Annotated in this window: 107 protein-coding genes and 4 pseudogenes (2 of these 111 cut by a window edge); 66 read left to right on the forward strand and 45 right to left on the reverse strand. The window is 71.5% G+C overall.

Translation table 11 applies throughout. The features are described from left to right. Together MDN94_RS24350 and MDN94_RS24355 are read left to right on the forward strand one after the other, a co-directional pair. Positions 1-1,070 carry the 3' portion of a hypothetical protein gene (locus tag MDN94_RS24350; protein ID WP_482727978.1) on the forward strand. It extends 592 nt beyond the left edge of the window, so the window shows 1,070 of its 1,662 coding nt (coding positions 593-1,662); the start codon falls outside the window, past its left edge; it ends in the stop codon at positions 1,068-1,070. A 34-nt stretch (positions 1,071-1,104) separates the two neighbouring features. Continuing rightward, a complete protein-coding gene (locus tag MDN94_RS24355) occupies positions 1,105-2,679 on the forward strand; it encodes a hypothetical protein (protein WP_482727979.1) in 1,575 nt (524 codons plus the stop codon). A gap of 99 nt (positions 2,680-2,778) precedes the next feature. On the opposite strand, the gene hemC is transcribed toward MDN94_RS24355, so the two are convergent. Both hemC and MDN94_RS24365 read right to left on the reverse strand, forming a co-directional pair. Then, entirely contained in the window at positions 2,779-3,714 is a 936-nt protein-coding gene (hemC, locus tag MDN94_RS24360; RefSeq protein ID WP_482727980.1) for a hydroxymethylbilane synthase, read from the reverse strand. 210 nt (positions 3,715-3,924) lie between these two features. Beyond that, positions 3,925-4,770, reverse strand: coding sequence for an NAD(P)H-binding protein (locus MDN94_RS24365; protein ID WP_482727981.1), 846 nt, complete (start codon positions 4,768-4,770; stop codon positions 3,925-3,927). Positions 4,771-4,911: 141 nt separating this feature from the next. Here MDN94_RS24365 and MDN94_RS24370 point away from each other — a divergent pair, with 141 nt between their 5' ends. The 3 genes and pseudogenes from MDN94_RS24370 to MDN94_RS24380 all read left to right on the forward strand — a co-directional run. After that, positions 4,912-5,310: a winged helix-turn-helix transcriptional regulator gene (locus MDN94_RS24370; RefSeq protein WP_482727982.1), complete on the forward strand. Its 399-nt coding sequence runs from the start codon at positions 4,912-4,914 to the stop codon at positions 5,308-5,310. Positions 5,311-5,431: 121 nt separating this feature from the next. Further along, positions 5,432-5,842: a VOC family protein gene (locus MDN94_RS24375; protein WP_482727983.1), complete on the forward strand. Its 411-nt coding sequence runs from the start codon at positions 5,432-5,434 to the stop codon at positions 5,840-5,842. A 243-nt stretch (positions 5,843-6,085) separates the two neighbouring features. Then, positions 6,086-6,415 (forward strand): annotated as a pseudogene (locus MDN94_RS24380) (ATP-binding cassette domain-containing protein); the annotation flags it as partial. An 81-nt stretch (positions 6,416-6,496) separates the two neighbouring features. On the opposite strand, the gene MDN94_RS24385 reads toward MDN94_RS24380, so the two are convergent. Together MDN94_RS24385 and MDN94_RS24390 are read right to left on the reverse strand one after the other, a co-directional pair. Next, on the reverse strand, positions 6,497-7,423 hold the full coding sequence (locus MDN94_RS24385) for an AraC family transcriptional regulator (protein ID WP_482727984.1): 927 nt from the start codon (positions 7,421-7,423) through the stop codon (positions 6,497-6,499). Between the two features lie 67 nt (positions 7,424-7,490). Beyond that, the gene (locus MDN94_RS24390) at positions 7,491-8,414 is read right to left on the reverse strand and encodes an NADP-dependent oxidoreductase (protein ID WP_482727985.1); all 924 of its coding nucleotides are present in this window, start codon (positions 8,412-8,414) and stop codon (positions 7,491-7,493) included. Between the two features lie 579 nt (positions 8,415-8,993). On the opposite strand from MDN94_RS24390, the gene MDN94_RS24395 reads away from it, so the two are divergent. Further along, positions 8,994-9,467, forward strand: coding sequence for a lamin tail domain-containing protein (locus tag MDN94_RS24395; RefSeq protein WP_482727986.1), 474 nt, complete (start codon positions 8,994-8,996; stop codon positions 9,465-9,467). 141 nt (positions 9,468-9,608) lie between these two features. Here MDN94_RS24395 and MDN94_RS24400 read toward each other — a convergent pair. Then, a pseudogene (locus tag MDN94_RS24400) lies at positions 9,609-9,962 on the reverse strand (glycosyltransferase family 2 protein); the annotation flags it as partial. Positions 9,963-10,301: 339 nt separating this feature from the next. Here MDN94_RS24400 and MDN94_RS24405 point away from each other — a divergent pair. Continuing rightward, positions 10,302-10,715: a hypothetical protein gene (locus MDN94_RS24405; protein WP_482727987.1), complete on the forward strand. Its 414-nt coding sequence runs from the start codon at positions 10,302-10,304 to the stop codon at positions 10,713-10,715. 88 nt (positions 10,716-10,803) lie between these two features. Next, complete coding sequence (locus MDN94_RS24410) at positions 10,804-11,529, forward strand: DUF6766 family protein (protein WP_482727988.1); 726 nt, start codon at positions 10,804-10,806, stop codon at positions 11,527-11,529. A gap of 118 nt (positions 11,530-11,647) precedes the next feature. Here MDN94_RS24410 and MDN94_RS24415 read toward each other — a convergent pair whose 3' ends face one another. The 4 genes from MDN94_RS24415 to MDN94_RS24430 all read right to left on the reverse strand — a co-directional run bounded on the left by MDN94_RS24415 (position 11,648) and on the right by MDN94_RS24430 (position 14,322). Beyond that, positions 11,648-12,517: an MBL fold metallo-hydrolase gene (locus MDN94_RS24415; RefSeq protein ID WP_482727989.1), complete on the reverse strand. Its 870-nt coding sequence runs from the start codon at positions 12,515-12,517 to the stop codon at positions 11,648-11,650. A gap of 136 nt (positions 12,518-12,653) precedes the next feature. Then, on the reverse strand, positions 12,654-13,001 hold the full coding sequence (locus tag MDN94_RS24420; RefSeq protein WP_482727990.1) for a hypothetical protein: 348 nt from the start codon (positions 12,999-13,001) through the stop codon (positions 12,654-12,656). An 83-nt stretch (positions 13,002-13,084) separates the two neighbouring features. Further along, complete coding sequence (locus MDN94_RS24425; RefSeq protein ID WP_482727991.1) at positions 13,085-13,540, reverse strand: DUF6098 family protein; 456 nt, start codon at positions 13,538-13,540, stop codon at positions 13,085-13,087. Between the two features lie 254 nt (positions 13,541-13,794). After that, positions 13,795-14,322: a hypothetical protein gene (locus MDN94_RS24430; protein ID WP_482727992.1), complete on the reverse strand. Its 528-nt coding sequence runs from the start codon at positions 14,320-14,322 to the stop codon at positions 13,795-13,797. Positions 14,323-14,537: 215 nt separating this feature from the next. Between MDN94_RS24430 and MDN94_RS24435 the strand changes: the two genes are divergently transcribed. The 3 genes from MDN94_RS24435 (at position 14,538) to MDN94_RS24445 (ending at position 16,256) form a co-directional block, all read left to right on the forward strand. Continuing rightward, positions 14,538-15,638, forward strand: a complete 1,101-nt coding sequence (locus tag MDN94_RS24435; RefSeq protein ID WP_482727993.1) for a carboxylate-amine ligase — start codon at positions 14,538-14,540, stop codon at positions 15,636-15,638. Between the two features lie 79 nt (positions 15,639-15,717). Then, positions 15,718-15,918 (forward strand): hypothetical protein, encoded by a 201-nt coding sequence (locus MDN94_RS24440; RefSeq protein WP_482727994.1) that lies wholly within the window; start codon positions 15,718-15,720, stop codon positions 15,916-15,918. A gap of 8 nt (positions 15,919-15,926) precedes the next feature. Then, the gene (locus tag MDN94_RS24445; protein WP_482727995.1) at positions 15,927-16,256 is read left to right on the forward strand and encodes a DUF2795 domain-containing protein; all 330 of its coding nucleotides are present in this window, start codon (positions 15,927-15,929) and stop codon (positions 16,254-16,256) included. 105 nt (positions 16,257-16,361) lie between these two features. Here the strand turns inward: MDN94_RS24445 and MDN94_RS24450 are convergent, their stop codons facing one another. After that, the gene (locus tag MDN94_RS24450) at positions 16,362-16,820 is read right to left on the reverse strand and encodes an AAA family ATPase (protein WP_482727996.1); all 459 of its coding nucleotides are present in this window, start codon (positions 16,818-16,820) and stop codon (positions 16,362-16,364) included. A gap of 170 nt (positions 16,821-16,990) precedes the next feature. After that, positions 16,991-17,182 carry a DUF2795 domain-containing protein gene (locus MDN94_RS24455; protein WP_482727997.1) on the reverse strand — a complete coding sequence of 64 codons (192 nt, stop codon included), beginning with the start codon at positions 17,180-17,182 and terminating at the stop codon, positions 16,991-16,993. A 243-nt stretch (positions 17,183-17,425) separates the two neighbouring features. Between MDN94_RS24455 and MDN94_RS24460 the strand changes: the two genes are divergently transcribed. Beyond that, positions 17,426-18,652 (forward strand): PP2C family protein-serine/threonine phosphatase, encoded by a 1,227-nt coding sequence (locus tag MDN94_RS24460; protein WP_482728230.1) that lies wholly within the window; start codon positions 17,426-17,428, stop codon positions 18,650-18,652. A gap of 94 nt (positions 18,653-18,746) precedes the next feature. On the opposite strand, the gene MDN94_RS24465 is transcribed toward MDN94_RS24460, so the two are convergent. Continuing rightward, positions 18,747-18,971 (reverse strand): hypothetical protein, encoded by a 225-nt coding sequence (locus MDN94_RS24465; protein ID WP_482727998.1) that lies wholly within the window; start codon positions 18,969-18,971, stop codon positions 18,747-18,749. A gap of 72 nt (positions 18,972-19,043) precedes the next feature. Here MDN94_RS24465 and MDN94_RS24470 point away from each other — a divergent pair, with 72 nt between their 5' ends. After that, complete coding sequence (locus tag MDN94_RS24470) at positions 19,044-19,193, forward strand: hypothetical protein (protein WP_482727999.1); 150 nt, start codon at positions 19,044-19,046, stop codon at positions 19,191-19,193. A gap of 105 nt (positions 19,194-19,298) precedes the next feature. Then, positions 19,299-20,954, forward strand: a complete 1,656-nt coding sequence (locus MDN94_RS24475) for a GMC oxidoreductase (RefSeq protein ID WP_482728000.1) — start codon at positions 19,299-19,301, stop codon at positions 20,952-20,954. Between the two features lie 37 nt (positions 20,955-20,991). Here MDN94_RS24475 and MDN94_RS24480 read toward each other — a convergent pair whose 3' ends face one another. After that, the gene (locus MDN94_RS24480; protein WP_482728001.1) at positions 20,992-21,471 is read right to left on the reverse strand and encodes a carboxymuconolactone decarboxylase family protein; all 480 of its coding nucleotides are present in this window, start codon (positions 21,469-21,471) and stop codon (positions 20,992-20,994) included. After that, positions 21,468-22,547: an NAD(P)H-dependent amine dehydrogenase family protein gene (locus MDN94_RS24485; protein WP_482728002.1), complete on the reverse strand. Its 1,080-nt coding sequence runs from the start codon at positions 22,545-22,547 to the stop codon at positions 21,468-21,470. Before MDN94_RS24485 ends, MDN94_RS24480 begins: the two co-directional genes overlap by 4 nt. Before the next feature lie 374 nt (positions 22,548-22,921). Here MDN94_RS24485 and MDN94_RS24490 point away from each other — a divergent pair, with 374 nt between their 5' ends. Together MDN94_RS24490 and MDN94_RS24495 are read left to right on the forward strand one after the other, a co-directional pair. After that, positions 22,922-23,752, forward strand: a complete 831-nt coding sequence (locus MDN94_RS24490) for an SDR family NAD(P)-dependent oxidoreductase (protein ID WP_482728003.1) — start codon at positions 22,922-22,924, stop codon at positions 23,750-23,752. 218 nt (positions 23,753-23,970) lie between these two features. Continuing rightward, complete coding sequence (locus tag MDN94_RS24495; protein ID WP_482728231.1) at positions 23,971-25,479, forward strand: alkaline phosphatase D family protein; 1,509 nt, start codon at positions 23,971-23,973, stop codon at positions 25,477-25,479. 91 nt (positions 25,480-25,570) lie between these two features. Here MDN94_RS24495 and MDN94_RS24500 read toward each other — a convergent pair whose 3' ends face one another. The 3 genes from MDN94_RS24500 to MDN94_RS24510 all read right to left on the reverse strand — a co-directional run bounded on the left by MDN94_RS24500 (position 25,571) and on the right by MDN94_RS24510 (position 27,862). Next, complete coding sequence (locus MDN94_RS24500; protein WP_482728004.1) at positions 25,571-26,131, reverse strand: hemerythrin domain-containing protein; 561 nt, start codon at positions 26,129-26,131, stop codon at positions 25,571-25,573. Between the two features lie 178 nt (positions 26,132-26,309). Next, a complete protein-coding gene (locus MDN94_RS24505) occupies positions 26,310-27,251 on the reverse strand; it encodes a carbohydrate kinase family protein (RefSeq protein ID WP_482728005.1) in 942 nt (313 codons plus the stop codon). Continuing rightward, complete coding sequence (locus MDN94_RS24510; RefSeq protein ID WP_482728006.1) at positions 27,248-27,862, reverse strand: TetR/AcrR family transcriptional regulator; 615 nt, start codon at positions 27,860-27,862, stop codon at positions 27,248-27,250. The genes MDN94_RS24505 and MDN94_RS24510 overlap by 4 nt, the downstream gene beginning before the upstream one ends. A 46-nt stretch (positions 27,863-27,908) precedes the next feature. Here MDN94_RS24510 and MDN94_RS24515 point away from each other — a divergent pair, with 46 nt between their 5' ends. Next, on the forward strand, positions 27,909-28,769 hold the full coding sequence (locus MDN94_RS24515; protein ID WP_482728007.1) for an alpha/beta fold hydrolase: 861 nt from the start codon (positions 27,909-27,911) through the stop codon (positions 28,767-28,769). 48 nt (positions 28,770-28,817) lie between these two features. Continuing rightward, positions 28,818-30,095, forward strand: a complete 1,278-nt coding sequence (locus MDN94_RS24520; protein ID WP_482728008.1) for an amidohydrolase — start codon at positions 28,818-28,820, stop codon at positions 30,093-30,095. A 94-nt stretch (positions 30,096-30,189) separates the two neighbouring features. Here the strand turns inward: MDN94_RS24520 and MDN94_RS24525 are convergent, their stop codons facing one another. After that, positions 30,190-33,186, reverse strand: a complete 2,997-nt coding sequence (locus MDN94_RS24525) for a 3-keto-alpha-glucoside-1,2-lyase-like domain-containing protein (RefSeq protein ID WP_482728009.1) — start codon at positions 33,184-33,186, stop codon at positions 30,190-30,192. A gap of 461 nt (positions 33,187-33,647) precedes the next feature. Here MDN94_RS24525 and MDN94_RS24530 point away from each other — a divergent pair, with 461 nt between their 5' ends. Together MDN94_RS24530 and MDN94_RS24535 are read left to right on the forward strand one after the other, a co-directional pair. Next, complete coding sequence (locus tag MDN94_RS24530) at positions 33,648-35,084, forward strand: Gfo/Idh/MocA family protein (RefSeq protein ID WP_482728010.1); 1,437 nt, start codon at positions 33,648-33,650, stop codon at positions 35,082-35,084. Positions 35,085-35,121: 37 nt separating this feature from the next. Further along, positions 35,122-36,117 (forward strand): NEW3 domain-containing protein, encoded by a 996-nt coding sequence (locus tag MDN94_RS24535; RefSeq protein WP_482728011.1) that lies wholly within the window; start codon positions 35,122-35,124, stop codon positions 36,115-36,117. A 59-nt stretch (positions 36,118-36,176) separates the two neighbouring features. Here MDN94_RS24535 and MDN94_RS24540 read toward each other — a convergent pair whose 3' ends face one another. After that, positions 36,177-36,977, reverse strand: a complete 801-nt coding sequence (locus MDN94_RS24540) for a DeoR/GlpR family DNA-binding transcription regulator (RefSeq protein WP_482728012.1) — start codon at positions 36,975-36,977, stop codon at positions 36,177-36,179. A gap of 232 nt (positions 36,978-37,209) precedes the next feature. Between MDN94_RS24540 and MDN94_RS24545 the strand changes: the two genes are divergently transcribed. Both MDN94_RS24545 and MDN94_RS24550 read left to right on the forward strand, forming a co-directional pair. Continuing rightward, positions 37,210-38,160, forward strand: a complete 951-nt coding sequence (locus MDN94_RS24545) for an SIS domain-containing protein (protein WP_482728013.1) — start codon at positions 37,210-37,212, stop codon at positions 38,158-38,160. Between the two features lie 47 nt (positions 38,161-38,207). Then, complete coding sequence (locus tag MDN94_RS24550) at positions 38,208-39,107, forward strand: class II fructose-bisphosphate aldolase (RefSeq protein WP_482728014.1); 900 nt, start codon at positions 38,208-38,210, stop codon at positions 39,105-39,107. Here MDN94_RS24550 and MDN94_RS24555 read toward each other — a convergent pair. Then, positions 39,076-39,966 carry an SDR family oxidoreductase gene (locus MDN94_RS24555; RefSeq protein WP_482728015.1) on the reverse strand — a complete coding sequence of 297 codons (891 nt, stop codon included), beginning with the start codon at positions 39,964-39,966 and terminating at the stop codon, positions 39,076-39,078. The genes MDN94_RS24550 and MDN94_RS24555 overlap by 32 nt on opposite strands. A gap of 800 nt (positions 39,967-40,766) precedes the next feature. Here MDN94_RS24555 and MDN94_RS24560 point away from each other — a divergent pair. Then, positions 40,767-41,861 (forward strand): glutamate--cysteine ligase, encoded by a 1,095-nt coding sequence (locus MDN94_RS24560; protein WP_482728016.1) that lies wholly within the window; start codon positions 40,767-40,769, stop codon positions 41,859-41,861. 232 nt (positions 41,862-42,093) lie between these two features. Here the strand turns inward: MDN94_RS24560 and MDN94_RS24565 are convergent, their stop codons facing one another. Together MDN94_RS24565 and MDN94_RS24570 are read right to left on the reverse strand one after the other, a co-directional pair. Further along, complete coding sequence (locus MDN94_RS24565) at positions 42,094-42,945, reverse strand: class I SAM-dependent methyltransferase (protein WP_482728017.1); 852 nt, start codon at positions 42,943-42,945, stop codon at positions 42,094-42,096. A 239-nt stretch (positions 42,946-43,184) separates the two neighbouring features. Further along, positions 43,185-44,108, reverse strand: coding sequence for an NADP-dependent oxidoreductase (locus MDN94_RS24570; RefSeq protein ID WP_482728018.1), 924 nt, complete (start codon positions 44,106-44,108; stop codon positions 43,185-43,187). A gap of 122 nt (positions 44,109-44,230) precedes the next feature. Between MDN94_RS24570 and MDN94_RS24575 the strand changes: the two genes are divergently transcribed. From MDN94_RS24575 to MDN94_RS24590, 4 genes are all read left to right on the forward strand, one after another. After that, the gene (locus MDN94_RS24575) at positions 44,231-44,485 is read left to right on the forward strand and encodes a hypothetical protein (protein WP_482728019.1); all 255 of its coding nucleotides are present in this window, start codon (positions 44,231-44,233) and stop codon (positions 44,483-44,485) included. Between the two features lie 139 nt (positions 44,486-44,624). Then, complete coding sequence (locus MDN94_RS24580; protein WP_482728020.1) at positions 44,625-45,764, forward strand: substrate-binding domain-containing protein; 1,140 nt, start codon at positions 44,625-44,627, stop codon at positions 45,762-45,764. Between the two features lie 164 nt (positions 45,765-45,928). Beyond that, a complete protein-coding gene (locus MDN94_RS24585; protein ID WP_482728021.1) occupies positions 45,929-46,969 on the forward strand; it encodes a hydroxyacid dehydrogenase in 1,041 nt (346 codons plus the stop codon). Next, complete coding sequence (locus MDN94_RS24590) at positions 46,966-48,855, forward strand: DUF2264 domain-containing protein (RefSeq protein WP_482728022.1); 1,890 nt, start codon at positions 46,966-46,968, stop codon at positions 48,853-48,855. Before MDN94_RS24585 ends, MDN94_RS24590 begins: the two co-directional genes overlap by 4 nt. A 101-nt stretch (positions 48,856-48,956) precedes the next feature. Here MDN94_RS24590 and MDN94_RS24595 read toward each other — a convergent pair whose 3' ends face one another. From MDN94_RS24595 to MDN94_RS24605, 3 genes are all read right to left on the reverse strand, one after another. Then, positions 48,957-49,502 (reverse strand): tellurite resistance TerB family protein, encoded by a 546-nt coding sequence (locus MDN94_RS24595; RefSeq protein ID WP_482728232.1) that lies wholly within the window; start codon positions 49,500-49,502, stop codon positions 48,957-48,959. Between the two features lie 129 nt (positions 49,503-49,631). Next, the gene (locus MDN94_RS24600; RefSeq protein WP_482728023.1) at positions 49,632-49,988 is read right to left on the reverse strand and encodes a PRC-barrel domain containing protein; all 357 of its coding nucleotides are present in this window, start codon (positions 49,986-49,988) and stop codon (positions 49,632-49,634) included. Positions 49,989-50,225: 237 nt separating this feature from the next. Next, a complete protein-coding gene (locus MDN94_RS24605) occupies positions 50,226-50,531 on the reverse strand; it encodes a hypothetical protein (protein WP_482728024.1) in 306 nt (101 codons plus the stop codon). A gap of 189 nt (positions 50,532-50,720) precedes the next feature. Between MDN94_RS24605 and MDN94_RS24610 the strand changes: the two genes are divergently transcribed. Continuing rightward, positions 50,721-50,894 carry a CsbD family protein gene (locus tag MDN94_RS24610; RefSeq protein ID WP_482728025.1) on the forward strand — a complete coding sequence of 58 codons (174 nt, stop codon included), beginning with the start codon at positions 50,721-50,723 and terminating at the stop codon, positions 50,892-50,894. A 108-nt stretch (positions 50,895-51,002) separates the two neighbouring features. On the opposite strand, the gene MDN94_RS24615 is transcribed toward MDN94_RS24610, so the two are convergent. After that, positions 51,003-51,995, reverse strand: coding sequence for an aldo/keto reductase (locus MDN94_RS24615; protein ID WP_482728233.1), 993 nt, complete (start codon positions 51,993-51,995; stop codon positions 51,003-51,005). Between the two features lie 124 nt (positions 51,996-52,119). On the opposite strand from MDN94_RS24615, the gene MDN94_RS24620 reads away from it, so the two are divergent. Next, positions 52,120-52,347 (forward strand): DUF6296 family protein, encoded by a 228-nt coding sequence (locus tag MDN94_RS24620; protein WP_482728026.1) that lies wholly within the window; start codon positions 52,120-52,122, stop codon positions 52,345-52,347. Between the two features lie 196 nt (positions 52,348-52,543). Here the strand turns inward: MDN94_RS24620 and MDN94_RS24625 are convergent, their stop codons facing one another. Further along, positions 52,544-52,903: a hypothetical protein gene (locus MDN94_RS24625; RefSeq protein WP_482728027.1), complete on the reverse strand. Its 360-nt coding sequence runs from the start codon at positions 52,901-52,903 to the stop codon at positions 52,544-52,546. Between the two features lie 421 nt (positions 52,904-53,324). On the opposite strand from MDN94_RS24625, the gene MDN94_RS24630 reads away from it, so the two are divergent. Further along, positions 53,325-53,846 (forward strand): metallophosphoesterase family protein, encoded by a 522-nt coding sequence (locus MDN94_RS24630; RefSeq protein ID WP_482728028.1) that lies wholly within the window; start codon positions 53,325-53,327, stop codon positions 53,844-53,846. 97 nt (positions 53,847-53,943) lie between these two features. Here the strand turns inward: MDN94_RS24630 and MDN94_RS24635 are convergent. After that, a pseudogene (locus MDN94_RS24635) lies at positions 53,944-54,377 on the reverse strand (acetylxylan esterase); the annotation flags it as partial. A 338-nt stretch (positions 54,378-54,715) separates the two neighbouring features. On the opposite strand from MDN94_RS24635, the gene MDN94_RS24640 reads away from it, so the two are divergent. The 13 genes and pseudogenes from MDN94_RS24640 (at position 54,716) to MDN94_RS24700 (ending at position 65,652) form a co-directional block, all read left to right on the forward strand. Then, positions 54,716-56,176 carry a cellulase family glycosylhydrolase gene (locus tag MDN94_RS24640; protein ID WP_482728029.1) on the forward strand — a complete coding sequence of 487 codons (1,461 nt, stop codon included), beginning with the start codon at positions 54,716-54,718 and terminating at the stop codon, positions 56,174-56,176. A 126-nt stretch (positions 56,177-56,302) separates the two neighbouring features. Then, positions 56,303-57,604, forward strand: coding sequence for an alpha/beta fold hydrolase (locus MDN94_RS24645; protein WP_482728030.1), 1,302 nt, complete (start codon positions 56,303-56,305; stop codon positions 57,602-57,604). A 32-nt stretch (positions 57,605-57,636) separates the two neighbouring features. After that, complete coding sequence (locus MDN94_RS24650) at positions 57,637-58,383, forward strand: PIG-L deacetylase family protein (protein WP_482728031.1); 747 nt, start codon at positions 57,637-57,639, stop codon at positions 58,381-58,383. A 67-nt stretch (positions 58,384-58,450) separates the two neighbouring features. Then, entirely contained in the window at positions 58,451-59,038 is a 588-nt protein-coding gene (locus MDN94_RS24655; protein ID WP_453467409.1) for a helix-turn-helix domain-containing protein, read from the forward strand. A gap of 78 nt (positions 59,039-59,116) precedes the next feature. After that, a complete protein-coding gene (locus MDN94_RS24660) occupies positions 59,117-60,085 on the forward strand; it encodes an NADPH:quinone oxidoreductase family protein (RefSeq protein ID WP_482728032.1) in 969 nt (322 codons plus the stop codon). Next, positions 60,082-61,269: an acyl-CoA dehydrogenase family protein gene (locus MDN94_RS24665; RefSeq protein WP_482728033.1), complete on the forward strand. Its 1,188-nt coding sequence runs from the start codon at positions 60,082-60,084 to the stop codon at positions 61,267-61,269. Before MDN94_RS24660 ends, MDN94_RS24665 begins: the two co-directional genes overlap by 4 nt. Next, a complete protein-coding gene (locus tag MDN94_RS24670) occupies positions 61,266-62,339 on the forward strand; it encodes an acyl-CoA dehydrogenase family protein (protein WP_482728034.1) in 1,074 nt (357 codons plus the stop codon). Before MDN94_RS24665 ends, MDN94_RS24670 begins: the two co-directional genes overlap by 4 nt. 115 nt (positions 62,340-62,454) lie before the next feature. Beyond that, the gene (locus MDN94_RS24675; RefSeq protein WP_482728035.1) at positions 62,455-62,580 is read left to right on the forward strand and encodes a hypothetical protein; all 126 of its coding nucleotides are present in this window, start codon (positions 62,455-62,457) and stop codon (positions 62,578-62,580) included. A 61-nt stretch (positions 62,581-62,641) separates the two neighbouring features. Beyond that, positions 62,642-63,016, forward strand: a pseudogene (locus MDN94_RS24680) (ABC transporter permease subunit); the annotation flags it as partial. A 125-nt stretch (positions 63,017-63,141) separates the two neighbouring features. Beyond that, positions 63,142-63,762, forward strand: coding sequence for an ABC transporter ATP-binding protein (locus MDN94_RS24685; protein WP_482728234.1), 621 nt, complete (start codon positions 63,142-63,144; stop codon positions 63,760-63,762). 167 nt (positions 63,763-63,929) lie between these two features. Further along, positions 63,930-64,802: a phosphatidylinositol-specific phospholipase C/glycerophosphodiester phosphodiesterase family protein gene (locus tag MDN94_RS24690; RefSeq protein WP_482728036.1), complete on the forward strand. Its 873-nt coding sequence runs from the start codon at positions 63,930-63,932 to the stop codon at positions 64,800-64,802. Positions 64,803-64,928: 126 nt separating this feature from the next. Then, positions 64,929-65,123, forward strand: a complete 195-nt coding sequence (locus MDN94_RS24695; RefSeq protein ID WP_005307764.1) for a hypothetical protein — start codon at positions 64,929-64,931, stop codon at positions 65,121-65,123. A gap of 82 nt (positions 65,124-65,205) precedes the next feature. Further along, positions 65,206-65,652 (forward strand): nitroreductase family deazaflavin-dependent oxidoreductase, encoded by a 447-nt coding sequence (locus tag MDN94_RS24700; protein WP_482728037.1) that lies wholly within the window; start codon positions 65,206-65,208, stop codon positions 65,650-65,652. Positions 65,653-65,672: 20 nt separating this feature from the next. On the opposite strand, the gene MDN94_RS24705 is transcribed toward MDN94_RS24700, so the two are convergent. From MDN94_RS24705 to MDN94_RS24715, 3 genes are all read right to left on the reverse strand, one after another. Further along, positions 65,673-66,254 (reverse strand): N-acetylmuramoyl-L-alanine amidase, encoded by a 582-nt coding sequence (locus MDN94_RS24705; protein WP_482728038.1) that lies wholly within the window; start codon positions 66,252-66,254, stop codon positions 65,673-65,675. Positions 66,255-66,523: 269 nt separating this feature from the next. Continuing rightward, on the reverse strand, positions 66,524-67,813 hold the full coding sequence (locus MDN94_RS24710; RefSeq protein WP_482728039.1) for an SWIM zinc finger family protein: 1,290 nt from the start codon (positions 67,811-67,813) through the stop codon (positions 66,524-66,526). Further along, positions 67,810-70,752 (reverse strand): DEAD/DEAH box helicase, encoded by a 2,943-nt coding sequence (locus MDN94_RS24715; protein WP_482728040.1) that lies wholly within the window; start codon positions 70,750-70,752, stop codon positions 67,810-67,812. The genes MDN94_RS24710 and MDN94_RS24715 overlap by 4 nt, the downstream gene beginning before the upstream one ends. A 267-nt stretch (positions 70,753-71,019) precedes the next feature. On the opposite strand from MDN94_RS24715, the gene MDN94_RS24720 reads away from it, so the two are divergent. Together MDN94_RS24720 and MDN94_RS24725 are read left to right on the forward strand one after the other, a co-directional pair. Continuing rightward, positions 71,020-72,108 (forward strand): fatty acid desaturase family protein, encoded by a 1,089-nt coding sequence (locus MDN94_RS24720; protein WP_482728041.1) that lies wholly within the window; start codon positions 71,020-71,022, stop codon positions 72,106-72,108. A gap of 94 nt (positions 72,109-72,202) precedes the next feature. Then, positions 72,203-72,385, forward strand: a complete 183-nt coding sequence (locus tag MDN94_RS24725) for a hypothetical protein (protein ID WP_482728042.1) — start codon at positions 72,203-72,205, stop codon at positions 72,383-72,385. A 274-nt stretch (positions 72,386-72,659) separates the two neighbouring features. Here the strand turns inward: MDN94_RS24725 and MDN94_RS24730 are convergent, their stop codons facing one another. The 3 genes from MDN94_RS24730 to MDN94_RS24740 all read right to left on the reverse strand — a co-directional run bounded on the left by MDN94_RS24730 (position 72,660) and on the right by MDN94_RS24740 (position 74,613). Continuing rightward, positions 72,660-73,463 (reverse strand): hypothetical protein, encoded by an 804-nt coding sequence (locus MDN94_RS24730; protein WP_482728043.1) that lies wholly within the window; start codon positions 73,461-73,463, stop codon positions 72,660-72,662. 76 nt (positions 73,464-73,539) lie between these two features. Next, positions 73,540-73,854, reverse strand: a complete 315-nt coding sequence (locus MDN94_RS24735) for a hypothetical protein (protein ID WP_482728044.1) — start codon at positions 73,852-73,854, stop codon at positions 73,540-73,542. A gap of 129 nt (positions 73,855-73,983) precedes the next feature. Beyond that, positions 73,984-74,613: a class I SAM-dependent methyltransferase gene (locus MDN94_RS24740; RefSeq protein ID WP_482728045.1), complete on the reverse strand. Its 630-nt coding sequence runs from the start codon at positions 74,611-74,613 to the stop codon at positions 73,984-73,986. 262 nt (positions 74,614-74,875) lie between these two features. Here MDN94_RS24740 and MDN94_RS24745 point away from each other — a divergent pair, with 262 nt between their 5' ends. The 10 genes from MDN94_RS24745 to MDN94_RS24790 all read left to right on the forward strand — a co-directional run bounded on the left by MDN94_RS24745 (position 74,876) and on the right by MDN94_RS24790 (position 85,076). Then, entirely contained in the window at positions 74,876-75,712 is an 837-nt protein-coding gene (locus MDN94_RS24745; protein WP_482728046.1) for an MHYT domain-containing protein, read from the forward strand. A gap of 51 nt (positions 75,713-75,763) precedes the next feature. Then, positions 75,764-78,328, forward strand: a complete 2,565-nt coding sequence (locus MDN94_RS24750; protein WP_482728047.1) for a sensor histidine kinase — start codon at positions 75,764-75,766, stop codon at positions 78,326-78,328. After that, positions 78,325-78,747, forward strand: coding sequence for a roadblock/LC7 domain-containing protein (locus MDN94_RS24755; protein ID WP_482728048.1), 423 nt, complete (start codon positions 78,325-78,327; stop codon positions 78,745-78,747). The genes MDN94_RS24750 and MDN94_RS24755 overlap by 4 nt, the downstream gene beginning before the upstream one ends. Then, on the forward strand, positions 78,744-79,295 hold the full coding sequence (locus MDN94_RS24760) for a DUF742 domain-containing protein (RefSeq protein WP_482728049.1): 552 nt from the start codon (positions 78,744-78,746) through the stop codon (positions 79,293-79,295). The genes MDN94_RS24755 and MDN94_RS24760 overlap by 4 nt, the downstream gene beginning before the upstream one ends. A gap of 171 nt (positions 79,296-79,466) precedes the next feature. Continuing rightward, positions 79,467-80,081, forward strand: a complete 615-nt coding sequence (locus MDN94_RS24765) for a GTP-binding protein (protein WP_482728050.1) — start codon at positions 79,467-79,469, stop codon at positions 80,079-80,081. Between the two features lie 102 nt (positions 80,082-80,183). Then, complete coding sequence (locus tag MDN94_RS24770; RefSeq protein WP_005307718.1) at positions 80,184-80,588, forward strand: roadblock/LC7 domain-containing protein; 405 nt, start codon at positions 80,184-80,186, stop codon at positions 80,586-80,588. A 109-nt stretch (positions 80,589-80,697) separates the two neighbouring features. Further along, complete coding sequence (locus tag MDN94_RS24775) at positions 80,698-81,750, forward strand: DUF6397 family protein (RefSeq protein ID WP_482728051.1); 1,053 nt, start codon at positions 80,698-80,700, stop codon at positions 81,748-81,750. A 147-nt stretch (positions 81,751-81,897) separates the two neighbouring features. Further along, positions 81,898-82,926 (forward strand): L-threonine 3-dehydrogenase, encoded by a 1,029-nt coding sequence (gene tdh, locus MDN94_RS24780; protein WP_482728052.1) that lies wholly within the window; start codon positions 81,898-81,900, stop codon positions 82,924-82,926. Positions 82,927-82,971: 45 nt separating this feature from the next. After that, positions 82,972-84,165: a glycine C-acetyltransferase gene (locus MDN94_RS24785; RefSeq protein ID WP_482728053.1), complete on the forward strand. Its 1,194-nt coding sequence runs from the start codon at positions 82,972-82,974 to the stop codon at positions 84,163-84,165. Continuing rightward, entirely contained in the window at positions 84,162-85,076 is a 915-nt protein-coding gene (locus tag MDN94_RS24790; protein ID WP_482728054.1) for a LysR family transcriptional regulator, read from the forward strand. Before MDN94_RS24785 ends, MDN94_RS24790 begins: the two co-directional genes overlap by 4 nt. A 151-nt stretch (positions 85,077-85,227) precedes the next feature. Here the strand turns inward: MDN94_RS24790 and MDN94_RS24795 are convergent, their stop codons facing one another. Next, a complete protein-coding gene (locus tag MDN94_RS24795; RefSeq protein WP_482728055.1) occupies positions 85,228-85,737 on the reverse strand; it encodes an SRPBCC family protein in 510 nt (169 codons plus the stop codon). A 344-nt stretch (positions 85,738-86,081) separates the two neighbouring features. Between MDN94_RS24795 and MDN94_RS24800 the strand changes: the two genes are divergently transcribed. From MDN94_RS24800 to MDN94_RS24810, 3 genes are all read left to right on the forward strand, one after another. Continuing rightward, on the forward strand, positions 86,082-86,450 hold the full coding sequence (locus tag MDN94_RS24800; protein WP_482728056.1) for a hypothetical protein: 369 nt from the start codon (positions 86,082-86,084) through the stop codon (positions 86,448-86,450). A 297-nt stretch (positions 86,451-86,747) separates the two neighbouring features. Beyond that, a complete protein-coding gene (locus tag MDN94_RS24805) occupies positions 86,748-87,188 on the forward strand; it encodes a GNAT family N-acetyltransferase (RefSeq protein WP_482728057.1) in 441 nt (146 codons plus the stop codon). A gap of 175 nt (positions 87,189-87,363) precedes the next feature. Next, the gene (locus tag MDN94_RS24810) at positions 87,364-88,131 is read left to right on the forward strand and encodes an NPP1 family protein (protein ID WP_482728058.1); all 768 of its coding nucleotides are present in this window, start codon (positions 87,364-87,366) and stop codon (positions 88,129-88,131) included. 189 nt (positions 88,132-88,320) lie between these two features. Here the strand turns inward: MDN94_RS24810 and MDN94_RS24815 are convergent, their stop codons facing one another. Continuing rightward, entirely contained in the window at positions 88,321-89,598 is a 1,278-nt protein-coding gene (locus MDN94_RS24815) for a ricin-type beta-trefoil lectin domain protein (RefSeq protein ID WP_482728059.1), read from the reverse strand. A gap of 237 nt (positions 89,599-89,835) precedes the next feature. Here MDN94_RS24815 and MDN94_RS24820 point away from each other — a divergent pair, with 237 nt between their 5' ends. Continuing rightward, entirely contained in the window at positions 89,836-91,104 is a 1,269-nt protein-coding gene (locus MDN94_RS24820) for an MFS transporter (RefSeq protein ID WP_482728060.1), read from the forward strand. Positions 91,105-91,364: 260 nt separating this feature from the next. Here MDN94_RS24820 and secD read toward each other — a convergent pair whose 3' ends face one another. Together secD and MDN94_RS24830 are read right to left on the reverse strand one after the other, a co-directional pair. After that, a complete protein-coding gene (gene secD / locus MDN94_RS24825) occupies positions 91,365-93,695 on the reverse strand; it encodes a protein translocase subunit SecD (RefSeq protein ID WP_482728061.1) in 2,331 nt (776 codons plus the stop codon). 161 nt (positions 93,696-93,856) lie between these two features. Next, positions 93,857-94,279, reverse strand: coding sequence for a hypothetical protein (locus MDN94_RS24830; RefSeq protein WP_482728062.1), 423 nt, complete (start codon positions 94,277-94,279; stop codon positions 93,857-93,859). A gap of 322 nt (positions 94,280-94,601) precedes the next feature. Here MDN94_RS24830 and MDN94_RS24835 point away from each other — a divergent pair, with 322 nt between their 5' ends. Genes MDN94_RS24835 through MDN94_RS24845 form a run of 3 tightly spaced genes read left to right on the forward strand, consistent with a single transcriptional unit; the run spans position 94,602 to position 97,023 of the window. Further along, positions 94,602-95,369, forward strand: a complete 768-nt coding sequence (locus tag MDN94_RS24835; RefSeq protein WP_482728235.1) for an ABC transporter substrate-binding protein — start codon at positions 94,602-94,604, stop codon at positions 95,367-95,369. Further along, positions 95,336-96,166: an amino acid ABC transporter permease gene (locus tag MDN94_RS24840; RefSeq protein ID WP_482728063.1), complete on the forward strand. Its 831-nt coding sequence runs from the start codon at positions 95,336-95,338 to the stop codon at positions 96,164-96,166. Before MDN94_RS24835 ends, MDN94_RS24840 begins: the two co-directional genes overlap by 34 nt. Before the next feature lie 53 nt (positions 96,167-96,219). Beyond that, positions 96,220-97,023 (forward strand): amino acid ABC transporter ATP-binding protein, encoded by an 804-nt coding sequence (locus tag MDN94_RS24845; protein WP_482728064.1) that lies wholly within the window; start codon positions 96,220-96,222, stop codon positions 97,021-97,023. A 65-nt stretch (positions 97,024-97,088) separates the two neighbouring features. Here the strand turns inward: MDN94_RS24845 and MDN94_RS24850 are convergent, their stop codons facing one another. The 3 genes from MDN94_RS24850 to MDN94_RS24860 all read right to left on the reverse strand — a co-directional run bounded on the left by MDN94_RS24850 (position 97,089) and on the right by MDN94_RS24860 (position 99,997). After that, a complete protein-coding gene (locus tag MDN94_RS24850) occupies positions 97,089-97,739 on the reverse strand; it encodes a DUF4360 domain-containing protein (RefSeq protein ID WP_482728065.1) in 651 nt (216 codons plus the stop codon). Positions 97,740-98,039: 300 nt separating this feature from the next. Further along, entirely contained in the window at positions 98,040-98,969 is a 930-nt protein-coding gene (locus MDN94_RS24855; protein WP_482728066.1) for a hypothetical protein, read from the reverse strand. Then, entirely contained in the window at positions 98,966-99,997 is a 1,032-nt protein-coding gene (locus tag MDN94_RS24860; protein WP_482728067.1) for an SPFH domain-containing protein, read from the reverse strand. The genes MDN94_RS24855 and MDN94_RS24860 overlap by 4 nt, the downstream gene beginning before the upstream one ends. Before the next feature lie 139 nt (positions 99,998-100,136). Here MDN94_RS24860 and MDN94_RS24865 point away from each other — a divergent pair, with 139 nt between their 5' ends. After that, entirely contained in the window at positions 100,137-100,937 is an 801-nt protein-coding gene (locus MDN94_RS24865; protein WP_482728068.1) for a class I SAM-dependent methyltransferase, read from the forward strand. Between the two features lie 186 nt (positions 100,938-101,123). On the opposite strand, the gene MDN94_RS24870 is transcribed toward MDN94_RS24865, so the two are convergent. Next, the gene (locus MDN94_RS24870) at positions 101,124-101,867 is read right to left on the reverse strand and encodes a carbonic anhydrase (RefSeq protein ID WP_482728069.1); all 744 of its coding nucleotides are present in this window, start codon (positions 101,865-101,867) and stop codon (positions 101,124-101,126) included. Positions 101,868-101,965: 98 nt separating this feature from the next. Further along, positions 101,966-103,099 carry a DNA polymerase III subunit beta gene (gene dnaN / locus MDN94_RS24875; RefSeq protein ID WP_482728070.1) on the reverse strand — a complete coding sequence of 378 codons (1,134 nt, stop codon included), beginning with the start codon at positions 103,097-103,099 and terminating at the stop codon, positions 101,966-101,968. Between the two features lie 106 nt (positions 103,100-103,205). Between dnaN and MDN94_RS24880 the strand changes: the two genes are divergently transcribed. Beyond that, positions 103,206-104,237: an endonuclease/exonuclease/phosphatase family protein gene (locus tag MDN94_RS24880; protein ID WP_482728071.1), complete on the forward strand. Its 1,032-nt coding sequence runs from the start codon at positions 103,206-103,208 to the stop codon at positions 104,235-104,237. 21 nt (positions 104,238-104,258) lie between these two features. On the opposite strand, the gene MDN94_RS24885 is transcribed toward MDN94_RS24880, so the two are convergent. Continuing rightward, complete coding sequence (locus tag MDN94_RS24885; protein WP_482728072.1) at positions 104,259-104,723, reverse strand: group II truncated hemoglobin; 465 nt, start codon at positions 104,721-104,723, stop codon at positions 104,259-104,261. A 431-nt stretch (positions 104,724-105,154) separates the two neighbouring features. On the opposite strand from MDN94_RS24885, the gene MDN94_RS24890 reads away from it, so the two are divergent. Together MDN94_RS24890 and MDN94_RS24895 are read left to right on the forward strand one after the other, a co-directional pair. After that, entirely contained in the window at positions 105,155-106,330 is a 1,176-nt protein-coding gene (locus tag MDN94_RS24890; RefSeq protein WP_482728073.1) for a low temperature requirement protein A, read from the forward strand. A 473-nt stretch (positions 106,331-106,803) separates the two neighbouring features. After that, positions 106,804-109,620, forward strand: coding sequence for a SpoIIE family protein phosphatase (locus MDN94_RS24895; protein WP_482728074.1), 2,817 nt, complete (start codon positions 106,804-106,806; stop codon positions 109,618-109,620). Between the two features lie 67 nt (positions 109,621-109,687). Here MDN94_RS24895 and MDN94_RS24900 read toward each other — a convergent pair whose 3' ends face one another. Beyond that, a protein-coding gene (locus tag MDN94_RS24900; protein WP_482728075.1) for a SpoIIE family protein phosphatase crosses the window boundary here: on the reverse strand, positions 109,688-111,545 show its 3' portion. It continues 29 nt past the right edge of the window; 1,858 of the gene's 1,887 nt are visible here — the last part of the coding sequence; the start codon falls outside the window, past its right edge; the stop codon is at positions 109,688-109,690.

Consider the following 111,545-nt stretch of genomic DNA (forward strand, 5'->3'; position numbering starts at 1 on the left):
TCCCCGAGGCCGACGACTGCTGGGACGAGCACCGCTTCGAGCACCGCTTCGCACTGCGGGCATCGGGACTTCCCGAGCTGGAACTGCGGGGAAGTGAATACGCCGGCGGACGGCTGGACTGGTCCTCCGTGGACGCCGTCGCCGTGGACGGGCAGCCGGCAGGGCCCGCCGAGCCGTTGCAGGTGGACCAGGTGTGCGTACCGGCCCCGGCCCGATTCGGCGGGATGCCCGCCCCGAGGTTCTGGGAGATGGAAGACGCCAGGTTCGACCCCGGGTCGATCGACGCCGCCCCGATCGACCTGGGCAGGCTGATGCTGGCCGGCTACGCGACGGTGTACGGCAACGACTGGTTCGTGGCGCCCGTCCGGCTTCCCGTCGCGACGCTGAGCCGGGTGGTGCGCTTCGTGGTCCACGACGTCTTCCAGCGGACCACCGAACTCACCGCGGTCGCCGCCGACCAGGACGGCTGGAACCTGTTCGGACTGACGCAGGCCGATCAGCCGCTGACGGCGGATCAGGAACGGCCGACAAGTCCCTGGTTCTTCCTGGCGCCGTCGCTGCCCGGATCGCTGGAGAGCACCCCGACCGACATGGTGATGCTGCTCCGCGACGAGATGGCCAACGTCGCATGGGCTGTCGAGGCCGTCGTCTGCGACGACCAGGGCCGGCCCCGCGACAGGTTCGCGCAGTGGGCGGCCCGCGAGGTCACCGCGGCGGCGGAGACCGAAGTGCCCGCGTACCACGTGGCCTCCGAAGTGCCCGACCACTGGTTCCCGCTCGTGCCGGAGCAGTTCGCGAACCACGAATCGATCCGGCTGCGGCTTGTCCCGATGACCCGGATGGAGGGCGGCACCGTGACCCATGTCATGCCGACGGGCACGCTGTTGCCCGCGGGCGACGCGTGGCTGCACGAGGAAGAAGTGCCGCGTTCCGGCGTCCAGATCGTGCGCACCTGGCAGCACGCCAGATGGCACGACGGGTCCCGGCACCTGTGGCGTGCCCGACGCAAGCTGACCGGCCACGGCGAGGGCGACAGCGGGCTGCGCTTCGACGAGGTCCGGGGCTCCTGAGGGGGCGTCCCGGCAAAGACACGGAGGAAGGCTCATGGACGCGCAGAAAGGCTGGCGCAGGTGCATGTTGTGCCAGGTCCTGGTCAACCCGTTCGGCATCGGCGGCGGCTGCGTCGGGGGCGGGATGCACGTCTTCCACACCAGCGCCGAGTACAAGGCGCCGTGGGGTACGCCCGAACAAGGCGCCCAGACCGGGTGGGGGGCATGCCGGAAGTGCGCATGCCTCGCGTTCAAGGGCGGCGTCGGCGTGTGCAACGACGGCGGGGCCCACGAGTTCGCGGAGTTCGACGCCCAGTACTCCGTGCCCATGGGGACGCTGCCGGCGACGCAGCAGGGTTGGCGGTGGTGCTCCCGATGCCAGTGCCTGTGGGACGGCAACCACCCCGGCGGGCTGTGCTACGCCGGAGGCGCCCATGACCCGACCGGCAGCGCCGAGTACAGCGTGCCCGTGGTGGAGGCGGCGTTGCAGGAATGGTGGATCTGGTGCGACACCTGCCAGGGTCTGGTGGCCGGCATGCAGGCCGGTGCGTGCCAGGGCGGTGTCCCGCACACCGCGGGCGGCGTGAAGACCTACCTCATCGCCTTCGGCAACACCCCCACCGGCTCGCAGGCCGGTTGGCGGATGTGCGGCAAATGCCACATGCTGGCGTCCGAGGCCGGGGAGGGGGTCTGCTTCGCAGGTGGCGGACACGACTTCACCGAGAGCCTCGCGTACAGCGTCCCGTCCGGTGCCGGACCGGCCGACGCGCAACCGGGCTGGCGTGCCTGCGTCAAGTGCCGCACCATGTCGTACACCGGGTTCGACGTGGGGCCCTGCCCGGCCGGCGACGTTCACGATCTCAGCGGCAGTGACAGCTACAGCGTCTTCCCCACCTCCCTCCCGGGCGGACAGCCGGGGTGGAGGCGGTGCGGCAAGTGCCTGACGATGAACCTGGGCGCGGTCTCCGACGGGATCTGCCGGGACGGCGCTCCGCACGACTTCTCGGCCAGCAGCGCCTACTGCATCGGCAGCGGCGGGCCGCTCGAAGGCGCCGAAGGCAGTTGGAACTGGTGTCACCGCTGCCAGGGCCTCGCTCACGGCGGCCCGAGCTTCGGCGGGATCTGCCACGACGGCGCTCCTCATGACTTCACCGAGAGCGGTAGCTACGGTGTGCAGATCCAACCACCGCCGGAAGGCGGAGAAGCGGGGTGGCGGCGATGCGCCGTCTGCCACCAACTGACGTTCAACGCAAGCGGCGTCCCCGACGGGCTGTGCGCCGGCGGAGCGCCGCACGACGTCACGAACAGCCCGGCGTTCACGGTCGCGGTGCAGGCCCCCGCCGAACCGCCACCACCCGCCGGACCGTCCCTCACTCTGACCGAGTCCGCCGACGTGGTCGTGGTCGACGGAGCCTCCTTCGGCAGCGGTTCCGCGGTGGAGGTTTCGTTCATCGCAGGCGCGGTCACCACCAAGGCCGACCTGACGACGGACGGTGAAGGGGCGTTCCACCATGAGCAGCGGCCCGTGGTGGCGGCGCCGCCGGGAGGCGGGCTCATCATCGCGCGTGACCAGGGCGGGGCTGCCGCGAGCGGCAGGCTGAGGAATTTCGTCCCCGCGCCCATGGGGTGAACCCGCCACGAGTGCGCCGTGAGTTCACCCGCTGAGCTCACCGTGCCGGCTCAGCGGGTGCCGAACGTGGAGGCGCCCGGGCGGTCCTTGTGCAGGGGATCAGTGGGGGATGCCGTCGATCAGGTCCCGCGCGCCCTGGCGCAGCAGCGCGACCGCGACGGAGGTGCCCAGGGTGGCGGGGTCGAGGCGCCCGGCCCACTCGTGGGCGTTGAGGATCACCTTGCCGTCGGGGGAGAAGACCTTCGCCCGCAGGGACAGTTCACCGTTCCGCTCGCACCGGGCGTAGCCCGCGATGGGGCTGTTGCAGTGCCCTTGCAGCACATGGAGGAACATGCGCTCGGCGGTGACCTCTCGGTGCGTGCCGGGGTGGCCCAGGTCGCTCACCGTGCCGATCAGCGCCGAGTCGCCCTCCCGGCACTGCAGGGCCAGGACCCCCGCACCGATCGGCGGGCACATCACCTCGGTCGACAGCGTCTGAGTGATCACGTCCGCCCGTCCGATGCGCTCCAGTCCCGACACGGCCAGGAGCAGCGCGTCCGCGTCGCCCGCGGCCAGCTTCTCCAGGCGCCGGTTGGCGTTGCCCCTCATCGGCACGCACTCCAGGTGCGGGTGCGAGACGGCCAGTTGGGCGGTTCGGCGCACGGAAGAGGTGCCGATACGGGTGCCTTCGGGCAGCTCGTCGAGCGTCAGGCCGCCTGGGTGGATCAGCGCGTCGCGTACGTCGTCGCGCTCCAGGAACGCCGCGAACACCGTTCCCGCCGGCAACGGCCGGTCCGCGGGCACATCCTTGACGCAGTGCACCGCGAGATCGGCCTCGCCCGCGAGCAGAGCGGCGTCGACCTCCTTGGTGAACGCGCCCTTCCCCTCGACGAGGGACAGGTCGCCCATCCATTTGTCGCCGGTGGTCTTGACCGGGACGACCACGGTCGTGATGCCGGGGTGGAGCGATGCCAGCTCGGCGCGGACGCGCTCCACCTGGGCGAGCGCCATGGGGGAGTCGCGGGAGACGATGCGGATCCGGTCAAGGGTGGACATGGCGTCCACGATAGACCGCGGGACAGGGCGCTGCGGTCCCGGACACCGACGCGCCCCGTCCCGATACGGTCAGTTGCTGTGCCGGCGCCAGGACGCGGGCCGTCGTCCCCTGTACACCCCCGGCCGTCGCCCGCCGGTTCGCCCGCTGCGCCCGCGGGTTCGCGCGCCTGGGAAGGACCGGCCTGAAGCAACGGCCCGGACCCGGCAGCCCTATCGGAACGCGGCGGCGTAACGCCGCGACCAGTCGGCGAAGGTACGCGGCGCACGGCCGAGAACACGATCGACATCGGGGCTGACACGCTGTTCCGCGCCGGTCGGTTCGCCGAGGATGGCCAGGGTCGTCTCCACCACCGGTTCGGGCATGAACCGCAGCATCTCCTCGCGGGCCTCTTCGCGGGTCTGCTCCATGAACCGGACCGGTTCACCGAGCGCTTCGCCGATCGCCGCGGCCCGCTGCCGGGGCGTGCTCGGCGCGGGTCCCGTCAACTCGTAGATGCGTCCGCCGTGTCCGTCCTCACGCAGCGCCACGGCGGCGACCTCTGCGATGTCGTCCGGGTCGACGGTGGGCAGGCCGACGTCCCCGAAGGGTGCGGCGACGCTCCGGTGCGCGCGGACCGTCTCGGCCCAGGCGTAGGCGTTTGAGTTGAAGCCGCCGGGCCGCAGGATCGTCCACGTCATGCCGGACCCGCGTACGGCGTCCTCGATCGTGCGCGCGGTGTCCCCGTGCGAGGCCGACTGCGGCCTGGTCGCCACTCCTTGGGAAGACAGCAGGACGACGCGGCCTACTCCTCCGGCCTTGGCGACGTCCAGGATCTCGTACGGCTTCAGCAGGTGCGCGCTCGCACCGCCGTTCTGCAGGAACAACGCGTCCGCGCCGTCGAACACGGGGCGCAGGCTCTCCGCGTCGGTCAGGTCCGCCGCCCGGTGCGTGACGGCTTTCGGGACGTCCGCGTCCGTGATGGTCCGGGACGTCGCGGTCACCCGCTCACCGCCGGCCGCGAGGACCTGTACCAGCGAGCGTCCGACATTGCCGGTCGCCCCCGTCACTACGATCATGACAACTCCCCTGTATTCCAATGTGGTTACCGATGCACGGGCTACGGGTCGCAGTGCCGCCGACCTGTTGTCCGGGCGATGTGGGGACGCTAACACCGGCGGTATAGTAGGTACCTACAGGAAAGTGGCTAACCGATAGGGATGTGCATGGCACGCGAAGCGACCCGGACGCCACCCGCCGCGACCGACCCGGAACTTGCCTGCCCGATCGGGCCGGTCGTCGACATCGTGTTCAGCCGGTGGACCACGCCGATCCTGTGGAGCCTGCACACCTACGGGCGGCAGCGATTCGTCGAACTGGAACGGCGGATCGCCAGGATCACCCCGAAGGTGCTGACGCAGCGGCTGAGGCAACTGGAACGTGACGGCCTCGTCGTACGCACCTACCATCCCGAGGTCCCCCCTCGGGTCGAGTACGAGATCAGCGAACTCGGCCGCAGTCTCGCCCCGCTCTTCGCGCACCTGGCCGAATGGGCAGCCGACAACCTGGCCAAGGTCGAGCAGGCGCGGCACGAATACGACACCGTTCCGGTCCGCTGATTCACCGGGTCGGCGGTCCCGCCGCCGGGTCCCCCGGATGCCGGGCTGTGAGCCGCTGCCCGTTGCCCATCGCGCTGACGACCAGTTACACGGTGTGTCCGGACCGATGGATGGAGGCGACATGGGGATTCTCGACGGCGCGCGCGTGGCCGTTCGGCTGCCCGCGCAGGACCTGGAGCGAGCGAGGCGCTTCTACTCCGAGAAGCTCGGGCTCGAACCCGTCGACGAGCGCCCGGGCGGGCTGCTCTATCGCTGCGGTGGCGCGGACTTCGCCCTGTTCCGGTCCGCGGGAGCTTCGCCCGGGACCTTCACGCAGATGGCGTTGGAGGTGGACGACCTCCGGGCAGCGATGGACGAACTCGAGCGGCGCGGCGTGGTGTTCGAAGAGGTCGATCTGCCCGGCCTGAAGACCGTGGACGGCATCGCCGAGATCCAGGGGAACTATCCGACCAAGGGCGCGACGGGCGAGCTCGGGTGCTGGTTCCGTGACAGCGAAGGCAACATGCTGGGACTCGGCCAGCCGATCCACTGACGGACCACCGCGCGTACCGCTCGGCGATGCTGCGCTCTGTGGAGGCCGGTGGTGCTGGGCTTCAGGGCTGAGCAGCGCCCGCCGTCCGGTATCCCCGGCGTGGGCTGCAGACCCGACACGGTGTCGCCTACGTGGAATCGGCCGACGGGACGATGACGGTCGGACGCGTCGGCATATTCCGGATCCGGTGTCTGGAACCCTGGCAATCGCCTGATCCGCAGGACGGATTCCGGCCGACCGGGCACCGTGGTCGGTGAGCGCGGGGCCCGCCTGTCCGGCGGCCGGCGGCAGCGGCCGGCCATCGCCCGGGCGCTGATACGCGACCCCCGCGTGCTCGTCCTGGACGAGGCGACGTCGGCGCTCGACGCCCGCTCGGAGGCGCTGATCCAGCAGGCGCTGGCCCGGCTCGTCTCGGGCCGTACGGTGCTCATCGTCGCCCACCGGCTGTCGACCATCAAGAACGCCGACCGGATCGTGGTCCTCGGGCACGGCCGCGTCAAGGAGGCGGGCACCCACGGGGATCTGGCACTCGGCGGGGCCTACGCGCGGCCGCAGAGCGCCCGGATCTCGTGACGCCCCGCCGTCCCGAGGCACTGAACCGCCCCTGAGAGAAGCAGCGCCCGCCGTCGGCACCCACGCGGGGAGCGGCGGGTGTCACGCGGCGCGTGCCTGGCGCCGGTACCCGCCGGGCGCGAGCCCGAACTCCCGCTTGAAGGCCTTGGCGAAGGCGAACTCCGATCCGTAGCCCGTCCGCGCCGCGACCGCCGTCAGCGGGATGTCGGACTCGCGCAGCAACCGCGCGGCGGTCGTCATGCGCCAGCGGGTCAGGTAGGCCATCGGCGGCTCCCCGACCAGCACGTTGAAGCGGCGGGCGAAGGCCGCCCGGGACAGACCCGACCGGGCGGCCAGGGACTCGACCGTCCACTGCGTCCCGGGTGCCTGGTGGATCGCGGTCAGCGCGGGGGCGACAGCGGTGTCACGCAGGGCCGCGGCCCAGCCCTGAGCGGTGTCCGCCGGCTGGTCGTCCAGCCAGGCGCGCAGGATGTACAGGAGCAGCGAGTCGATCAGCGAGGGCACGATGCCGTCGGAGCCGATGCGCGGATTGTCCAACTCGGCCCCCAGGAGCTGCACGGCCGCGCTGAGCTCCGGATGGCGGCCGTGCCGGGTGGGCAGGTGGAAGATCGCCGGGAGCCGGCTGACGAGCGGATGCGGACGACCCTGGTCCAAGTGGTAGTTGCCGCACAGCAGGCTGGCGCGCGGGCCGTCGCCCCCCAGGGAGACGGACCCGATGGGCGATCCGTCGCTGTACTGCTCGGGCAGCGCCTCCTCGGCCGGCGTGGAGGGATGGTCGGCGAGGACGTGCCCGCGGCCGTCACGTACGAAGATCACGTCACCGGGGCCGAGCGGGACCGGCGGTGTGTCGTCCAGCGGGACGAGCCAGCAACTGCCGTGGAGCACCACGTGGAACCCCGCGCCCGCGACCGGCGGCAGCCGCAGCCCCCAGGGCGCCCGGCCGTCGGTACGGACGGACGCGGGACTGCCGGTGCGCATCGAGGCCAGCGCCTCGGTGAGGATGTCCATCGCCGCTCCCTTCTCCGCCGGGAACGATACGGGCCGCCCCCGAGGACGAGGGCGGCCGGTATCCCTGTCAGACCGTCAGCACGACCTTGCCCTGCACCCTCCCCGACTCGATGAGCTCATGCGCCTTGCCCGCCTCGGCCAGGGGGAAGGTCTCCTCGACGTGCGGACGGAGCCGGCCCTCGTCCACCAGCACGGCGAGCGCCTCCAGCGCCGCGCGGTCCGGTTCCACGGACACACCGGCGAAGCGCCGGCCGGCCGCCTCGACCGCGGCGGCGAGTTCGGCGTCACCGTGCTCGAGGATGGTCACCAGCATGCCTCCGGGACGCAGCACCCGGAGCGAACGCGCGCCTTGGGCGGTGGAGTCGAGGACGACGTCAGCGTCCCGCATCGCCTCGGTGAAGTCGGTCGTCCGATAATCGATCACCTCGTCGGCGCCCAGGCCGCGCACGAATGCGTGCCTCGCCGCGCTCGCGAGGGCGGTAACGTGCGCGCCCCGTGCCTTGGCGATCTGCACGGCGAGATGTCCGACGCCGCCGGCCGCGCGGTGGATCAGGACCCGGTCACCGGCCTTCAGGGCCGCCGCGTCCACCAGCCCTTGCCAGGCCGTGAGCGCGGCGAGGGGCATGGCCGCGGCCTCCACATGGCTCAGTGAGGCGGGCTTACGGGCGAGCTGACGCGAGGGGGCGACGACGTACTCGGCGTACGCGTTCGCCGCGCGGGGGAAGAACGGCATCCCGTACACCTCCTCACCCACCGCGAACCGGGCACCAGGGCCCGCCTCTTCGACGACACCGGACACGTCCCAACCGACACCGAACGGCGGCTCGCCGAGCAGTGGGTAGGCGCCCGACCTGACGGCGGCGTCGACCGGATTGACCGCGGCGGCGCGCATCCGGACGAGCACCTCCCCGGACATCGGGCGGGGGCGTCGGGCCTCGACGACCTCGAGTACCTCGGGGCCGCCGAAGGACTTCTGTATGACAGCGCGCATCAGGATCTCCCTGTGGATTCGGTGTGTTGACTTCACCGTAGGGAGATCGAACGAGCCGCTGTATGGCCGACCGTCTTGCTCACATGTCCGATCGTCTTGCGTCGCGAGCGCCTCGGTGCCACTTCCGCCGATCGGGTACGGGTACCTGTCACGCCCCCGTGCCCACCTTGTGGCCCCTTGCGCTCGTGCCGGAGCGTGGGGCGGCCGACGCGTATGTGCGACCCCGGGCCCCCTGTGCGAAGAAACGTGCAGAACTGCTGTTACCGGTACGGGAGTCGATGTCCTGGGTGGTGCGCGGGGTGGCGCGCCCGGTCGTGTGCGGCGGTGGGCGTGAACTTGCCGCTGCTCGGGGGCGGTCGACGTGGAGGTCAGCGAATGACGGGGTCACGGTGGCCTGGTCCGCGTGATCCCTACAACCGACAGTTACAGAAATGTCCGTAAACGGTAACTCGGTGGGTTCGTCGGGTCCCGGTGCCCGCCGCGGCCGCAGAGTCGGATCCGCCGGCTCGTCAGGGGCCGGTGACCGCACCGCCACCGCTGTCACAGCGGGTGGCGCAGAGTTTCGAGGAGACATCACCTATGTCTGCTGCTTCAACCTCCCGTCGCATCGCGGCGACCGTTCTCGCCGCCGGTGCCGTCGTCTCGGCCGTCGCGCTGCCGGCCTCCGCCCACGAAGGGGACCATCGGCACCGCGAGGACGCGCGGGTCGAGATCAGCGCCGTGCAGACCGGCGACCGCGGCCGCGACCACCGCTCCAACCGGGCGCTGAACGCCGAGTGGGTCGAGATCACCAACAACAGCCGCCGTCCGGTCAACCTCGACGGCTGGACCCTGCACGACCGCGACGGCAACCGGTACCGCTTCGACGACTACCGTCTCGCCGGCCGCTCGACCGTCCGTGTCCACACCGGTTTCGGGCGCGACACCCGCACCGACCTCTACCAGGACCGCCGCCACTCGGTCTGGGACGAGCGCTCCGACAGGGCGACGCTGCTCGACCACCGCGGCCACATCGTCGACACCGAGTCCTGGGGTCGTGACCACCGCCACTGAGGCGCGGCCGGTCCGGGCGGGCCGAGGCGTCCCACCTCGCCCGTTCCGTCGGCGATGCGTCTGACCGCCCGGCCCGCCACGGACCCGGCCGGTGCCCCGTGAGTCCCGCGAGGCACCGGCCGACTGCTGTACCGGGGCCGAGGTGCCCCGAGAGAGCAATCCCAGCCGGGGATGCCCGTCGAAGAGACGTTCGGCGACCGTGAGCGCCCCCGGCTCCCACCACGAGTCGTCGTCGCTGAAGGCCACGTACGGCGTACGGGCGTGACGGACGCCGAGGCTACGGCCGACGGCCCCGGGATTCCGGTCCGGCGTCAGCAGCGTGACCCCCGGGTGACGCCGGACGACGGCTTCCGCGGTCGAGTCGGTCGACGCGTTGTCCACGACGATCACCGGAGGCCTTTCGGGCAGCTCCATGAGCCGGTCGAGGGCGTGCAGCAGTTGCTCCCTGCGGTTGCGGCTGATCACGACGACGGTGGTGCGGGAGTCGGTGGTCATGGCGCGGACGTCTCTCCGGTGGTCGTCAGGTGTGCCGATCAGTGAAGGCTCATCACCTTTCCTTGCGTCATCACACCATGCATGTCCCGTCACCTATGGGGCATAAGTAGCGAACGGTAATGCCGGGGCAGCTCAGGCAGGCGCCCAGGGCGACGGGGGCGCCGCACCGGGCCGGCCGGTGAACCGTCGGAACGAGTCCGTGTCCGGGCCCGGACGAGTGAGGCCCCTGGACGGTCCTGGATTGCGGGGACAGGTGACTGGGCGTCTCATGGGCGGCAAGCCGCTGTCCACGTCTTCGCCCGGTGGGCGCGGCCTGCCTTGAGTCGGCCGGGAGGCACTGTGTCGGGACGGTGGTGGTGCGGCCGGGCGGCCGTGGTAGCGGCGCTCGTCCTCGCGACGAGCGCCTGCGGCTCGCTCGACGAGAGGCGCGACGATGTCACCGCGGAGGTGACAGCCTTCGAACAGGCTCTGGGCGCTGCTGAGTTCGCACGGATGTGCGCCGCCCTAGCGCCGGAGACACTGGAAGAGCTGGAGCAGTCGGGCAAGAGCCCCTGTGAGCAGGCGATCGGGGAAGCGGGGCTGACCGAGGCCGGTGCGGTGCGTCGCGTCGACGTGTACGGCGATCAGGCCCGTGTCGTGCTCGAGAAGGACACGGTGTTCCTCTCCCACTTCCCGACCGGCTGGAAAGTGACAGCGGCCGGATGCACGCCACGCGACGGGCGGCCGTACCAGTGCGAACTCAAGGGCGGGTGACAGAGGCCATGAGAACACTCTTCGTCGGAACCCTGGTGTTGATCGCCGGTGGTATCGCGTACTTCTTGGCGCTGGGGCTGATGCACCGATGAGCTCCAAGGCCACTGCCGACGAGGGCAGCGCACCGACCCGTCGTCCCGTATGGCGGTTCCTGCACCACAACAGCCTCGGTCTGGTCTTCCTGGCGGCGTTCCTGCTGGCCCTGGCAGGACAGGCGGTGGCGGGACACGCGGAGTTCAACAACCAGCTGATCGCCGACGGCCTCGCTCCCGTCAGCTTCGGGGCCTATGTGGCTTCCTCCGACTTCGCTGTCGATGTCACCGAGAACTGGCAGTCCGAGTACCTGCAGTTCTTCCTGTACATCTTCGGCACCGTCTGGCTGCTGCAACGCGGTTCACCCGAGTCCAAGGAACTGCACAAGGCGGGTATCGAATCGGACGAGGAGCAGATGGTCGGCGAGCACGCCAGGGAGGACTCGCCCCGCTGGGCCGCGGCCAGGGGCTGGCGGGGAACGCTCTACTCGCGCTCTCTCGGGCTCGTCATGGGCGGGATCTTCCTGCTGTCGTGGCTGGCCCAGTCCGTCGCCGGTGTCGCCTCCTACAACGAGCAGCAGCTGCGCGGGCTTCAGGCCCCGACCAGCTGGCCCGACTATCTCTCCTCCGCGGACTTCTGGAGCCGGACACTCCAGAACTGGCAGTCCGAACTCCTCGCCATCGGCTCCATGGCCGTCCTCGCCGTCTACCTCAGGCAACGCGGATCACCGGAGTCCAAACCCGTGGGCGCGGCGCACACGGCGACCGGTGTCGAAGGCTGAACGTCCCGCTCGGCAGCGCGTCCGGCCCTTCGTCAGCCGACGTACCGGCGGGCGGATGTCACGGCTCCCTCTCCGGAACGAGCCGGCCACAGCGGTGTTCCGTCCCGGACCGGTGCGATCAGGGCCGCACGCCCGCGCCGGGGGCGGGCTGCCGGACGACGGGCGGCTCGCCCGGTGCGACGACGGCGCGGCCGCCGCGTCCGCAGTGGACGACCCGCTCACCGAGGCCCCGCTCCTCGGCAGCGTGGAGGAAGTCGGTCAGCGGGGACGTCATCACGGTGTACTCCTCGTAGTGGACGGGCAGCAGCCAGCGCGGACGCAGCCGCTCGGCGAGCTCCACGCCCTGCGCGCCGTCCATGGTCACGAGGAATCCGCCCGGCAGACGTGTGCCACCGAGGTGGAGCACCGCCAGGTCCATGTCCGGATACCGGCGGCCGATGGCGTCGATGCCGTCGAACAGCAGCGTGTCGCCCGAGATGTAGAGCCGCAGACGTGCCGGGCCTCGCGGCGGGCCGAACTCCAGCAGGCTGCCCATCACCGGCGGCAGCAGGGGCCGCAGGGCTCCGCCGGCGTGCCGGCCGGGCAGGGCCGTCACGGACGCCTTGCCGTCCTCGCCGAACAGGGTGTGGCTCTGCCACGGCCGGAGCCCGTCGGCCCGGCGGAAGCCGTGCAGGAGGCGGAGGCGGCGGGAGGCGTGCGGCGTCGTGATCAGGGGCAGTGACCGGTCGAGGTGGCGGCGGGCCACACGGTCCCAGTGATCGCCGTGCAGATGCGAGAGCACGATCGCGGTCAGGTCGTGAGGCAGCTCACCGACCCCCATCGACGGCTCGGTGAGTCGGCGGCTGACGAGTCCGTGACCGAGATACGCGTGCTGCCCGCGGTGCAGGAAGTTCGGGTCCGTCAGCAGGGTCAGGTCGCCGTAGCGGATCAGGGTCGTGGCGTTGCCGATGAAATCGATACTGACCGGCAGGCCCGGGTCGGCGGACATACGGTCTCCTTCGGCCCGGTCTGCCCCGCGGCTCCGGGCGTTCGATGCGTCCCTGCCGCCACGGGTGCCCCTGCCGACCGACGTGAACCCCGGGCCCGGGTGACGGCCGGTCCACCGGAACCCGCGGCCGTCGTCGTCAGGCCGCGGACAAGGCCGAGAGGATCGCCGTGTCGGTGCGGGCGTGGACGACGAGCCGGGTGCCACCGCTGTCGGCGTTCGCCTCGAGAAGGCGTCGCGCAGGCGCGCTGTGCGTGGCGACGGCCATGAGGACACCGAGGTGGTTGCACATACGGTGGGCCTTCAGTATGGCGCTGACGGTGACGCCGCCGGTGGCCGGCTCCTCGAGCACGACCACGACCGGACTCGGCCGGTAGGCGTGCACCAGATCGCTGATCTCCTGCGACAACGCCGATCTTCGGCCGACGTCGGTGGCGTTGTGCAGGGTCACGACCAGAACGCCGTCCTCGAAAGCGTGGGACACCATCACTGCCTCCGATGCCGTTCGCCGCGTGGCGATCTCCGGTCAGAGGCTGCCCGCTCCGCGTGCCGTAATGCGCCCCCGGCCTCTCACGGGGTCTGCGCGTCGCGGTCCAGTGGGCCCCAGCGCCCCGGCTGCCGCTCGATCACCGCTGTCGCCTCGCTGATGACCTCGTCGGCGATCCAGCCGAGCGGTTCCACATCGCGGACAAGCGGTTCGTTGTCCGGACCGCGGCCCGCTTCCCGGCCGTGCAGGACCCACGGCCGCGCCCGTTCGTCCTTGACCCGAGGCAGATGGGAGTAGTCGTACAGCCGGCGGGCGACCCATGTGCGTATGGGCCGGTCACCCCACCACGACTCCATGTCCAGCGGGCTGGCGGACAGGCCCGGCATGGAAGCGCCCGTCAGGTCGTCGGTGCTGGAGACCGAGCCCAGGTCCGGCTCGGGTCCACGTGACCACCGTACGTAGAGCCCCTGCCGGGCCGTGACCAGTTCCGTCAGAGCCTCGATGCTCCCGAAGGTGGGCATTGCGTCGTTCTCGCTCATGTCCCCTCGATTCTTGCCCGGCACTGCCCGTTCTTGCCCGTCGGATGCGTGCGACAGGCCGCGAGCACGTCGCCGGATGAACGGCTGCGCCCTGCCGTGACCGTGCGGTCGGCCCAACTTCACCGTGACGGATCACCGCGACGAACGCCATCGAGCTGTCCGGCGGGCGTGGGTGCCGTGTGCCACGGGGCAGGGGGGAGAGAGCCGGGCGAGCTGGGAGCGGTCGGCGGCTCGCCGCAGGTGAGGGGGCAGGCTCAGGCGGTCATCGCCCGGCCCGCGCACAGGCGGGACAGAAGGGCCGGCCGGTGGAGCTCCGCGACGGGTTCGAGCAGGTCGGGGTGGCGCAGCAGGGCACCGGCGCGCCGGTCGTGCTCATCCGGATCCACCAGGCGGCGGAACCCGGCCGGCGTTCCGTCGCCGTGTCCGCCGTCGCCGAGCGCTGCCACCGCCGCCGATGCCAGGTCCGGGCTGGCGAGGAGGCAGGCCGCCCAGCTGGCGACGACCTCGTCGACCCAGGTGCGCCAGGCGTACTCCTCGGAGTCGTCGAGCCCGGCCCCGTCGGAGCCGGTGATCCAGTCCAGCCGGGCAGACCCTCCCGCACCGGCGACCGCGACCAGGGCCGCGTCCACGGGTGTGGGATAGCGCAGCGACGCGGCCACGGTCACGGCCTGATGCGCCTGCGCGTGGGAAAGGGCGGAATCCAGCACGCCACCTCCCGACGGGAAGGCGCGCGACATCCACTGGGCTGTCGCCGCTATCAGAGAGGTCAGGTCTGCGTGCACTGTGGCGTCCGATGTGGTCCTGGGGAGCGATGTGCGCCGCAACGCTATCCCCGCCGGTCACCTGGGGAAATGGCGTGGGTCACCACAAGGCAGTGGCTTCGCCCACACCGGGCGGGTGGACCGCTTCGCCCCGCGGACGCGCTTCGGCGCGTGCTTTCGTGCAAACCACTGTGTCGTCCACCGATCACGGCGTCCGTCCCGCGACACTGACCTCCATGGAGCCGGTGACCTTGGGCGTGGAAGAGGAGTACCTGCTGCTCGACGCGGAGACGGGGCTGCCGGTACCGATGGCCGAACAGGTGCGTGCGGCCGCGGGCCTCGAACCACTCGTCGACGAGCACGAACTGCAGTCCGAGCTGTTGCAGGTGCAGGTAGAGGTCGCCACCTCCGTCTGCACCCGGCTCGAGGAGGCAGGCGGCCACCTGCTGCGCCTGCGCCACGCGCTCGGCGCCGCCGCGGAGGCCCACGGGTGCCGCCTCGCGGCCTGCGGGACACCGCCGAGGAGAGGCCCGGTCAACGCGCCGGTGACCGAGCAGGCCCGCTACCGCGCCATGCGGGTGCAGGCCCCGCAGCTGGTCGCGGAGCAGCTGGTCAGCGGCATGCACATCCATGCGGCGGTCCCGAGTCCGGAAGTCGGCGTGGCCGTCCTGAACCGGCTGCGGGGCTGGGTGCCCGTCCTGGTCGCCATGTCGGCGAACTCGCCCCTGTGGGACGGGCAGGACACCGGCTTCGCCAGCTGGCGCACCTTGATCTTCGGCCGCTGGCCCGTGAGCGGCCCGCCGCCCGCGTTCCGGGACCTCACCGACCACAGGGAGCGGATCGAGGCGCTGCTCGCCAGCGGGATCATCTCCGACAAGGGACAGCTGTACTGGCAGATCCGGCTGTCCGACCGCTTCCCCACCGTGGAAGTACGGTGTCCCGACGTGCAGTTGCGGGCCGACGAAGCGGTCATGTTCGCCGGGATCGTGCGTGCACTGGTCGTCACCGCCATCCACGAGACGGCGGCCGGCACCCCGCCGCCCGTCATCGCTCCGGAGCTGATGCAGGCGGCGAACTGGCAGGCCGCCCGCTACGGTCTCAGCGGTCACCTGATCACGGCGACGGGCGAACGCCGTAGCGCCGGCGACGTCGTCGCGCAGCTGATCGAGCACATCACGCCCGCGCTGGACGCCGCCGGCGACACCCGTGAGGTGATTTCGCTCGTCCATCGCCTTCTCCAGCAGGGCACGCCCGCCGACCGCCAACGGCGGGCGCTCGCGGAGGGCGGCCTCAGGGCAGTGATCGACCTGATCACTTCCGAAACCACGGCACCGTGACCGCGGACCCCATGTTCGACCCGCGGTTCCCGGGTACTCGTGCGGCGTGACGCGACGATCGAACGGGAGGAGCGCCACGATGACCGTGCCCGAGGAGAACCGGCCCAAGACGCGAACGACCGACGAGGTCGTCACGGAGAAATCGGCGGAGGCCGACGGCTCCGCGACAGAGACCGAGCAGGGACGGAACGCGGCACAGGAGGAACGCCGGCCGTCCGGGAGCACCATGCGCGAGGCACTGGACGAGGCCGGGGTCAAGCCTGAGGACTACGAAGAGTAGTCGTGCGCGTGGCAAGGAGGTTTCCCACGGCGCACACCAACGTGCCGGAGGTGCTGAAAGCGATCAAGGACGTCGACTTCCCGGCCGACAAGGAGAAGCTGATGTCGGCGGCGCGCGGGGCAGGCGCCTCAAGGGAGGTCGTCAAGGCGTTGCGCGGTATTCCGCCCGAGCGGTGCGACAGCCGGGACGACGTGGCGCGTTCCGTCCGGACGGATTCGGACCTCGGACACAACGCGAGCCAGAAGGCCGAACAGGTGCGCAAGGGCGGCAAGCCGGGGCTGTCGGAGCATCTGCGTGACGCGTCGAAGACGCCGATCCAGGAGGAGCTGGACCGCTGAGCGGGTACCGCGGCCCTCCAGGACCGCGGCGAGCCTGGACGGCTGACGCCCCACGGCGGTGGGTCCGCCATCTGGTGCGTCAGCCGTCCAGTGGCGAGCGGCCGGTCAGTCCGGCGTCCCGACCCGCCTCGTCACGAAGCCGCCCTCCCCGTCGAACCGCACCTCCACCACGGCGTCGAAGCCGTCCGCGGTCGTCGGCTCGCGCAGGCGGCCGCGCGTGGCGTGGATGCCGACGTCGGGCACCCGCGCCCGGCCCTCACGCGCCGCGTTGCGTTGCAGGGACCCGGTGACGTCCGGGGGGAACCAGTAGGCCGTCACCCGGACATCGTGCGCACGGGCCGCACGGATGAGCGGGGTCCACTCCTCGGGCGAGGGGTTGGTGTTGTCGACGGCCACCGGGCTCCCGGACACGAGCAGGTCCTCGATGAGCCGCATCTGCCGTTGCTGCCTGCGCCGGGCCGAGCGCGGGAAGAGGTCCTTGCTGACCAGCGCGTAGCGTTCGGCGAGGTGCTCCCTGTAGAAGGTCGACTTCCCCGACGCCTGCAGTCCGACGAGGACCGCCATCTCCGGTCGAGTCCACTTCGTCGAGCCTCTCACCGACGAGGCCGGACGTCCGCTGCCCGGCGAACCGTCCTCGTGTCGGGACGCCCCGTAGGCATTGCTGCGGCCGCGCACTGCCCGGTGGGGACGGTGCGCGGCCGCGGTGCGGGACTGCCGCCGGGGGAACGGTGGGCTCAGGATTCCTTGCTGACCTCCTTGCTCACGGCGGCCGGCGAGTCGTACCTCTTGCTCGGCAGGGAGCCGAGGGCGGACATGATGTCCTTGCCCGCTCCGTGCTTGCTCGCCTGGTCGACGATCTCTTCCTTCGACGCCGGGTAGTTCACGCCGCCGAGGGCCTTCTGCATTTCGATGGGGTTCACGTCCATGCGCCGATGGATACCCCTGGCTGTCGCAGACGGACACCGGATGCCACCCAAGTCACCCCAATGGAGCGCGGCCCGCCGCTCCGGCGACGTGGAGGGGCGACCGGAGGCGGATCGACGGCCGTGCGTCGCCTCTGTCGCCGGGGATCGGTGTGGGACCGTGGAAGGACCAGGCACGGGGCCGGGCATCGTTCCCGACGGTGGGTGGGTGGTGACGTGAGCGACCGGGACGCGGACGTGCGGCGCATGCTGGTGGGGTTGCTCGCCGACAGTCATGTGATGTCCTTCGACGACCTGCCCGGGCTGGTTTCCCGGCACGCGGCCACCGCCGGTCTCACCGATGTCCTGATCTACCTGGGTGATCTCCAGCGCGATGTGCTGCGGCTGTTCCCGGCGGGGAGCCGGCCTCCCGAGGGGAAGCACCCGGCGGAGGTGCCCGTCGAGGGCTCGGTGGCGGGGCGGGCCTACCAGTACGGCAGTATCACGGCCGGCGCGACCGGCACGGACGGGGCACATGGCTGGTGGATCCCGCTGCTCGACGGCACCGAGCGCCTCGGGGTGCTGCACGTCGCCGCGCCGGACGACGACGAGAGCGCCCAGGAGACCATGCTGGCGCTGGCCTCGCTGGTGGCGATGCTGGTGGTCAGCTGCCGGGTCACGAGCGACTCCTACGCCCGTCTCAGCCGCAGCAGAGCGATGAACGTGGCCGCGGAGATGCAGTGGCAGCTGATGCCGCCGCGCACCTACGCGGACGGGCGGGTCACCATCGGAGCCGTGATGGAACCCGCCTACCAGGTCAGCGGTGACGCCTACGACTACGCCGCCGCGGGGAACGTCGTCCACCTGTCCGTCTTCGACGCCATGGGGCACGACACAGCGGCCGGTCTGACCGCGAACCTCGCCGTGGGCGCCTGCCGTAACCGCCGCCGCCAGGGAGCGGGCCTCGCCGAACTGGGAGATGCCATCGAGAAGGTGATCCTGGAACAGTTCGGGCACAACCGCTACGTCACCGGGATCCTCGCCGATCTCGACACCACCACCGGCGTCCTCACCTGGACGAGCAGGGGACATCATCCCCCGGTCGTCATCCGGGGCGGACGCTGGAGCAGCCTGCTGGACTGCCCTCCCTCCCACCCCATGGGAAGCGACCTGGACCTGCCGGTCACGGTGTGCAGGGAGCACCTGCAGCCGGGCGACCGCATCGTGCTCTACACCGACGGCATCACGGAAGCACGCACGGCGGCCGGTGTGGAGTTCGGACTCGCCGCCTTCGTCGACTTCCTGATCCGCCACCACGCCGACGGCCTGCCGGTTCCGGAAACCCTGCGCCGGCTGATGCGCGCGCTACGGCAGCACCACAACGACCGGCTCCAGGACGACGCCACGATCCTGCTGTGCGAATGGCTCGGCCCGGAAAGACTCTCCACCGCGAGTACCGCCCCGGTGGCCGGAGTGCCCCTGCCGGACCGGTGAGACGCCGACGGCGCGGCTCACCGGACGGTGGACGGACGGCTCGGCGGTTGGACGTGAGGGGGGCGGCGGGACGGCCGCGGGACCGTGCGTCCCGTCAGGAGCTCTCTTCGTCGTCCTTCTGTACCCCCTCCAGGGATTCCCCGCTGCCCGTACCGCGGGAGTTGTAACCCTCCGTAGCGCTCGCTGTCCCAGGAACCGTGCGCTCCTGTGGCTGCTGCTCGCGTCCCGAGTGGGCTCCCGGGCCGCGGTCGGCCTCCCTGCGTTCCTTGTCCTGGTGGCGTTCCCGGTCGTTCTGCGGAGACTTCTCGGTTCCGGCCATGGACGCTGCACTCCCTTCCCGTTCCGGACGGAGAGCCGTTCCTGCTTCTGACACGTGTGTTCGGTGTACCCCGTGGCCGAAGACGCATGTCCGGGCCGGCGGCAGGGAAGCGGCAGGCCCCGGCAGTCGTTCCCGGCCTGCGAGGTCGGCGACCACCTGCATCTGAACCCGAGGGCGTATCAGGCGCTCGCCTACGCCGTGCACGCGTCCCGGTTCCGGTAGCGACGCTGCCGCGGCACCGGGGAAGTTACCTTCAGGTATGCCGTGACTTCATGTATGCGCAGCAGTAGAACGTGTTCCCATTCACTCAAGAGTGAGGAACATCACATGAGCGCTGCACCCTTGTCGGGCCCCGGTGACAGAGGACCGTCACGTCGTCAGCTCATAGCCGGAACCGGTTCTATTCTGGGGGCCGTGATCATTACGGGTCACGGCCCCTCGGCCGCCCGCGCGACCTCCGCCCTCCCGGCCCCGGCCGCCGCCCCGATCCCGGACGGGGCACACGTCTCCGCCCTGGTCATCGGCACCGGATACGGAGGCTCGGTCGCCGCCCTGCGCCTGGCACGGGCGGGCGTCGACGTCCACATGATCGAGATGGGAATGTCCTGGGACACCCCGGGACCGGACGGCAGGATCTTCGCCAACACCACGAGGCCCGACCACCGTTCCTTCTGGCTGCGTACCCGGACCAAGCAGCCGCTCAGCGGTTTCCTCGGATTCCCGCTCGACAAGGACGTCCCCCGGTACACCGGCATCCTCGACGCGGAGGAGTTCGGCGGCATCACGATCTATCAGGGCCGTGGTGTCGGCGGCGGCTCACTGGTGAACGGCGGCATGGCCGTGACGCCCCGGCGCGAGAACTTCCCTGCCGTCCTTCCGTCGGTGAACGCCGACGAGATGTACGACGTCTACTACCCGCGCGCCAACACCGCGCTGGGCGTCGGCGTCGTCGACCGGGGCTGGTGGGAATCCGCCGCCTGCTACCAGTACGCCCGGGTCGGCCGGAAGCACGCCGAGCGTTCCGGCTTCCCGTTCGTCCTGGTACCGGGCGTGTACGACTGGGACTACCTGGAGCAGGAGGCCGCGGGCACCGTTCCCGCGTCCGCGCTCGCGGGCGAGGTCCTCTTCGGCAACAACCACGGCAAGAAGTCCCTGCCGAAGACCTACCTCGCCCGTGCCGCCGCGACCGGCAGGGTCTTCGTCTCGGCACTGCACAAGGTCACCTCGGTCGCACCGGCCGGCGGTGGCGGCTACACGGTCGTCATGGAGCAGCTGAACACCGGCGGCGACGTCACCGCGGTCAAGGCCGTCACAGCGGACAAGGTGTTCTTCGCGGCCGGCAGCGTCGGTACCAGCAAACTCCTCACCCGGCTGAAGGCCACCGGTGTATTGCCCGGCCTCAACGGCGAGATCGGAAAGGGCTGGGGCGACAACGGCAACGTCATGTGCGGCCGAGCCAACCACATGTGGGACGCGACCGGCAGACTCCAGGCGTCCATGCCCACCGCGGGCATCGACAACTGGCGCGCCGGCGGCGCGTTCGCCGAGGTCGCGCCCCTGCCCACCGGCATCGAGACCTACGCGTCCTTCTACTTGTCCATCACCAGGAACCCGCACCGCGCCGCCTTCTCCTGGGACGCGGCCGCCGGCAGGGTGGTCCTCGACTGGCAGACCGCATGGAAACAGCCCTCCATCGACGCCGCGAGGACGATCTTCGACAGGATCAATGCCAAGGAGGGGACGATCTACCGCACCGACCTCTTCGGCGCGTACAAGATCTGGGGCGACCACCTCACCTACCACCCGCTGGGAGGCGCCGTACTGAACCGGGCGACGGACAACTACGGCCGTCTCCACGGCCATCCGGGGCTCTACGTCATCGACGGCTCGCTGATCCCCGGCAACACCAGTGTCAACCCGTTCGTCACCATCACGGCGCTCGCCGAACGCAACATCGAAAAGATCATCGCCACGGACCTGTGACGGCGACGGCCGGTGCGACCGGACCGTCTCGGCCGGCTCAGTGACCGGGCAGGACGCACATGGTGTCCAGCCCCAGCACATGGTTGAGCCGGCCGAACGCCAGCCAGGCGCCGATGCTCATGCTCAGCTCCACGATCTCGGTCTGGCTGTAGTGCTCCGTCATCCGGCTCCAGAACCCGTCGTCGAGGCCGTGGTGGTCGGTGGCGTACCGCTCCGCGTACTCGGCGGCCAGCCTCGTGCGGTCGTCGAAGGCGTCGGTGGTGCGCCAGCCGATCACCGCGTCGGCGAAGCCGTCCTCGACCGTGCGGCCGTCGCGTTCCGTCCGCCAGTCCAGGCAGAACGAGCAGCCGTTGATCTCCGCGATCCGCAGCCGTGCGGCCTCGAACTCCCGCAGCCCGAGAGTGGTGTGGGCGTACACCGCCAGGGAGAAGTCGGAGGCGGCCTTGCCGATGCCGGGGACCATCTCTCCCCATACGTACTCGATCGGGTTCCTGCCCTCGGGGATGTCGATGTTCATCGTCGTCTCCTTCCCAGTCTGCCGATCGCCGGGCGCAGCGGGACGTCCAACGCGTCGTAGAGGCCCGGTGGCGCGTCCACGAGCCAGTCGACGGCGCTCACCAGCCGGCCCACCGCGGTGGCGTTGCCGCCCGCGGACCGGTTCTCGTCCTCGTCGGTCGCCTCGACCGTGACCTCGATGCGCGGACGGCCCTCGATGATCACCCGGTGTGCGCCAGTGCCGTCGGGCGGCGCCGGCCAGCCGGGCGCGCAGGACGGGTGGATGCGGGTGATGTGCTCGACGACGATGCGGGGTTCGCCACCGACGATTCCCTGCACCTCGAAACGCACCGCGCCCTGGGTGCCCGCCCCGAACTCGCCCATCGTCCTGGTGCTCACGGCGCCGTCCAGCGGACAGCGTTCCAAGGTTTCGCGGATCTCGTCGAGTTCGACGCCGAGGGCCCTCGCCATCAGTCGTATCTGTCCGCCCCACACCATGGTGGGGACCGTCGGCGCGAGCATCGGCGGCGCGTAGTCCATCGGCATCCCCATGCCGATCAGATACCGGACCGAGTCGGGCTGGTCGTAGGTGGAGTAGTCGAAGATCTCCTGGCAGCGGATCGCGTCCACGGTGGTGCCGAGCCCGCTGATCAGCAGCGGCAGTACGTCGTTGCCCCAGCCGGGATCGACGCCGGAGACGAACAGTGAGCCGCCGCCCGCCTCGACGGCGGCCAGCACCGGGTCCCGTAACTCGGCGGGGGCGTTCCGCGGGTCGTAGAGGGCATACATCGACGGGGTGACGACGACGGCCCCGGCCCTGATCGCCCGGACGACGTCGGCGAGCGCCTCGTCGGGGCGGACGTCCCCGGTCGCCGCGTACACCACCGCCCGCGGACCGGCCGCCAGCACGGCTTCGACGTCGTCGGTCGCCGCGATCCCCAGCCGGTGGCCGAGTCCGCCCAGTTCACCCGCGTCACGGCCGATCTTGGCAGGGTTGTGGACGATGACGGCGGTGAGCGCCAGCGCCGGGTGGGCCGCGACGGCACGGATCGCCGCACGGCCTGTGTTTCCCGTTCCCCAGACCACCGTGGAAATCATGCGCCGGAGGGTAACTCCGGCGCCTGAAGGTTCCTAGAGCCATGACTGCGGGCATTCGCCCGGTCGTCCTCCGGCGAGCCATGTCCGACCGTGCGGCGTACGGCCCGCGACGCAGCCGTCAGTCCGAAGCCGGCGCGAGAAGTGCACCCATCCGCTCGTAGTGCCCCGCCGGGATGCCGTGATGCTGTTCCCGCGCCGCCTCGGATGTACACCGGCCGGTCGACGCGTCGCCTGCGGCAGACCTGTCTGGCGGCCCAGGGGCCGATCGCCGGACGCCGACGTACACCGTCAGGACCGGACCTGAGCCTGGTGGTGGTGACACCAGGCTCAGCACACACTCCCTGCCTACTTGCCCGACCGCCAGGATGACCGGCATGAACCGACCCACCACTCTGATCACCGGCGCGACCCAGGGGCTGGGCCGCGGTATCGCGCTCGACCTCGCGCAGCGCGGCGGCACCGTGCTGCTCCACGGCCGTGACCGGGTACGCCTCGACGCGGTGGCGGCCGAGGTGCGGACGACCGCACCCGGGACCACCGTGCGCACCTACCTCGCCGATCTGGCGGACCTCAGCCAGGTGCAGGCGATGGCCGAGCGGATCCTGGCCGAAGAAACGCGGCTCGACGCACTGGTGAACAACGCCGTCGCCGGCGGCGGCTCCGAGCCGTTGCGGCGCGAACTGAGCGCCCAGGGACACGAGTTGCGCTTCGCCGTCAACCATCTGGCGCCGTATGCCCTCGTCCGTGGCCTGCTGCCGCTGCTGACGTCCTCCGTGCCCGCCCGCGTGGTCAATGTCGCCTCGATCGGACAGGAGCGCATCGACTTCGACGACGTCATGCTGGAGCGGGGCTACGAGGGGCTGCGCGCCTACTGCCGCAGCAAGCTCGCGCTGATCATGGCCACCTTCGAGCTGGCCGGGGAACTCGCCGGCACGGGTGTCACCGTCAACGCCCTGCATCCGGCGCACCTGATGGACACCCGAGGGGTGCGGGACTACGGCCTCAAGCCCGTCGTGGGCGTCGAGGAAGGCGTCAGGCCGACCGTACGGCTGGTCACCGACCCGGAGGTGGCCGGCGTGACGGGCCGCTACTTCGACCGCTTCACCGACTCCCGTGCCCACGAACAGGCTTACGACGCCGACGCCCGCAAGCGCCTGATGGAGCTGACGCACCGCCTCGTCGGAGAGCCGCACAAGGTGCGTTGAGAGGCCACCGGCGCCGGGGGCGGGCGACCCCGGACCCGATGGGTGTCGTGTTCACGTAATTCTGGGTAACCGGCCACCACGGTGGCGGCAGCGCGACACCGGCCCACTGAAGACTTCCCGGCGGTTCGTACCGAACAGCCAAGGAGGACCTTGTGGGCGTACGTCCCGTATCCCGGCGGCAGTTGCTCGGCTTCGGCGGCGCAGGCGCCGCCGCACTGATGCTCGGCACCGGCGAGTGGGGCTCCGGCTCCGCGTTCGCCTCGCCGGTCATGAAGGACGATCCGTTCTCCCTCGGCGTCGCGTCCGGCGAGCCCCGCTCCGACGGCGTGGTGCTGTGGACGAGGCTGGCCCCGGAGCCGTTCGCGCAGGACGGCAAGGGCGGCATGCCGGACCGGCCGGTCCGCGTGCACTACGAACTGGCCCACGACAAGCGGTTCCGGCGGGTCGTCCGCCGCGGGAGCGTCGTCGCCACACCGGAGCTGGCGCACTCGGTCCACCCCGAGGTACACGGGCTCCTGCCGGACCGTGAGTACTACTACCGCTTCCGTGCCGGTTCGTACGTCTCACCCGTCGGCCGCACCAGGACCTCTCCGCCGCCGTGGAGCACCCCCCGGGACCTGAAGTTCGCGTTCGCCTCCTGCCAGGCCTGGCAGGACGGCTACTTCACCGCCTACGAGCACATGGCGCAGGAGGACCTCGACCTGGTGGTCCACCTCGGCGACTACCTCTACGAGTACGGCGTCCAGTCCAACAGGCGCGGTGTGGTCACCGACCCCAGGTTCCACACGGAGACGGTCGACCTCGCCCGCTACCGCCTCCAGTACGGTCTCTACAAGTCCGAGGCGCCGCTCCAGCAGGCACACGCCCGCTTCCCGTGGATCATGACCTTCGACGACCACGAGGTCGAGAACAACTGGGCCGACGGCATCCCGGAGAAGGGCCAGGACCCGCGGGCGTTCACGCAGCGCAGGGCGGCCGCCTTCCAGGCCCTGTACGAGCACGCGCCGCTGCGCCGCGCCCAGTTGCCGCAGGGCCCCGACGTGCAGATGTACCGCAGGCTCTCCTACGGCCGGCTCGCCGATTTCACGATGCTCGACACCCGGCAGTACCGCGACGACCAGCCGTGCGGCGACGGCGCCTCCGCCGACTGCGCCGACCGCTTCGCCCCTGACCGCAGCCTCCTCGGCGACCGTCAGCGGGACTGGGTCCTGAACGGCTTCAGCCGGTCCGCCGCCCGCTGGCAGGTGCTGGGCAACCAGGCGCCGATGGGCCAGACCGACCAGGACCCGGGACCGGGCACGACCGTCTGGATGGACCCCTGGGACGGCTACGTCGCGGAGCGGAACCGTCTCCTCGCGGAGGCCGAGGGACGGGGAGTGCGCAATCTTGTCGTCATCACCGGCGACCGCCACCAGAACTACGCCTGGGACCTCAAGCGCGACTACGAGGATCCCGGGTCGGCGACCGTGGGCAGCGAGTTCGTGGGGACGTCCGTCACCAGCGGCGGCGACGGCGCCGACATGACGGCGGAGGGCACCAGGTTCCTCGCCGCCAACCCGCACATGAAGTTCTTCAACGCCCAGCGGGGCTACGTGCGTGTGCGCGTCGAACCCGAGCGCTGGACGAGCGACTTCCGCGTCCTGCCGTACGTGACCCGGCCGGGCGCTCCCGTTTCCACCCGCGCCGCCGTCGTCGTCGAGGACGGCGTACCTGGCGTCCAGGTCTGACGAGCGGCACCGCGTACCCGGGACCGGCCGGGTACGCGGTGTGGTCGGGTATGAGGGCATGGGCCGGACGGGCGCGCGGCACGGGCCGGGCCTAGCCGGTGGCGCGCCCGGTGAGGAGATCGCGGACCCGGTCCACCATGCCCATACCGGGAGCGAGCAGCTTGTTGGCCCGGGCGGTGTCCGGCATGGAGGGGTGCGGACGGGTGGGGGCACTCTGCTTGGCCCTGCGGACCTTGTCGCCCAGCTCCATCAGCAGGTCCGCGCTGCACGACTCGGCGAGCAGCGGGAACAGCCGCTTCTCCTCGTCGGCGACGTGCGAGGTCACGGCGGTCTTCAGTTGGGTGATCAGGGTGTCGAACCGGGGATCGTCGGCCTGGCAGCCCTCGAGATCCTTGAGCATGCGTTCGATCTGGGCGTGGTCGGAGATCTCCTCGTCCGCCAGGTCGTCGCCGTCGTCGACGAAGCGGCGGACCGCGGGATACAGGTACTCCTCCTCGGCGACGGAGTGCCGGACGAGTTCCTTGGTCAGTTCGTCCGCCAGCTCCCGGCGCCGCGCGTCTCCGGCGGCCTGGGCCTCGATCTCGGCGAACATCTGGTCGACCTCTCGATGGTCGGCCGTCAGTTCCTGGATGACGTTCCCGCCGTGTGCCATGTCCTGGCGTCCTCTCTCGCTTGCTGCGAAGGATCCCCCCACGGGCGTGGCTGCCGCGCCTCATCGGCGACACTAACGCGGGTACCCCGCTCCGGCGCGCCCACAAGGCGTCGGACACCCTGGGGTTCCGCCACCGGCGGGAAGTTTCCCCGGCGGCCGTTTCAGAGCTGTCGGACCGTCACGAGGCCTCCGGCGGCAGGCCGGTCCCCGCCGCGCGCAGTTCGCAGGCGTACGGAGGTTCGGCCCCGGGCTTCGAGCAGGTGAGCGCCGCGGCCCTGGCCGCGAATCCCAGCACCTCGCGCCAGCGGTCCGGTGACAGCGCCCCGAGCGCTCCGGGCGAGAGGAGTTCCCGCTCGGAGAGGGCGTGCAGGAGTGCCGCGTTCACGGTGTCGCCCGCTCCGATGGTGTCCACCACGCGGACCCGCTCCCCGGGGACGGAGAACCGGTCGCCGTCCCGGGTGAGGACCGTGAGTCCGTCCCCGCCACGCGTGAGCACCACCGCCGCGGGACCCGCGGCGAGCCAGGCCCCGAAGTCGGCCCCCAGCCAGTCGGCGTCCTCCTCGCTCAGCTTGAGCATCGACACGTGCGGGAGCCAGCTCCTGAACCGGGCGCGGTAGGCGTCCGCGTCCGGGATGAGGCCGGCCCGGATGTTCGGGTCGAGGGCGACGAAGACACCGCGCGCCGCTGCCTGTCGCATCAGCTCCTCGTATGCGCTCGCGCCCGGTTCGAGGACCAGCGAGCAGGTGCCGAGCGACAGGGCGCGCGTGGCGGCGGGCAGCTCCGGCGGCATCGTGAAGAGCCGGTCCGCGGTGCCCTCGACGTAGAAGGTGTAGGCGGCGGAGCCGCCGGGGCCGATCGCCGCGACGGCCAGCGTGGTGGGCTCGGGGCCGCGCTGCACGAGCGCGGTGTCCACCCCCTCCTCACGCAGCCGGCCGATGAGCGACTCGCCGAAGGCGTCGGTGGAGATCCGGGAGCAGAAGGAGACGTCGGCGCCGAGCCGGCCGAGCGCGACGGCGGTGTTGTAGGGGCCGCCGCCGCGTGCGGGCAGCAGAGGAGCCGGCAGCTCGCCACCGGTCTGCGGCACAAGGTCGATCAGCGCCTCACCGGCGACGACGATCACAGCGCCTCCCCTTCGGTCCGGCCCGCGACCGGTGACCGGCCGGCGGCGGCACGGACGATGGCAGCCGCCGCGGGGGCCGCGTCGAGCACCGGGGCGGTGGACCGCATGGACCGGCCGAGCATGAAGGCGCCTTCGAGCAGCGCGATCACCGACCGGGCCGTCGCACGGGAATCGGCGATACCGAAGGAGCCGTAGAAGGCGGCGAGGGCGTCGGTCCAGGAATCGAACACCTCGGCGGTCGCCACCCGCAGTGCCTCGTTGGTGCCCGCGATCTCCAGGGCGATCGTGGCGATGGGGCACGGGTCCGCAAAGTCGAGGTCGAGCAGCGTCCGCGCCGCCCCGGTGAACGCCCGGGCGGTCGTCTCGGCCGGGTCGGCGGCCCGGTCCTGGAACAGCTCGCCGATCAGCGCCAGGTAGGCGGCGCCCGACGTGCGGACCACGTCCTCCCCGAGCTCGCTCTTGCCGCCGGGATAGAAGTGGTAGGCGGACCCGTAGGTCGCGCCCGCCGACGTGAGGATCTGCTTCATGCCCGTGGCCGCGTAGCCCTGGCGCCGGAAGAGCTCGGTGGCAGCGGCCAGGATGCGCGCTCGTGTGTCGCCTGTCGTTCTCATCTCGGATAGTCTCTCACTAGATCGATCGATCCAGTAGGGGATGCCGATGCATGAGATCGAACTGAGTGCCGGGGTCGTGGAGTACACGGACACCGGCGGAAGCGGCGAGACCGTGGTGCTGTTGCACGGACTCGGCTTCGACGAGTCGGTGTGGCAGGCGGTGGTGGACGGCCTCCGTGCCGACTTCCGGGTGGTGGTCCCCGTCCTGCCGATGGGGAGCCACCGGCGGCCGATGTGCCCGGGCGCCGACCTGTCGGCGCAGGGCGTGGCGAACCTGCTGGCCGAGTTCCTGGAACGGCTCGACCTTCGGGACGTCACTCTGGTCCAGAACGACGCCGGTACGGCCCAACTGCTCGTCGGCGTGCGCGACGAGCGCGTCCACCGGCTGGTCCTGACCTCCTGCGAGGCGCTGGACAACTATCCGCCCGGAGTGCAGGGGAGAACCCTGCAGTTCCTGAGCCGGGTACCCGGCGGCATCTTCCTGCTGCTCCAGTCCTTCCGGGTGCCTCTCCTGGTCCGGCTGCCCAACTCGCTCGGCGGCATGGCCCGGCACCCGATCCCGTACGAACTGGTCCGTCGCTGGTACGGCCCCCTGCTCAGCGACAAGAGGATCAGGCGGGACTTCGCCGCCTTCCTCCACAGCACGCGGAAGGACACCTACCTGCGGGCGGCGGAGCGACTGCGAGGCTTCCGAGGCCCCGCCCTCGTCGCGTGGGGCGCGGAGGACCGCATGATGCCGCACGAGACCGGCCGCCGGCTCGCCGCCCTGCTGCCGCGGGGCGAGTACGTCGAGATCCCGGACGCCCGCACCCTCGTCCAGCTCGACAACCCCGGCGCCCTCTGCGCCGAACTGCGCCGGTTCATCAAGGAGTCACCCGTCCCACGCCGCGAGGAGACGACCGGCTGAGACAGTGGGTGCGTACGTCTGAGAACCCGTCGTGGAAAGGACGCACCCGTGACCGTGGCACCATCCGTCTTCGCCGGACTGGACGCACGACTCCCCGCCCTGCGCGAGCTCTATCAGGACCTTCACGCCCATCCGGAGCTGTCCTTCCAGGAGGTCCGCACAGCGGGCATCGTCGCCCGGTGGCTGCGGGAGCAGGGCTGGGACGTGACCGAGGGGGTCGGTGGTACCGGCGTGGTCGGCGTGCTCAGGGTGTCCGACGGGCCCGTCGTCCTGCTCCGGGCGGACATGGACGGCCTGCCCGTGCGGGAGGCGACGGGCCTGCCCTACGCCTCCACGCGCACGGGGGTCGACGCCGACGGCAGCGAAGTACCCGTCATGCACGCCTGCGGACACGACATGCACATCACCTGCCTGCTTGGCGCGACGGCTCTGCTGGCCGCCGGCCGGGAAGCCTGGCGGGGCACCGTCGTCGCCGTGTTCCAACCGGCCGAGGAGGTCAGCGGGGCGCAGGCCATGATCGACGACGGGTTCGCCGAACGCTTCCCCCGCCCGGACGTGTGCCTCGCACAGCACGTCGGCCCCATTCCCGCGGGCACCGTGGCGACCAGGCCGGGGGCGGTCATGAGCGCTTCCGACAGCTTCGCCGTGCGGCTCTTCGGCCGGGGCGGCCACGGGTCGGCGCCGGAGAACACGGTCGATCCGGTGGTGATGGCGGCTGCGGTCGTGATGCGTCTCCAGACGGTCGTGTCGCGTGAAGTGGGGGCGAACCAGGCAGCGGTCGTCACGGTGGGTTCCCTGCACAGCGGGACCAGGGAGAACATCATCCCGGACACCGCCGAGATGAAGATCAACATCCGCAGCTCCGACCCCGTCGTCCGCACCCGGGTGCTCTCGGCCGTCGAGCGGATCGTACGCGCGGAGGCCCTCGCTGCCGACGCGCCGAAGGAGCCCGAGTTCACCCGCCTGAACAGCTTCCCCCTGACCGTCAACGACGCCGACGCGACCGCCACCGCGGTCGCGGGGCTCGAATCGGTGCTCGGGGCGGGGCAGGTCTGGACGCTGCCCCAGCCCATCACCGGCAGCGAGGACTTCGGCACGTTCGGCTCCGCCATGGGGGTGCCTTCCGTGTTCTGGCACTTCGGTGGGGCGGATCCGGGGCTGTTCCCGGACCCTGATCCGGCGACCCTCGTCGGTGGCGGGCTGCCCCCGGGGGTGGCGTACAACCACTCACCGCAGTACGCGCCCCTCCAGGACCCGACCATCGAACTCGGCGTCCGGGCCCTGCTGGGCGCGGCCGGACAGTGGCTCGGCCCGAAGACGCCGTAACGGGGGCCGGCCGGGTCGTCGGGGCACTGTCCGTGACAACGGGTGCGGCGGCCGTCCCGGAACCCGGGACGGCCGCCGCACTGCGCCCCGTGTCCTACGCCAGGAGCTCGATCCAGATGTTGCGGTAGCGGACCTTGCTCCCGTGGTCCTGGAGGCGGATCGGGCCCGCGGCCGGCCCTTCCGGTGCTCCGCCGCCGGTGGCGCCCGCCACGGCCACGTCGTCATGGACAGTCGTGCCGTTCCACACCACGGTGACGCGGGCGTCCTCCGTCTTCCTGCCCGCCTCGTCGAAGCGCGCCGCGCGGAAAGTGATGTCGTAGGTCTGCCAAGTACCCGCCGGCTTCGCCGCGTTGACGTCCGCGGCCTTCCGCTGGTAGATCGCGGCCGCTCCGTCGATCTTCGGCGTCGTGTCGCCGTGGGAGTCGAGCACCTGGATCTCGTAGCGGTCCTGGAGGTACACACCGCTGTTGGCCCGGTCCTGTCCCGTCACGTCCGGCGGGAGCTCGGGCAGCCAGAACTCGGCGTGCAGTTTGAAGTCACCGAACGCCTGCTTGGTGCGGATGTCGCCGCAGCAGACCTCCATCGCGCCGTCCGTCAGGGGCCATTGCGCGGTGCGGCCGTCGGTCTGCTGCCAGGCCGACCGGTCCGCCCCGTCGAACAGGACGACGCGGCTCCCGTGGGGGTGGACGGTGATCATGTCGAGGTTGACGTGGCCGGTGTCGCCGCTGTCGTACCGATAGGTGACGGTGTTGGCGCCGGCGCGCAGCGGCAGTTGTTCGGTCCGTGTGGACCATTTGTTCCACTCGCCGGTGCTGAGCAGCTTCGCCTGTCCGATCCTGCTGCCGTTGACGTACACGCTCACGGTCTTGGTGCCGGTGAAGGGATGCGGCCCGTTGGCGTAACGCAGACCGACGTCGTAGGTGCCGGCCTCGTCGACGTCCACGTCGAAGGTGGTCGAGGCGCCCTCGGTGCCGTATCCGTCGACGAAGCCGCTGCCGGAGTGACCGGCGTGCTCCGTGTCCGTGCCGGCGCCGCCCGCGAGCCGCGCCTCCTCGGCCTCGTAGAGCGTGACCTTCGGTTGTCGTCCGGGCATGGCATTCAGTGTGTACCACGCCTCCGTGCTCCACAGCGCCTCGCCGCTCGCGGAGCTGAACGGGCGGGGCGAGCGCACGTGGACCACCCGGTCGGGCTTGAGGCCGGGGATGACGAGGGTGACCTTCTTGCGGTCGGCGGACAGCGCGGCGGACTGCACCGTCAGTCTCTCCTCGTCCACCTTCGGACCGCCGTACGAGTGTGTGGGGACGTATCGCCACTGTGCGACCTGGTAGCGGGCGGCCAGCGTGTCGGCCGTGGCAGGGGACAGCGGCTGGGTGTACTCCAGCTCGAAGCCGTCGGGCTTGGCGCGCATCGCCAGGATGTCGAAGGCGGCCACGCCGTTCGGTGTCAGCTTCTGCAGGCCGTGGGTGAGCTTGCCCTCCTGGCCCCAGTTGCCGCCCGCGCCCAGGCCGCCGGCGTAGATGGCGCCGTCCGGGCCCTCGCTGATCCGGTTGACGCCGGCCTCGAGTCCCTGGGTGTGCCGGAACACGGCGCCCTGGTCCTGGCCCTTGACCTTCTCCAGGAACGCGCGCTGGAGACCGCCGTAGGTGACGTCGCCGAACAGCAGCTGCCCCGCGTAGGGGCCCTGCGTGAGGTGGAGCGGTGTGCTGGGCGAGTTCGCGATCTCGTTCTGCGGCAGCCACAGCACGGGCTTGCTCACCGGGTTGGTCTCGAAGGGGCCGCCCGGGTTCGTGAAGTGGTTGAAGAAGCGGTCCTGCTTGATCCGTACCAGTTTGGAGGCGGGCAGCCAGCCGCCCTGGTTGTCCGTCACGAAGATGTCGCCGCCGGGGCCCCAGCCGATGCCGTTCGGGGTGCGCAGACCGCCCGCCACGTATGACACCTCGCCGGTCTTCGCGTTCACCTTGATCGTCGTGCCGCGGTTGCGGGCGGGCTGCGGATCGGTCGTCGCGCCGCCGTAGTTGATGGCCACGGACAGGTTGAGGTAGAAGAAGCCGTTGCGGTACAGCAGGCCGAAGGCGAACTCGTGGAAGTTCCCGCCGAAGGGCCAGGCCGCCACCGTGCGCCGTTCGTCTACGACGTCGTCCCCGTCGGTGTCGCTGAGCTCGGTCAGTTCGTGCTTCTGCGACACGTAGATCTTGCCGTCGACGGCCTTGATGCCCATCGGTTCCTTGAGGCCGCTCGCGACCTTCTTGACCGACACCTTGTCCGGCCCGGTGCCATGGGTGACGTTGCCGAGGAGGTAGACCTCGCCTGCGGTGTTGTCGGTGCCGCCCCACGTGGTGACGGCGAGCCGGCCGTCGGTCAGCCAGTCCATGCCGGTGATCTGCGGCTCGAAGCCGGCCGGCCGGAGGTCGGTCAGGTCGTAGCCGGGGTGGACCCCGGTCAGCGGCAGGCCGTCGCCGGGGGAGTCGGTGCCGCTCTCGCACTCCTTGCGGCCCGGCGCGGTCACGCGTACGACACCGGCGTCGGTGCTGAGGACCGAATTCGGCACGACGGAGTAGCCGGTGGCGCCGGGGGGCCGCCAGGCGAGCGTGATCTGCTGGCCGCCGGTGCGGTCGAAGTGGTCGATCCGCAGTGCGTGGTGACCTGCGGTCAGCTCCACCGTGCCGTCCTTGGGCTCGGCGCCGTGCAGACCGTCGTGGTCGATGACCGGCCTGTCGTCGATCAGGAGCCGTGAGCCGTCGTCGCTGGTCAGCCGGAAGGTGTAGGAACCGTCCCGGGGAACGTCGATGTTGCCGATCACCTGGGACACGAAGTGGTCGCCGGCGCCGAAGTCGTCGGTGGAGCTCCAGTCGATCGTCGGCATCAGCTTGTCGACGTTCGGCGTCTGTCCCGGCTTGACGGAGCAGATCTTGCTCATGGGGAGCCGTATGTCGAAGACGCGCAGGGTGACGCCGGGTTCCTGCGGCGGCAGGTCCTCGGCGGCGCCGGCCGCTGCGGAGGCCGGCGGCGACATCAGGCAGCCGGCCAGGAACGAGGCGGCGACCAGACCGGTCACCCGTTTGCGAAGTCGTTGGTGCAGCCGTGGATTCATGCATCCTCCCGGGCTCCCTGGCGGTGGGAGCACGTAACGGTGGTGAACGTGGACCACAACGCGCGGCACGATCGGCCGATGCTGCTCCGGAGGTTTCGAATGAACGCGGTTCGGATGAGAGCAGTGCAGAGGAACGCGGTACGGATGAGCGGCAGTGCAGAGGGCCGAGAACTCCCAGGAGTGCGCCGCAAACCCTAGGAGCCTTTTCCTGACGGTGTCCATACTTCGTCATCACTGAGAACAAACTTCGCCGTCGCACAGGTGAAGTGACGGCATGTCGGCTCGACTCGACGGTCCGAGCGAACAAAGTTGACGAGTTGTCACTTCTTGCGCCGGGGCCGGTTCGATGCTTGTTCTTGTTCGTAACGGCGCGCTTACGAACATCCATTGACACCCGACTGTCGACCCCGCCAGAGTCTTCCCCGCCAGTGATGCCGATCGCGGACCGAGGAGCGTTCCATATGCCCGAAATTCCCGCAGTCTCACGCCGCTTGCTCCTGGGAGGAGCCCTCGCCACCGGCGCACTCGCGGCCGGTGTCGGCTCCGCACAGGCCGCCCCTGTCATCGAGGCCGCCACCGCCCTCGACGCCGCACCGCGGCGCAGGCCGGGCCAGAAGTCGATGATCGACGTCGCCTTCGAGCCCTACCGGACCGTCCGGGTCGGAGTGATCGGACTCGGCAACCGCGGTCACGGGATGAGCGAGGGCTGGTCCGTCGTCCCCGGCTGCACCGTCACCGCCGTCTGCGACATCCGTGCCGAGCGCGCCAAGCGCACCGCCGACCGGCTGGTCGCCAGGGGCAAGCCGCGGCCCGCCGAGTACAGCGGCTCGGACGAGTCGTTCGCCCGGATGCTGGAACGCGACGACATCGACCTCGTCTACATCGCCACGCCTTGGGAGTTCCACTACCAGCAGGGCAGGGCCGCGCTGCTGGCCGGCAAGCACGTCATCGTCGAACTTCCCATCGCCACCGGCCTGGACGAGCTCTGGGACCTCGTCGACACCTCCGAACGGACCCGCAGGCACCTGATCCTCTCCGAGAACTGCAGTTACGGCCGCAACGAACTGGCCATGCTGAAGATGGCGCACGAGGGCCTCTTCGGCGACGTCACCAACGGGCACGGCGGCTACCTGCACGACCTGCGGGCCCTGCTGTTCTCCGACACCTACTACACCGACGCCTGGCGCCGACTCTGGCACACGCGCAGCACCGCCTCCTTCTACGCGATGCACGGTCTGGCACCGGTCGCCGCGGCCATGGACATCAACCGCGGGGACCGCATGACGGTGCTGCGCGCCACCGCGACCGAACCCAAGGGCCTCGCCGACTACCGGGAGCGCTTCGTCCCGCGCTCGCACCCGTCGTGGCAGGAGACCTACATCAACGGAGACCTGGTCACCTGCCTGATCGACACGGCCAAGGGCCGGGTCATCAGAGCCGAGCACGACGTCAGCTCACCCCGTCCGTACAGCCGCATCAACTCCCTCGCCGGCAGCCGCGGCATCTTCGAGGACTACGCGGGCACCTCGACGACCGGCGGACGCATCTACGTCGAGCCCGACCACAGCGGGCACTCCTGGCGCGACTTCGACACCTACCGCAAGGAGTTCGACCACTGGCTCTGGAAGAAGATCGGCGACGACGCCGCGAACAACGGCGGCCACGGCGGCATGGACTACGTCCTGCAGTGGCGCACCGTCCAGCTGATGCGGGCGGGACTGGTCCCCGACATCGACGTCTACGACTCCGCCGCCTGGTGCGCTCCGGTACCGCTCAGCGTCAAGTCGCTGGCCGCCGGCGGCCGTCCGGTCGAGGTCCCCGACTTCACCCGGGGCTCCTGGGTGAATCTCCGCACAGGTCTGGACTCCCGTACCTCCGAGATGCCCCCCGTCGCCTGAGTTCACCGCTCGGGCGGACCGACAGAAGGAGCAGACAGTGAGATCAGCCGGACGGACAACTTCTCTCAGAGCCATGGCGGTGGCGGCGGCACTGCTCGTCCCCGCGCCCGCCACGGCCGCCGCCGCGGCGGAGCCCGCGCCGACTCCCGCACGGACCGAGGTGACGATAGCGCCCGTCGACCTCGCGGGCCCCGCCGTCTCGACGGTGAAGGTGACCGTCAAGAACGCCGGACCCGACCGCATGCGTTCCTTGAAGGTGTCGTTCGCCGGGCCGGTGGGCTGGGCGGTCCAGCCGTCGGTCCACAGTGTGGACGGCACCTTCGCCGCCGGCGCCACGGCCGGCGCCGAGTTCCGCATCCACGTGCCCGAGCCACGGCCCGGATTCACGGTGCGGACCTTCACAGCCACGGCGACCTACAAGGGCGGCGACGGAGCCGGAACGGCGACGGCGACCCGCTCCCAGCGCAGCGGCACACCGCTGGCGGACCTCGCGGACGCCTACAACAACGTCGGCGTCACCGACGAGAGCAACACCACGCCCGGCAACTACGACGGCGGCGGCAACAGCTTCTCCGCCCAGAAGCTCGCCGACGTCGGCCTGACCCCGGGCGCCACGGTACGGGCGCTGGGCGCCGAACTGACCTGGCCGGAGGCGCCCGCGGGGACCAAGGGCAACGTCTCCAGCGCAGGCCAGGCCGTCACCCTGAGCGGCCGGGGCGGCAAGCTCGTCTTCCTCGGCTCCGGGGTCGGCAGCGGCGCGACCGGAACGGCGACCGTCTACTACAAGGACGGCAGCACCGGCACCGGCGCGTTCGGCTTCCCCAACTGGTCGTTCGACCCGGCGAACGCCCACGGCGCGACGCTGGTCGCGTCCTCCGACGGCCGCAACCGGCAGAGCGGATACGGGAACGCGGGGATCGCCTACCGCATCTTCGCCCACTCGATTCCGCTCGACGCGGCCAAGGAGGTCGACTTCGTGGTCCTCCCCGGCAACGGGAACATCCATGTGTTCGACATGGCCCTCGCTCCCTGAGAACCCCGGCCGTGACCCCCGGGCCCGCCGCGGAGGACGCGGGCCCGGGGGCCGCGTGCTCAGACGGCGTGGACCTTGATGCCCGCCTCACTGAGCCGGGCCGCCATCTCCGCTGGCAGCGCCGAGTCCGTCACCAGCACGTCGACGCGATCCAGGCCGCAGATCCTCGCGAAGGCACGCCGGCCCATCTTGGACGAGTCGGTCACCACCACGACCCGGCGCGCCCGCTCCGCGAACAGCCGGCTGATGCTCGCCTCGTCCTCCTGATGCGTCATCAGCCCCAGCCGGGGATCCACCCCGTCGACCCCGAGGACGGCCACGTCCAGGACGACCTCGTTCAGCACGCCCACGGTCAGCGGGCCGACGAGCTCGTAGGTCTGCGGACGGGCGACGCCCCCGGTGACGACGATCTTGATCTGGGGGCGTACGGCAAGCTCGCCCGCGATGTTGAGGGCGTTGGTGACGACGGTCAGCGAGGGCGCGGTCATGTCGGAGAGCTCTCTCCGCCCGCCACCGGCGGCCCGGAGCGCCAGGGCCCGCGCCACCTCGGTCGTGGTCGTGCCCCCGTTGAGGCCGACGACGTCACCCTCGCCGATCAGCTCCGCGACGGCCGCGGCGATGCGCTGCTTCTCGGAGGCGTGCCGGGACTGCTTGTAGCGCAGGGGAAGCTCGTAGGAGACGCCATGCGCGACGGCGCCGCCCCGGGTGCGCACGAGCATCTGCTGCTCGGCGAGCTCGTCGAGGTCCCTTCTGATGGTGGCGGGCGACACCTCGAGCGTCGTCGCGGCCTCCTCGACCTCCAGCTTGCCCTCGGCGGCAAGCAACTCCAGCAACCTGCTCCACCGCTCGTGCTTGGACATGTGTCGGACTCCTCCGGGGCCTGGATCCTTCGCTCCCACACGCTAAGGGACGCGGAGCGGCCACTTGCCCGAGGGGAGCATGCTGCTGGATACTGCGCGAAAGTATGCTTGTAGTTGCTCGAAAACTCGCCTGTTTGCGCAAAATCATGCAGGCGTCACCGGTCGGGGCAAGGGAGGCAGTACCGGGCCCCCGGCCCTACCCTCCCGCCACCCTCACGAAGGAGTTCGTCCCTTGTCACCCCACGCTTCCTCCCGCACCTCGGCCGAGATCGCCTCGCAGCCCGCCGTCTGGCGCCAGGCGGCCCGGTCGCTCCCGCGACATGCCGCCGCCCTGCCCCGCCGGGGGGAGCGCGTCGCGGTCATCGGCTGCGGAACCTCCTGGTTCATGGCCCAGTCCTACGCCGTGCTGCGCGAGAGCGGCGGCCACGGCGAGACGGACGCCTTCGCGGCCTCCGAGTTCCCGCACGGCCGCCGCTACGATCGCGTCCTCGCCATCACCAGGTCGGGCACCACGACCGAGGTGCTTGAGCTGCTGCGGCGGGTGAAGGGCACCGTGCCCAGCGGGGCGATCACCGCCGACCCCACGACGCCCGTCATGCAGGCGGCCGACGCGGTCGCGGTCCTGGACTTCGCCGACGAGGAGTCCGTCGTCCAGACCAGGTTCGCCACCGCCAACCTGGCGCTGCTGCGCGCCCATCTGGAGGCGGAGGACGCGCTGCCCGGGGGCGTACGCCCCCTCGACCGGGCGATCGAGGACGCCGAGCGGGCCGTTCTCGAACCTCTCGACCCCGAGGTGTGCGCCGCCGAGCAGTTCACCTTCCTCGGCACCGGCTGGACCTACGGCCTGGCGCTCGAGGCCGGGCTGAAGATGCGTGAGGCGGCCGGCGCCTGGACCGAGGCGTATCCGGCGATGGAGTACCGGCACGGGCCGATCAGCATCACCGGCCCCGGGCGCGTGGCATGGGCCTTCGGCAGGCTCCCGCGCGGTCTCGCCGACGATGTCGCACGGGTCGGCGGCACGCTCGTCGCCGGCTCCACGGACAGCGCCCGGGACCTGGACCCGCTCGCCGACCTCGTGCGCGCCCAGCGCCTCGCGGTCGCGCTCGCCGAAGCGCGCGGCCAAAACCCCGACCGGCCCCGCAACCTCACCCGGTCCGTCGTCCTCGAGAACAGCCATGCCTGAGCCGCGCGACCGCCGCTCCCGTACGACCGCAACCGTGGAGGAAGTCCATGCCGCTCACGCCCACTGAGGACATCGTCCGCTCCGCTGTCCAAGGCGGCGTGGGCGTCGGAGCGTTCAACGTCGTGCAGCTCGAACACGCGGAGGCCATCGTCGCCGGCGCCGAGACCGCCGGCCGGCCCGTGATCCTTCAGATCAGCGAGAACACCACCCGCTACCACGGGGCGCTGGAACCGATCGCGCTCGCGACCCTCGCCGTCGCCCGCGCCTCGCGTGCCCCCGTCGCCGTCCACCTCGACCACGCTGAATCGCCGGACCTCGTCCACCAGGCCGTCGAACTCGGCTTCACCTCCGTCATGTTCGACGCGTCGAAGCTGCCTTACGACGAGAACGTCGCCGCGACGGCGGAGATCACCGCCCACTGCCACGCCCGGAATGTCTGGGTGGAGGCGGAACTCGGTGAGGTCGGCGGCAAGGACGGCGCGCACGCGCCCGGCGTACGGACCGACCCCGCCGAGGCGCGCGCGTTCGTCGCCGCCACGGCCGTCGACGCCCTCGCGGTGGCCGTCGGCAGCTCGCACGCCATGCTCACCCGGGACGCGGTCCTCGACTTCGCGCTGATCACCCTGCTCCGGGACAGCGTGAGCGTCCCGCTGGTCCTGCACGGCTCCTCCGGCGTCGGGGACGAAGGGCTCACCAAGGCCGTCGCGGCCGGCATGACGAAGGTCAACGTCTCCACCCACCTCAACAAGGCGTTCACCGACGCGGCCCGCGCCTACCTCGACGCCCACCCGGGGACGGCCGACCCCCGCAAGTACCTGGGCCCCGCCCGGGACGCCGTGGCCACGGCCGTGGCCGGGCTGCTGGCCGTCCTGCACGGGGAGCGCCCCGGCGTGCACACGGCGACGGGAGCGGCGGTCACGGCAGTGGCGTCCCGCCCGTCGCGTTGACGATCTCGGCCGTGATGTAACCGGCCTGCGGGGAGGCGAGGAACACGTAGGCGGGCGCCATCTCCGCGGGCTGGGCGGGCCGGCCGAACAGCGACTTCTTGCCGAACTCGGCGGTGTCCGGCATGGTCGCGGGGATGAGCGGCGTCCAGACCGGCCCCGGCGCGACCGCGTTGACGCGGATCCCGTCGGACGCCACCATCTGCGCCAGGCCCTGGGTGAAGGTGACGATCGCGCCCTTCGTCATCGCGTAGTCGAGCAGGTGAGGGCTCGGTTTGTAGGCCTGCACCGAGGTGGAGTTGATGACGCAGCCGCCCCGGGGCATGTGGGGCAGGGTCATCTTCGACACCCAGAACATGCCGTAGAGGTTGGTGCGCATGACACGGTCGAACTGTTCCGTCGTGATCGCGCCGATGCCTTCCTGCTGCGACATCTGGTAGGCGGCGTTGTTGACCAGGATGTCGATGTGCCCGAACTCGTCCACCGCTCGGTCCACGAGCCGCCGGCACTGCTCCTCCTCGCGGATGTCGCACGGCACCGGCACCGCCTTGCGACCCGCGTCCACGACCAGCCGCCGTGTGGCCTCCGCCTCCTCGGTCTCCTCCGGCAGGTGGGTGAACAGCACATCGGCGCCCTCACGCGCGAAGGCGAGCGCCACCGCGCGGCCGATGCCCGAGTCGCCGCCCGTCAGCACGGCCTTCAGATCACGCAGCAGACCGCTGCCGCGATAGCTCTCCTCGCCGTGATCCGGCGGCGGGTCCATCGGCCCCGTCCAGCCCGGGTGCTGCTGCTCCTGCTTCGGGAACTCCGGCTCCGGGTGCTTGGCCCCCGGATCCCTGGCCTCCTGGTTCTCCTCGGGCACGGCCGACTCCTCCCTCGCTGCGGATGTGTGCCTCGGCGGGCTACCCCGCCTACCCTCCGGTGCCGCGGTAATGCCCGCAAACGGGACAGAGTGTCGCTGTTCGGCCCGTCCGGCGTCCGTCTCCGCGGCGAGTCGCGGCGCGGTGCGCGCCCGGAACGCGCAGGCGTTCGCCACCCGGTACGGGAAGGCCGGTCAGCTCGTCATGGCCTGGACAGGGGCGGGCCGGTGCGGGCGGGGACCGCCCGCGGCGGAGGCGGCCCTGGCGACGGCGGGGGACCGGCTGTCCGGCGCCGTTCACGCGCCCGGCCGCGCCTCGCGTGCCGGCCACCTTGGCGGGGGACGGGTTGCGGGGCGTGGGGCTGTGGGCCCCGGGGCGGGAACAGCCTCTCCTCGTAGCGGTCCAGTGCCAGCACCAGCCCGAGGAGCAACACGGGCAGCAGCAGCGCGACCACCATCGCGACAGCGCCCGCGGGACCCGCTGTCACGGCACCGGCTCCGTACCGGGGAGCGGACAACCGGCAGGCAGGTCTCTGGCACCCGCTCCCGGACGACGGGCCGCGCACACGCCGCGGTCCAGGAATTGAATGGGTTGCGTGGGCTGCTGCGGCAGCCGTGCGATGTCTGCCATGACAATGCGCCTGCCCCGCCCGGCACGGCTTACGCGGCCGCCACGCCGCCCGAGCGGCGCCGACCGGTGTCCGGGCGTTCACCCCTTCACGGCCGGGGTGACGCGCCGCGACGCATCGAGCTCCCGTGAGGGGGCACACGACAGATCTCGACCTCGGCGGAGAGTGGTGGGCATGCGCACGGTGGGCGTGGAGGAGGAACTGCTCCTCGTGGATCCGGACTCGGGCGAGCCGCGTGCCCTGGCCGCGGCGGTGCTCGCGTCCGCCGAGCGGGAGGACGGCGACGGCCGGGAGGTGTTCGAGGCGGAGCTCCAGCGTGAACAGCTCGAGTTCGCCACGCTTCCGCAGGGGTCGATGGACGCCCTCGCGGACGAGATCGGCCGCCGCCGTGCCAAAGCCGCCCACCACGCCGAACGTCTCGGCGCGGCGGTCGCCGCGCTGGCCACATCGCCGCTGCCGGTCAGTCCGTCGCTGTGGGGCGGCGAGCGCTACGGCTGGATGGCGCAGGAGTTCGGCCTGACCACACAGGAACAGCTCACCTGCGGGTGCCACGTCCATGTGGCGGTCGAATCCGACGAGGAGGGCGTTGCGGTCCTCGACCGCATCCGCCCCTGGCTCCCGGTCCTTGTGGCGATCAGCGCGAACTCGCCGTTCTGGCAGGGCAAGGACAGCGGCTACTCCAGCTACCGCAGCCGCGTCTGGGCCCGCTGGCCGTCGGCGGGTCCGGTGGAGCTGTTCGGGTCCGCAGACCGCTACCACGAGCAGGTCGCGGCGATGGTCGGCACCGGAGCCCTGCACGACCAGGGAATGATCTACTTCGATGCCCGTCTCTCCCACCGGTATCCCACTGTGGAGATCCGTGTGGCGGACGTCTGCCTGGACCCTTCGACGACAGTGCTCGTCGCCACGCTCGTCCGCGGGCTGGTGGAGACGGCGGCACGCGAGTGGCGGGAGGGTCTGCCGCCCGTGCCGCACGGTGTCGGTCTGCTGCGGCTCGCGGCGTGGCGCGCCAGCCGCTCCGGACTGGAGGAGCGGCTGATCCACCCGCTCACCATGCGCCCCGAACCGGCCGCCGACATCGTACGGGTGCTGCTCGACCACGTCGGCGACGCCCTGAAGGACACCGGCGACGCGGAGCGCGCCGCGGACGCGGTCGCCGCACTGCACGCGGTCGGCAACGGCGCCCGCTTCCAGCGCGACGTGCTGCACCGGACGGGAAGCCTACGGGACGTGGTCGCCGCCTGCGTGCGCAGGACCGCCGGTCACTGACGCCAGGGCCGGCCTCCGGATGCGGCCTCTGCGCCGCTCGCCGGTCGGCCGTCGAGGGACACGACTGCTGCCGAGGGCTTGGACGCGGCCCGCCGCGGCACCACGACCCACCGGCGCGGACCCGCCGCGCCGAGGACGCATGGATCTCCGTTCCTGGGGCATACGCCCATCGGGCCCCGCCGCGCATCCCCCGTCGCGGCGGGGTCTCCCACTGCCTCGGTTCCTTCGTGGGTCAACCGCTCCGGCGGGCGGTCACCAGGAGGTACTCCCACTCCATGGCGAAGCCTCCCGAGCCGGAGCCGTGCTCGCGGGCCAGCTCGGTGAGCGCGCTGTCCAGTTCGGCGACCCGGTCCGGGGATTCGGCGATGTTCCGGTAGACGGCGATGGTCGGCCCGTACACGGCCTTGAAGTAGTCACGGAAGGCTTCCGGCCGATCGAAACGGTCCACCCGCACCGTCCGCCGGCGCATCTCCAGGCCGGTCACCCCGTCGCCGAGGAGCGCCTCGACGTGCTCCTCCTTGCCCCACAGCGGTGGGGGCTGCGCACCCGGGGGCGGCGGTGGGGCGTACGGCTTCATCGCGGCGAACATCTGCCCGATGAACCCCTCCGGCGTCCAGTTGATCAGGCCGATGGTCCCGCCCGGGCGGCAGACCCGGAGCAGTTCGCCGGCCGTTGCCTCGTGGTGCGGGGCGAACATGATCCCGACGCAGGACATGACGGTGTCGAACTCGCCGTCGCGGAAGGGGAGGGCCTCGGCGTCGGCCTCGCGCCACTCCAGCCTTACGTCCTGCTTCCGCGCCTGCTGCCGTCCGGCCTCCAGCAGCTCCGGCGTGAGGTCGCAGGCAACGACATCGGCGCCGGCCTGCGCCGCGGGGATCGACGCGTTGCCCGTACCGGCCGCGATGTCCAGCACCTTGTCGCCGGCCGCCACGCCGCACGCCTCCACCAGGGTCGTGCCCAGCTCGGGAATGAGCTCACCGGCCAGGGTGGGGTAGTCGCCCAGCGCCCACATCTTCCGGTGCTTCGCCTTGAGCGCCACGTCCGCCTGGACGTCGGCCTGAGCCGCTTCGGTCGCGTCAGTCATGACAGACCTCCTAGGGAGAGTCTGGCCGAGGCCGTCGGGAAGCGGCCTTTCCGGCCGTTTTCACCAGCTCTGCCGCATTGCTGCCGGTTCTTCCCACGATAAAGAGAGATGAGTGGGCTCCGCCTGGTTTATCCGTCCATGCCCGGCGGCACCCGACCGGGATCGGTGCCGTCCGGCGTCGCCCCGTCACGGTCGGCGCGTTCGGTGCCGGCCCCTTCCGCCCCGCCCGACCCGAAGATTCAGGCGACCTCCAGCACGATCTTTCCGCGGGTGCGCCCCTCCGAGCTCAGCCGGAACGCCTCGCCCGCCTCGGCGAGGGGCAGCGCGTGGTCGACGTTCACGGTGAGGCTGCCCGAGTCCGCGAGCCGGCCGAGATCGGTGAGGTCGGCGGTGCTCGGCCGCACCCAGACGTGGTGCCCGCCGCGCTGTGTGACCGAGGCGTCCACGACGGACGCGACGCGGGTCCGGTTGGTGAGCAGCTGCCGGGAGACCTCCACGGCGTCCCCGCCGACGTAGTCGACGGCTGCGGTGATGCCGTCGGGTGCCAGCTCGCGTACCCGCTCGGCGAGGCCCTCGCCGTAGACGACGGGCTCGGCGCCCAGCGAGCGGAGGAAGTCATGGTTGCGTTCGCTCGCCGTGCCGATGACTCGGGCGCCCAGGGCCACCGCGATCTGCACGGCGAACGAGCCCACACCGCCGGCGGCGGCGTGCACCAGGACCGTGTCGCCACGCGTGACGCCGATGCGGGCCAGGGACTGGTGTGCGGTGAGCCCCGCGAGCGGCAGGCCGGCGGCCTGCCGCCAGTCGAGAGAGGACGGCTTCTTCGCCAGCGTGCGGACCGGGGCGGCGACCAGCTCGGCGAACGTGCCGTGCTGCACCTCGTCCTTCCGGACGTAGCCGCAGACCTCGTCCCCCACGGAGAACTCGGTCGCGTCCAGGCCGACCGCCTCGACGACGCCGGACATGTCCCAGCCGGGGATCAGCGGGAAGTGGACGTGCATGATCGGGTCGAGGTATCCGGCGACGATCTTCCAGTCGACGGGGTTGACACCGGCGGCCTTCACACGGACCAGGACGGCGTCGGGTGCGATCTTGGGATCAGCGGTTTCGGTGAGCTGCAGGACTTCAGGGCCGCCGTAGCGGTCGGCTGTGATCGCTCGCATGGTTCTTTCTACACCGCCGCTTGCCGCCGCCCCGATCGTCCGCCGCCCCGTGTCGGCGCCGCCCGGGCGGGTACCCGAGCAGCGTCCGGCACCCGCTGGAGACGTCCGACGAGGGAGGCGGAATGAGCGACGAATACCGGCCGGAGGGCTTCGAGGAAAGTGACGCCCCGCTGCCGCGTGACATGCCCGACCAGCAGGCCGGCGCGGCGGAGGAACCGTCGGCCGAGCAGGAATCGCCGGACCGGGCAGGGGGCGGCGGCGCCGGGGCGGGCGACGACGTGCCCGAGATGGACGAGGCGGGCGCCGGCCCGCGCGGAGCCCCCGGCGACGCAGGCGGGCCGTCCGGGACGCCGACACCGGACGAATCCACCGGCTGACCCACGACGCACCGGCGCCGACCCCGGTTGCCGCAGCGGATACGACCGCCCGGGGGCCGTTCCCGACCGCCCGTGGTCGGTATTCTCCTGCCGAACGGTCGAACGATCAGCGGTGATCCGGCAGGGGAGGCCACAGGGCATGCGGGAGCCGAGCGAGGTGCGGCGGCGGCGGATCCTCGCTGTGGTGCGGTCGAGAGGATCGGTGCGGGTCAGCGACCTCGCCGCCGAACTGGAAGTCTCGGTCGTGACCGCCCGCCGGGACGTCGAGGAGCTCGCCAGGGCGGGCAAGCTGCGGCGCGGGCACGGGGTCGCCCGCTCGATCGAGTCCGCGGCGCAGGCGCATGTGCCCTCGTCCGTTTCTTCGGACGCCGCGAACGATGCGGCGGTGGCTCTTGTCGTCCCTGAGCGGCACACGTACCTGTACGAGACCATGCACGGCGCCCGTACCGTGCTCGACGCCGCGGGGATACGGGTGGCCCTGCACATCACCCCGCAGGCCGCGGGGGCCGAAGGGCCGCTCGTGGAGCGCGCCTTGGCCGACGGTGCGCGAGGACTGCTCATCGCCCCGCGCTGGCGCACGGTGGCCGAGGAGGAGGCCGGCCATGCCTGGCTCGCGGACCTGCACGTGCCCACCGTCCTGATGGAGCGCAGGCCGCGCCGGGGGAGCGCGCTGCACGCCATGGACTCCGTCTGTTCCGACCACTGGTACGGGATGCATCTCGCGGTCGAGCATCTCGTGTCGCTGGGGCACCGCAGGATCGTGCTGGCCGCGCGGGACGACAGCCCGACGGCGCGGGCGTTGCGTTCCGCCTTCGCCCGGATCGCCGGGGACCGCGAGGAGGTCGAGGCCTGGGACGTCGTGCTGAGCGCCTCGACCTCGGAGTCCGTCGACACTTCCGGTCCGGCGCGAGCAGGCGATCGGGAAGGCCCCGTCTCCGGCGCGGGGCTCGCCCGCCTGCTGCGGGAGCGCGGCTTCACGGCTGCCGTGCTCCACGGCGACGTCGACGCCCTGATGCTGGTGCAGCAACTCGCCGAGAGCGGGGTGCGGGTGCCCGAGGACTGCTCGGTGGTGGCCTACGACGACGTCGTGGCGGCCTTCGGCAGTACCCCGCTCACCGCCGTCGCACCGCCGAAGGCCGCAGTGGGGCGGGTGGCCGCCGAACTGCTCGTGCAGCGGCTGTCCCGGCCGGGCGCCCCGCCTCGACGGACGGAACTCCTTCCCGAATTGAAGATCCGTGGATCGGCCCACGATCTCCGGCGTGATCGTTCGACCGTTTGAGTTTCCTCTGATCGTTGTATTGACCTTGATCGACCGGTCGATCAGGATGCTCTGTGTTCCGCGCTCCCGAGTCGCCCCGCTGTCTTCCTCCACAAGCGGTTTCTGTCCGGGCCGCGGTGGCCGGACAGAGCCGCGGCCCGCCCGCCCACCCCGCGAGGAGAGAGATGCCCCGCTCCACCGGTGCCGCCCCCTGCCGCTCCGCCCGCCCCCGTACCGCGCTCGCCATGGCACCGGACGCGGCAGCCGCCGTGCTCGACCCCACAGCCCTGGCCGCCCTCGCCGGCGTCTGTGATCTCGCGCCCGGACCCGCCCTCGACGACTTCTCCACCGGTCGGGCACGCGACGTCCTCCGCGACACCGAGGTCCTGGTCACCGGCTGGGGCTGCCCGCCGCTGGACCGGGCCGCACTCGACGCCGCACCCGGGCTGCGCGCCGTCGTCCACACGGCCGGGTCCGTACGCGGCCACATCACGGCGGCATGCTGGGAGCGCGGCATCGCGGTGTCCTCCGCGGCCGCGGCCAACGCTCTGCCGGTCGCCGAGTACACCGTCGCCATGATCCTCCTCAGCGGCAAGCGCGCGTTGGAGAGCGCCCGCGCACTGCGGTCGGAGCGCCGCCGCCCCGCGCTGCTCGGGACGCCGCGCGACATCGGCAACTACGGCCGGACAGTGGGCATCCTGTCCGCCTCCCTCATCGGGCGCCGGGTGATCGAGCTGCTGCGCGCGTACGACGTCGAGGTGCTGCTGCACGATCCGTACGTCGACGAGGACGACGCCACCGCGCTCGGCGTCGAGACCGTGGGCATCGGCGAACTGTTCACCCGCAGCGACGTCGTCAGCGTCCACACTCCGCTGCTGCCCGACACCCGCGGTCTTGTCGGCCGGGAACTGATCGGCGCCATGCGGCCGGACGCCGTCCTGATCAACACGGCCCGTGGAGCCGTCGTCGACCAGGACGCCCTCACCGAGGCGGCCGTCCAAGGCCGCATCCGTGCCGTGCTGGACGTCACCGACCCCGAAATCCTGCCGCCCGAACACCCGTTGTGGGACTGCGACAACGTCACGATCACGCCGCACATCGCCGGCTCACTGGGCAACGAATGGGGGCGGCTCGCGGAGTTCGCCGTCGCGGAGGTCGCCCGATGGGCCGGCGGCGGGGAATTCGCCCACCCCGTACTGCGTGAGAGGCTGGCCCGTCTCGCATGAGCCTGCAACTGCCCGGCGACGACCGGGTCCTGAGTCCCTGCACCGGGTACACCCGTGAGCACTGGGAGAGGGCGGCCGACGGCCTGCTGACGGCCGCCCGGCGCTGGTCGACCCCTGGGGGCGCCCTGCTGGACCTGCCAGGACGCCCCTCCGCCTCCGGGGTCCGCTCCGACGGACTCGAGGGATACGCCCGCACCTTCCTCGCCGCGGCCTTCCGGGTCGCGGGAGCGGGCGGCGACGACCCGCACGGATGGCTGGAGAGGTACGCCGAGGGCCTCGCCGCCGGAACCCGCACCCCCGGCCGGGACGACACCGAGTCCTGGCCCGTGATCCTCGGCCACGACGTCGCGGGCCAGCCCATGGTCGAGTCCGCGTCCGTGGCCCTCGGGCTGCGGATGACCCGGCCCTGGCTGTGGGACCGGCTCGAAGCGGACGTCCAGGACCGGGCCGAGGAATGGCTTCGCGGCGCCCTGCGCCACGTACCCTCGCCCAACAACTGGTACCTCTTCCCGTACACCGTGGCCGGGTTCCTGGAATCGGTGGGCCGCGGCGACGAGGAGACCACGCGTGCCCGCGAGCGCGCCCTCGAACTGCTCGACAGCTGGTACCGCGGCCAAGGATGGTACGCCGACGGCGACGGCCGGGCATTCGACCACTACAACGGCTGGGCCCTGCACCTGTATCCGGTGCTCGACTCCCACCTCGCCGGCGCCGCGGCAGACCCGTACGCGCAGCGGCTGCGCGAGTACCTGGAGAGCTACGGACTCCTCTTCGGCTCGGACGGGGCGCCCATCCACTTCGGGCGCTCGCTCACCTACCGCTTCGCCGCCGCCTCCGCGGTCGGTCTCGGTGCCGTCACCGGCAGCACCCCGCTCGAGCCGGGGGTCTCCCGCAGGCTGATCAGCGGGGCGCTGCGCTACTTCCTCGACCGTGGCGCCGTCGGCCGTGACGGGCTGCTCGCCCTCGGCTGGCACGGGCGGCACGAGGAGACGCTGCAGAACTACTCCGGGCCGGCGTCCCCGTACTGGGCGTCGAAGGCATTCGTCTGTCTGCTCGCCCCGGCCGGGCACCCGCTGTGGACCGCCACGGAACAGGCCGCGCCGAGTGAGGGACCCGACCGGGTGCTGGCGCTGCCGGCGCCCGGGCTGCTGGTGCAGAGCACCCGCGCCGACGGAATCGTCCGGCTGCACAACCACGGCAGCGACCATCTGCGCCCCCAGGAGGGGGAGTCGGCCGCCGACGACGATCCGCATTACGGCCGCCAGGCGTACTCCACCCGCACCGGCCCGACGTCCACCGCCAACACCGCCGACAACCACCTCGGGCTCGTGGTCGGCGGCGTGCGCAGCGTCCGCCGCCGCATCCACCCGCTGGGCGCGGGTGGGGGCGACAGGTGGGGTTGGGCCGCGTCCTGGCACCGGCCGGTGTTCCCCGCGGGGCCGCCCATGGTGCCCGGGCTGAAGGTGGAGAGCGTCACCGTCGTCCGCGGAGGGCTCGAACTGCGCGTGCACCGGGTGACCGGCGCTCCGCCCGGTGCCCGTGTCGAGCAGACGGGCTGGGCGACCGGTCCCGACGAGGCGCTGCATTCGGCGCTGCATCCGCTGCACGGCTGGCTCGAGAGGGACGAGGTACGCGCGCCGCACGGGACCGCGTACACGCCGTGGGCCGTGATGCCGCGGCTCGCGGCCCCGGCGCGGGGCACCGGTGTCCATGCGGCGCTTGCGGTGCTCTCCGGCGATCCGCAGAGCGCTCCCGCGGCCGATGCCGTCGCCGCTGTGACCGTGGACGACGCCGGCTTCGAGGTCCGGTGGGCCGACGACGGCTCCCGGACCCGGATCACCTTCGATCCCGTCTCCGTCACCTGCCGGGCCGCGCCCCGGCCATGACGGACGGGCCGGGCGGGCCGGGTCCGGGGTCCCGGCCCGCCCGCCCGGGGCCTTGACCCCGCCCGGCCGGCGGCGGAGTGCTCAGATGCCGAGCTCCGTGGTCAGATGCCGAACTCGGTGGGGGAGAGCCCCAGTACGGAGCAGGCCTCACGGATGATCTCCAGCTCGGACGGCTCGACGTAGCCGTCCGCGCCGGCGATGACGATGCCCGTCTGGATCACGGCCCTGGCCTCCGTGGGCTTCTTCGCCGCCTTGGCGACCTCCTGCATCACCTGCGCCTTGCCCAGCAGGAAGTTGGCGGAGAGCTGGTCGGCGTGCTTGTTGAAACGCTGGCGCAGCTGGTCCGCCGGGAAGTTCTGCAGGACGTCGTTGCCCAGGATCAGCGACTCGACGTGCTGCCGCTCCGCCTGGTCCACATGCCCGTCGGCCGCGGCGACCAGGGCGCACATCGCCATGCTGGCATCCCTGAACGCCCCGCTCTTCAACTCCGTCTTCAGCGAGGTGAGCTGTGTCTTCAGCGCGCTCACCAGCTGGGCGCGGGAGCCGCCCGAGGACCGTGAGCCCGTGCCGTGCCCGCCGGGGCTCCGGGTGCCCTGGCCCTGCTGCAGATTCTTGGCCTGGTCCTTGATCCGGTCCCACATTGCCACTGGTGCCACCTCGGCTTCTGTCGAGCGTCGTACGTGCGGCGACCGCGTGTCGCGGCCGCGTCACACTGCCAACGCTCGGGCACGCCCACACGTTCCGGCCCCCGGCGACCGCGTCCGCTTTCGGGCCGGTCACACCGCGGGCGGTTCCGAGAGGTCGAGTCCGGCGTAGTAGCTGCCCACACCGTCGAGATAGCCGGCGTCCGCCGTCTCGCTGTCCCTGCTGAACGGCGGGGCGTTCTTGATCTGCTCCTTCGTGGGGACGAGGGTGACGGTCCGCTGCTCGGCGTTGATCCGCCGGACGAACCCCGCGGGCACGAGAACGCTCCGCCCGAAGACCCACGCACCGGTGTCGACGACCAGATGCTGTCTGCCGGGCGCGTCGGACTGCCGATCGACGTGCCCGAGGACCCCGTCCGGTGTCTCCACGGTGAAACCGGTCAGGTCCCGCCCCGGTCGGTGGCCGATGCCGGGCGAATAGATCCACATGTCCTGCAACGTGAATCCTCCTGATCGTCGAATCGCGGTCGAATGACTGCCCCTGCGGAGCGCCGGGTGTCCGCACATGGATGCCCGTTCCGCAAGATTGTGCCCCTCCGCGGCGGCAGAGATGCCGTCGAGTCCCGGACACACCGGTCGAGCTCCCCCTGTGCGCGCTTTTCGACTCTTCCGGACCTTCACGCGGCTTTTTCGTACCGCGGGAGCCGTGCCCTGTGACGACTGACCTCAGTGCCCGGTCGTCCTCCCCTCCTGTGGTGCCCACGCCGGAACCACGGCGCCCCCGCCGTTGCGGACCGCCTGGACGACCGCGTCGTGCAGTGCCCGGCTGGCTTCCTCGGACGGGCACGGTGTGGGACTGCCGGCCATCGTGAACCAGTCCGTCCCACCCGTGAACTGCAGAGCGACCTGTGCGGTGTCATCGGCCCATGTGGTGTGGACGGTGAGGTTACCGGTCATCACCCCGGTCTCCTCCGTGAGGGCACCGCCGCGTCCTGTGTATACATCGCGAGTTGTCCATGACGCCCAGCTCATTACTCCAGACTCACACCATGACGGCGGATTCGCGAACGCCCCTCATTTCCAGCGCCGAGCGCTGTCCGAAGGACACCCCAGAAATCGCTTTCCGCATGTGACGGAAGGGAACCGGCGAGGTTTGAGGCGGGACCGATCGGAGAGCAGCCAGACATCAATGACGTCGAATACAGCTGGGATGTGAATTCCATGGCTGAGAAGAAGAAGACCCGCGCCAAGATGGAACAGGCCAAGGGCAAGGCCAAGGAAGCCGCGGGCCGTGCCGTGGGCAACGAGAGCCTCACAACCAAGGGGCGGGCGGAGCAGGCCAAGGGCGACGCCCGCCAGGCCAAGGAGAAGACGAAGGACGTCTTCCGCCACTGATCGAAGCATGCCGTCGGCCCGTGCGGCTCTGGTGCCGACGGGCCGGCCGGGACGGCTCCGGTGGCTTTCGTCCGGACCGGGCCCGGCCGGACCGGAACAAGAGGCCCTCTAGGGCAGAGCGGCGCCGCGCGCGGTGATCCAGAGCTCGTACCACTCCTCATGGGTGAGCTCAGGGTCCCGTCGCGCGGCGTCGGCGCACGCACGGATGCGTTCGGGCCTCGCGGTGCCGATGATCGGCGCGATCCGTGAGGGGTGCCGCTGGAGCCACCACAGCAGGACCGTCTCCGGGGAAGTGCCCTTGGCCTCCGCGAGCGACGTGACGAGCTGCGCCGTCGCCTGCTCCGCCAAGGTCTCCTGGCGGCCCGTGAAGCGTCCCTGCGCCAAGGCGCCCCATGCCTGCAGACGAATGGCGTTCGAGCGGCAGTGCTCCACCGTTCCCAGCGGGAAACCGGTCGACGCCGCCTCCGGGGTGTTCACGAGGACGCCTCCTTCGATCCAGTCCCGGCGGTGGAGGCTCATCTCGAGCTGGTTGGCGGCCAGCGGCAACCCGAGGAAGCTCTGGAGGAGCGAGATCTGCGGGCCGCTCATGTTCGAGACGCCGAAGCGGCGCACGAGCCCCTGCCGGTGCAGCGATGTCAGCGCCTGTGCGACGTCCTCCGGGTCCGCCAGCGGGTCCGGCCGGTGCAGCAGCAGTACGTCGATGACATCGGTACGCAGGCGCACGAGACTTTCCTCGACGCGCCGGACGATGCTCCCGCCCCGCAGGTCGTACATGCCCGGCCGTAGCCCGTCGGCGAGCCGGATGCCGCACTTCGTCTGCAGGACGATGCGTTCGCGCAGTCCCGGAGCCCGAGCGAGGACCTCGCCGAACACGGCCTCCGCCTTTCCGTACCGGTAGATGTCGGCGTGGTCGAACGCCGTGATCCCGCTGTCCAGTGCCGCCTCGACCGCCGCCTCGGCGTTCGCGATGTCCGCCGCGCCGTAAGGCGTCGTGTCCCAGGCCCCGCCCAGGCCCATGCATCCGTAGAGCAGCCGCTCCGCGCCCGTGTCCGCGTTCTTCGTCACGGGCTCAGCCTTCCACGGGCGGGTGCGGGTGCCCAAGCGGTATCCGTGGCGCCCGCTGCCGGACAGGCGCGGGCCGCGGGCCGGAGCGACGATGGAAGGAAGGTGCCGCGCGGCCGCCACGTGTTTCCCGGTCGCGAGGCGCAGGGACCGGGAGGCGGTCATGGAATATCCGGAGAGCTACGAACTCATCTTCCAGGCGGCGGCCGTGGACGACGTGGTCGTGGTGCGGCGTACCGACAAGAGCGGACCTGGTGGCAACCCGATCTACGAGGACGAGACGGGGATCGTACGAGCCGAGGTGAGCGGTCAGGGTGAGGTACGGATGCTGGCCAGCGGCGGTCATCAGGCCCATGAGCTGCCGGTGATCGCGCGGACCGCGCAGGTGTGAAGTGCGGTACGGACCACAAGGGCCGGGCCGTGCCGACCAGAAGAGGTGAGGTGCCAAAGGGCGTGAGGCGCGGACGGCTCTGGTGAGGCGGCGCCGGATTAAGCACGTCGTGGCACGACATGCGTTGCAAGGCGACGGTCGGCGGGCGTACAGGGCGACGGGCGGGCCGGGCACCGCGTGCGGGCGGTGGCCGCCGTCACACCCGGCGATCGCTGTAGCCGCAGATCCAGGCCAGAGCGGAGTGCACGCCGCGCACGTAGTCCCGCGTGGCGGGATCGCTCGCGGCCTCGTCCTCCCGAACCACCGCGGCGTCGATCTCCGCGGTCAGCAGTTCCATGTCCGGCACGCCGTCGACGCCTGCCCCGGTGACGGGCGATCGGGCGACCCGGCCCAGGGCCCATCGGTATCCCGCCGATACCCCGTCCCGGTAGCCGGGCGCGGCCTCCCGGGACGAGAGGAGCCGGGGCAGTTCGCGTTCCGCCGCCTCGGCCTCTGCGTAGGCCCTGACCCCCACGGGTTTCCCTTCGTCCCGCTGCGGTTGCGCAGGAGCGGTCACTGGTTCCACCTTTCCTTCCGGCCCGCTGGCCGTCTTGGCGGGCCGCCGGCGACACCCTCGTCACGGGGTCTCGCCGGCAGCGTGCCCATGTCGGGTACCCACGTCGGCCGTCGAGTCACGGGCGTTTTCCGGCGTACCTCTCAGCACGTACCGCCGCGCCCCGGACCCAGCAAGGCATCCGCCCGTCGGGTGATCGGCGGCGGCAGGAGGGGAGACAAAGGCGGCCCCGCCTCCGGGGGGAGGGAGGCGGGGCCGCAACGCCTCGCCGACGGCCAGGGGGGGTGGGCCGGGCGAGCGCTCGAGCTTCTCGTGCCCCGTTCACGCAGGGGTATGCACACGACTTTCCGGAAATCCGGAATCCGTCGGCCGGGCCGGAAGGAACCGGGCTGCGAACGGCCCCGGCGCGGCGCATGGTGGTGGCATGCGGCTGCTGCTGACCTCCGACACCCATGTGCCGAAACGGGCCCGGCAACTGCCCGGGGAGCTTCTGGAGGCCGTCCGCCGGGCAGATGTCGTGATCCACGCCGGCGACTGGGTCGACGCCGCGACCCTCGACCTCTTCGAGTCCCGCTCCGCGCGACTTCTCGCCGTGTACGGGAACAACGACGGACCCGACCTGCGGGCCCGTCTGCCGGAGGTCGCGGTGGCGGAGCTCGGCGGATTGCGCATCGGCGTCGTCCACGAAACGGGTCCCGCGCAGGGCCGCGAACGGCGGTGCGCCGAGCGGTTTCCCCAGCTCGACGTCCTGGTGTTCGGGCACAGCCACATCCCGTGGGACACGACTGCCTCCGGCGGGCTGCGGCTGCTCAACCCGGGCTCGCCGACCGACCGCCGACGTTGGCCGCACTGCACGTACATGACCGCCCAGGCGTCGCGCGGCAGGCTGTCGGAGGTCGAACTGCACCGTCTGCCCCGCTCCGGGGCGGCGGCCGTGAGCCCTTGAGGTCCGCGGCCCGCCCATGGCTCCGCGAGTGCGAGGGCCCGTGAGCCGTGAGCTCCGTGGGGCCGCGCCCGTGCCCGTGAGGTTACTCGTGCAAGTCCTCGATGCCCCGCGTCAGGAAGCCGGGGTACGAAGGCGCACTGCCCACCGGGTCCGGAGTGCTGCCGGTCGACCATCCGCTGCCCTGGCCGCGGGTGTCCACCACGAAGTGCGCGAATCCGGCCGACGCGTACAGCAGATGCGTGTGCGGCAGGCCACGGCCGCCGCCGTACCCGAGGAATCGACGACCAGGAGCAGCGGCTCCTCGGCCCCGGCGGGCAGCACGAGCCGGCCCTTCACCGGGTGGCAGCCGAAGCCCGCAGAGGTCGCATCGTGCACGCCCACCGTGCTGATGCCGGTCGCTACCCGCTCGAAGCGGGCGTCGAGGTCGTGGGCGCGAGCCTCCTCGAGCGTCTTCGTCCAGAACGCGTCGAAGTCCTCCGGTTCCGCGGAGGCGCTGCGGTAGGCGCGGAGATCCGGCAGAGGCGCCGGCAGGTGGAACGCCGAGCGCCGGAGGCGGGGACCCGCCCTTCCGCGGCGGCGCGTGGCGTCGCACCGGGCCGGAGGGCCGACCTGCCCGCCCGCCCTCCGTTCGGCCCCGCTGACCTGCCCGAACCGGCGCGCGCCCGCACGCTGGAAGCGGCGGACGGCCGCGTGCGTGAGCCGGGCCGCCTCTGTCGGACGTGCGGCGGGCGGAGGTCCTCGCTTTGTCATGCCCCTTGTGGCGGGTGCGCAGCCCCTGCTAAACCATCGGTTAGGAAAGTTTCCTTCCAATCATTTCTCGGCCGATTCGTCGGCCTGTCCGGCTATCCGCCCAGCCAACGGAGTCCCCCATGAGACCGGCACGGTTCTGGCTACGCCCCCTGGGCAGCATCGGCGCCCTCGGCGCCGCTCTGCTCCTCACCCTCACCACCGCACCGGCGGCCCCCGCACCCGCACCGCTCGCCCCTGCGGCCGCTGTCACCCACGAGGCCGAGGACGCGACCGTGTCGGGTGGTCTGGTCGAGTCCAACCACGCCGGCTTCACCGGCAGCGGCTTCGTCAACTACGACAACATGAGCGGCAGTTACGTCCAGTGGACGGTCCAGGCGGCCCAAGCGGGACGGGTCGGCCTCAAGCTGCGCTTCGCCAACGGCAGCACGTCCAGCAGGCCGATGGACATCACCGTCAACGGCGCGCTCGCCGCCGACAACCGCGCCTTCCCCAGCACCGGCGCCTGGACCTCCTGGTCCACGACCACCGTCACCGCGGACCTCAAGGCGGGCACCAACACCATCAGGGCGACCGCCGCCGGACCCGACGGCGGCCCGAACGTGGACCACCTCGCCGTCGAGACCACTCCCACCACCGGCGGCACCCCGGCCGGAATCAACGGGCAGCTGAGGGTCTGCGGCACCAAGCTCTGCAACCAGTACGGCAACCCGATCCAGCTGCGCGGCATGAGCACCCACGGCCTCCAGTGGTACAGCCAGTGCGTCACCAGCGGTTCCCTCGACGCCCTGGCCACCGACTGGAAGGCCGACGTCCTGCGGATCTCGATGTACGTCCAGGAGGGCGGCTACGAGACGGACCCGCGCGGCTTCACCGACAAGGTCCACTCGGTCATCGAGCAGGCCACCGCACGCGGGATGTACGCGATCGTCGACTGGCACATGCTCAGTCCCGGCGACCCGTACTACAACCTCTCGCGGGCGAAGACCTTCTTCACCGAGATCGCGCAGCGCCACAAGGACAAGACCAACGTGCTGTACGAGATCGCCAACGAGCCCAGCGGCGTGAGCTGGTCGAGGATCAAGAGCTACGCGGAGGAGCTCATCCCGGTCATCCGGCGCTACGACGCCGACACCCCGGTCCTCGTCGGCACACGTGCCTGGTCCTCACTCGGAGTCTCCGAGGGCTCGAACGAGAGCGAGGTCGTGAACAGCCCGGTCAACGCCTCCAACATCATGTACACGTTCCACTTCTACGCGGCCTCGCACAAGGACCAGTACCTGAGCGCCCTGTCCCGGGCGGCCGACCGGGTGCCCATGTTCGTCACCGAGTTCGGCACGCAGGACTACGCCGGCGAGGGTGCCAACGACTTCACCATGTCGCAGCGCTACATCGACCTGATGGCGAGCAAGAAGATCAGCTGGGTCAACTGGAACTACTCCGACGACAACAGGTCCGGCGCCGTGTTCAACAGCGGCACCTGCGCCAACAACGGCCCCTGGGCCGGCACCGGCTCGCTGAAGCCGGCCGGCGTCTGGGTCCGTGACCGGATCAGGACGGCGGACAACTTCCCGACCGGCTGACCCGGTCTGCCTGCCTGTCCGGTGCCGTCGGCGAGCGCTCCGCCCGCGCCGGCCACCCCCCGGCGCCCCCGCCCTTCCGCTGTGATCCACTGGACGGGCGGGGGCGCACAGGGAACAGGAGCAGCAGTGGCCAGCTACCGGCAGCCGGGAGTCGTCCTCACCGACCACCACTTCACCGTCCCGCTGGACCACGATGACCCGGCCGGGGAGCAGCTCGAGCTCTACGCCCGCGAGGTCGTGTCCGCCGCGCACCCCCCGGACACCGGCAAGCCGTGGCTGGTCTACCTGGAAGGCGGCCCCGGCAACGCGGTCCGCCGGTTCATCGGCAAGCAGGCCTGGCTGGGACGGGCCGTACAGGACTTCCGCGTACTCCTGCTCGACCAGCGGGGCACCGGCCGCTCCACGCCGCAGAACCGCCAGACCCTCGCACAGCGCGGCGGACCGCGGGCGCAGGCCGACCACCTCGCCCACTTCCGGGCCGACAGCATCGTCCGCGACTGCGAGACGGTCCGGCGGTGCCTCACCGGCGGAGCGCCCTGGACGGTGCTGGGCCAGTCCTTCGGCGGCTTCTGCGCGACGCACTACCTGTCCGCCGCGCCGGAAGGCCTGGACACGGTCCTGATCACCGGCGGCCTGCCATCCCTCGACGCGCACGCCGACGACGTCTACCGGGCCGCCTACCCGCGCATCCGGCGCAAGGCCGAGGCGCACTACGCCCGTTACCCGCAGGACGTGGAGCGCGCCCGGCGGATCGCCGCCCACCTCGCGGAGCGCCCGGCGCGGCTGCCCGGCGGCTACACCCTCACGCCGGAGGCCTTCCAGTCGCTGGGCATCCTGCTCGGCGGCGGGGACGGCAGCCATCAGCTGCACTACCTGCTCGAGAACGCCTTCGTGCGCACGGCATCGGGCCACGAACTGTCCGACGCCTTCCAGGAGGGCGTTCGCCCGGTCCTCTCGTTCGCCGCGAACCCGCTGTACGCGGTGCTGCACGAGGCCATCTACGCACAGGGCGGGCGTCCGACGGACTGGGTCGCGGAACGGGTGCGCGCCGAGTTCCCCGAGTTCGACGCGTCGGCGGCGCTCGAGGGCGACAGGCCGCTGATGTTCACCGGCGAGACCGTCCACCCCTGGCACTTCGAGGTGGACCCCGCCCTGCGGCCGCTGCGCGAGACCGCTGAGCTCCTCGCCGCCCGTACCGACTGGACGCCGCTGTACGACCCCGCCCGGCTCGCCGCCAACGAGGTGCCGGTGGCGGCGGCCGTCTACCACGACGACATGTACGTCGACACCGCCCACTCGCTGCGCACCGCCCGTGCCGTGCGCGGGCTGCGCACCTGGGTCACCGACGAGTACGAGCACGACGGAGTGCGGGTGAGCGGACAGCGGGTGGTGGACCGGTTGCTGGCACTCGCCCGCGAGGAGCTCTGACACATGATCAGTGGGTCCGTATCCTGCCGGACATGACCGATCAGAAGACCGAACAGCTCGAAGAGATGCCGGCCGACTGGCAGCGCGCGCTCGCGGTCGTCGCCCACCCCGACGACCTCGAGTACGGCTGTGCGGCCGCCATCGCCGGATGGACCGACCAGGGCCGCGAGGTCGCCTACCTCCTGGCCACCCGTGGAGAGGCCGGCATCGACGGCATCGCCCCCGAGGAGTGCGCGCCGCTGCGCGAGCGGGAGCAGCGGGCGAGCGCGGCCGTCGTCGGCGTCTCCGTCGTCGAGTTCCTGGATCACAAGGACGGTGTCATCGAGTACGGGACGGACCTGCGCCGGGACATCGCGGCGGCCGTCCGCCGTCACCGGCCGGAGCTGGTCATCACCCTCAACCACCGTGACACCTGGGGCGGCACGGCCTGGAACACGCCCGACCACCGGGCCGTCGGCCGGGCGACCCTCGACGCGGCCGCCGACGCGGGCAACCGCTGGATCTTCCCCGAACTCATCTCCGAGCAGGGCCTCGAGCCCTGGGACGGCGTGCGCTGGGTGGCGGTGGCGGGTTCAACCAGCCCGACCCACGCCGTCGACGCGGGCCCCGGCCTCGAGAGGTCCGTCGCGTCGCTGCTGGAGCACCGCCTGTACATCCAGGGCCTGACGGAGCAGGACCCGCAGGAGTACTGCCGTACGTTCCTGACCCGCATGGCCGAAATGGCGGCTCCGCGTTTCGGCGGCCGCCCGGCCGTCACGTTCGAGCTGTTCGGGCGCTGACGCCGCCGCCTCCCGCCGTGCGGTTTGTTCGTTTGACAAATGACGTTGCCGTTCCTGCAATGGGTGCATGAGTGATGACGACACGCGACTGGACGCCGTACTGAACGAGGTGGGCCCCCGGCTCCGCCGGATCCGGCGCGAGCGGGGGGCGACCCTCGGTGCGCTCTCCGAGGCGACCGGTATCTCCGTGAGCACACTGTCCCGACTGGAGTCCGGGGGGCGCCGCCCGAGCCTCGAGCTGTTGCTGCCGATCGCCCGTGCCCACCAGGTCCCGCTGGACGAGCTCGTCGGCGCCCCGCCGGTCGGGGACCCGCGGGTGCGCGCCAAGCCCATCGTCCGCGGCCACCGGACGATGTACCCGCTCACCGCGCGGCCGGGAGGGCTCCAGGCGTACAAGGTGATCCACAAGCCGTCCGGGGAGCAGCCGGAACCTCGTACCCACGAGGGGTACGAGTGGATGTACGTCCTGTCGGGCCGCGTGCGGCTGGTGCTCGGCGACCACGATGTGGTGCTGGGGCCGGGCGAGGTGGCGGAGTTCGACACGCGGGTGCCGCACTGGTTCGGGTGTGCCGACGACCGGCCGATCGAATTCCTGAGCCTCTTCGGGCCGCAGGGGGAGCGGATGCATGTGCGGGCGCGGCCCAAGGAGGAGTGAAGGGTCTTCACGGACGGGCAAGCGACCGCTTAGTATGCGGCGCAGCACAGAACTGCCCTACGTGTGGGAGGCCCCGAAATGCAGGCATGGCGAGTGCACCGCAACGGCGAGCCGAGCGAGGTGATGCGGCTCGAAGAGGTGGACCGGCCCACGCCCGGCGAAGGACAGCTCCTCCTCAAGGTCCGTGCGGCCAACATCAACTTCCCTGATGCCCTGCTCTGCCGGGGGCAGTACCAGGTGCGGCCGCCGCTGCCCTTCACCCCGGGAGTCGAGGTCTGTGGCGAGACGGAGGACGGCCGGCGCGTCATCGCCAACCCCGCCCTGCCGAACGGCGGGCTCGCCGAGTACGTGGTCGCCGACGAGGCCGCCGTGCTCCCCGCCCCGGACGCGCTCGACGACGCGGAGGCCGCCGCCCTGCACATCGGGTACCAGACGGGCTGGTTCGGGCTGCACCGCAGGGCCGCCCTCAAGGAGGGCGAGACCCTGCTCGTCCACGCCGCCGCGGGCGGCGTCGGCAGCGCCGCCGTGCAGCTCGGCAAAGCGGCCGGGGCCCGGGTGATCGGCGTCGTCGGCGGCCCGGAGAAGGCCGCCGCCGCGCGGGAGCTGGGCTGCGACGTCGTCATCGACCGCCGCACCGACGACATCGTCGCCGCCGTGAAGGAGGCGACCGGCGGACGCGGCGCGGACGTGGTCTACGACCCGGTGGGCGGCGACGCGTACGCCAAGTCCGCCAAGTGCGTGGCCTTCGAGGGCCGCATCGTCGTCGTGGGCTTCGCCAGCGGCGACATCCCTGCCCCCGCCCTCAACCACGCCCTGGTCAAGAACTACTCGATCATGGGTCTGCACTGGGGCCTCTACGCCACCAAGGACCCGCGCGCCATCGGCCGCTGCCACCGGACGCTCACCGACTACGCGGCCAAGGGTCTGATCAAACCGCTCATCAGCGACCGGGTCGCCTTCAAGGACGCCGCCGGGGCCGTGCAGCGCGTTGCCGACGGCACCACCACCGGCCGCCTGGTCGTCGTTCCGGACGGAGCGGGCCGATGACGGACGCAGCCGAACTGACCGACCGCACCAGGGAGCTGCTGGCCGCGCACCCGCCGGCCACCACCGACCGCGCCGACTTCCTGAGGGCACGCTTCGACGCCGGCCTCGCCTGGGTCCACTTCCCCGAGGGCCTCGGCGGCCTCGGCGCGCCCCGCTCCCTTCAGGCCGTCGTGGACGCCGAACTGGCCGCGGCCGGAGCGCCCGACAACGACCCGCGCCGTATCGGCATCGGACTCGGCATGGCCGCGCCCACGATCCTCAAGTACGGCTCCCAGGAGGTGAAGGAGCGCTTCCTGCGCCCCCTGTGGACCGGTGAAGAGGTCTGGTGCCAGCTGTTCAGCGAACCAGGGGCCGGCTCCGACCTGGCGGCACTCGGTACCCGCGCCGTACGCGACGGGGACTCGGGGGACTGGATCGTCGACGGCCAGAAGGTGTGGACCTCCAGCGCGCACGTCGCACGCTGGGCGATCCTCATCGCCCGCACCGACCCCGACCTGCCCAAGCATCGCGGCATCACCTACTTCGTCTGCGACATGACCGACCCCGGTGTGGAGGTCCGCCCGCTGCGCCAGATCACCGGCGAGGCGGAGTTCAACGAGGTCTTCCTGACCGGCGTGCGCATCCCCGACGCGCACCGGCTCGGCGCGGTCGGCGAGGGCTGGAAGGTCGCCCAGACCACGCTGAACAACGAACGCGTCGCCATCGGCGGCATGCGGCTGCCCCGCGAGGGCGGCATGATCGGCCCCATCGCCAGGACCTGGCGAGAGCGCCCCGAGCTGCGCACCCACGACCTGCACCAGCGGCTCCTCACGCTGTGGGTCGAGGCCGAGGTCTCCCGGCTCGCGGGGGAGCGGCTGCGCCAGCAGCTCGTCGCCGGCCAGCCGGGCCCCGAGGGCAGCGCGATGAAGCTCGCGTTCGCCCGCCTCAACCAGGCGATCAGCGGCCTGGAGGTCGAACTGCGCGGCGAGGAAGGGCTGCTGTACGACGACTGGACGATGCGCCGGCCCGAGCTCGTCGACTTCACCGGACGTGATGCCGGCTACCGCTATCTGCGGTCCAAGGGCAACTCGATCGAGGGCGGCACCACCGAGGTGCTGCTGAACATCGTCGCCGAACGCGTCCTCGGGCTTCCCACCGAGCCGCGCAACGACAAGGACGTCGCCTGGAAGGACCTCGCGCGATGACGGATCTGCTCTACTCGGAGACCGAGGACGACCTGCGCGCCGCCGTGCGGTCCCTCGTCGCCGCCCGCGGCGACACGGCGGCACTCGCGGCCCGCGCCGAGGCCGGCTCACCCTACGACCCGCGGCTGTGGAGTTCGCTCGCCGCCGAGATGGGCGCCGCCGGGCTGCTCGTCCCCGAGAAGCTCGGTGGCCAGGGCGCGTCCCACCGGGAGGCCGCGGTCGTCCTGGAGGAGCTGGGGCGCGGCGTCGTCGCCGCGCCGTACCTCACCAGCTCGGTCGTCACGACGCAGGCGCTGCTGTCGCTCGACACGGAGACGGAGGCCGTGGCCGCGCTGCTCGCGGAACTGGCGGAGGGCCGGCGCACGGCCGTCGTTGCCGTGCCGCTGTCCACGGCGCCGGACGGTCCGTTGCCGGACGGCGCCGGGCGCATCACTGGTGTCGCCGACGCGGCGACGGCCGATGTACTGCTGGTGCTCAGGGCCGACGGGCTGTACGCGGTCGAGGGGGCGCAGGCCGTCGTCGAGCCGCTGACCCCGCTCGACCTCACGCGTCCTCTCGCGGCCGTCACCGCCGGGGAAGGCGGCACGCGACTGGCGGACGCCGCGGCGGGCGCCGCTGCCGTGCGCCGCGGCCTGCTCGCCGGGGCCGGCCTGCTCGCCTCCGAGCAGCTCGGTCTCGCGGAGTGGTGTTTGGAGGAGACCGTCCGGCACACCGGCGAACGGCACCAGTTCAACCGTCCCGTCGGCTCGTTCCAGGCGCTCAAGCACCGCATGGCGCAGCTCTGGCTCGAGGTCGTCTCCGCGCGGGCGGCCGCTCGTGCCGCCGCCGACGCCCTGGCGACCGGCAGTCCGGAGGCGGCGCTGTCGGTGGCCGTCGCCCAGGCGTACTGCTCACGGGTCGCGGTCCACGCGGCCGAGGAGTGCGTGCAGTTGCACGGAGGCATCGGCATGACCTGGGAGCACCCCGCCCACTTGTACCTCAAGCGCGCCAAGGCCGACGAGATCGCGCTCGGCACGCCCGGACGGCACAAGGAGGCACTGGCGGTCCTCGTCGATCTTCAGGCTCCGTAGACCCGGGCAGTAATACCCACCGTTGGGCCGCGCCCCTGACATGCTGTGCAATGCGAAAGGTTTGCAACAACGGCTGATCTTCAACAGGGGCGGGCATTTCATGACGGTCCGATCGATGCGGGCTGCCGCTGCCAGGGCCGTGGCCGCCGCGCTGACCTTCGGCGCGGCGGCCTGCTCGAACCCGGGCGGCGGCGCCGCCGGGTCGCGCGCGAAGGAGTCGGCGGTCGTCGGTATCGCCTAGTTCAGCGACGGCACGCCTTTCAGCGCCAAGGACGTCGTCTTCACCTACCGCACCGTCCTGCTCCGAGGTGCTGTCGCTGCGCGCACGGCCGTACATCGACGCGGTGATCAGCGGCGGCGCGACCCGGTGGCGGGTCGCCGCACGGCATCTGCTGCCAGGGGTGCTGCCGCAGGCCGGACTCGCGGCCGTACTGATGGTGCCGCACGCGATGTGGCACGAATCGGCGCTGTCGTTCCTCGGCCTCGGCCTCCCGACGCACCAGGCGAGTCTCGGCAACCTGGTGCAGTCCGCCCGCGGTTCACTGCTCGTCGGCGACTGGTGGCCGACGCTGTTCCCCGGTCTGTTCCTGATCGTCCCCATGCTTGCCGTGGCCGGGCCGGCCGGTGCCTGGCGCGAACGGCTCGACCCCCGCCGCCGATCGGAGCTGATGCTGTGACCGTGCCGTCCACCGACCCGTCGCCGGCCGTGGGCACCGAGCCCCCGGCCGCCTCCTCCGCGTCGCGGCGCGTGCTTGCCGTGCACGGCCTGTCCGTGCGCTTCAAGACGCGCGACGGGGGGCATGTGGCAGCCGTCAACGACGCGACGTTCGACCTCGCCGCCGGAGAGTGCCTCGCACTCGTCGGAGAGAGCGGCTGCGGCAAGTCCATCCTCGCGAAGGTCGCAGCCCTCCTGCACCAGCCGGCCGCGGGCCGGGTCGTCATCGACGGCGAACCCGTGAACGGATGGCGCCACGCAGCCCCGCGCAGCCTGCGCGCCGCCGTCGGCGTCGTCTTCCAGCAGCCCCGGCTCTCCGCGGACCCACGGCTGCGGCTCCGCGAGGTGATCGCGGAGCCCTTGCGGGCCGCGGGCCGAGGTCGCGCCGACGCCGCCGCCCGCGCGCTGGAGACGGCGGAAACCGTCGCTCTCACCGGCGAACTCCTCGGCCGACGGCCGCACGAGGTGAGCGACGGCCAGCTCCAACGCGCCTGCCTGGCCAGGGCGCTGGTGCTGCGGTCGCGCTGGCTGGTCTGCGACGAGATGACGGCCATGCTCGACGCGTCGACGACCGCCGCGCTGGCGAACGTGGTCGAGGACTACCGCCGCGAACACGGGGCGGGCCTGCTCGCGGTGGGCCACGACCGCGTCCTGCTCGACCGCTGGTGCGACCGCACGGTCGAGTGGTCCCGCATCGCGCAGGCGTGAGCCCTGAGCAGGGTACGACCTTGATTCCCCGCCGGGCCGGCCCGGGACGGCGGACCGACGCGCCACATGACGGATGGCCGAACTCTTGGTGCCACCCTGCCCATTGGGGTCGGCCCGACGGATACTCACCGGTGTCCCTCCCGACCCGCAGAGCCCGGAGGTCATCCGTGCCGACCACTCGTCGCACAGCCGTCACCACGCTCGCCGCCGCACTCGCCGGTGCGGTCGCGGTGCCGTCCCAGGCCCGTGCCGCGGCACGCAGCGGCGCACCGTACGGCCCGGCGCCACTGCGCCGGGCCCACGCGCACAACGACTATCTGCACGAACACCCCCTGCACGACGCGCTGTCGCACGGCTTCACCAGCGTCGAGGCCGACATCTTCCTCGTCGACGGCGAGCTGCTCGTCGCCCACGAACCGGCCGGACTCGACCCCGCCCGCACCCTGCGCTCGCTCTACCTCGATCCTCTGCTCACCCGGGTGCGCGCCAACCACGGCAGCGTGTACCGGGGCCGTCGCCGCCCCGTCCAGCTGCTGATCGACATCAAGACGGACGGAGTCGCCGCCTACCTGGAACTCGACCGCCAACTGCGCCAGTACCGGCGCATGCTGAGCAGCTGCGCCCACGGGCACGTACGCCTCGGCGCGGTCACCCCGGTCATCTCCGGGGACCGCACGGCCCGCGCGCCGATGGAGGCGCAGCGGGTGCGGTACGCCTTCTACGACGGCCGCCTCGACGACCTCGCGGCGGCCGATCCCGCTCCGGCGTCCTTCATCCCGCTGGTTTCCAGCAACTGGACGCACAGCTTCAGTTGGCGCGGCACCGGTGAATTCCCCGGGGCGGAACGAGAGAAGCTGCACACACTCGTCGCCACGGCCCACCGGCGCTCCCAGCGGGTCCGTTTCTGGGCCACTCCCGACCTCGAGGGGCCGGCCCGCGACGCCGTCTGGCACGAGCTCCTCGCCGCCGGTGCCGACCACATCAACACCGACGACCTGGCCGGTCTGGAGCGCTTCCTGCGCGTTCACGACCGCGGCTGACCACCTTTCCGCCCGATCTCCGAGATGCACCCGTACGGCGGACACGCCAGTCGGCCGTACGGGACCTCCGCTGCGCCAGACTGGCCGCCGAATGCCGCAATTCCGGCGCGGCGAAGGAGGTTGGCGATGGCCATTTCGATCTCGGTGGTGCTGCTCCTGCTGGTGCTCGCAGTGATCTTCCTGCGGAGCGGAGGGCTGAAGATGAGCCACGCGGTCGTCTGCGCGTTGCTCGGCTTCTTCCTGGCGGGCACCAGCATGGCGCCGACCATCCAGGAAGGCATCGCGGCCACGGCCAACGTCGTCGGGAGCCTGCGTCCCTGAGTAAGCAGCCCGCAGGCCGGGCATCCGCACGGCGTACCGGTGCCGAACCGACGGCAGAGCACGAGGCGATGGGAAGAACGCAATGCCACTCGAGGGTGAGTACGAGCCGAGCCCCGAACAATGGGTCCGCGATCAAGTCGAGGAGTACGAGAAGTCCGGCGGTACGAGCGGCACCACGCTGCGCGGGATGCCGGTCGTCATCCTCACGACGCGCGGCGCCAGAAGCGGGAAGATCCGCAAGACACCGCTGATGCGGGTCGAACACGCAGGCGCGTATGCCCTGATCGCCTCGCTGGGCGGGTCCCACAAGCACCCGGTCTGGTACTACAACGTGAAGACCCACCCGCAGGTCGAGCTCCAGGACGGTCCTGTCCGCAGGGACATGACGGCACGTGAGGTGAGCGGCGCGGAGAAGGCCGTGTGGTGGGCGCGGGCCGTGGAGGCCTTCCCCGACTACGAGAGTTACCAGCAGAAGACCGAACGGGAGATCCCGGTCTTCGTCGTCGAGCCGCCGGACCGGGACCGCTGAACCGAGCAGAGGGCGCCGGATCAGGAGAGGTTGACGAGGCGGATGTAGCGCACCCAGTCCCAGTGGGGGCCCGGATCGGTGTGGGTGGCTCCGGGCACCTCGGAGTGGGCGATGATGTGCGCCCGGTCCTTGGGGATGCCGTACCGGTCGCAGACCGACGCGGTGAGCGCCGCGGACCGTTCGTAGAGGGCATGGGTGAAATACGCGGGCCGGTCGACCCGGCCCTCGTGCTCGATGCCGATGCTCCAGGTGTTGTAGTTCCAGTTGCCGGCGTGCCAGGCGACGTCGCGCTCCCGCACGCACTGCGCGATGTGTCCGTCGGAGGAGCGCACCACATAGTGCGCGGACACCCGCCGTGCGGGGTCGCGGAAGATGGCGAGCGTGTCCTCGTAGGTCTCCTGGCTGACGTGGACGACGACGTACCGCACCGGGTAGGCCGTGGGCCTGCTGGAGGCCGTGTAGTTGGCGGACGAGGCCGGCTGCCACTCGGCTGACGGGTAGTCCGTCACCGCGGTGGTGCCGGCCTGCGCGAGGGTCGCGGGCAGCAGGGCGTGGGCGGCGGCCGTCGCGGCGGCGCCCCGAAGCAGGGATCTGCGGTCCATGGGCCTTCTCCTGGTGGGGCGTGCGGGGACACGGCAGGACAAGGCCGGTGAGAGCCTTGGGCACCACGGTACTGGCGGCCGGGCGAACGGCGGAAGAACGCGACCTTTGCCAACAGTGGTCGTGCCAGTTGGAGTTGGTCACTGTCGGGGGGCGGCCCCCGGCCGTTCGCGCGGGTGCGGCGAGGGCAGTGCGCACGGACCGTTCCCGGCCGGTCGCGCGTACGGGCTCCGCGACTCCCCCGCCGTCATGGAGCCCGTACCCGACGTTGTCAGTCGCCCTCGCCCGACGCGCCCGCGAGGGCCTGTGCCGGGTCGGGCGACCCGGGTCCGGCCGGCGCCCAGGCGCCCCGTTCCGTGCGGAAGGGCCACCAGTTCCCGTCGCGGCCCAGGCGCAACTGCTCCCCGGTTCCTACGACCGTCCACCGCGCGGGGCCCGAGGGGCGCAGCCGAGGGCGGTCCGGCTCAGTCGCCCAGGCCGCCGCCAGTGTCGCCGCCGCACGCGTCTGTTGTTCTTCGTCCGGTGCGAAGTCCTCCTCGAGCGCCGCGAGTCCGGCGGCCCCGCCGTACCGCCACGCCCGTGCCGCGAGGTCGAGATCACCGCGGGTGCGTTCCGTGCCGGCGGCCAGCCGGGCGGCGATCACCGGTCCGGGGACCGACGCGGCCATCCGCACCGCGTCCTCGCCCCTTGTCAGGACGGGCTCCGGATGCTGCTCGGCATGGCCGGGCGCCAGGGCCTGGGCCAGCATCCGATGTGCGCGTGCCGCCGCGTCGGCGGCGAGGAACTCGAGCGCCGCGGCGTCCGGACCGCCCTCCGGAGCCGTCCCGGTGTCGAGGGCCGGAGCGGGGCCGGGCTCGTCGGGCAGCGCCGGCGGAGTGGGCAGCGGCGGCAGGATGCCGTCGGCCGCGAACGCCTCGTCGGCACGCACCCCGGCCGGCTCCGCCGCCTTCTCCTCGTCGCCCGCCCGGCCCGTCGGCGGGTTCGCCCGGGCGACGCTCCGCAGCTGCAGTTCGTCCAGTACGCGACGCTCCCCACGCCCGCGCATGAGCAGCAGTACGAACGGGTCCTGGTCCAGCAGACGACCCACCTGATAGCAGAGCGCGGCCGTGTGCGGACAGTGGTCCCAGGCGTCGCACGTGCACTTGGGCTCCAGGTCACCGATCCCCGGCAGCAGCTCCACGCCGACAGCCGTGGCGTCCTCCACAAGATGCGGCGGCATGTCCCGGTCGAGCAGTGCCGCGATGTGCCCCGCGCTGTCCGTGGCCACGTCGAGGAAGCGTTCCCAGTCCTGCTCGCCGAGTTCCTGGAGCAGTACGTCGCTGCGGTACGCCGTGCCGTCGCGGTCCCGGACCACCGCGGTGATCCGGCCCGGACGCACCGAGACGGCCCCGACCGCCCCCTCCCGTGCGTGCCGGCGCCCCCGCTTCAGCTGCTCACCGTCGAGTGCCGTGTCCTGAAGTGCCTTGAGCCAGGCCTGCCCCCACCAGGTCTGGGCGAAGCCCCTGCCGCGCGCCAGCGGGAGGGCGTCGAAGGTGCGCGTCGTTTCCTCCGGTCCGGTCATCGTCCCGCTCCTCGCAGTTCCACCAGGTCGGCCAGTTCGGCGTCGGTCAGTTCGGTGAGGGCGGCCTCGCCGGCCCCCAGCACCGAGTCGGCCAGGTCCTTCTTGCGTTCCAGCATCTGCGCGATGCGGTCCTCGATCGTTCCCTCGGCGATCAGCCGGTGCACCTGCACCGGCCGGTCCTGCCCGATGCGGTAGGCGCGGTCGGTCGCCTGTGCCTCCACCGCGGGGTTCCACCAGCGGTCGAAATGCACCACATGCTCGGCCCGGGTGAGGTTCAGACCGGTTCCCGCCGCCTTCAACGACAGCAGGAACACGGGCACCTCGCCGTTCTGGAAACGGTTCACCATCGCCTCCCGCTCGGGTACCGGCGTGCCGCCGTGCAGGAACTGCGTCCGCACGCCGCGCCGGGCGAGATGCCCCTCGAGCAGCCGCGCCATCCGCACGTATTGGGTGAACACGAGCACGCTCGCGCCCTCGGAGAGGATGGTGTCCAGCAGCTCGTCGAGCAGTTCCAGCTTGCCGGAGCGGCCCTCGACCCTGGGCCGTTCCTCCTTTAGGTACTGCGCCGGGTGGTTGCAGATCTGTTTGAGCGCGGTGAGCAGCTTGACCACCAGACCGCGCCGTTCCATGCCGCCGGCCTCGGAGATCGCGGCGAGCGTCTCGCGTACCACCGCCTCGTACAGGCCGGTCTGTTCGGCCGTCAGCGACACCGCGCGGTCGGTCTCCGTCTTGGGCGGCAGCTCGGGCGCGATGCCGGGGTCGGACTTGCGCCTGCGGAGCAGGAAGGGCCTCACCAGTGCGCCCAGTCGCCGGGCGGCGGCCGGGTCGGCGCCACCCTCGGCGGCCTGCGCGTAACGGCTGCGGAAGGTGCCGAGCCGCCCGAGCAGGCCGGGGGTGGTCCAGTCGAGGATCGCCCACAGCTCGGACAGGTTGTTCTCCACCGGCGTTCCGGTGAGCGCCACACGGGCCTTGGCGCCGATGGTGCGCAGCTGCCTGGCGGTCGCCGAGTAGGGGTTCTTGACGTGCTGCGCCTCGTCGGCGACGACCATGCCCCAGTCGGCCTCCGCGAGCCGGGCCGCGTCGAGGCGCATGGTGCCGTACGTGGTGAGGACGAACTCCCCGTCACCGAGCCCTTCGAGGGACCGGGCGGCGCCGTGGAAGCGCCGTACGGGCGTGCCGGGAGCGAACTTGCCGATCTCCCGCTGCCAGTTGCCCATCAGGGACGTCGGGCAGACCACGAGGGTCGGCCCGGCGGCCGAGGGGTCCGTCTGCCGGTGCAGATGCAGCGCGATGAGAGTGATGGTCTTGCCGAGCCCCATGTCGTCGGCGAGGCAGCCGCCGAGGCCGAGGGACGTCATCCGGTGCAGCCAGTTGAGGCCGCGCAGCTGGTAGTCGCGCAACGACGCACGGAGCGTCGCCGGCTGACCGATCTCCTGCGGCCCGCCTTCCGGTTCGGCGAGCCGCTCGCGGAGCCGTTCCAGGGCGCCGGACGCCTCCACCTCGACCGTACGTCCGTCGACCTCCGCGGTGCCGGTCAGCACGGCGCCGAGCGCGTCCACGGGGGACAGCTTGCGGTCCTGGCTCTCGCGGGCGCGCCGGGCCTCCGTCGGGTCGATCAGCACCCACTCGTCACGCAGCCGCACGACCGGCCGGCCCGCCTCCGCCAGCTGGTCGAGTTCGGCCCGAGTGAGCCGGTCTTCACCCAGGGCGAAACGCCAGTTGAAGGACAGCAGGGCGTCCGCCGACAGGAACGAGGGTAGCCCTGAGGACTCCTGGCCCGATGCCTGCGCGCCGTCGTCGGGCGCGCCGATCACGGCGCGGGCCGTCAGGCGCCGGGCGAGCTGCCGGGGCCAGTGCACCTGGACCCCCGTGGCGGCGAGGGCCCGTGACGCGTCCCCCAGCAGCTCGGTGACCTCTTCGTCGGCGAGGTCGACGGCGTCCGGCACGGGCGCGTGCAGCAGCGGCGTGAGCGAAGGCCAGGCGTGGGCCGCCCGGCGCAGCGCGAGTAGGGCGTCGAGCCGGGCCCGCGGCCCGAACGCGGCGGCCGAGGACCCGGAACCCGCCCACACGTCGGCGGCGTCGGCCACGAGCGCCGGGTCGCTGACGCTGTGGATCTGCAGGACGGCACGGAACCGGGGAGCGTCGTCCGCCGGGCCGGCGTCCTCCAGGCCCGGCAGTTCGACCCGCAGCGAAAGGCGTACCCCCGCGTCGTGCCCGGCGGCGATGTCCGCCGCCCAGGCCCGCAGCCCGGGCAGATGCTGCGCCTCCGGCGCCGCGAACGCCCTTCCTCCGGCGGCGAGCGGAGCGGCGGGGGAGCGGGGCAGCCCGTCCGCGACCGCGTCGAGGAACTGGCGCAGCAGGCGCTCCGGTCGTGGCAGCAGCAGCGTCCCGGCCGCGCCGTCCACGGGTACGGCGTGTGCGGCGGGCGGCATGGAGGCGGCCAGCGTACGCATCTGCTCCAGGTCCTCGGGTGCGAGCGGTCCCATCCGCCAGGCATCCATGCCGGTGGGGCTCAGGCCGGGCAGGAGGAGTCCACGCGCGGCGAGTTGGAGGGCGAGGAGGGAGGCCGCTCCCCAAAAGGCCGCGGAGCCGGAGGAGTCCGCCCCGGCGCGGGCGCGGGTGAGGACGGGCAGTGCTTCCGGAACGGGCAGCAGCAGTGCCGGCACGGTGGCCGTGCGGGGGCCGGGGACGACGACGGTGAGCGGGGCGGGCCCGGCGTCGTCGACGGGCAGCTCCTTGCCGTCGGAGCGCCAGAAGGCGAAGCGGCCCGTGCGTGCGGGATCGCCCGGGAGGAAGATCGCCGAGCAGGCGGCGAGGGCGTGGAGAACGGAGGAGTCGACAGCGGGGGAGGAGGTTGCCGAAGGGAGCACATGCACGACGATGACGCATTCCTCAAATTTGACTACCGCAGGACGGAAGCGCCGAGGGTACACCACCATCACGAATTCACGGCGGCCGTCACGCGGTGATGTGGCTCACTCCACGCTGTCGACAGGACTGCCGTACCGTCGGGGGTACAGCCAGCGCCACCCCGACGGGCGGGATTGCCCCCGCCGAGCCCCGGGTGGTGGCGCCATCGCCCCCAAGGGCCCCGGTCCATACGTTTATCAGGCCGGAACAGTCGGACAGTTCGCGCATCCGGCGCAGCCACCTTCTTTTTTCGCGCGCGTCCGGCACACCCGCCGTCCACAGACCGGAGACCCACCATGCCCCAGGGCATCGCCACCCTTCCCCCGCCCACTGCCGCCACCGAGGTCCCCCTGGGCCGCCGCTCCGGCGCGGGCAGCGAGTTCGCACCACTGCTGCGCACGGTGAAGGAACAGGGTCTGCTGGAGCGCCGCACCGGCTGGTACGCGCGTGGCATCACCGTGAACCTGCTGGCCCTCGCCGCCGTCGTCACCGGCGTGGCGCTGGCCGGTGGCTCCTGGTGGGTGCTGCTCCTGGCACCGCTGCTGGCGCTCTTCTCCACCCGCGCCGCCTTCTTCGGTCACGACGCCGGCCACGCGCAGATCGCCGCGGACCGCCGCAAGAACCGGATCATCCAGCTCGTGCACGCAAACCTGCTCCTCGGCATGAGCCAGGAGTGGTGGAACGACAAGCACAACCGGCACCACGCCAACCCCAACCACATCGACAAGGACCCGGACGTCGCCGCCGACGTCCTGGTCTTCAGCGAGAAGCACGTGTCCGGCCGCGCCGGACTGCGTGGCTGGCTCACCCGCCACCAGGCATGGCTGTTCTTCCCGCTGACCACCCTCGAGGGCATCGCCCTCAAGATCTACGGCTTCCAGGCGGTGTTCTCCCGCGCAGGTGGCCGCCAGAAGCCCGGGGAGCGTGTCCTCGAAGGCGCGTTGCTCCTCGCCCATGTCGCCGGGTACGCAGCCCTGCTGCTGACCGCCATGCCCGTCGGCCAGGCCGTGCTGTTCGCGCTCGTGCACCAGATGGTCCTCGGTCTCCACCTCGGCATGGCCTTCGCCCCGAACCACAAGGGGATGGAGATGCCCGACGAGGAGACCGGCAAGGACTGGGGCCATCTCCGCAGGCAGGTCCTCACCTCCCGCAACATCCGTGGCGGCCGCGTCACGGACTGGTTCCTCGGCGGCCTCAACTACCAGATCGAGCACCACCTCTTCCCGAGCATGCCCCGCCCCCACCTGATGCTCGCCCAGCCGCTGGTGCGTGCGCACTGCCGGGCGCTGGGCATCCCGTTCACGGAGACCGGGCTCGTCGAGTCCTACCGCCAGGCCCTCACCCACCTCCACGAGGTCGGCGAGCCACTGCGGCGGACCGCATAGCGGAAAGATTGCACGGGACCGCATAGTGGAACCGTGGGGCGAGTGCGCACGTTCTCACAGCAGGAGCGGCCACAGCCGCGGAGGAGGCGTCGAAATGTCGACACGTACGAAGATCGTGGTCGGGGGAGTGGCCGTGGGCCTGCTCCTGATGCCGCTGCTCGGATTTTGGCTGTCGCTGCTGGTGGTGCTCGGCGTGCCGGCGGTGGCGTACCTGATGCTGGACCCGAGCCAGCGCCGCAGGCTGCGGCGCGTCTCCCGCAAGGAGATCGGCCGCTGAGCACCGCCGTGGCGGCGCCCTGACGACCTTGAGGCCCGCTCCGGCCCCCGGCGACCGCCGGGGGCCGGAGCGGGCCGCGTCGCGTAGAACGGGAGCACGGGGGGGCCGGTCCGGTGGCGGTCATGGCCGGTGTGCCCCGGCGCGGGCGGGCCGTAAGTGGTCTCCGGCCGTGGCCGTGCGCTGCTTGCCGTACCCGAAGTGATCCCGTGGGCGGGGCCGAGGCGATCTCGGCGAGTCCGCGCTCGCCGTAGCCGACATGATCCGGTGGCCGGGCTCAGGAGGGGTGGACGGCCACTTTCTCCAGCGCCTCCAGCAGCCCGGGCAGCTCCGGGCCGCGGCCCACCGGCACGACCTCGCCCGGCTCCTCGTCCAGCAGCAGGAAGGCGATGTCGTCGGTCTTGGCGACCATCGACCAGCCGGGGCCGTCGGCGCGCAGCATCCGGGCTCCGCCGGGGGCGAAGGAGGAGCGCACCCGGCCGGGCGGTGGCGGGGACTCCACATAGGCCCTGGCCTGCTCCAGGACGCGGCGCACCTGCTCGCGCGGCCGGTGGCTCCCGCCCTCCGGAGCGTCCGCGGACGTCCCCGCGTCGGCGTCGTCGATCTGTCCCCGCCACTGTGCCCACCGCAGCGCCACCTCGTCGGCGCCCAGCCGGCGCTGGGCGGGACCCCAGGCCTCCATGTCCGGCGGGGCGAGCGGCGGCCGGTCACCCTCCTCGGGGGCGGGGTCGTGCGGCGCCGGCACCCCCGGCGCGGCGACCGCGACGGCCAGAGGCCAGCCCGGCAGTGCCGCGACCACGCTGTGCTCGTCGGGCGACAGGTCGTACTCCATACCGCAGTCCCACGAGGCGATGGCGACGGCCACGAGCGACACGTCGTCGACCACGACCGTCCAGCGCGCGCCGCGGGCGTCCTGCCCGAGGACCAGCCCGTACCCCTCCGCGTACGGCTCCAGGCCGAGGGCCTGGCAGGCGGCCGGGTAGTCGTCGCCGAGCACGCTCGGGAACTGTGCCGGCGTGAGCAGCACCGCGGTCAGTACAAACAGCGAGTCGTCGTCGACGGTGTCTTCCGCCCCGGCCACGGCCACCTCCCCATCCCATCGTTTCGTCGGCGCACCTTAACCAGTGGGTAACCCGCGCGTCGAGTGTCGGCGGCCGCTAATTCGATCCGGCGGGCTGGGCTCCGGGGAGGCCGAGAAGCCCGCGCGCGACCACCTCGACCGGCTCGTTCCGCTCGCGGGCGAGAGCGACCACGGCGCGGCAGGCGAGCTGGTTCACCCCGAAGACGAGAGCGTCCGGGGCGACCCAGCCGGCCGCCTCGTCCAGGCGGTCGTCGTCGTTCTCTATGGATGCCGTCACATAGGCCGCAGCGGCCTCGAACAGATTGTGCTGTCGCGCGGACGGCCCGGGGGCCTTCGCCCGGGACGGACGGGAGGCGAGGAGACTACGGAGCCGAGCGAGCACGTTGACCACCTTCTGCAGGGCGGCGGGACACCGCCGATCAGTTCAAGTGTTCCACCGCCGCAGCCCGTTCGAACGGCGATGGACCGTTTACGGCCGCGCCTCCCCGGCCGGTGCAGGACGCCGGTGATGCGCCGCCGGTCAGCTGCCCGGCAAGCTCTCCTGACGGACCGCCAGCGCGAGGAAGCGGTCGTCCTCATCGACATAGGACGTCATCCGCCAGCCAGAACCGGCCAGCAGCGGGCGAAGGTTGGGCTCGGCCCGCAGATCGTCGTCGGTGATCACGCGGCCGTGCCGCGCAGCCAGCGCGGCCCGGCCGACGGGGTGGAACAGGGCCAGCCGGCCGCCCGGCCGCACGACCCGGGCCAGTTCCCGCAGGTTCTCGGCGGGGTCCGCGAGGTGAGAGATCAGCCCCGCTCCGAAGACCACGTCGAGCGAGCAATCGGTCATCGGCAGCCGGGCCACGTCGGCGAGCAGCAGCCGGCCGCTCCGGTCACGTCCGGCAATCCGGGCCCGGTGCAGCATCTCCGGGGTCAGGTCGATGCCGAGGACCACACCGTTTGGACCAACGGCTGCCCGCAGGGGTTCGAGGGCACGCCCCGTGCCGCAGCCCGCGTCGAGCACCGCGTCCCCGGGGCGCAGCCCCGTCTCGGCGACGGCGGCGGCATAGGCGGGGCCGTCGTCGGGGAAGCGGCTGTCCCAGTCCGCGGCCCGGGCGCCGAAGAACTCCTGGACCCGGGTGTGGTCATGCGCTGTGCGGTCGACGGCCATGGACCCCATGATCCGCCATACCGGGCGAGTACGTCACGGCGGTGGCGCCGCCGGTTCTTGCCGGAGGCGGCCGCCCGTCCGGCCGTGGACCGCGGCGCCTGCGGCATCCGCGACGCGGGGGAGCCGCCGTCCGGCACATGACCGCACAGTGCACACGTTCGAGCGCGGCACGATCGTTCAGAAACATCTACCTGTCATATTCCAGCAGCTTTCGAACTGCGCCCCCGGCGCGCGCCCGCCTCGGGGCTAGCGTCCCTGGGCCATGGGACACCTGGACCACGCGGCCTTCGGCCTGCTCACACCCGTGCTGTCGTATCTGATGGCTGTCATCGGCGCCGCCCTCGGGCTGCGCTGTACCGTGCGTGCCCTCTCCGCCACCGGCCGATCCCGGCGCAACTGGCTCATCACCGCCGCGTCCGCCATCGGCACCGGCATCTGGACGATGCACTTCGTCGCCATGCTCGGCTTCGCCGTGCGCGGCACCGACATCCGCTACAACGTGCCGCTGACCATCCTCAGCCTCGTCGTCGCCGTGCTCGTCGTGGGTGCCGGGGTGTTCTGCGTCGGCTACGGCCGCAACCGGACCGCGGCCCTGCTGATCGGCGGACTCGCCACGGGGCTCGGCGTCGCCAGCATGCACTACCTGGGCATGGCGGCCCTGCGGCTGCACGGCACCGTGCACTACGACCCGCTCGTCGTCGCCCTGTCCGTCGCCATCGCCGTGATCGCCGCGACCGCGGCGCTCTGGGCGGCTCTGAACATCAGGTCGGCGATCGCGGTGGCCTTCGCGTCGCTGGTCATGGGAGCGGCCGTCAGCAGCATGCACTACACGGGCATGCTCGCCGTCGGCGTGGACGTCGCCCCGGCCGGGGGGAGCCTGCCGGGAGCCACGGCGATGCAGTTCATCTTCCCCCTCGCCGTCGGTCTCGGCTCGTACCTCTTCGTCACCTCCGCCTTCGTCGCGCTCTCCCCGACCGCCGGCGAACACGCCGCCCACACCTCCGCCCATCAGGCCGGGCCGATCGCTCCCACGCCGACCGGCACGACCACCGATCAGGGCACGTCCACCGCACGCACCACGCCCACGGCCACCGCCTAGCCGGTCCGGGCGGCGCTGCCGCGGCCAGCACGTATCCGGAACGAGGAGCCCATGCGCACATCCCGTACGACCCCGGACGGCGACTCGCCGGTCCCGCACCCGCCACCGCACGGGCCGGCGGTCCGCGGGCGGCGTGCCCATGCCGGGCCGCCCGCGGTCGAGCACACCGGCCAGGAACCACGCCCCCAGCAACCCCCGTGGCCCGTCTCCCCCCGGACTCTGTTCCAGCGACCCAGGACGGTCCGCGCCAAAGTCATCTCGCTGCTGATGGTGCCCGTCCTCTCGCTGCTGGCCCTGTGGGGCTTCGCCACGGTCACCACCGCCCAGGACATGGCGCGGCTGAGTCAGGCCCAGCGCATCGAGGACGAGGTGAGCGAACCCGTCACCCTGGCCGTGGCCGCCCTCCAGGCCGAACGGCGCGCCTCACTGCAACAGTTGAGCGGCCCTTCGAAGGAGCGGGCGTCCGCGCTCGCGCTCGAGGCCCGCCGTACCGACGACGCGGTGCGCCGCCTGCGGCTCGACGACGCACACACCGTCGCCGACGGCGGTGACACACCGCAGCCCGTCGCCCGGCGCCTCGGCCGCTTCGTCTCGCTGGCCGGAGAACTGGACACCGTGCGCACCGCCGTCCTCGAAGGCAAGACCACCTGGGACAAGGTCTACGGGGCCTACACCGACACCGTCGGCGCCGCGTTCGACGTGGCCGGAGCCGTCGCGGGCATCCAGGACCACGGGCCCGGCGCCGACGCGCGCGTACTTCTCGAGTTCGCGCGGGCGGGCGAGATGCTGGCGCGCGAGGACGCCCTCGTCACCTCCGCGCACATCGACGGAACCTTCGACGAGGACCGGCTGCGGACGTTCACCGGCACCGTCGCCGCGCGCACCGCTCTCGTCGAGGGCGCCGCCGCCGACCTGCGCGCCCCCGAACGTGAGGCATGGCGCGAACTCACCGCACAGCCCGCGCACCGGGCACTGCGCACGGCCGAGGACCGGCTGTCGGCCGCGAGCGCGGGACGCAACGCCGCCACGGCCGTCGCCGCCGGCGACTGGGACCGGGCGTACACCGCCGTCGGCGACGGTATGCGCGACATCGCCGCACAGGCGCGCCGCGGTGCGGCCGAGCGACTTGACCCGCTGGGCGGAGGCGTCTTCACCGTCGCGGGCGCGGCGGTCCTGCTGGGACTGGTCGCCGTCGCCGCATCGCTCGTCATCTCCGTCCGGATCGGGCGCGCCCTCGTCGTCGAACTGACCATCCTGCGCAACAGGGCCCTGGAGATAGCACGCCGCAAACTCCCCCACGCCATGCGCCGGCTGCGCACCGGCCAGCAGATAGACATCCAGGCGGAGGCCCCGCCCGGGGCGCCGGCGGAGGACGAGATCGGACAGGTCTCCGAGGCGCTCACCACCGTCCATCGCGCGGCCCTGAGCGCCGCCGTGGAGCGCGCCGAACTGGCCGGCGGCATCTCCGGCGTCTTCGTCAACCTCGCCCGTCGCAGCCAGACACTGGTCCACCGCCAGCTCACCCTCCTGGACGCCATGGAACGACGCGCGGACGACCCGGGCGAACTGGGCGACCTCTTCCGGCTCGACCACCTCACCACCCGGATGCGCCGCCACGCCGAGAGCCTGATCATTCTGTCCGGCGCCGCCCCGGGGCGGGCCTGGAGCAGGCCGGTCCCCCTGACCGCCGTCGTACGGGCGGCGGTGTCGGAGATCGAGGACTACGCCCGCGTAGAGGTGCGCCGGCTGCCGGAGACGTCCGTCACGGGCGCGGCCGTCGCCGACATCACGCACCTGATGGCGGAACTGGTCGAGAACGCCGCCCAGTTCTCCCCTCCGCACACCAAGGTGCGGGTCACCGGCGAGCCCGTGGGCAACGGCTATGTCCTTGAGATCGAGGACCGCGGGCTCGGTATGGGCAAGGGCGCGCTGGCGGAGGCCAACCGCAGACTCGAGGAGTCGGAGGCCCTCGACCTCTTCGACAGCGACCGGCTCGGCCTGTTCGTCGTCAGCCGCCTGGCCGCCCGCCACAGCATCAAGGTCCAACTCCGGGCATCGCCCTACGGCGGCACCACCGCCGTTGTCCTGCTGCCCACCGATCTGCTGCAGCACGCCCTGCCGGGCGCCGACGGTGAGCGCGGCACCGCCCGCGCGGAGGCGGAGCCGCCGCGCGGCGCCCCGCACCCCGGCCTCTCCACGTCGGCCTCGCCCGCGTCCACCTCCTCGTCGCCCGCCGCTCCGCCTCCCCCGCCCACCCCGCCACGGACCGCACCCACCGAACCGGTCACCGCTCGGGCCCACCGTCCCGCGATCGGGGCCCCGCCAGGGCAAGGGACGCCGCCCACCCTGAGGGCACTGAGACTGCGGGACACCACCACCGGGACCGGCGACGGTGAACTCCCCCGCCGGGTACGGCAGTCGCACCTTGTGCCGCAGTTGCGCGAGGCGCCACGGCCCGAGGAGCACCGCGACCCGGCGGCGGCCGACGACACCCCCGAGCACCGCACCCCCGAACTGGTCCGCGACCGGATGACCGCGTACCGCAACGGCTGGACCAGAGGCGGCGGCAGCGCACCCGGCCGGACCGGCCCAGGTAACGAAGGAGACCACGTATGACCGAGCACGAGACAGCCGCGGCCCACTACCGGTTCGGCGACCTCGACTGGCTGCTGGACGATCTCGTACAGCGCGCCGGGCAGGTGCGGCACGCCGTCGTGCTTTCCAACGACGGCCTGCCGGTGGGCGCGTCCCGTGCGCTGAGCCGCGAGGACGCGGAACACCTGGCCGCCGTCGCCTCCGGTTTCCACAGCCTCGCCAAGGGCGCCGGGCGGCACTTCCGCGCCGGAGGAGTACGGCAGACGATGGTCGAGATGGACGACGGCTTCCTCTTCGTGGCCGCCGCCGGCGACGGCTCCTGCCTCGCCGTACTCACCTCCGCCACGGCCGACATCGGCCTCGTCGCCTACGAGATGGCCCGCCTCGTCAAGCGCGTCGGCGAACACCTGCGCACGCCGCCGCGCGTCGAAGCGACATGAGCGGCTCGGCCAGCGGACCGAACGGCGTCGGGCCGAGGGACGTGCCGAGGGGCGTCGGGCCGAGCGGCTCCCTGGAGAGGGGCACGGGGCCTGCGGGCTTCGGGTCCGCCGGTTTCGGGGAGGCAGGCGCCGGTCCCCCGCCTTCCGGGCCGGAAGGCGTCGGGCCCACCGGAAGCCAGTGGTACGACGCGGAGGCCGGCCCTCTCGTCCGTCCGTACGCCATGACCGGCGGGCGCACCAGGCCGGGCCCCAGCAACGTACGGTTCGATCTCATCGCGCTCGTCGTCGTGGACACCGACGGCCCCGGCCCGGACGAGGAGTCCCTGCTCGGCCCGGAGCACCGGGTGCTGCTGACCCTGTGCCGCTGCGAGACCCAGTCCGTGGCGGAACTCGCCGCCGACGCCGATCTGCCCGTCGGTGTCGTGCGCGTGCTGCTCGGTGACCTGCTCGAAGCGGGGTTCGTGAAGGTCCGCCGGCCGGTGCCGCCGGCGCAACTGCCCGACGAGCGGATCCTCCGAGAGGTGATCGAGGGACTGAGAGCGCTGTGAGGGCCGGGGCCGACCGGCCGCACAGGGCCGTGCGAGCGGTACTCCAGTGTCAGGGCGTGCGTCTCCGTTCCCGTTCCTCGCGTCAGCGCGTACGCGACGGCCCCCGGTCCCGCCCCGCCCTTAGGGGCATCCGCTGTTCACCCGCACACCCACTCCGGAGAGAAGCGACCGATGGTTTCCCAGATCCTTGACGGCACCAGTGAGGACAGCACGGCCCTCGCGCTGAAGATCCTGGTCGCCGGCGGCTTCGGCGTCGGCAAGACCACCCTTGTCGGCGCGGTGAGCGAGATCCGGCCGCTGCGGACGGAGGAACAGCTCAGCAAGGTCGGCCGCACCGTGGACGACACGGAGGGCGTCGACCGCAAGACCACGACGACCGTCGCCATGGACTTCGGCCGCATCACCATCCGGTCCGGCCTGTCGCTGTATCTGTTCGGGACGCCCGGCCAGGACCGCTTCTGGTTCCTGTGGGACGAGCTGTCCCAGGGCGCTCTCGGCGCGGTGGTCCTCGCCGACACGCGGCGACTGTGCGACTGCTTCCCCGCCGTGGACTACTTCGAGCACCGCCGGATCCCGTTCGTCGTCGCCGTGAACTGCTTCCCGGGTGCGCGTACCTTCGCCGTCGAGGACGTTTCCCGGGCCCTCGACCTGGACGAGGGGACTCCCGTGGTGCTGTGTGACGCCCGGGAACGCGACTCCGGGAAGGAGGTCCTGGTGCGCCTCGTCGAGTACGCCGGACGCTTCCACACGGCCCGGCTCCTCGGCCCGGCGGAGCAGCAGAGGTGACAGCGGCCGCCCGGCGCACCTTGCCCTGCGCCGCGCCGTGCGAAAGGCTTACGGACGAACGCGGGGCCACGGGGAACGTAGGAGCGGGGAGGACGAACGACCATGGCGTTGGACAAGGGACTCGACTGGCTGCTGGACGATCTGACGAAACGGGTCGAACACGTCAGGCACGCACTCGTGCTGTCCAACGACGGGCTGGTGACCGGTGCCAGTACCGGTCTCGCGCGAGAGGACGCCGAGCATCTCGCCGCCGTCTCCTCGGGCCTGCACTCCCTCGCGAGGGGATCCGGCCGCCACTTCCGCGCCGGCCGGGCACGCCAGACGATGGTCGAGTTCGACGAGGCGCTGCTCTTCGTGACGGCGGCGGGCGAGGGCAGTTGTCTGTGTGTCCTCACGGCCGCAGAGGCGGATGTCGGCCAGGTCGCGTACGAGATGACCCTCATGGTCAACAGGGTCGGCGAGCACCTGGGCGTCGAGGCGCGCCAGCCCGGCGGCAGCCCGTTCTGACCCGCTCCGGCCTGCGGTGGAGCAGGTTGTCCACAGGGCGCGGCGGGATGTCTTCGCTTCCGGCTACGGTCGTCACCGAGAGTATCCACAGCTCACGGGGGAGACCGCCATGACGGTAGGGCAGACGTCCACGACCAGCCTCGCGCTCGGCAGGGCCGCGCAGGAACTGGCGCTGAAGCGGGGCGAGTTGGCGCTTGCGCTCCAGCTGGGTCAGGTGCGCGCGGCACAGGACGACAGCGGAGGGCCGCCTCGCGTCGAGCGGCGGGAGATCGACCGGCTGCGGGCCGGGCGCGGCTTCCCCGCCGCGCTCCGGGAGCGGCTGCGTACCGTCGGCACGGTGGACGGCGCGGAGCTGGCGTCCATCAGCCAGGGCCGCTTCCTGCGGCTGGCCCGTACCGGTCATCTCGCTCCGGTGCGGTTCTACGTCAACCGCTACCACGCCGTGGTGTGGCTCTATCTCGCCGAGGACGTGCTGGACTTCGCACGCGACCATGCGTCACTGCTCACCGGCCGGACGCCGCCGGAGCTTCGGGCGTTGCTGGCGGCGGGCGAGGACAGGCGGCCGCGTAATTGGCGGGGGCGGCGGCTCGGCCAGTTGCTGCGCGCGAGTTCCGATCCATGGCAGCGGGCGGCGGCCATCGCCGCGGTGCTCGACCCGGTGACCGTCGCCGGGGACGTTCCCGATCCATACGAGCGCTCCCGTCTGAGCGTCCTCCGCCCGGAGATGGTGTCCGCACCGCCGAAGTCGCCGCGCGGGAGGGAGATCGTGGAGCGGCTGGTGACCGCCGACCACCCGGACGAGATTCTGTGGCACAGGGCGAGTCTTGCCGAGGCGCTGGGGGAGGCGCGCGAACACTCCGCGGCCCCGCGTCGCGCACCACGTGCACCCGGTGCGGCACTCGCCCGCGCTCCTCACGGGGCCCTCCCACTCAAAGCCCTCCACTCATCGGCCCCGCATCCCGCCGTGGCCACGGCCGGACGCCCCGCCCTCGTGCAGGGCCCGAGGCGCTCCCGTCCCTGGAGCCGGCCTTCGAGCGTCCGGACCTCCGACGCGCGGACGTCGGGTCCGGGAGCCTCTGGTGTCCGGTCCGGGCGCCGCTCGCGGGGGACGGCGCGTGCCCTGCTGGGGCGGCTGTGGCGGACCCCGGCAGGGCAGGCATGAAGCTGCGCTGTTGGCCCGCTTAAGAAAACCTCGATGGACGTGACGCTCCGAGCTGGGCAAATTGGAGCCCGTCCACTGACCGGGGCCTTATTTTCGATATCCGGTCATCGCGACCGCCTGTCCGTCACCATGCCTGGAGCCGCACCGATGAAGGCACTTGTCAAGCAGCATGCCGAGCCGGGCCTCTGGCTCATGGACGTGCCGGAGCCGGAGACCGGAGCGGGCGACGTGCTGATCAAGGTGCTGCGCACCGGCATCTGCGGCACCGATCTGCACATCAGGTCCTGGGACGGCTGGGCCCAGCAGGCCGTGACCACCCCGCGTGTCCTCGGGCACGAGTTCGTCGGCGAGGTCGCCGCGATCGGCTCGGACGTCCAGGACATCGCCGTCGGCGACATCGTCAGCGGCGAGGGCCATCTGGTGTGCGGCAAGTGCCGCAACTGCCTCGCCGGCCGCCGTCACCTGTGCCGCAGCACCATCGGCCTCGGCGTCGGCCGCGACGGGGCGTTCGCCGAGTTCGTGTCGCTGCCCGCCTCCAACGTGTGGGTGCACCGCACCAAGGTGGACCTCGACGTCGCCGCCATCTTCGACCCCTTCGGCAACGCGGTGCACACCGCGCTCTCCTTCCCTCTCGTAGGGGAGGACGTACTGATCACCGGTGCCGGCCCCATCGGGATAATGGCCGCGGCGGTCGCCCGGCACGCCGGCGCGCGCAATGTCGTCATCACCGATGTCAGCGAGTCCAGGCTCGCACTGGCCCGCAAGGTCGGCGCGACCCTCGCGGTCAACGTCGCGGAGACCGACATCGCCGCGGCGCAGCGACAGCTCGGTCTCAAGGAGGGCTTCGACATCGGCCTGGAGATGTCCGGCCGCCCCGAAGCCGTACGCGACATGGTCGACAACATGACGCACGGCGGCCGCATCGCGATGCTCGGCCTGCCCGCCCAGGAGTTCGCCGTCGACTGGTCGAAGATCGTCACCTCGATGATCACCATCAAGGGCATCTACGGACGGGAGATGTTCGAGACGTGGTACGCGATGACCGTCCTGCTCGAAGGCGGTCTCGACCTCAGCCCCGTGATCACCGGCACCTACGGCTACCAGGACTTCGACGCGGCCTTCGACGAGGCCGCCACCGCCCGCAGCGGCAAGATCATCCTCGACTGGACCGTCTGAGTCCCGTATCCCCGCGTCCGAGCCCCAGACCTAGGAGAACCCCTCATGTACGCGTCCGTCCGCGACGACCTGCGTGCCACGATCGACGAGATCCGCGATGCCGGTCTCTACAAGCCCGAGCGCGTCATCGGCACCCCGCAGAGTGCCTCGGTCGCCGTCACCGCGGGCGGCGCCCCGGGCGACGTCCTCAACTTCTGTGCCAACAACTATCTGGGTCTCGCCGACCACCCCGAGGTCGTCGCCGCGGCAAAGGACGCCCTCGACCGCTGGGGCTACGGCATGGCGTCGGTCCGCTTCATCTGCGGCACCCAGGAGATCCACAAGGAACTCGAGCAGCGCCTTGCGGCGTTCCTCGGCCAGGAGGACACGATCCTCTACTCCTCCTGCTTCGACGCCAACGGCGGCGTGTTCGAGACGCTCCTCGGCCCCGAGGACGCCGTCATCTCCGACGCCCTCAACCACGCCTCCATCATCGATGGCATCCGCCTCTCCAAGGCGCGCCGCCACCGCTACGCCAATCGCGACCTCGCCGACCTCGAGCAGCAGCTCAAGGAGACGCAGGACGCCCGCCGCCGCCTGATCGTCACTGACGGCGTCTTCTCCATGGACGGCTATGTCGCCCCGCTCGCCGAGATCTGCGACCTTGCCGACCGATACGACGCCATGGTCATGGTCGACGACTCGCACGCCGTCGGCTTCGTCGGCGCCGGCGGCCGCGGCACGCCCGAACTGCACGGCGTGATGGACCGCGTCGACATCATCACCGGCACCCTCGGCAAGGCCCTCGGCGGCGCTTCCGGCGGCTACGTCGCCGCCCGCGCGGAGATCGTCGAGCTGCTGCGCCAGCGCTCGCGCCCGTACCTCTTCTCCAACTCCCTCGCCCCGGTGATCGCCGCCGCCTCCCTCAAGGTCCTCGACCTCCTGGAGTCCGCCGGCGACCTGCGGGACAAGCTCGCCGCCAACACCAAGCTCTTCCGCACCGAGATGGCGGCGGCCGGTTTCGAGATCCTGCCGGGCGACCACGCCATCGCTCCCGTCATGATCGGCGACGCCGCCGAAGCCGGACGCATGGCGGAGCTGCTGCTCGAGCGCGGCGTCTACGTCATCGGCTTCTCCTACCCGGTCGTCCCGATGGGACAGGCCCGGATCCGCGTCCAGCTGTCGGCGGCGCACTCCACCGAGGACGTGACGCGGGCGGTGGCGGCCTTCGTCGACGCACGCGCGACAATGGGCGGGTGATCGACCCCCGGCGGCTGCGAATCCTGCGGGCTGTGGCGGACCACCGTACGGTGACCGCCGCGGCCTCCGCGCTCTACCTGACCCCCTCGGCCGTGTCCCAGCAGCTCAACGCGCTGGAGCAGGAAACCGGCCACGCCCTGCTGATCCGCAGCGGCAAGGGTGTGCGTCTGACGGCGGCGGGCGACATCCTGCTCACCCACACCCACGCCGTCCTGGCGCAGCTGGAACGGGCGGAGGCGGAGCTCGCCGAGTACGCGGGCGGCGTGGCCGGTGAGGTGAGCGTCGCCGCGTTCGCCACCGGCATCGCCGAGGTCGTGGCCCCGGCCATAGACCGGCTCTCGCGGACCCGCCCCGGTATTCGGGTACGCGTGCGGGACGCCGAGGGCGACGAGAGCCTGCCGCTGGTGCTCGACGGGGCGGCGGACCTCGCGGTCGCGGTGGAGTACCGGGGCGCTCCCGGTGCGGGCGACCGCCGGCTCGCCCGGGTGCCGCTGTACGCGGAACCGTTCGACGCCGTGCTGCGCGCAGACCATCCGCTCGCCACGAGGGACCGTGTGGAGCTCGCCGAGTTCGCCGACAGTGACTGGATCGGGCCCTACCCGGGCAACCCGTGCCACGACATGGTGCTGCTGGCGTGCGAGCTGGCCGGGTTCGAGCCGCGTCTGCTGCATTCCTCCGACGACTTCCGTGCCGTCGTCGCTCTCGCCGGAGCGGGCGCCGGGGTCGCGCTGGTGCCGCGTTCCGCCCTGCGCGGCATGGAACTGCGCGACACGGTCGTGCGCCCTGTCGCGGGCCCGGCGGCCACCCGCCGGGTCTTCGCCGCGGTCCGCCGTGGCGCGGAGGACCATCCGCTGATCCGGCCGGTGCTCGACGCCCTGGCTCACAACGCGCAGGGTCTGTCCACGGACTGACCGACGGCGTCCGGCGCCGGACGGGGCGCACGTGCCGCGATCAGGGGGCGGCCCCACCGTGGCAGAACCGCCGGGGCCCTCCCGGCCCGGGGCGGGCCGGCCGGGGTGCCGGGGTCTTTCGTTCGGATCCGGCCTGATCCAACGAGAGGCCCTAGGAGACCTCGGCCTCCATCGCCCTCTTCAGGTTCTCCAGTGTCGTACGGATGTTGCGGCGCTGGAACTCGGCGAAGGTGTGCCCCCGCGTCGCCAGTTTGTCGAACGTGTTGGCGACGACGTCGGGCCAGGCGCGGCGGTCGTCGATCCAGGTCTCGGTCACCCGCGTCCCGCCGTCGGCGGCGCGCTCGAAGCGGTACTCCCAGGTGGCGATGCGTCCGGGCAGGACAGGCCGCCGCCTGCCGATGGCGCGTACCCGGAACGCGAACCGCTCGCCGGGATCGGCGGCCGTGACGGTGCAGCGGGTGGTCCAGCTCACAGGCCCGCGCGTGTTGCGGCCGTCGAAGACCATGCCGACGTAGGCCTGTTCGCCACCGCTGCGCACCGTCGCGCCGCGGTTCTCGGGGCTCCAGCGCCCCATCAGCGCGGGATTGCTCACATGCGCGTAGATCATTGAGGGGGCGGCGCCGATCACGACGCTGTCCGAGACGCTGAGTATGCGGACCATGCGTACGACTCCGATCATCGTGGGCGTCCGACGCTATCGCGCCGCGTCCCGGCGTCGTGCCGAGGGGCGGCCGTGTCCAAGTCGGTGCGCATTTCAGGTGGTTGGGCAATGCGGTGCAAACGCGTACGGCATACATGGGCGGCGGCCAAGGGTGTGGCGAGGACCGTGACCGGCCGTGTTCCGGCGCCATGACAGTACGGCGGACTGCCGCTCGGGCGAACAGAGGGGCCGGGGCTCGAGCGAGAAGTCTCGGCGGGAGCACGTCGTGGCGCTTTGCGGACCGGCCCCGTGGGCAGCTTCAATACGGCCAAACCTCTCATAAGGCGCGTGATCGGAGAATCGCGATGCTTACTCATGCGGTCGACCGGGGAGTCCTGGTCGTCACGATCCGCGTCGACATCGACATCACCGCCCGGGCGGTCACGGCGGAGAACGTCGCACGTCTCGTCCGCTGCCATCTGCCGCTGCCCGTGGTCGTCGTCCTTGCGGCGCCGATGGTGGGTGCCGCCACGCTCAGCGCGGTGCTCCGCGTCCATCGCACGTGCAGCGGTCTGAGAGTCCCCCTGTCCGTCGCCACGCCGAGCGCCGCCGCACGTCGGGTGCTGAGGGCGAGCGCCGATCCCTCCCGCTTCCCGCTGGGTGTGTTCGCCACGGCCGACAGCGCGATCGCCGCGGCCGCGGCCGCCGCCACCGCCCACGACGCCTCGGCATGACAGGCGGCTCCTCGGCCTGACGGCCTGACGGCCTGACGGCGTGCGGGGCGACGGGGTCACCACTGCACCCGTGTGCGGTCACCGCGATCACCACGGTCACGGCCGTCCCGACGGTCGCGGCGGACGGCGCGCTCCGTGCCGGCCGGCGTGAGGTGAGGGGGCGCCCCGGCGGGAGGCGTGGCTCGCGGCGGCGGGGGCCCGTGCCTGCGGGGCGGGGGATCAGCCGCGTCCTCTTGTCATCTCGCGGCATCGCTATTGCAGTTGACGTGCTCGCGGTGGACACGGTCTTCTGTTGCCGTGTCCCCACTCCGCATCCAGCAGGTGGACGGTGATGCCATGCTCCGTGACTGGCAGCACGTCCACAACACGATCATCCCTTCGCACCTCCTGTCGCTCGACGAGGTCCGTGAGCGCTCCGGGCGCCACCGTCTGACCGTGGCGTACCTCGGCGACGTCCTCGTCGGCTGCTCGACCGTTCGTCCGCCGGCGGACGGCACGTCGACCGCCACGGTGATCTCCAGGGTGCTTCCCGCTCACCGTCGCCAGGGAATCGGCGGGCAGCTCTACGAGCGGGAGTTGGCAGAGGCGCGCGCACTCGGCGCGGATGTGATCGAGACGGTCGTCCTCGCGTCGAACGAGGACGGGCTCCAATTCGCCCGGTCCCGGGGGTTCACCGAGATCGAACGGTATCTGCTGCCGGGCGACAGCGTGCCCTACGTCGACCTCCGGCTGACCTGAGGGCCGGCACGCCGGGCGGCGCACCGGGTACCACGCACCGTGCGGCGCTGCGCACGACCTACGGCCGGGACGGTGACGGGCAAAGTGCGCTCGCGCCAACGCGGTTGGCCAAGATTGATATGGGCATGCCAGCAGAGCCGCGTGCCCCACACCGCCGGCCGACCAGGAGGACGCATTGCGCAGCACATCACGTCTCAGCAGAGTCTCGCTCGTTCTCGGCAGCGCCGCCGTGCTCGTCGTGGCGTCTTCCGGCAGCGCTGTCGCCGCCCCGCCGACCGCCTTGCCCGCCAACGCGGACGGACTGGAGCAGACCTTCCAGCCGGCCTACGACTACGACACGGACGGTTGCTATCCCACACCCGCCATCGGACCCGATGGGACCGTAGCCACCGGACTCGACACCGCCGGTGCGGTCAACGGCCAGTGCCGGGACGCATGGGATCTCGACAACACGAACGGATACGCGCGCCACAAGTGCAACAACGGCTGGTGCGCGGTCATGTACGGCCTCTACTTCGAAAAGGACCAGGCCGTCGCCGGCAGTGGACTCGGCGGTCATCGCCACGACTGGGAGCACGTCGTGGTGTGGGTGCAGAACGGCGAGGCGCGGTACGTGTCCACGTCCGCCCACGGCAACTTCGACATTCACGGCCGGGACCGCATCCGGTGGGACGGCACCCACCCCAAGATCGTCTACCACAAGGACGGTATAGGCACGCACTGCTTCCGGCCGGCGGGTTCCAACGACGAGCCGCCGGAGAACCACTACCACGGATGGCAGTTCCCCCGCCTCGTCGGCTGGAACGGCTACCCGGCCGGCCTGCGCGACAAGCTGAGCCAGGCTCAGTTCGGCGGCGCCGTCTTCGGCCTGAAGGACGGGAATTTCAACTACCACCTGGAGAAGGCCAAACCTGCCGGTATCCCGTTCGACCCCCACGCATGAGGACGCCCCCGGGAGCGGACACCCGCTTCACGGAGCTCCGATCCGGCACCCGACGGGGATGATCACAGGCCCGCGGCCGCACATGCCTCGATGGATGCCCGGCCCGCGGGTTCTTCACGGGCGGCCCGGCGGACCGTGCGGTGGCGCCGCACCGGCCCGGCGGAGCGGCCGCTTCAGCACGTCAGCGGTTCATCTGGTGACCGTCCACTTCTGGTTGGCGCCCCCGGTACAGGTCCAGAGCTGGAGCCGGGTTCCGTTTGCGGAGCTGTTGCCGCCGGCGTCGAGGCACTTGTTCGCCTGGGGGTTGACGATGTCGCGCGCCGCGTTGGCGTCCCATCGCTGGGCCGCCGTGCCGTTGCAGTCCCAGATCTGCACGAGGGTGCCGTCGGCGGTACCCCCGGAGGCGGCGTCGAGGCACTTGCCGAGCGCCCGGATGGTGCCGTCGGTCCCCACGCTCCACCGCTGCGCCGCGGTGCCGTTGCAGTCGTAGAGCTGTACGGGGGTGCCGTTGGCGGTGTTCGCTTCCGCCACGTCCACGCACTTGCCGCCGATGCCGGTGATCGGCCCGCCGGTCGCCGGGCTGTCACCCGTGGTGACCCGCACATGATCCACGACGAGCTGCTGGGGGAAGACGGTGCTGCCGTCGGGGTCACCGGGCCAGTAGCCGCCGACCGCGAGATTCAGGATGATGAAGAACGGCTTGTCGAACACCCATTGACGGCCGCCCAGATCGGCCGGCGTGCGGGTCTGGTAGACGTTGCCGTCCACCGACCACGTCACCTTGTTCGGCGACCAGTCGACGGCGAAGGTGTGGAAGGCGTCCGCGAAGGCCTGGCCGCCGGGGAGCGTGTATCCGGCGCCGATGCCGCCGGACCCAGAGTAGCCGGGGCCGTGCAGGGTGCCGTGGATGGTCGACGGTTCGAAGCCGACGTTCTCCATGATGTCGATCTCGCCCGAGGCGGGCCAGCCGACCTGCCCTATGTCGTTCCCGAGCATCCAGAATGCCGGCCACATGCCCTGCCCGCGCGGCACCTTCAGCCGGGCCTCGACCCGGCCGTAGGTGGTGGTGAACTTGCCCGCGGTGTTCAGCCGGGCCGAGGTGTACTCGCAACGTCCGTACCAGCACTGGTAGTTGCCGGGGTTCTCGCGGCGGGCGGTGATGACCAGGTGGCCCTGCCCGTCGAGTGCGGCGTTCCGGTTGCCGGCCGTGTAGTACTGCCGCTCGTGGTTGTTGACGTTGTCGCCGGTCTCGATCTGCCACCTGCCGCTGTCGACGGCGGCGCCGGCCGGCCCGTCGAAATCGTCGGAGAACGTGACGGCGGCGGCCTCGGCCGCCGACCGGAGAGCGGGGGCGGCCTGGAGTGACGGTGAGGGCGCGCCGGTCGCCAGGCCGGTGCCGACCGTGGCCAGGGCCAGTACGGAGACGACGGCCGCGAGCAGGCGCCGTGGGGAGCGCGGGGAGTCCATGACTCTCCCTTCCGATGCGTGAGGGAGGAAGGGGCTCCTGTCATGGATATGACAGGCTTAGTTCATTATGTGATTTAAGAAGTGAACTAAGCGAGTGTCAAGGGTTTGGTACGGACCTGGACGGGGGCGGCCTCCGAGTGCAGCCGCTCTGCAAAATCGAGCGCTTGCAATCAAATGCGTCTGCAACTATTGTCGACGCTCGTAAGGCGCACTCACAAATCTCTGAAAGGTCCTCCCATGCCTCTTGCGCTGCTGGCCCTGGCTGTCGGTGCCTTCGGCATCGGCACCACCGAGTTCGTGATCATGGGGTTGCTTCCCGAGGTCGCGGCCGACTTCGGGGTCTCGATCCCCACCTCGGGTCTGCTGGTGACCGGCTACGCCCTCGGCGTGGTCGTCGGCGCCCCGTTGATGACCGCGTTCGGTGCCAAGGTGTCCCGCAAGCGGATGCTGATGCTGCTGATGGGGCTCTTCGTCGTGGGTAACGTCCTGTCGGCCCTGGCGCCCACCTTCGGCCTGATGCTCACCGGTCGGATCGTGGCCTCCCTGGCACACGGCGCGTTCTTCGGCATCGGCTCCGTCGTGGCGGCAGGACTGGTCGCCCCGGACAAGAAGGCCGGCGCGATCGCGATGATGTTCACCGGTCTGACCGTCGCCAACGTGGTCGGCGTTCCCGGGGGGACCCTGATCGGCCAGTCCATCGGCTGGCGCACCACCTTCATGATCGTCGCCCTGCTCGGCGTCGTCGGCCTGGTCGGCATCGCCCGGCTCGTCCCCGACATGCCGAGGCCGCAGGGCGTGCGGCTGCGCGACGAGGCGGCCGCGTTCAAGAACGCGCAGGTTCTGCTGGCCATGGCGATGACCGTGCTCGGCTTCGGCGGCGTGTTCGCCGCGATCACCTACATCGCGCCGATGATGACCGAGGTCGCCGGCTTCGCAGACACATCCGTCACCTGGCTGCTCGTCCTCTTCGGAGTCGGCATGGTCGGTGGCAACCTGCTCGGCGGCAAGTACGCCGACAAGCACCTCATGCCCCTGCTCTACACGACTCTGACGGCACTGGCCGTGGTCCTCGGCCTGTTCACCGTCACCGCGCACCACAAGGTCCTGGCCGCGATCTCGATCCTCCTGATCGGCGCCCTCGGTTTCGCGACCGTGCCCCCGCTGCAAAAGCGTGTACTGGACCAGGCCCACGGTGCCCCGACCCTGGCCTCCGCCGTCAACATCGGCGCCTTCAACCTCGGCAACGCGCTGTCCGCGTGGCTCGGCGGCATCGTGATCGCCGCCGGCATGGGGCTCACCGCCCCCAACTGGGTCGGCGCCGTCCTCGCCGCGGCCGCGCTCGTCCTCGCGGTCCTCTCCGCCTTCCTCGAACGCCGGGAGTCCCGCGGAGACAGCCGTGTCGTCGCCGGGTCCACCACCGCCGATCCGGCCACCGCGACGGCCGGCACCACGCCCGCGGCCGTGACGACCGCCGCACCGGCACCGGTCACCGCGGCGCGCCGCTGATCCGCAACACCCCGGCACCGCGCCGCGCAACCGCCGGAAACAACCAGCGGAGCCAGGCCGCACACCGCCCGACGCGGTCAGCGCAATCGCATCGCGGCAACCGCGGAAAAGCGCGGCAACCGCAGAAAACACCAAGTGGAACCGCACCGCGGGCGAGGACCTCGCCGCCTGACGGCCGCGGAACCCGGCCCGGCACACCCGCCGCCGCTGTGGCATCAACTGCCGCAGCGGCGGCGGCCCATGTCCGGCCGTGTCCGGGATCAGACCACGGCGCCCGAGCGGTCCCTCGCCCTGCCGTGCTCCTTCGCCGGTTTCGCGCGTCCGGCCCCGCCGCTCCCACGTGACTCGGGGTACCGGGACTGGAGTACGAGCGCCACGGGCATCGCGGTGAAGACGGTGGACGCCATCCCCATCACCACCCCCGCGATCAGGGCGATCGAGAAGTCGGCCAGCGAGTCACCGCCCAGGACGGCCAGCGCGACGAGGACGAACAGCGCGCCCATGCCCGTGTTGACCGTCCTGGGCAGCGTCTGCGCGACGGCCCGGTCCGCCAGCAACTCCAGCGGGATCGAGCCGCCGGCCCTGCGGAGTTCCCGCAACCGGTCGAGCACCACGACCGTGTCGTTGACCGAGTAACCGACGACGGTCAGCAGCGCGGCGAGGAAGACGCTGTCCATCGGCTTGCCGAGCCAGGCGAACAGGCCCACGACGAGGGCCACGTCCTGCGCCATCGCGACGACGGCGGCCGTCGCGAACGTCCAACGGAACCGCACGGACAGGTACAGCAGTTGTGCCGCCACCGCGACGCCGAGCGCGATCAGCGCGTACAGGCGCAGCTCGCTGCCCAGACTGGGCCCGATGAGATCGTCGCGTTCCATGGTCAACTGCCCTGCCACATCGTCCAGCGCGCCGCGGATCCGCTCCTGCTCGTCGTCGCCGCTTTCCTTGGTGCGTACGGAGATCCCGTCGTCGTCGGTCGACTGCACGACCGCGTCGGGGAATCCGGCGCCGACGACCGCCTCGCGGGCCGTGTCCGCGTCGACGGACCCTTCGGCCGCGTACTGCACGACCCGGCCGCCGGTGAACTCCACCCCGAACTCCACACCGCGCAAGCCGATTCCGGCGACCGCGAGGAGCAGCAGCCCCGAGCAGATCCCGAGCCAGCGGCGCCGGCGCCGCATCAGGCGCGGCGTACGCCGGGCGAGCCGCTCACGCAGCCGCCCCGGCCGGGCCATGCCGGTCAGCCCGGGACGGTGCCGGACGTACGGGACGCTCAGCGCCCACTCGGCGAGCAGCCGCGTGATCAGCATGGCCGAGACCATCGATGCCAGCACGCCGATCGCGAGTGTCACACCGAAGCCCTTCACCGGGCCGGTCGCGAACACGAACAACAGCCCGGCGGCCAGCAGCGTGGTGATGTTCGAGTCGGCCACGGCGCTCCACGCCTTGCCGAACCCGGTGCGCAGCGAGGACTTCAGGTCGCGCCGCCGGGCGCCGCCCCGGCCTCCGCGGCGGTTGAACTCCTCTCGTGCGCGTTCGAAGACGAGCACGTTGGCGTCCACGGCGATTCCGATGGCCAGCGCGAACCCGGCGAGTCCCGGCAGGGTGAGCGTCGCGCCGAGGGCCACGACGGCCGCGTACGAGATCAGCCCGTACAGCGCGAGCGCCACCGTGGCGAGGAGGCCGAGGAGCCGGTACACGACGATGACGAACAGGCCGGTGCAGAGAAGTCCGATCACCGCTGCCGCCGCGCTGGCCCGGACGGCCTCCGCGCCCAGGGTCGGCCCCACGGTGCTCTGTTCCACGGTCGTCACCGGCACGGGCAGCGCGCCGCCTTTGACCAGGGCGGCCAGGTCGCGGGCCTCGTCCGGGGTGAACCCGCCGGTGATCTGCGCGGATCCGCCGGTGATGCCCGCACCGCAGGGCACGCTGCTCTGCATGCCAGGCGCCGACACCACCGCGTCGTCAAGGACGATCGCAACCCTGCGCGCGGGATCGGCGGGCGCCGCGCAGGCCGCCTCGCCCGTGATGCGGGCCCACTGCTTCGCCGCGTCGCCGCGGAAGGAGAGGTCGACACTCCAGCCGCGGCCCTCGAGGGTGTCGAGCACCGCCTCCGCGTCCTCGACCCCGTCACCGGTGAGGGCGGGCGGGCCGAGCCGCAGGAACTGCCCCGGTGCGTCGGGGTCGGCAAGGAGGCGCGAGCCGTCCTTCACGGGAGCGCCCCCGGGCCCTTCAGAGGTGCCGGTGACGGGGTGGAAGGTCAGCTGCGCGGTGCGGCCGATGACCTTCGCGGCCTCACGCGGGTCCTTCAGGCCGGGAAGTTCGACGATGATGCGCCGCTCACCGGAGCGCGCGAGGGAGGGCTCGGTAACGCCGAGGCCGTCGACGCGCCGGCGCAGCACCTCCATCGCCCGGTCGGTGGCCTCCCGGTCGGCGGTCACAGTGGGGGAGTCCCGGGTCTCGAGGACGATGCGGGTTCCGCCCCGCAGGTCCAGGCCGAGCCGGGCCGGTGTGGTCAGGGCGACGTACAGGGACACGGCGACGACGGCGAGCGCGATCAGCGCCCGCCAGAACGTTGCGCGAGATGACATGGGTGCTCCACGGGCAGCACGCAGGCGCGCCCGGCGCCTGCGCTGAATGGGACGCGAGGAAGAGGACGTCACGCGCACCCGTCCGCGGACACGCCGCGGTGCCGGACGGCGGACGCCTTGGGGCCCTGGCGGCGGATCGGCCCGGTACAGGCCCCGGAACGTCAGCTGCGCCGGGTGGAGGGGGGACCGCGGGTGTGCCGCGGGTCGTACACGCCGGAGGGCGGAGCCCGCTCCTGGCGCGGGCCGGCCGTCTCACGGCCGTACAGAGGATGGGCGTGCGCGGACACCGGAGCACCCGGCAGCGCCGGGGGAGTGCCGGGCGGCCGCTCAGTGTTCTCCGCGGTCAGTAGTTGAGGGACCGCCGCGACAGGCCGGGCCTGGAGCGTGTTCGGCACGGTCCGGTGCGCCGCGACGGGGCGGAGGGGGGCTCCCGCGATCGCTTTGGCAGGCGCCACCGCGACGGGGCCGGCGACGGGCTGCGCACCGTGGTCGGCGGCGCCGGTGAGAAGGAGGAACACCGACCAGACGCAGAAGAGGGCCGCCGGCAGTGCGGTCCCGAGGACGAGCCGGACCCGTCTCCCCATCCCGCCCTCCCTCACACGTCGTCGCTCCCTGGGGACGTCCGGAATCCGGCCGGACGTCTGCCGCCGCTCAGCCTAGAGCCTGGCGGGTGGACCACCGCCGCGGGTGCCGGTCTCCGGGGAGTGTCCGAAGGGTGGAACACCTGATGGACGGCTCCGGCGCACCACGCGTCCCGTGGCTTACGATCTCGGCGGACGGTCGCGGACCGCGGCCTTCCGTGTCCCCCCACTCCTGGAGGTCATCGTGTTCGGGACGGCCAGCGGCCATCGCAGCCACCGCAGCAGCTTCCGCGTCCGCGCCACAGCCGGTGCCGTGGCCGCCGGGATGTTCCTCGCCGTCGGATGCGGCTCCTCCGACGAAGGACCGGGCGAGGCCGCGGGAGGCGTCCCCGTGGTCGAGAAGGGCAAACTGACCACCTGCACCCACCTGCCCTACCCGCCGTTCCAGTTCGAGCAGGGCGGCAAGGTCGTCGGCTTCGACGTCGCGCTGATCGACCTGGTGGCGAAGAACCTCGGCGTCGAGCAGAAGATCCTCGACACGCCGTTCGAGAACTTCAAGACCGGCGCGTTCCTCAACTCCGGGGAGTGCGACCTCGCCGCGGCCGGTATGACCATCACCGACGACCGCAAGAAGAACGTGGACTTCTCCGTCCCCTACTTCGACGCGACCCAGGCACTGCTGGCGACCAAGAAGAGCGGCGTGACGTCGCTCGACGAGGTCAAGTCGGGGAAGAAGAAGCTCGGCGCGCAGGCGGAAACCACCGGGGAGAGCTACGCCAAGAGTCAGGGCTTCGACCCCGTCGCCTTCGAGAGCTCGGACGCGGTGCTGAACGGGCTGCGCACCGGCCAGGTCGACGCGGTGATCATCGACTATCCCGTCGTGCAGGGCTGGCTCAAGGACGAGGCGAACGCCGCCCAGTTCGCCCTCGGCCAGAACATCGAGACCGGTGAGCAGTACGGCTTCTCGGTGAAGAAGGGCAACGACAAGCTGCGGGCCGCCATTGACAAGGCGATCCAGGACGCCCGGGCCGACGGCACCTACGACAAGCTCTACAAGCAGTGGATCGGCCCGCTGCCCAAGGCGCAGTCGTGACCTCACGCCTCACCCGCCGCCAGCGGCGGCGGGTGTCGCAGGGCATCCAGTACGCGGTCTTCGTCGCGGCGCTCGTCGTGATCGGCCTGCTGGCCGACTGGGACCGTCTGCAGAACCAGTTCGCGCAGAAGGACCTCGCCTCCGAGCTGTTTCCCGCCATCATCACCACCGCGCTGCGCAACACGGTGGTCTACACGGTGTCCGGTTTCGTCTTCGGCCTGGTGCTCGGTCTGGTCATCGCGCTGATGCGGTTGTCGTCGGTCGCCCCCTACAGGTGGGTGGCGGGCATCTACATCGAGATCTTCCGCGGTCTTCCCGCACTGCTGATCTTCATCTTCGTGGGTGTGGCCGTGCCGCTGGCCTTTCCCGGCACCGAGATCCCCGGCGGCACCTACGGCAAGGTCGCCCTCGGTCTCGGTCTGGTCGCCGCCGCCTACATGGCGGAGACGATCAGGGCTGGCATCCAGGCGGTGCCCAAGGGGCAGATGGAGGCCGCCAGGTCGCTGGGCTTCTCGCACGCCAGGGCCATGGTCTCGGTGATCATTCCGCAGGCGTTCCGGATCGTCATTCCCCCGCTCACCAACGAACTGGTCCTGCTCTTCAAGGACTCCTCGCTGGTGCTGTTCCTCGGAGTCACCCTCGAGGAGCGTGAGCTGACGAAGTTCGGCAGGGATCTCGCCAGCCAGACCGCCAGCTCCACGCCGATCCTCGTCGCGGGGCTCTGCTACCTCCTGGTGACCGTGCCGCTCAGCTTCGTGGTGCGCCGCCTCGAGACCCGCGCCGACAAGGCGAGGTGAGGGTTCACATGCCGGTCGGGTCACAGTCGTCGGGAAGCGGGAGCAGCGGGATCATGGACAGTTCGGACCGTTCCGAGATCGAGATCCGGGGCCTGCACAAGTCGTTCGGTGACAACCATGTGCTGCGCGGCATCGACCTCGACATCGGCAGGGGCGAGGTGGTGTGCGTCATCGGCCCGTCCGGTTCCGGCAAGTCGACGCTGCTGCGCTGTGTGAACCTGCTGGAGGAGCCGACCGCCGGCCAGGTGTTCGTGGGCGGCACGGAGGTCACCGACCTCGATGTCGACATCGACGCCGTGCGCCGCCGGATCGGCATGGTCTTCCAGCAGTTCAACCTCTTCCCGCACATCAGCGTCACGGAGAACCTCACGCTGCCGCAGCGGCGGGTCCTGCGCAGGGACAAGGCGAAGGCCGCGGAGGTGGCGCGGCACAACCTGGAGCGGGTGGGCCTCTCCGACAAGGCCGACGCCTTTCCGTCGCAGCTCTCCGGCGGCCAGCAGCAGCGGGTGGCGATCGCCCGCGCGCTGAGCATGGGACCGGAGGTGATGCTCTTCGACGAGCCGACCTCCGCGCTCGACCCGGAGCTGGTGGGCGACGTCCTCGCGGTCATGCGCCAACTGGCGGCCGAGGGCATGACGATGATGGTGGTCACCCATGAGATGAGCTTCGCCAGGGAGGTCGCCGACCGCGTGGTCTTCATGGACGACGGTGTGATCGTCGAGGAGGGGCCGGCGGAACGGGTCGTGGGCGACCCGCAGCACGAACGCACCCGCAACTTCCTGATGCGCATCCTGGATCCGGCCGCCGCGGAACAGCCGGGGGAGACCGGCTCGGAAGGCCCCGCCAAGGAGCTGTGATCCGCGCACGGGCACTGCCCGGTGCCCCGGCCGGGCGGGGGCGTTCCCGGCCGGGGCCGCGCGGATCAGCGTCCCGGGCACTCCTTCCAGGCCAGGTGATAGATGGTGCTGATGTCGCCGTCGGTGGAGTCCATGGTCATGAAGCTGGTCTGCGACGGGTCCGACGTGCCGGCATTGACCCGCAGTTCCGTGTTGATGTTGAAGTTGCGCTGGACACCGCAGGGCGCCCACACAAGCTGCGCCCAGTCCGTCTCGTCCGTGGCCTGCCAGTTGTCGTCGTACGGGCCGCGGAACGAGTGCGTGCGTGACTCGGTGTTCGGCGAGCCCTGGAAGTAGTACGACGCCTTCTCGGTGCTGCTCGCGCCGGGCTGGAGCGAGGCATAGCCTCTGTAGTCGGCGCTGGCGACCGCGTATGTGAAGCCGTGCGGCACGTGCACGATCAGATTGAGCTGGCAGTTCTTGCGGAACGCGGTGCTGGGGGCGCCGCCGCCGACCTGGGCGAGGTAGTCGCTGTACGTCACGGTGAAGGCCGTGTTGTCCTGTGAGACGGCGACGGCGGCCGTCCCCGCGGGACATCCGGAGCCGTTGACCGTCGCCACCTCGATCACGATCTTGTCCGGCGGGGGGTCGGTGATGACGGACGGGCTCTGTTGCGAGGGGATCGCGGAGGCGAGCAGCGCGGCCAACGCTCCGCTCACCAGCAGTCCACCGGTCATGGTTCTCCAATCCATTGCTGTCAGTGCCGGGCGGTCCGGGCATGGGGATGCCCGGCCGTCAGGTGGGGGGTGCGGCCGTCCGCTCGCGTGGCGTGGGCCGTCACGGACCAAATGCGCTGGACCGTCCTGTGATTCGGCCGTGCGTGCCGGACTTGTTGAAACGTCATGCACATGACATTAGTGGCCGAGGCTCCCGGGCGTTCGCGGCCCGGGAGTTGGTCGAATGGTAGAAACCCATGGGGGGAAGGACCAGAGCGATGTCCGGCCATTCGGCGGGCCTGCCCGGCGGCGGCCTTCGGCTCAATCCAGCAGTCGCAGAGAGGTGTCCGCGATGCCGAGCGACACCGACTGTCCCCATGTGACGCTCAGGGCGTCGCTCTCCATGCCGTCGCCGAAGACGACCAGCCGGTCCGACTCCACCGTGATCCGGAGCCGTTGCCCGCGGCCGAGCACACCGGCCACCCGGCGCGTCCCGGTCGTGGGGGACGGCCAGGCCTCTCTGACGAACCACGCGAGCCGCGCCTCCGCGGGACCGGGCAGCGCGAGGGTGCTGCCCCGCTCCTGCCACAGTGAGCGCAGCCAGCCGGTCGCGCCCGTCCCCGTGCCCACCAGCACGCCCGACGACGCCTGGGCCTCCCCGCCCGATTCCTTTCCTCCGGACCCCTCCCCGCCTGGTCCCTCGCCGTCCTCGTCCAGCCGGTAACGGGCGGTCTGGTGCCCGGGTCGCCCGAGATAGATCTCGTTCAGCGCCGGCAGCCGCTGGGTGTCGTCGGCGACCGCCTCCACCATGGTCAGCTCGTCCGCCGAGCGTCCGGGCAGCGCGGCAGAGCGGAGCAGCCGCCGGGCGTCCTCGACGCGATGGCGCACCAGGACCCCCGGATTGCGGCCCGGTTCCGTGTCGATCCCCACGACGGGCTGGCCCGACAGGTACTTGGCGGTGTTGGCCACCAGTCCGTCCTGTCCCACTACGACCACCACGTCCTCGGGTGCGAACAGGAACCGGTCGAGGTCGCCCCGCTCCACCCTGGTCTGCCGCCACTGGAGCGGAACGGCGGCCGCCACCGCCGCCAGCGCCTGCTGCGCCCGATGGTGCCGCCGGGCCACGTCGCGGATGCTCCGGCCCCGCGACGCGAGGAAGAAGTCGGCCTGGCCATGGGTCCCGTGCCGCGCGAGCAACTCCTCGTACTCGGTGGTCCGGTGCACCAGGACGGCCCGCGGGGCCAGACTCACGATCCGCCTCCGCCGCCGGCCCCGCCCGGCTGCTGCTGCCCGCCGAGCCGGGCGAGCAGGCCGGTGAGAACGTCGGGGGACAGGGTGAGACTGTCGATCCGCGGCAAATTGTCGGCGAGCCGGGTGACCGCCAGGGCGTGCAGGGTGGCGGGATCCACGTCGCCGTGCACCCGCAGCCAGGCCGCCTGGGCCCCGGCCCGTGCCGCGCCGACTGCCTCCGCGGCCTCGGCCTCCGCCCGGGCGAGGCGCACCTTCCGCTTCGCCTCCGCCTCCGCCCGCACCGCGTCGGCCGCCGCGCTCTCCTCGGCCTGACGTCGTGCGTTGGTGCCGTTCTGCTCGACCAACTGCTCCTCGCGACGGGCCAGTTCGATCTTGCTGGCGAGTTCGTTCTCCGCGATGGCGCGCTCGCGCTCCACGGCGACCGCCCTGCGTTCGTACGTCGCGCGGTCCGCCTCCTGCTGGATCTGCTCGCGTGCCGGGGTCCGCAGGGCGCGCTCGACCTCCGGCTCCGGCCGGATCGCCACGACCCGCACGGCCACCACCTCGATACCCGTCGCAGGCAGCCGGGGCTCCGCGGCCAGCCCCTCCGTGATGCGCCCGCGTACGGATGCGACTCCGTCGGCGAGCGCCGACGACAGCGGGGTGCGCGCGAGCACGTCGAGCGCGTGCTGCTGCGCGGTCTCCGTGAGCAGGGTGGCGATCTGCTCCAGCGGTGCGGCGCGCCACGCCCCGGTGTCCGGGTCGATGGAGAAGTCCAGACGGGCGGCGGCTGTCGACGGCTCGCTGATGCGGTACGTCACGGTGGCCTGCACCGAGACGTCCTGGAAGTCGGCGGTGCGGGCGTGGAACGCCACGGCCAGCTCGCGGTCGTCGACCGGTACTTCGGAGAGCGCGGCGGTGAGCGCGCGGAACCAGAAGCTCAGGCCCGTGCCGTCGTGGGCGAGGCGTCCGCGCCTGTGGTGGCGGACGTGGGCGGTGGGTGCGGCGCGCAAGTGGCGCCAGCCGAGACGTGCGGTGATGTCGGCCATGACAGGACCCCCTCTTTTCGTCTCTGTGACGATATTCGCTCGAAGGGTTATCGTCAATACGACGAAAGGTGGTGGTTGTGGTTGTGGCCGCAAGGAGCGCGGACCCCTGACGGTGCGCCAGGCGCTACGCTGAGCCGCGATGTTCACCGAACACGGCCCCACGCTGCGCGAGCTCGCCGTCCAGGCGCTCTCCTCCGTCGAGCACGGCTACGACCTGCTCGCCCCCAAGTTCGACCGCACGCCGTTCCGCACCTCGGACCGCCTGCTGGACGCCGTGGCCGGCACCCTGCGCCCGCTCGGCCCCTTCGCCGCGGGCCTCGACATCTGCTGCGGGACCGGCGCGGGCGTGGATGTGCTCCGCCAGGTGTGCCGGAAGCGGGCCGTGGGCGTCGACTTCAGCGCGGGCATGCTCGCCGCCGCGGCCTTGCGGCATGCCCCGGCCGCGCCCCACCTCGCGGCCGCGTCCGCCGTGTCCGCAGGGGACGCCGACCCGCCGGGCATCGGCCGGGACGGGCCGGCCGTCTCCTGGGTACGGGCCGACGCGCGGGCGCTGCCGTTCGCTCCCGCCTTCGATCTGGCTGTCAGCTTCGGCGCGTTCGGGCACTTCCTGCCCAGTGAGCGCCCGCTTCTGTTCGCCCAGGCGCACTCCGCGCTCCGCCCCGGAGGCTGCTTCGCCTTTCCCGTCATGGCACCGCCAGGGCCTGACTCGCTGCTCTACTGGACCCTGCTCGGGTTCGACGCGGCGATGCGGATCCGCAACGCCCTCTGGCGGCCGCGTTTCGTCATGTACTACCGCACCTTCCCGCTCTCCGCCGTGCTCGGGGACCTCGGCCGCGCCGGATTCGCCGTGGAACTCCTCCCGTTGACGCAACTGGGCCGGCTCCCGGACGGCAGCCCCCGCGCCCGTCTCGTCGTCGCCCGCAAACCGCGGGACGTCTGACCGGGCGGAAGGCTCCATCGGCCCGTGGTTCAGCCCCGGATGTGTCGCTCCGGCCTGCGCCGCCACGTCCCGGCCCGCCTGTCCGTCGGTGGTGCGGGTGGGTCGGCGGGGAGCGGTACCTCCGGCATGAGGGCCGCCCGACCCCTCGGGGCCGGCCGGGACGCCTCGGCCGGCCCGGCGGAGACGTCAGGCGACCGTGTGCACAAGCTGCGAGGTCAGCTCGTAGCGGGCGCCGACGACCGCGAGCCTCCCGGTGGCGATCCTCGCCGCCAGGTCGGGCTCCCGGGCGAGGAGGCGGGTGACCATCCCGACGTTGCGGGTGATCGTGGAGTCGACGCGCGCCGCGCCCTGCTGGGAGTGGTCTATGGCCGGCCGTATCCGGTCGGCGATGTACTGGATGTGGGCGGGGAGTTCCTCCCCGGTCTCCTCCGCGTGCACCGCCGCGGTCACCGCGCCGCAGGACTGGTGGCCGAGCACCACGACGAGGGGTATGTCCAGCTCCAGGACCCCGTACGCGACGCTGCCGAGGACCGCCTCGTCGAGCACCTCGCCGGCGGACCGCACGGTCATCAGGTCACCGAGACCCTGGTCGAAGACCAGCTCCGGCGGCACCCGCGAGTCGATGCAGCCGAGGACCACGGCGAAGGGTGACTGACCGGATATCAGCTCCTCGCGCACCGCAGCGGTCTCGTGCGGGTGCTGCTGCCGGAAGGTCCGCCAACGGCGGTTGCCGGCCGACAGCTCGCGCAGGGCCCGTGCGGGAGTGTCCGGCCGTGTTCGGCGGGCCGTTGTCGGCCCGGGGGACGCCGATGCCGGCGTGCCTCCCACTGCGAGAGCGCCGGAGGCCAGGGCCCCGCCCGCGACGGCGGCGCGCAGCAGGGTACGACGGCTTTTGCCGGCGGATGAGTTCGTTCCCGGTGTCTGCTTCACGAAGCGAACGTAGATCCATCGGCGGCCGGCCCGTTCGTTCATGTGTTTTCTTTGCGCACGCTTGATCAACCCATGCCCTGGCGGGCGGTGACAGGGTGTCAGGCCGGTGACTTCACCGACATCAGCAGATGCTGGTGGAAGTGCTGTCCGGCATCGTCGGCCGGCTGCGTGCCGACGTCCGACGCACCGCTGAGCAGGGCCCGTTGACCGGGCCCCAGCAGGCGGAACCGCACGCTGTCCGTGTCGAACGACGACAAGGCGTCCGCGAGGTAGGAAGGGTTGAACGCCACGGTCATCTCCGGGGCGCCGTCCAGGACGGCGGGCAGCCGCTGGGAGGCGACGTCGTCCTCGTAGCCGGCGTGGAGACGGACCGAATCCGCGGAGAACGACAACTGCAGCGGGCTGTCGCCCTCCGCGACCACCGAAACCCGCTTCACCGCCTCGAGCAGCGGCGCCCTGGCCGTGAGCGCCACGGCGCCGTCCGGCAGGGCGAAGAGCTTGTCGTGCCCAGGCAGCCGGCCGTCGAGGAGCCGGGTGGTGAGCCGCATCCCCGCGTTGTCGAAGCCGATCGTGCCGCCGTCCAGCGCGATGCGCACCGTGCCCGACCGGTCCAGCGACCGGGCGATGTCGCAGAGCCGCCGCGCAGGCACCACGACATCGGCGGACGCCCGCGGCGACAGGGGCTTCCAGCCGAGCGTGCGCACCGCGTACCGGTACCTGTCCGTCGCGGCGAGCGTCATGGTCTCCCCGTCCACGCTCAGACGGATGCCGGTCAGCACGGGCAGCGAATCGTCACGCCCGACAGCCACCGCCACATGCGCCACGGCGGCGGCGAACACCGCCGCGTCCACCGCACCTCGGAATTCGGGCAGCGCGGGCAGGGACGGACGCTCCTCGCACGGCAGCAACGACATGCCGAAGCGGGCGCCGGAGCCGCTCACCGCGAAACGTCCGCCGTCGGCCGCGCACCGCACCGTCCCACCCGGCAGTACCCGGCAGATGTCCAGCAGTCTGCGGCCCATGACCAGCACCTGTCCGGCCTGCTCGACGTCCGCTTCGACCTCGATCCGGGCCGAGGCCTCGTGGTCCAGCCCCGAGATACGCAGCAGACCGCCGGCGCGTGCCTCGAGCAGCAACCCGCCCAGCACGGGCACGGGGGACCGCGCCGGCAGCACCCGCGCCGCCCACGTGACCGCGTCCGTCAGTGCCTCGCGCTCCATCCGGAACTCCATGCCGGCCCTCTTTCCTCGGTGATGGGGACCGTAGCGGCAGCCACTGACAACGCCCGGTCGCGAAGCTGGCAAGATCGTCGGTCCGACGGGGAAACGGAGCAACGGCATGAACGACGCGGACGAGAACCGCACCGCGGGGCGCCGGGCCTTCCCGCAGCGGCTCGGCATCCGACTGCCGTCCAGAGGCAGTTGGGGTACGGACCACCGCGGTCACTCTCGTTTCCGCCGGGGACGCGTCCTGGCCGCCCTCGCCGTACTCGTCGCCTGCCTGCTCGCCTTCCACTCCGCCGTGCCCAACGCCGTCGGAAGGATCGGCAGCCTCCTGGAGACGTTTCTCCCATGGCTGGGTCTCACCGTCCCCCTGCTGCTGATCGCGGCTCTGCTGCGCCGTTCCGTCACCGCGCTCGTCGCCCTGCTGCTGCCCGTCGCCGCCTGGTCGTTCCTCTTCGCGCCCCTCCTGCCGCCCTCGTCGGGGGAACAGGCCGGCATCGTGGCGGTGCAGCACAACGTCAGCGACGTGAACACCGATCCGGCAGGCACGGCACGGGCCCTCCTGCGCGTACGCCCGGACCTCGTGGCCCTCGAGGAGGTGACGCCCGCCGCGCTGCCCGCCTACGAGAAGGAGTTGGCGCGGCGCCTGCCGTACCACGTGGTGGTGGGGACCGTCGGCCTGTGGTCGGCGCATCCTCTAAAGGACGTACGGCCGGTGGACATCAAGCCCCGCGGTTTCGGACCGGGATGGAACCGCGCGCTGCGTGCCACGGCCGTGACCCCGCAGGGCCCCGTCGCCGTCCACGTCGCCCATCTGCCCTCGGTGCGCCTGGGTCTGCGGCACGGCTTCAGTTCGGCGTCGCGCGACGAGAGCGCCCGGCTGCTGGGCGCCGCGCTCGCCGCGGAGCGGGAGGCCGGGGTGATCCTGCTGGGAGACCTCAACGGCACGGTCGACGACCGTGGTCTCGATCCGGTCCTGGCACAAGTGACGGTGACGGGACCGGGCTTCGCGTTCAGTTGGCCGGCGTCCTTCCCCGTCGCCAGGATCGACCAGATCCTGGCCCGGTCGGCGGCGGTGACCCGCGTCTGGTCGCTGCCCGCCACCGGCAGCGACCACCTGCCGATCGCCGCCACGATCACCCTGTGACCGAACCCGCTCCGCCGCGGCTCAGCGCACGCCGTCCCAGCCCCATCGCGGGGTCGGACCCGGGTCGCCGAGGTCCGTGCCGGCCGGGTCGGCCGAGACCTCGCGGGCGATCTTCGTACCCCAGTCGAAGTACTCCACCACCCGGTGGCGCAGCACGTCGTCGTCCGGCAGTTCCTTCGCCACCGCTTCTGTCATCAGCTCCATCCAGCGCAGCCGCTGCTCCTCCGTGATCGAGAGCCCGAGGTGCGCCCGGAGCAGCCTCTGGTGGCCGCCCAGCGCGGCAGTGAAGTCGGCAGGTCCGTCGAAGACCTCGGCCAGCCAGACCGCGACGTGCTCGATATGGGTGGGGGTGAAGTCGGCGAAGACGGGGGCGAGCAGCGGATCGGTGAGGACCGCCTCGTAGAAGGTGTTGCTCAGCCTGCGCAGCGCGTGCGTGCCGCCCACGGCCTCGTACAACGTCTCGGGACGCCCGTCGGGCCCGCTCATGACGACACCTCTTTCGCGGAATGATGCTGCGGAGTTGTGCTCCGTCCCAGGATTGCCGCGGCACGGCGGGCGGCACAGGCGTTTCTGCTTTCGGCGGAAGGGCACCCCGCCTCCCCGGTGCGGCGCCCGGCTGCGCGGTGAACCGCTCGCCGTACGGCTGCTGCCGTTCTCACCGGCCGGGCGCGTGAGCTGTACGAGTCGGTGTACGCGCCGCGCTGGAGGCGGCCCACCGCGAGGCGGCCATGCGCCAGGTGGCGTACCGGCGGTGACTGGTGCGGCACAAGAGCCCCCTGCTGCGGGCGTCCGCAGCTTGACCTCGAACGACGGTGCACGCGCGGATCGGATAGGTATCGTTCCGCGCGTGTTCGGCCGCACAGGGCGCCGTATGCGGAGGGGGAGAGACCGTGGCGACAGGTAGAGAACGTTCCCGAATGATTGCCACCGACGACAGTCACCGGGTGACGCCCGCCGAGCTGTTCTTCGACTTGGTGTTCGTGTACGCGATTACACAGGTAACCGCGCTGATGGCGGCCGACCCGACGCCACTGCGGCTGCTCGGCGCGACCGTGGTGCTGGCCCTGCTGTGGTGGTGCTGGTGTTGCTTCGCCTGGTTGGGCAATGTGGTGCGAGCCGACTCCGGCGCGATGTTCACCGTGCTGGTCGCGGTGATGGTGGTCGTGCTGGTCGTCTCACTGACCGTGCCGGAGGTGTACGCGGACCTCTCCGGCGGCTTGTACGCGCCGCTGGTGTTCGTACTCTGCTACGGGGCGGTCCGGCTCCTCCACCTGATCTCCTACTGGATCTCCAGCCCCGGTGACGAGGCACTCCATGCCACACTGCGCCGGACCGCGCTGCTGTCCATCGCACCGCCCTTCGTGCTGCTTCTGGTCGGCAGCACCCTGACCGGCGTCGCGCAGATTCTGGTCTGGCTCGGCGCGGTCCTGATCGACTACTGCGGCATCTATGTCACGGGGGCCTCGGGTTGGCGGGTGGCGTCGCCCGCGCACTTTGCCGAGCGGCACGGCCTGATCGTGATCATCGCCCTGGGGGAGTCGATCGTCGCGATCGGGGTGGGCGTGTCCGGCCTCCCCCTCTCCGTGCCGGTGCTGGCTGCGGCCGCCGCCGGGGTGATGGTCGTCGCCGGACTGTGGCGCCTGTACTTCCGGCAGATCAGCGAGAGGGCCGAGCACCGGCTGACCACGCTGCACGGCGACGCCCGCACGCGGCTGGCACGCGACGTCTACACCTTCTTGCACCTGCCGCTCGTCGCGGGAGTCGTAATCACTGCGCTAGGCATGAAGAAAGCGCTCCACCAGGTCGCCGACAGCAAGCACTACGACCTGTCCGAGCCGCTGCACGGGCTGGTGGCCTGGGCGCTCGCCGGGGGGGTGGGCGTGTTCCTGCTGGCGGCGGCGGCGATCCTGCTGCGCACCGACGGCCGCAGGTCCGCGGCCCTGGCGATCGGAGGGCTGGGCTGCTTGTGCGCGGGCGCGGTGGTCGTCCTGGTCCCCGCACTGCTCGCCTTGGGGCTGCTGGCGGCCGGGGTGACGGCAGGGGCGGTCCTGTACAGCCGGAGGGCGGACGTGACTCTCCGTACGTCCGCCTAAGGATCGTCCAGCCGCGGCGGTCACGCCCCCGACAGCTGTATCGACCCTTGACCCACACATATGAGATCTGTGCCCCGAGCAGCGGGAGCTCGGGGCACAGACGATGCCCTGTGCCGGGAACACGATGTGGGGGCCTGGTGCTTCTCGAGGCAGAGTCGACTCCTGGCCGGCGTCTGGTATCCCGTCAACAGCGTGAAAGGTGACGCTTGCGCGACAGATCGATCGATCCCCGGCTGTCATGCCGAGCTCGCCGGGCATGAAAGCCGGCGCGCTCTCGTCGGAAGCTCAGCGGTCACGTAGGTGCCGCAGGCGCAGGCGGCGACAACGGACTGGACCGACAGGCACTGGCCGAGGAGTCGCCCGGCGGCTGGACGGGAGGCGCGGCGCAGGACTTTTGGCGGCCGATCGCGCGCCCACATGCGGCGACGGGCGCGCGTACGCTGGTGATATCTCGCCGAACCGGAGCGGGTGCTATGAATCCAGTCACGAAGGGATCTTCCCGGCTGAATGGGAAGCCGTCGCGCCATCCGTTCGCCGGGCAGCCACGTGATCGTCCTCGCGAGTCACTGCTGAACCCGCGCAGCATCCCCGGGCGGGTATTCCTCGTGGAAGTCCTGATCGTCGCGCTGCTGGTCGCGGCCGGGCTGACGTCTGTGGTGCTTCAGGCGGCGCGTGACGCCCTGGAGCAGGGGCGTCGGGAGTCGGTCGTCGCGGCCCAGGCGTTCGCGCAGGCCCCGGGCGTAGTTGAAGCGCTGCGCAGCCGAAACCCGACGGCGGTGCTGCAGCCGCGCGCGGAAGCGGCTCGCAAGAGTGCGGGGGTGGATTTCATAGTCGTCATGGACACCAAGGGGATTCGCTATACCTATCCGTACCCGGAAGAGATCGGGAAGAAGTTCGTCGGCAGCATCCAACCGTCGCTGGAAGGCCGCACCACCATCGAGGAGGCGGGCGGACCGCCTCTGCCGGCGGGTCGGGGAACGGCCGTGCAGGCAGTGGTCCCGGTGACCGATGCCGGCGGCGAGGTCGTCGGCCTGGTGTCCGCCGGGATCACGGTCAAGAACGTGGCAAAACTGTGGATGCCGCAGCTGCCGATCACGTTGGGTGCCGGCGCCGCCGCGCTGGTGGTGGCTGCCGCCGGCACGGCTCTGGTCTCCCGGCGGCTGCAGCGGCAGACCCATGGCCTGGGCGCGGCCGAGATCACGCGCATGTACGAGCACCACGACGCGGTCCTGCACGCGGTACGGGAAGGGGTACTGATCACCGATGCCGACGGACGCCTGCTGCTGGCCAACGACGAGGCGAAGCGGCTGCTGAGCCTGTCGACGTACGCGGAGGGACGGCTCGTACGGGAGCTGGCCCTGCCCAGGGAGATCACGCACATGCTGGCTTCCGCGGAGGCCATCACGGACGAGGTACATCTGGTGGAGGGCCGGTTGCTGGCGGTGAACAAGCGGCCCACGTTCCCGCAGGGGGCCCAAGGGGGCAGCGTGGTGACGTTGCGGGACACAACGGAACTGGCGGCAGTGTCGGGGCGGGCACAGGCGGCGCGGGAGCGGCTTGACCTGCTCTACGAGTCGGGAGTGCGGATCGGGACCAAGCTCGACGTGGTGAGTACTGCACAGGAGCTGGCTCACGTAGTAGTACCGCGGTTCGCCGACCTCGTCACAGTCGATCTGCTGGATGCGGTGCTGGAAGGCCAGGAGCCAACGGCGGAAGAATGGCGGCATCTGCGGCGTGCGGCGATCAGCGGCGATCAGCAGATTCTGCCGCTGTACCCGGTGGAGGAAAAGATCAAGCTTTCGCCGGCGACGCCACAGATGCGCGCGTTGGAGCGGGGACTGGCGGTGCTGGAGGCGGACCTGCGACAGGCGCGGGAGTGGCAGGAGCACGATCCGGATCGCACCCGCGAGGCACTGGAGCACGGGGTGCATTCGCTGGTGACCGTACCCCTGCAGGCGCGGGGTCTGCCGCTGGGCGTGGCGAACTTCTACCGGACGGGGGACTCGCCGGCGTTCGAGCAGCAGGACCTGTCCTATTCGGAGGAGTTGGCCGCGCGGGCGGCGGTGGCTGTCGACAATGCGCGACGGTTCACCCGCGAGCATTCGATGGCGGTGAAGCTGCAGCGGAGTCTGCTGCCACGGGGGCAGCCGGAACAGGATGCACTGGAGGTGGCCTGGCGGTATCTGCCGGCGGAGTCAGGGGTCGGCGGGGACTGGTTCGATCTCATCGCGCTGCCGGGCGGGCGAGTGGCGCTGGTGATGGGCGATGTCGTCGGTCACGGCCTGCACGCGGCGGTGACGATGGGTCGGCTGCGCACCGCGGTACAGAACCTCTCCGCGCTGGACCTCCCCGTGGACGAGGCGCTCGGGTACTTGGACGACCTGGTAGTGCGCATGGACAACGAGGAGAGCACCGGCGAGGCGGCGGAAGCCCATGAGGGACAGGGGGTGACGGGAGCGACGTGCCTGTACGCGATCTACGACCCGATAACAGGAGCGTGCACGGCGGCCCGTGCCGGACACCCCGACCTGGTAGTGGTGCACCCCGACGGGACCGTGATCTGTCCGGACGTGCCGGCCTCGCCCCCGCTCGGAGTAGGTGGCTACCCCTTCGAAACCCGTGAACTGCAACTGCCCGAGGACTCACGACTGGTGCTGTACACCGACGGGCTGGTGGAGGACCGAACCCGCGACATCGACGTCGGGCTGATGGGGTTGCGCCGGGCGTTGGAAGAGGCCGGCAAACGCACACCTGAGGAAACCTGTCAGGCGGTGGTGGAGGCGATGGTGCCGACACACCCCTCAGATGACATCGCGCTGCTGGTCGCCCGTACCCGGGTGTTCCCGCCGCCGGCCGTGGCGGAGTGGGACGTGCCCCCGGACCCAGCGGCAGTGGCCTCGGTGCGGGCACACTGCAGGGAGAAGTTGCACGAGTGGGGGGAGGAAGAGATCGGGTTCACCACGGAACTGATCATCAGCGAGTTGGTCACGAACGCGATCCGGTACGGATCTCCTCCGATCAGGGTGCGACTGCTGCACGGCCGCTCTTTGACCTGCGAGGTGTCGGACGCCAGCAGCACCTCGCCGCGTCTGCACCGGGCGGCCACCACGGACGAGGGTGGACGAGGGCTCTTCCTTGTGGCCCAGCACGCTCAGCGATGGGGAACGCGGTACACATCCGGTGGCAAGGTCATCTGGACCGAACAACCACTTGGCGACCGCGCGTCCACCACCAGGGTCAGCACACCGGCCGACGTTCTCCTCGAGCAGTTCGATGATCCCACCCTCTAGCACTCCAGCAGGATTTCACTGTTCGAGCCGGAGGTTTGGCTGAGGGCTCCTGCCTCGTACGAAGCCGTCATCGGCGCAGTGTCGGGGGCGTCGTGGCAGCGGTCCGACCGTCGGCCTCGTCGTAACTTTCCCGCAGCTTAGGCGCGGTGGGCGCCTCTGTTTGCGTGGCCCTTCCTGTGGCAGATGGTTCGACGGCGCGCCGGGGGCCGACGAGGCGGGCCAGCAGGAGGGCGATGTCGTCGTTGCGGCGCGGTGCCCGGTGGACCCCGGCAAGGAGTTCGTCGGCCAGGACCTGGAGGTCGGCCGTCGCGGCTCCTGCCAGCCCTGCCAGAAAAGCTTCGATGGCCACGCCGATGTCTTTCCCGGCGGCTTCCAGGAGCCCGTCGGTGGTGACTGCCAGCACGCTGCCGGGGCGGATCGGGATCCGCTCGGTCGGATACTGGGCCTGCGGGTCGACACCGAGCGGGAGGCCACCGGCGATGTCGAGGAGGCGCGGTGGCTCACCCGGAGCGATCAGGGCAGGTGCCAGATGGCCTGCGGTGCAGGCCTCGAGCGTTTCCTCGGCAGGGCGGATCAACAGGTAGCAACAAGTGGCGAGCATCGCCCGGTCCGGATCCGGGTTGAACTCGACCAGCAGGCGATTCGTCCGTGCCAGAACGGCCGCCGGACCGTGACCCTCGCTTGCATAGGCGTGAATGGCCGTGCGGAGCTTGCCCATCAGCGAGGCAGCATGCACGCTGTGGCCTTGAACGTCTCCGATCACCAGTGCCACCGCGCCGTCGGGAAGGCAGATGGCGTCGTACCAGTCACCGCCGATCCACATGCCCGACGTGGCCGCCTGGTAGCGCGCGGCGATCGTCAGACCGGGCGCCGACGGAGGGCCGGGCGGCAGGATTCCGCGCTGCAGTTCCGTGGCCAGAGCGTGCTGCGACTCGTACATTCCCGCCCGCTCCAGGGACTGGGCGAGCAGTCCGGCAAGAGCAACCAGCAGTGCCCGCTCTTCGGGGCCGAACTCCTGGGGCGAAGGAAACCCCATCAGGCAGACCCCGGTCGGCCCCCGGGAATCCGCCATGGGAATCGCCGCCCATGCCCGGCGAGAACCTTCCGGGATCTGCTGCGCCGACTGCGGGTACGCGGCGGCCAGGTCGGTGACGGAGGCGACGAACACCGGAGCATGGCGTACAAGGGCGTCCTGTAACGGAGAGCCCGCACCGGTGTCCGCATCGCAGAGAGCGGCCAACTCCTCCTCGTAATAGCCGCAGGAGGTCACGATGGACAGTTTGTCGCGCTGGGACGCCACGACGGCGAGCCCGCTCGCGCCGAAGTCCCGCAGCCCCACCTGCATGGCCGCCATGATGTCCTTGACCGTCACGGCGGCCGCCAACGTGGCGGTGAGGTGCTGCACCCGCAGATTGCGGGTCGCCCTTTCGCAGAGCCGTCGCTTCTCGGCTTCCTGACGCTCATGAGCGGCCGTGGTGTCCATCACCACCCCGACCATCGTTGTCGGTACTCCCGCCGCATCAGCGAGTACCCGCCCGCGGGCCTCCAGCGAGCGCCAGCCGCCCTCACCCGAGGCGACGCGGTAGGCGATCTGGTAGTTGCCACCGGCCTCCGCCATCGACTCCAGCGCACTGATGACTTCGGGCAGATCGGATTCCGGGATCCTGGACAGGAAGGTCTCGAGATGAGCGGGGCTGTCCTCGGGCAGGCCGTGGAGGTGGAAGGTGGGCGGATCGCAGTCGATCTCCCCAGTGGCGACGTCCCAGCAGAAGAACCCAGCCTGGACCGGGCCGGCGCTCGGCTGGAACAGAGAGTTCGACGACTTGTGGTCGGTGCCGGTGCCCTGGGCACCGTGCTCACCCGTCCGCCGGGCGGGGGAGGGCAGCACGGAAGCGGTGTGCCCTGCGATGCTCTGGTCGGCGCTC

The organism is Streptomyces sp. WAC00040, from assembly GCF_056835925.1.

What these genes read in the sequence shown, in the direction of transcription:
- MDN94_RS24355 (WP_482727979.1), top strand. Translation starts at nt 1,105, where the DNA reads ATGGACGCGCAGAAAGGCTGGCGCAGGTGCATGTTGTGCCAGGTCCTG.
- hemC (WP_482727980.1), bottom strand. Translation starts at nt 3,714, where the DNA reads ATGTCCACCCTTGACCGGATCCGCATCGTCTCCCGCGACTCCCCCATG.
- MDN94_RS24365 (WP_482727981.1), bottom strand. Translation starts at nt 4,770, where the DNA reads ATGATCGTAGTGACGGGGGCGACCGGCAATGTCGGACGCTCGCTGGTA.
- MDN94_RS24370 (WP_482727982.1), top strand. Translation starts at nt 4,912, where the DNA reads ATGTGCATGGCACGCGAAGCGACCCGGACGCCACCCGCCGCGACCGAC.
- MDN94_RS24375 (WP_482727983.1), top strand. Translation starts at nt 5,432, where the DNA reads ATGGGGATTCTCGACGGCGCGCGCGTGGCCGTTCGGCTGCCCGCGCAG.
- MDN94_RS24385 (WP_482727984.1), bottom strand. Translation starts at nt 7,423, where the DNA reads ATGGACATCCTCACCGAGGCGCTGGCCTCGATGCGCACCGGCAGTCCC.
- MDN94_RS24390 (WP_482727985.1), bottom strand. Translation starts at nt 8,414, where the DNA reads ATGCGCGCTGTCATACAGAAGTCCTTCGGCGGCCCCGAGGTACTCGAG.
- MDN94_RS24395 (WP_482727986.1), top strand. Translation starts at nt 8,994, where the DNA reads ATGTCTGCTGCTTCAACCTCCCGTCGCATCGCGGCGACCGTTCTCGCC.
- MDN94_RS24410 (WP_482727988.1), top strand. Translation starts at nt 10,804, where the DNA reads ATGAGCTCCAAGGCCACTGCCGACGAGGGCAGCGCACCGACCCGTCGT.
- MDN94_RS24415 (WP_482727989.1), bottom strand. Translation starts at nt 12,517, where the DNA reads ATGTCCGCCGACCCGGGCCTGCCGGTCAGTATCGATTTCATCGGCAAC.
- MDN94_RS24420 (WP_482727990.1), bottom strand. Translation starts at nt 13,001, where the DNA reads ATGGTGTCCCACGCTTTCGAGGACGGCGTTCTGGTCGTGACCCTGCAC.
- MDN94_RS24425 (WP_482727991.1), bottom strand. Translation starts at nt 13,540, where the DNA reads ATGAGCGAGAACGACGCAATGCCCACCTTCGGGAGCATCGAGGCTCTG.
- MDN94_RS24435 (WP_482727993.1), top strand. Translation starts at nt 14,538, where the DNA reads ATGGAGCCGGTGACCTTGGGCGTGGAAGAGGAGTACCTGCTGCTCGAC.
- MDN94_RS24440 (WP_482727994.1), top strand. Translation starts at nt 15,718, where the DNA reads ATGACCGTGCCCGAGGAGAACCGGCCCAAGACGCGAACGACCGACGAG.
- MDN94_RS24450 (WP_482727996.1), bottom strand. Translation starts at nt 16,820, where the DNA reads ATGGCGGTCCTCGTCGGACTGCAGGCGTCGGGGAAGTCGACCTTCTAC.
- MDN94_RS24455 (WP_482727997.1), bottom strand. Translation starts at nt 17,182, where the DNA reads ATGGACGTGAACCCCATCGAAATGCAGAAGGCCCTCGGCGGCGTGAAC.
- MDN94_RS24460 (WP_482728230.1), top strand. Translation starts at nt 17,426, where the DNA reads ATGCTGGTGGGGTTGCTCGCCGACAGTCATGTGATGTCCTTCGACGAC.
- MDN94_RS24465 (WP_482727998.1), bottom strand. Translation starts at nt 18,971, where the DNA reads ATGGCCGGAACCGAGAAGTCTCCGCAGAACGACCGGGAACGCCACCAG.
- MDN94_RS24475 (WP_482728000.1), top strand. Translation starts at nt 19,299, where the DNA reads ATGAGCGCTGCACCCTTGTCGGGCCCCGGTGACAGAGGACCGTCACGT.
- MDN94_RS24480 (WP_482728001.1), bottom strand. Translation starts at nt 21,471, where the DNA reads ATGAACATCGACATCCCCGAGGGCAGGAACCCGATCGAGTACGTATGG.
- MDN94_RS24485 (WP_482728002.1), bottom strand. Translation starts at nt 22,547, where the DNA reads ATGATTTCCACGGTGGTCTGGGGAACGGGAAACACAGGCCGTGCGGCG.
- MDN94_RS24490 (WP_482728003.1), top strand. Translation starts at nt 22,922, where the DNA reads ATGAACCGACCCACCACTCTGATCACCGGCGCGACCCAGGGGCTGGGC.
- MDN94_RS24495 (WP_482728231.1), top strand. Translation starts at nt 23,971, where the DNA reads ATGCTCGGCACCGGCGAGTGGGGCTCCGGCTCCGCGTTCGCCTCGCCG.
- MDN94_RS24500 (WP_482728004.1), bottom strand. Translation starts at nt 26,131, where the DNA reads ATGGCACACGGCGGGAACGTCATCCAGGAACTGACGGCCGACCATCGA.
- MDN94_RS24510 (WP_482728006.1), bottom strand. Translation starts at nt 27,862, where the DNA reads ATGAGAACGACAGGCGACACACGAGCGCGCATCCTGGCCGCTGCCACC.
- MDN94_RS24515 (WP_482728007.1), top strand. Translation starts at nt 27,909, where the DNA reads ATGCATGAGATCGAACTGAGTGCCGGGGTCGTGGAGTACACGGACACC.
- MDN94_RS24525 (WP_482728009.1), bottom strand. Translation starts at nt 33,186, where the DNA reads ATGAATCCACGGCTGCACCAACGACTTCGCAAACGGGTGACCGGTCTG.
- MDN94_RS24530 (WP_482728010.1), top strand. Translation starts at nt 33,648, where the DNA reads ATGCCCGAAATTCCCGCAGTCTCACGCCGCTTGCTCCTGGGAGGAGCC.
- MDN94_RS24540 (WP_482728012.1), bottom strand. Translation starts at nt 36,977, where the DNA reads ATGTCCAAGCACGAGCGGTGGAGCAGGTTGCTGGAGTTGCTTGCCGCC.
- MDN94_RS24550 (WP_482728014.1), top strand. Translation starts at nt 38,208, where the DNA reads ATGCCGCTCACGCCCACTGAGGACATCGTCCGCTCCGCTGTCCAAGGC.
- MDN94_RS24560 (WP_482728016.1), top strand. Translation starts at nt 40,767, where the DNA reads ATGCGCACGGTGGGCGTGGAGGAGGAACTGCTCCTCGTGGATCCGGAC.
- MDN94_RS24565 (WP_482728017.1), bottom strand. Translation starts at nt 42,945, where the DNA reads ATGACTGACGCGACCGAAGCGGCTCAGGCCGACGTCCAGGCGGACGTG.
- MDN94_RS24570 (WP_482728018.1), bottom strand. Translation starts at nt 44,108, where the DNA reads ATGCGAGCGATCACAGCCGACCGCTACGGCGGCCCTGAAGTCCTGCAG.
- MDN94_RS24575 (WP_482728019.1), top strand. Translation starts at nt 44,231, where the DNA reads ATGAGCGACGAATACCGGCCGGAGGGCTTCGAGGAAAGTGACGCCCCG.
- MDN94_RS24580 (WP_482728020.1), top strand. Translation starts at nt 44,625, where the DNA reads ATGCGGGAGCCGAGCGAGGTGCGGCGGCGGCGGATCCTCGCTGTGGTG.
- MDN94_RS24585 (WP_482728021.1), top strand. Translation starts at nt 45,929, where the DNA reads ATGCCCCGCTCCACCGGTGCCGCCCCCTGCCGCTCCGCCCGCCCCCGT.
- MDN94_RS24590 (WP_482728022.1), top strand. Translation starts at nt 46,966, where the DNA reads ATGAGCCTGCAACTGCCCGGCGACGACCGGGTCCTGAGTCCCTGCACC.
- MDN94_RS24600 (WP_482728023.1), bottom strand. Translation starts at nt 49,988, where the DNA reads ATGTGGATCTATTCGCCCGGCATCGGCCACCGACCGGGGCGGGACCTG.
- MDN94_RS24605 (WP_482728024.1), bottom strand. Translation starts at nt 50,531, where the DNA reads ATGAGCTGGGCGTCATGGACAACTCGCGATGTATACACAGGACGCGGC.
- MDN94_RS24610 (WP_482728025.1), top strand. Translation starts at nt 50,721, where the DNA reads ATGGCTGAGAAGAAGAAGACCCGCGCCAAGATGGAACAGGCCAAGGGC.
- MDN94_RS24620 (WP_482728026.1), top strand. Translation starts at nt 52,120, where the DNA reads ATGGAATATCCGGAGAGCTACGAACTCATCTTCCAGGCGGCGGCCGTG.
- MDN94_RS24630 (WP_482728028.1), top strand. Translation starts at nt 53,325, where the DNA reads ATGCGGCTGCTGCTGACCTCCGACACCCATGTGCCGAAACGGGCCCGG.
- MDN94_RS24640 (WP_482728029.1), top strand. Translation starts at nt 54,716, where the DNA reads ATGAGACCGGCACGGTTCTGGCTACGCCCCCTGGGCAGCATCGGCGCC.
- MDN94_RS24650 (WP_482728031.1), top strand. Translation starts at nt 57,637, where the DNA reads ATGACCGATCAGAAGACCGAACAGCTCGAAGAGATGCCGGCCGACTGG.
- MDN94_RS24655 (WP_453467409.1), top strand. Translation starts at nt 58,451, where the DNA reads ATGAGTGATGACGACACGCGACTGGACGCCGTACTGAACGAGGTGGGC.
- MDN94_RS24660 (WP_482728032.1), top strand. Translation starts at nt 59,117, where the DNA reads ATGCAGGCATGGCGAGTGCACCGCAACGGCGAGCCGAGCGAGGTGATG.
- MDN94_RS24665 (WP_482728033.1), top strand. Translation starts at nt 60,082, where the DNA reads ATGACGGACGCAGCCGAACTGACCGACCGCACCAGGGAGCTGCTGGCC.
- MDN94_RS24670 (WP_482728034.1), top strand. Translation starts at nt 61,266, where the DNA reads ATGACGGATCTGCTCTACTCGGAGACCGAGGACGACCTGCGCGCCGCC.
- MDN94_RS24675 (WP_482728035.1), top strand. Translation starts at nt 62,455, where the DNA reads ATGCGGGCTGCCGCTGCCAGGGCCGTGGCCGCCGCGCTGACCTTCGGC.
- MDN94_RS24695 (WP_005307764.1), top strand. Translation starts at nt 64,929, where the DNA reads ATGGCCATTTCGATCTCGGTGGTGCTGCTCCTGCTGGTGCTCGCAGTG.
- MDN94_RS24700 (WP_482728037.1), top strand. Translation starts at nt 65,206, where the DNA reads ATGCCACTCGAGGGTGAGTACGAGCCGAGCCCCGAACAATGGGTCCGC.
- MDN94_RS24705 (WP_482728038.1), bottom strand. Translation starts at nt 66,254, where the DNA reads ATGGACCGCAGATCCCTGCTTCGGGGCGCCGCCGCGACGGCCGCCGCC.
- MDN94_RS24710 (WP_482728039.1), bottom strand. Translation starts at nt 67,813, where the DNA reads ATGACCGGACCGGAGGAAACGACGCGCACCTTCGACGCCCTCCCGCTG.
- MDN94_RS24715 (WP_482728040.1), bottom strand. Translation starts at nt 70,752, where the DNA reads ATGGTGGTGTACCCTCGGCGCTTCCGTCCTGCGGTAGTCAAATTTGAG.
- MDN94_RS24720 (WP_482728041.1), top strand. Translation starts at nt 71,020, where the DNA reads ATGCCCCAGGGCATCGCCACCCTTCCCCCGCCCACTGCCGCCACCGAG.
- MDN94_RS24725 (WP_482728042.1), top strand. Translation starts at nt 72,203, where the DNA reads ATGTCGACACGTACGAAGATCGTGGTCGGGGGAGTGGCCGTGGGCCTG.
- MDN94_RS24740 (WP_482728045.1), bottom strand. Translation starts at nt 74,613, where the DNA reads ATGGCCGTCGACCGCACAGCGCATGACCACACCCGGGTCCAGGAGTTC.
- MDN94_RS24745 (WP_482728046.1), top strand. Translation starts at nt 74,876, where the DNA reads ATGGGACACCTGGACCACGCGGCCTTCGGCCTGCTCACACCCGTGCTG.
- MDN94_RS24750 (WP_482728047.1), top strand. Translation starts at nt 75,764, where the DNA reads ATGCGCACATCCCGTACGACCCCGGACGGCGACTCGCCGGTCCCGCAC.
- MDN94_RS24755 (WP_482728048.1), top strand. Translation starts at nt 78,325, where the DNA reads ATGACCGAGCACGAGACAGCCGCGGCCCACTACCGGTTCGGCGACCTC.
- MDN94_RS24760 (WP_482728049.1), top strand. Translation starts at nt 78,744, where the DNA reads ATGAGCGGCTCGGCCAGCGGACCGAACGGCGTCGGGCCGAGGGACGTG.
- MDN94_RS24765 (WP_482728050.1), top strand. Translation starts at nt 79,467, where the DNA reads ATGGTTTCCCAGATCCTTGACGGCACCAGTGAGGACAGCACGGCCCTC.
- MDN94_RS24770 (WP_005307718.1), top strand. Translation starts at nt 80,184, where the DNA reads ATGGCGTTGGACAAGGGACTCGACTGGCTGCTGGACGATCTGACGAAA.
- MDN94_RS24775 (WP_482728051.1), top strand. Translation starts at nt 80,698, where the DNA reads ATGACGGTAGGGCAGACGTCCACGACCAGCCTCGCGCTCGGCAGGGCC.
- tdh (WP_482728052.1), top strand. Translation starts at nt 81,898, where the DNA reads ATGAAGGCACTTGTCAAGCAGCATGCCGAGCCGGGCCTCTGGCTCATG.
- MDN94_RS24785 (WP_482728053.1), top strand. Translation starts at nt 82,972, where the DNA reads ATGTACGCGTCCGTCCGCGACGACCTGCGTGCCACGATCGACGAGATC.
- MDN94_RS24795 (WP_482728055.1), bottom strand. Translation starts at nt 85,737, where the DNA reads ATGGTCCGCATACTCAGCGTCTCGGACAGCGTCGTGATCGGCGCCGCC.
- MDN94_RS24800 (WP_482728056.1), top strand. Translation starts at nt 86,082, where the DNA reads ATGCTTACTCATGCGGTCGACCGGGGAGTCCTGGTCGTCACGATCCGC.
- MDN94_RS24815 (WP_482728059.1), bottom strand. Translation starts at nt 89,598, where the DNA reads ATGGACTCCCCGCGCTCCCCACGGCGCCTGCTCGCGGCCGTCGTCTCC.
- MDN94_RS24820 (WP_482728060.1), top strand. Translation starts at nt 89,836, where the DNA reads ATGCCTCTTGCGCTGCTGGCCCTGGCTGTCGGTGCCTTCGGCATCGGC.
- secD (WP_482728061.1), bottom strand. Translation starts at nt 93,695, where the DNA reads ATGTCATCTCGCGCAACGTTCTGGCGGGCGCTGATCGCGCTCGCCGTC.
- MDN94_RS24830 (WP_482728062.1), bottom strand. Translation starts at nt 94,279, where the DNA reads ATGGGGAGACGGGTCCGGCTCGTCCTCGGGACCGCACTGCCGGCGGCC.
- MDN94_RS24835 (WP_482728235.1), top strand. Translation starts at nt 94,602, where the DNA reads ATGTTCCTCGCCGTCGGATGCGGCTCCTCCGACGAAGGACCGGGCGAG.
- MDN94_RS24845 (WP_482728064.1), top strand. Translation starts at nt 96,220, where the DNA reads ATGGACAGTTCGGACCGTTCCGAGATCGAGATCCGGGGCCTGCACAAG.
- MDN94_RS24850 (WP_482728065.1), bottom strand. Translation starts at nt 97,739, where the DNA reads ATGACCGGTGGACTGCTGGTGAGCGGAGCGTTGGCCGCGCTGCTCGCC.
- MDN94_RS24860 (WP_482728067.1), bottom strand. Translation starts at nt 99,997, where the DNA reads ATGGCCGACATCACCGCACGTCTCGGCTGGCGCCACTTGCGCGCCGCA.
- MDN94_RS24865 (WP_482728068.1), top strand. Translation starts at nt 100,137, where the DNA reads ATGTTCACCGAACACGGCCCCACGCTGCGCGAGCTCGCCGTCCAGGCG.
- dnaN (WP_482728070.1), bottom strand. Translation starts at nt 103,099, where the DNA reads ATGGAGTTCCGGATGGAGCGCGAGGCACTGACGGACGCGGTCACGTGG.
- MDN94_RS24880 (WP_482728071.1), top strand. Translation starts at nt 103,206, where the DNA reads ATGAACGACGCGGACGAGAACCGCACCGCGGGGCGCCGGGCCTTCCCG.
- MDN94_RS24885 (WP_482728072.1), bottom strand. Translation starts at nt 104,723, where the DNA reads ATGAGCGGGCCCGACGGGCGTCCCGAGACGTTGTACGAGGCCGTGGGC.
- MDN94_RS24890 (WP_482728073.1), top strand. Translation starts at nt 105,155, where the DNA reads ATGATTGCCACCGACGACAGTCACCGGGTGACGCCCGCCGAGCTGTTC.
- MDN94_RS24895 (WP_482728074.1), top strand. Translation starts at nt 106,804, where the DNA reads ATGAATCCAGTCACGAAGGGATCTTCCCGGCTGAATGGGAAGCCGTCG.